The organism is Pseudomonas sp. RIT-PI-a (genome assembly GCF_001187875.1).
Taxonomy (GTDB): domain Bacteria; phylum Pseudomonadota; class Gammaproteobacteria; order Pseudomonadales; family Pseudomonadaceae; genus Aquipseudomonas; species Aquipseudomonas coleopterorum.
In genome coordinates this window covers 1-115343 of sequence record NZ_LGIR01000032.1, presented here as the reverse complement: position 1 = coordinate 115343, position 115343 = coordinate 1, and the positions used below count along the sequence as shown (strand labels likewise).

100 protein-coding genes (1 of these 100 running past the window's edge) are annotated in these 115343 nt (G+C 63.5%); 35 read left to right on the top strand and 65 right to left on the bottom strand.

The window, feature by feature from the left end; translation table 11 throughout:
- Positions 1-2137, top strand: the 3' portion of a protein-coding gene (locus AC788_RS18505; protein ID WP_049862024.1) for a YgiQ family radical SAM protein. 167 nt of this gene lie to the left of the window's left edge; only the last 2137 of its 2304 coding nucleotides appear in the window; its start codon lies off the left edge, out of view; it ends in the stop codon at positions 2135-2137.
- 47 nt (positions 2138-2184) lie between these two features.
- On the opposite strand, the gene AC788_RS18500 is transcribed toward AC788_RS18505, so the two are convergent.
- A complete protein-coding gene (locus AC788_RS18500; protein ID WP_049862023.1) occupies positions 2185-3219 on the bottom strand; it encodes a hypothetical protein in 1035 nt (344 codons plus the stop codon).
- A 228-nt stretch (positions 3220-3447) separates the two neighbouring features.
- On the opposite strand from AC788_RS18500, the gene AC788_RS18495 reads away from it, so the two are divergent.
- The 4 genes from AC788_RS18495 (at position 3448) to azu (ending at position 9815) form a co-directional block, all read left to right on the top strand.
- Complete coding sequence (locus tag AC788_RS18495) at positions 3448-5799, top strand: transglutaminase family protein (RefSeq protein WP_049862022.1); 2352 nt, start codon at positions 3448-3450, stop codon at positions 5797-5799.
- An 84-nt stretch (positions 5800-5883) separates the two neighbouring features.
- Positions 5884-8370: a circularly permuted type 2 ATP-grasp protein gene (locus AC788_RS18490; RefSeq protein ID WP_049862021.1), complete on the top strand. Its 2487-nt coding sequence runs from the start codon at positions 5884-5886 to the stop codon at positions 8368-8370.
- Complete coding sequence (locus AC788_RS18485; protein ID WP_049862020.1) at positions 8370-9260, top strand: transglutaminase family protein; 891 nt, start codon at positions 8370-8372, stop codon at positions 9258-9260. Before AC788_RS18490 ends, AC788_RS18485 begins: the two co-directional genes overlap by 1 nt.
- Before the next feature lie 105 nt (positions 9261-9365).
- A complete protein-coding gene (gene azu, locus AC788_RS18480; protein WP_049862019.1) occupies positions 9366-9815 on the top strand; it encodes an azurin in 450 nt (149 codons plus the stop codon).
- Positions 9816-9939: 124 nt separating this feature from the next.
- Here azu and pncB read toward each other — a convergent pair whose 3' ends face one another.
- Positions 9940-11145, bottom strand: coding sequence for a nicotinate phosphoribosyltransferase (pncB, locus tag AC788_RS18475; RefSeq protein ID WP_049862018.1), 1206 nt, complete (start codon positions 11143-11145; stop codon positions 9940-9942).
- A gap of 498 nt (positions 11146-11643) precedes the next feature.
- Here pncB and AC788_RS18470 point away from each other — a divergent pair, with 498 nt between their 5' ends.
- From AC788_RS18470 to AC788_RS18445, 6 genes are all read left to right on the top strand, one after another.
- Positions 11644-12777, top strand: a complete 1134-nt coding sequence (locus tag AC788_RS18470) for a branched-chain amino acid ABC transporter substrate-binding protein (protein WP_049862017.1) — start codon at positions 11644-11646, stop codon at positions 12775-12777.
- Positions 12778-12921: 144 nt separating this feature from the next.
- Positions 12922-13836, top strand: a complete 915-nt coding sequence (locus AC788_RS18465; protein ID WP_049862098.1) for an ABC transporter permease subunit — start codon at positions 12922-12924, stop codon at positions 13834-13836.
- Positions 13837-13838: 2 nt separating this feature from the next.
- Positions 13839-15143 (top strand): high-affinity branched-chain amino acid ABC transporter permease LivM, encoded by a 1305-nt coding sequence (gene livM, locus AC788_RS18460; RefSeq protein WP_049862016.1) that lies wholly within the window; start codon positions 13839-13841, stop codon positions 15141-15143.
- Positions 15140-16015: an ABC transporter ATP-binding protein gene (locus tag AC788_RS18455; RefSeq protein WP_049862015.1), complete on the top strand. Its 876-nt coding sequence runs from the start codon at positions 15140-15142 to the stop codon at positions 16013-16015. Before livM ends, AC788_RS18455 begins: the two co-directional genes overlap by 4 nt.
- On the top strand, positions 16012-16728 hold the full coding sequence (locus AC788_RS18450; protein ID WP_049862014.1) for an ABC transporter ATP-binding protein: 717 nt from the start codon (positions 16012-16014) through the stop codon (positions 16726-16728). Before AC788_RS18455 ends, AC788_RS18450 begins: the two co-directional genes overlap by 4 nt.
- Positions 16729-17448: 720 nt before the next feature.
- Positions 17449-18216 (top strand): SDR family oxidoreductase, encoded by a 768-nt coding sequence (locus AC788_RS18445; RefSeq protein WP_049862013.1) that lies wholly within the window; start codon positions 17449-17451, stop codon positions 18214-18216.
- Between the two features lie 12 nt (positions 18217-18228).
- On the opposite strand, the gene AC788_RS18440 is transcribed toward AC788_RS18445, so the two are convergent.
- From AC788_RS18440 to AC788_RS18410, 7 genes are all read right to left on the bottom strand, one after another.
- Positions 18229-19317: an AGE family epimerase/isomerase gene (locus AC788_RS18440; protein ID WP_049862012.1), complete on the bottom strand. Its 1089-nt coding sequence runs from the start codon at positions 19315-19317 to the stop codon at positions 18229-18231.
- A 95-nt stretch (positions 19318-19412) separates the two neighbouring features.
- Positions 19413-19985: a HupE/UreJ family protein gene (locus AC788_RS18435; protein ID WP_049862011.1), complete on the bottom strand. Its 573-nt coding sequence runs from the start codon at positions 19983-19985 to the stop codon at positions 19413-19415.
- Between the two features lie 56 nt (positions 19986-20041).
- The gene (ureG, locus tag AC788_RS18430) at positions 20042-20656 is read right to left on the bottom strand and encodes an urease accessory protein UreG (protein ID WP_049862010.1); all 615 of its coding nucleotides are present in this window, start codon (positions 20654-20656) and stop codon (positions 20042-20044) included.
- 10 nt (positions 20657-20666) lie between these two features.
- The gene (locus AC788_RS18425) at positions 20667-21341 is read right to left on the bottom strand and encodes an urease accessory protein UreF (protein WP_049862009.1); all 675 of its coding nucleotides are present in this window, start codon (positions 21339-21341) and stop codon (positions 20667-20669) included.
- On the bottom strand, positions 21338-21838 hold the full coding sequence (ureE, locus tag AC788_RS18420; protein ID WP_049862008.1) for an urease accessory protein UreE: 501 nt from the start codon (positions 21836-21838) through the stop codon (positions 21338-21340). Before ureE ends, AC788_RS18425 begins: the two co-directional genes overlap by 4 nt.
- A 157-nt stretch (positions 21839-21995) precedes the next feature.
- A complete protein-coding gene (locus AC788_RS18415) occupies positions 21996-22622 on the bottom strand; it encodes a TetR family transcriptional regulator (RefSeq protein WP_049862007.1) in 627 nt (208 codons plus the stop codon).
- Positions 22623-22786: 164 nt separating this feature from the next.
- A complete protein-coding gene (locus AC788_RS18410; RefSeq protein ID WP_049862006.1) occupies positions 22787-23323 on the bottom strand; it encodes a hypothetical protein in 537 nt (178 codons plus the stop codon).
- Positions 23324-23770: 447 nt separating this feature from the next.
- Between AC788_RS18410 and AC788_RS18405 the strand changes: the two genes are divergently transcribed.
- Positions 23771-25843 (top strand): AsmA family protein, encoded by a 2073-nt coding sequence (locus AC788_RS18405; RefSeq protein WP_049862005.1) that lies wholly within the window; start codon positions 23771-23773, stop codon positions 25841-25843.
- A gap of 169 nt (positions 25844-26012) precedes the next feature.
- Here AC788_RS18405 and AC788_RS18400 read toward each other — a convergent pair whose 3' ends face one another.
- Together AC788_RS18400 and osmE are read right to left on the bottom strand one after the other, a co-directional pair.
- Positions 26013-26552: a ferritin-like domain-containing protein gene (locus AC788_RS18400; RefSeq protein WP_043191077.1), complete on the bottom strand. Its 540-nt coding sequence runs from the start codon at positions 26550-26552 to the stop codon at positions 26013-26015.
- A 183-nt stretch (positions 26553-26735) separates the two neighbouring features.
- The gene (gene osmE / locus AC788_RS18395; protein ID WP_049862004.1) at positions 26736-27083 is read right to left on the bottom strand and encodes an osmotically-inducible lipoprotein OsmE; all 348 of its coding nucleotides are present in this window, start codon (positions 27081-27083) and stop codon (positions 26736-26738) included.
- A gap of 240 nt (positions 27084-27323) precedes the next feature.
- Here osmE and AC788_RS18390 point away from each other — a divergent pair, with 240 nt between their 5' ends.
- Complete coding sequence (locus AC788_RS18390; protein WP_049862003.1) at positions 27324-28334, top strand: AI-2E family transporter; 1011 nt, start codon at positions 27324-27326, stop codon at positions 28332-28334.
- A 109-nt stretch (positions 28335-28443) separates the two neighbouring features.
- Here AC788_RS18390 and AC788_RS18385 read toward each other — a convergent pair whose 3' ends face one another.
- Entirely contained in the window at positions 28444-29715 is a 1272-nt protein-coding gene (locus AC788_RS18385) for an Hsp70 family protein (protein ID WP_049862002.1), read from the bottom strand.
- A 235-nt stretch (positions 29716-29950) separates the two neighbouring features.
- Between AC788_RS18385 and AC788_RS18380 the strand changes: the two genes are divergently transcribed.
- Positions 29951-30925, top strand: a complete 975-nt coding sequence (locus AC788_RS18380; protein WP_049862001.1) for a DnaJ C-terminal domain-containing protein — start codon at positions 29951-29953, stop codon at positions 30923-30925.
- A gap of 37 nt (positions 30926-30962) precedes the next feature.
- Here AC788_RS18380 and AC788_RS18375 read toward each other — a convergent pair whose 3' ends face one another.
- From AC788_RS18375 to AC788_RS18295, 17 genes are all read right to left on the bottom strand, one after another.
- Positions 30963-33566: a membrane-targeted effector domain-containing toxin gene (locus AC788_RS18375; protein ID WP_152965768.1), complete on the bottom strand. Its 2604-nt coding sequence runs from the start codon at positions 33564-33566 to the stop codon at positions 30963-30965.
- Between the two features lie 84 nt (positions 33567-33650).
- Positions 33651-35351: an urease subunit alpha gene (gene ureC, locus AC788_RS18370; RefSeq protein ID WP_049861999.1), complete on the bottom strand. Its 1701-nt coding sequence runs from the start codon at positions 35349-35351 to the stop codon at positions 33651-33653.
- 136 nt (positions 35352-35487) lie between these two features.
- The gene (locus AC788_RS18365; protein ID WP_049861998.1) at positions 35488-35793 is read right to left on the bottom strand and encodes an urease subunit beta; all 306 of its coding nucleotides are present in this window, start codon (positions 35791-35793) and stop codon (positions 35488-35490) included.
- 34 nt (positions 35794-35827) lie between these two features.
- On the bottom strand, positions 35828-36346 hold the full coding sequence (locus AC788_RS18360) for a GNAT family N-acetyltransferase (protein ID WP_049861997.1): 519 nt from the start codon (positions 36344-36346) through the stop codon (positions 35828-35830).
- A 9-nt stretch (positions 36347-36355) separates the two neighbouring features.
- Positions 36356-36658 (bottom strand): urease subunit gamma, encoded by a 303-nt coding sequence (locus AC788_RS18355; RefSeq protein WP_049861996.1) that lies wholly within the window; start codon positions 36656-36658, stop codon positions 36356-36358.
- Positions 36659-36706: 48 nt separating this feature from the next.
- Positions 36707-37546 carry an urease accessory protein UreD gene (locus AC788_RS18350; RefSeq protein ID WP_049861995.1) on the bottom strand — a complete coding sequence of 280 codons (840 nt, stop codon included), beginning with the start codon at positions 37544-37546 and terminating at the stop codon, positions 36707-36709.
- 32 nt (positions 37547-37578) lie between these two features.
- Positions 37579-38277 carry an urea ABC transporter ATP-binding subunit UrtE gene (gene urtE / locus AC788_RS18345; protein WP_049861994.1) on the bottom strand — a complete coding sequence of 233 codons (699 nt, stop codon included), beginning with the start codon at positions 38275-38277 and terminating at the stop codon, positions 37579-37581.
- Positions 38278-38405: 128 nt separating this feature from the next.
- On the bottom strand, positions 38406-39266 hold the full coding sequence (urtD, locus tag AC788_RS18340; protein ID WP_049861993.1) for an urea ABC transporter ATP-binding protein UrtD: 861 nt from the start codon (positions 39264-39266) through the stop codon (positions 38406-38408).
- The gene (urtC, locus tag AC788_RS18335; RefSeq protein ID WP_043191047.1) at positions 39263-40342 is read right to left on the bottom strand and encodes an urea ABC transporter permease subunit UrtC; all 1080 of its coding nucleotides are present in this window, start codon (positions 40340-40342) and stop codon (positions 39263-39265) included. The genes urtD and urtC overlap by 4 nt, the downstream gene beginning before the upstream one ends.
- Positions 40342-41907, bottom strand: a complete 1566-nt coding sequence (gene urtB, locus AC788_RS18330) for an urea ABC transporter permease subunit UrtB (RefSeq protein ID WP_049861992.1) — start codon at positions 41905-41907, stop codon at positions 40342-40344. Before urtB ends, urtC begins: the two co-directional genes overlap by 1 nt.
- A 190-nt stretch (positions 41908-42097) precedes the next feature.
- A complete protein-coding gene (gene urtA, locus AC788_RS18325) occupies positions 42098-43363 on the bottom strand; it encodes an urea ABC transporter substrate-binding protein (RefSeq protein WP_049861991.1) in 1266 nt (421 codons plus the stop codon).
- A 371-nt stretch (positions 43364-43734) separates the two neighbouring features.
- Entirely contained in the window at positions 43735-45096 is a 1362-nt protein-coding gene (locus AC788_RS18320; RefSeq protein ID WP_049861990.1) for a PepSY-associated TM helix domain-containing protein, read from the bottom strand.
- A gap of 153 nt (positions 45097-45249) precedes the next feature.
- Complete coding sequence (locus tag AC788_RS18315; protein ID WP_049861989.1) at positions 45250-45669, bottom strand: DUF2946 domain-containing protein; 420 nt, start codon at positions 45667-45669, stop codon at positions 45250-45252.
- A gap of 17 nt (positions 45670-45686) precedes the next feature.
- Positions 45687-46169 carry a copper chaperone PCu(A)C gene (locus AC788_RS18310; RefSeq protein WP_152965767.1) on the bottom strand — a complete coding sequence of 161 codons (483 nt, stop codon included), beginning with the start codon at positions 46167-46169 and terminating at the stop codon, positions 45687-45689.
- An 80-nt stretch (positions 46170-46249) separates the two neighbouring features.
- Positions 46250-46975 (bottom strand): cobalt-precorrin-6A reductase, encoded by a 726-nt coding sequence (locus AC788_RS18305; protein ID WP_049861987.1) that lies wholly within the window; start codon positions 46973-46975, stop codon positions 46250-46252.
- Positions 46972-48069: a cobalt-precorrin-5B (C(1))-methyltransferase gene (locus tag AC788_RS18300; protein WP_049861986.1), complete on the bottom strand. Its 1098-nt coding sequence runs from the start codon at positions 48067-48069 to the stop codon at positions 46972-46974. Before AC788_RS18300 ends, AC788_RS18305 begins: the two co-directional genes overlap by 4 nt.
- Entirely contained in the window at positions 48062-49270 is a 1209-nt protein-coding gene (locus AC788_RS18295; protein WP_049861985.1) for a bifunctional cobalt-precorrin-7 (C(5))-methyltransferase/cobalt-precorrin-6B (C(15))-methyltransferase, read from the bottom strand. The genes AC788_RS18300 and AC788_RS18295 overlap by 8 nt, the downstream gene beginning before the upstream one ends.
- A 42-nt stretch (positions 49271-49312) precedes the next feature.
- Between AC788_RS18295 and cobG the strand changes: the two genes are divergently transcribed.
- The 4 genes from cobG to cobJ are packed head-to-tail and all read left to right on the top strand — an operon-like array spanning position 49313 to position 53844.
- Positions 49313-50803, top strand: a complete 1491-nt coding sequence (gene cobG, locus AC788_RS18290; RefSeq protein WP_082223706.1) for a precorrin-3B synthase — start codon at positions 49313-49315, stop codon at positions 50801-50803.
- Positions 50796-51422: a precorrin-8X methylmutase gene (locus AC788_RS18285; RefSeq protein WP_049861983.1), complete on the top strand. Its 627-nt coding sequence runs from the start codon at positions 50796-50798 to the stop codon at positions 51420-51422. Before cobG ends, AC788_RS18285 begins: the two co-directional genes overlap by 8 nt.
- Positions 51422-52153: a precorrin-2 C(20)-methyltransferase gene (locus AC788_RS18280; RefSeq protein ID WP_049861982.1), complete on the top strand. Its 732-nt coding sequence runs from the start codon at positions 51422-51424 to the stop codon at positions 52151-52153. Before AC788_RS18285 ends, AC788_RS18280 begins: the two co-directional genes overlap by 1 nt.
- Positions 52153-53844: a precorrin-3B C(17)-methyltransferase gene (gene cobJ / locus AC788_RS18275; protein ID WP_049861981.1), complete on the top strand. Its 1692-nt coding sequence runs from the start codon at positions 52153-52155 to the stop codon at positions 53842-53844. Before AC788_RS18280 ends, cobJ begins: the two co-directional genes overlap by 1 nt.
- 185 nt (positions 53845-54029) lie before the next feature.
- Here cobJ and AC788_RS18270 read toward each other — a convergent pair whose 3' ends face one another.
- The 11 genes from AC788_RS18270 to AC788_RS22290 form a co-directional block, all read right to left on the bottom strand.
- A complete protein-coding gene (locus AC788_RS18270; protein ID WP_049861980.1) occupies positions 54030-56795 on the bottom strand; it encodes a hybrid sensor histidine kinase/response regulator in 2766 nt (921 codons plus the stop codon).
- Between the two features lie 90 nt (positions 56796-56885).
- Positions 56886-58172 (bottom strand): phosphoribosylamine--glycine ligase, encoded by a 1287-nt coding sequence (purD, locus tag AC788_RS18265; protein ID WP_049861979.1) that lies wholly within the window; start codon positions 58170-58172, stop codon positions 56886-56888.
- A gap of 246 nt (positions 58173-58418) precedes the next feature.
- Positions 58419-60026, bottom strand: coding sequence for a bifunctional phosphoribosylaminoimidazolecarboxamide formyltransferase/IMP cyclohydrolase (purH, locus tag AC788_RS18260; RefSeq protein ID WP_049861978.1), 1608 nt, complete (start codon positions 60024-60026; stop codon positions 58419-58421).
- A gap of 80 nt (positions 60027-60106) precedes the next feature.
- Positions 60107-60427 (bottom strand): DNA-binding transcriptional regulator Fis, encoded by a 321-nt coding sequence (gene fis / locus AC788_RS18255; RefSeq protein ID WP_049861977.1) that lies wholly within the window; start codon positions 60425-60427, stop codon positions 60107-60109.
- On the bottom strand, positions 60424-61437 hold the full coding sequence (dusB, locus tag AC788_RS18250; protein WP_049861976.1) for a tRNA dihydrouridine synthase DusB: 1014 nt from the start codon (positions 61435-61437) through the stop codon (positions 60424-60426). Before dusB ends, fis begins: the two co-directional genes overlap by 4 nt.
- A gap of 167 nt (positions 61438-61604) precedes the next feature.
- Positions 61605-62705, bottom strand: a complete 1101-nt coding sequence (locus AC788_RS18245; protein ID WP_049861975.1) for a DUF3426 domain-containing protein — start codon at positions 62703-62705, stop codon at positions 61605-61607.
- A 41-nt stretch (positions 62706-62746) separates the two neighbouring features.
- A complete protein-coding gene (prmA, locus tag AC788_RS18240) occupies positions 62747-63625 on the bottom strand; it encodes a 50S ribosomal protein L11 methyltransferase (RefSeq protein ID WP_049861974.1) in 879 nt (292 codons plus the stop codon).
- Between the two features lie 148 nt (positions 63626-63773).
- Positions 63774-65120: an acetyl-CoA carboxylase biotin carboxylase subunit gene (gene accC, locus AC788_RS18235; RefSeq protein ID WP_049861973.1), complete on the bottom strand. Its 1347-nt coding sequence runs from the start codon at positions 65118-65120 to the stop codon at positions 63774-63776.
- Between the two features lie 17 nt (positions 65121-65137).
- The gene (gene accB, locus AC788_RS18230) at positions 65138-65593 is read right to left on the bottom strand and encodes an acetyl-CoA carboxylase biotin carboxyl carrier protein (protein WP_049861972.1); all 456 of its coding nucleotides are present in this window, start codon (positions 65591-65593) and stop codon (positions 65138-65140) included.
- 387 nt (positions 65594-65980) lie between these two features.
- Complete coding sequence (locus tag AC788_RS18225) at positions 65981-67762, bottom strand: protein-disulfide reductase DsbD (protein WP_049861971.1); 1782 nt, start codon at positions 67760-67762, stop codon at positions 65981-65983.
- Between the two features lie 129 nt (positions 67763-67891).
- Positions 67892-68935 carry a methyl-accepting chemotaxis protein gene (locus AC788_RS22290; RefSeq protein ID WP_442965554.1) on the bottom strand — a complete coding sequence of 348 codons (1044 nt, stop codon included), beginning with the start codon at positions 68933-68935 and terminating at the stop codon, positions 67892-67894.
- A gap of 1185 nt (positions 68936-70120) precedes the next feature.
- Between AC788_RS22290 and AC788_RS18215 the strand changes: the two genes are divergently transcribed.
- The 5 genes from AC788_RS18215 (at position 70121) to AC788_RS18195 (ending at position 75251) form a co-directional block, all read left to right on the top strand.
- Entirely contained in the window at positions 70121-71191 is a 1071-nt protein-coding gene (locus AC788_RS18215; protein ID WP_049861969.1) for a DUF2333 family protein, read from the top strand.
- 4 nt (positions 71192-71195) lie between these two features.
- Positions 71196-71738 carry an NUDIX hydrolase gene (locus tag AC788_RS18210; RefSeq protein ID WP_049861968.1) on the top strand — a complete coding sequence of 181 codons (543 nt, stop codon included), beginning with the start codon at positions 71196-71198 and terminating at the stop codon, positions 71736-71738.
- A 207-nt stretch (positions 71739-71945) separates the two neighbouring features.
- Entirely contained in the window at positions 71946-72317 is a 372-nt protein-coding gene (locus tag AC788_RS18205) for a translation initiation factor Sui1 (protein ID WP_049862097.1), read from the top strand.
- Between the two features lie 132 nt (positions 72318-72449).
- Positions 72450-74363 (top strand): arginine decarboxylase, encoded by a 1914-nt coding sequence (gene speA, locus AC788_RS18200; RefSeq protein WP_049861967.1) that lies wholly within the window; start codon positions 72450-72452, stop codon positions 74361-74363.
- Between the two features lie 3 nt (positions 74364-74366).
- Positions 74367-75251, top strand: a complete 885-nt coding sequence (locus AC788_RS18195) for an alpha/beta hydrolase (protein ID WP_049861966.1) — start codon at positions 74367-74369, stop codon at positions 75249-75251.
- 226 nt (positions 75252-75477) lie between these two features.
- On the opposite strand, the gene AC788_RS18190 is transcribed toward AC788_RS18195, so the two are convergent.
- On the bottom strand, positions 75478-75900 hold the full coding sequence (locus AC788_RS18190; RefSeq protein ID WP_049861965.1) for a hypothetical protein: 423 nt from the start codon (positions 75898-75900) through the stop codon (positions 75478-75480).
- Between the two features lie 370 nt (positions 75901-76270).
- Positions 76271-77608: an MATE family efflux transporter gene (locus AC788_RS18185; RefSeq protein ID WP_049861964.1), complete on the bottom strand. Its 1338-nt coding sequence runs from the start codon at positions 77606-77608 to the stop codon at positions 76271-76273.
- A 144-nt stretch (positions 77609-77752) separates the two neighbouring features.
- On the opposite strand from AC788_RS18185, the gene AC788_RS18180 reads away from it, so the two are divergent.
- Positions 77753-82654, top strand: coding sequence for an alpha-2-macroglobulin family protein (locus tag AC788_RS18180; RefSeq protein WP_049861963.1), 4902 nt, complete (start codon positions 77753-77755; stop codon positions 82652-82654).
- 48 nt (positions 82655-82702) lie between these two features.
- Here the strand turns inward: AC788_RS18180 and AC788_RS18175 are convergent, their stop codons facing one another.
- On the bottom strand, positions 82703-82996 hold the full coding sequence (locus tag AC788_RS18175) for a hypothetical protein (protein WP_043190966.1): 294 nt from the start codon (positions 82994-82996) through the stop codon (positions 82703-82705).
- Positions 82997-83049: 53 nt separating this feature from the next.
- On the opposite strand from AC788_RS18175, the gene pbpC reads away from it, so the two are divergent.
- Positions 83050-85458, top strand: coding sequence for a peptidoglycan glycosyltransferase PbpC (pbpC, locus tag AC788_RS18170; protein WP_082223711.1), 2409 nt, complete (start codon positions 83050-83052; stop codon positions 85456-85458).
- Between the two features lie 31 nt (positions 85459-85489).
- Here pbpC and AC788_RS18165 read toward each other — a convergent pair whose 3' ends face one another.
- From AC788_RS18165 to AC788_RS18135, 7 genes are all read right to left on the bottom strand, one after another.
- Positions 85490-85960, bottom strand: coding sequence for a prepilin peptidase (locus AC788_RS18165; RefSeq protein ID WP_049861961.1), 471 nt, complete (start codon positions 85958-85960; stop codon positions 85490-85492).
- A 125-nt stretch (positions 85961-86085) separates the two neighbouring features.
- Positions 86086-86649 (bottom strand): DUF4136 domain-containing protein, encoded by a 564-nt coding sequence (locus AC788_RS18160; RefSeq protein ID WP_049861960.1) that lies wholly within the window; start codon positions 86647-86649, stop codon positions 86086-86088.
- A gap of 18 nt (positions 86650-86667) precedes the next feature.
- Positions 86668-87285: a DUF4136 domain-containing protein gene (locus AC788_RS18155; protein ID WP_049861959.1), complete on the bottom strand. Its 618-nt coding sequence runs from the start codon at positions 87283-87285 to the stop codon at positions 86668-86670.
- Positions 87286-87305: 20 nt separating this feature from the next.
- Complete coding sequence (locus AC788_RS18150) at positions 87306-88055, bottom strand: methyltransferase domain-containing protein (protein ID WP_049861958.1); 750 nt, start codon at positions 88053-88055, stop codon at positions 87306-87308.
- On the bottom strand, positions 88052-88357 hold the full coding sequence (locus AC788_RS18145; RefSeq protein ID WP_049861957.1) for a MazG-like family protein: 306 nt from the start codon (positions 88355-88357) through the stop codon (positions 88052-88054). Before AC788_RS18145 ends, AC788_RS18150 begins: the two co-directional genes overlap by 4 nt.
- 54 nt (positions 88358-88411) lie before the next feature.
- The gene (locus tag AC788_RS18140) at positions 88412-89278 is read right to left on the bottom strand and encodes a MaoC family dehydratase (RefSeq protein ID WP_049861956.1); all 867 of its coding nucleotides are present in this window, start codon (positions 89276-89278) and stop codon (positions 88412-88414) included.
- Position 89279: 1 nt separating this feature from the next.
- On the bottom strand, positions 89280-90620 hold the full coding sequence (locus AC788_RS18135) for a 3-oxoacyl-ACP reductase (RefSeq protein ID WP_049861955.1): 1341 nt from the start codon (positions 90618-90620) through the stop codon (positions 89280-89282).
- Between the two features lie 105 nt (positions 90621-90725).
- Here AC788_RS18135 and AC788_RS18130 point away from each other — a divergent pair, with 105 nt between their 5' ends.
- On the top strand, positions 90726-92015 hold the full coding sequence (locus AC788_RS18130) for an acetyl-CoA C-acetyltransferase (RefSeq protein WP_049861954.1): 1290 nt from the start codon (positions 90726-90728) through the stop codon (positions 92013-92015).
- Here AC788_RS18130 and AC788_RS18125 read toward each other — a convergent pair.
- The gene (locus AC788_RS18125; protein WP_049861953.1) at positions 92002-93033 is read right to left on the bottom strand and encodes a bile acid:sodium symporter family protein; all 1032 of its coding nucleotides are present in this window, start codon (positions 93031-93033) and stop codon (positions 92002-92004) included. The two genes, AC788_RS18130 and AC788_RS18125, sit on opposite strands and share 14 nt — an antisense overlap.
- An 87-nt stretch (positions 93034-93120) precedes the next feature.
- Here AC788_RS18125 and AC788_RS18120 point away from each other — a divergent pair, with 87 nt between their 5' ends.
- Both AC788_RS18120 and AC788_RS18115 read left to right on the top strand, forming a co-directional pair.
- On the top strand, positions 93121-93903 hold the full coding sequence (locus AC788_RS18120; protein WP_049861952.1) for an AraC family transcriptional regulator: 783 nt from the start codon (positions 93121-93123) through the stop codon (positions 93901-93903).
- Positions 93904-94068: 165 nt separating this feature from the next.
- A complete protein-coding gene (locus AC788_RS18115; RefSeq protein ID WP_049861951.1) occupies positions 94069-94962 on the top strand; it encodes a PA4780 family RIO1-like protein kinase in 894 nt (297 codons plus the stop codon).
- A gap of 36 nt (positions 94963-94998) precedes the next feature.
- Here AC788_RS18115 and cueR read toward each other — a convergent pair whose 3' ends face one another.
- Both cueR and AC788_RS18105 read right to left on the bottom strand, forming a co-directional pair.
- A complete protein-coding gene (gene cueR, locus AC788_RS18110; RefSeq protein WP_049861950.1) occupies positions 94999-95400 on the bottom strand; it encodes a Cu(I)-responsive transcriptional regulator in 402 nt (133 codons plus the stop codon).
- Positions 95401-95457: 57 nt separating this feature from the next.
- Positions 95458-95844: a hypothetical protein gene (locus AC788_RS18105; RefSeq protein ID WP_049861949.1), complete on the bottom strand. Its 387-nt coding sequence runs from the start codon at positions 95842-95844 to the stop codon at positions 95458-95460.
- A gap of 144 nt (positions 95845-95988) precedes the next feature.
- On the opposite strand from AC788_RS18105, the gene AC788_RS18100 reads away from it, so the two are divergent.
- Positions 95989-96186, top strand: coding sequence for a heavy-metal-associated domain-containing protein (locus tag AC788_RS18100; protein ID WP_049862096.1), 198 nt, complete (start codon positions 95989-95991; stop codon positions 96184-96186).
- A 201-nt stretch (positions 96187-96387) separates the two neighbouring features.
- Positions 96388-97581, top strand: coding sequence for a multidrug effflux MFS transporter (locus tag AC788_RS18095; RefSeq protein WP_049861948.1), 1194 nt, complete (start codon positions 96388-96390; stop codon positions 97579-97581).
- Here the strand turns inward: AC788_RS18095 and AC788_RS18090 are convergent.
- The gene (locus AC788_RS18090) at positions 97578-97757 is read right to left on the bottom strand and encodes a hypothetical protein (protein ID WP_049861947.1); all 180 of its coding nucleotides are present in this window, start codon (positions 97755-97757) and stop codon (positions 97578-97580) included. The genes AC788_RS18095 and AC788_RS18090 overlap by 4 nt on opposite strands.
- 415 nt (positions 97758-98172) lie before the next feature.
- Here AC788_RS18090 and AC788_RS18085 point away from each other — a divergent pair, with 415 nt between their 5' ends.
- Complete coding sequence (locus tag AC788_RS18085; protein WP_049861946.1) at positions 98173-98868, top strand: ArsR/SmtB family transcription factor; 696 nt, start codon at positions 98173-98175, stop codon at positions 98866-98868.
- 48 nt (positions 98869-98916) lie between these two features.
- Here the strand turns inward: AC788_RS18085 and AC788_RS18080 are convergent, their stop codons facing one another.
- The 6 genes from AC788_RS18080 to AC788_RS18055 all read right to left on the bottom strand — a co-directional run bounded on the left by AC788_RS18080 (position 98917) and on the right by AC788_RS18055 (position 105152).
- Complete coding sequence (locus AC788_RS18080; protein WP_049861945.1) at positions 98917-99870, bottom strand: adenosine deaminase; 954 nt, start codon at positions 99868-99870, stop codon at positions 98917-98919.
- A 120-nt stretch (positions 99871-99990) separates the two neighbouring features.
- Positions 99991-100782, bottom strand: coding sequence for a Fe(3+) dicitrate ABC transporter ATP-binding protein FecE (fecE, locus tag AC788_RS18075; protein ID WP_049861944.1), 792 nt, complete (start codon positions 100780-100782; stop codon positions 99991-99993).
- Positions 100783-100786: 4 nt separating this feature from the next.
- Positions 100787-101755, bottom strand: a complete 969-nt coding sequence (locus tag AC788_RS18070) for an iron chelate uptake ABC transporter family permease subunit (RefSeq protein ID WP_049861943.1) — start codon at positions 101753-101755, stop codon at positions 100787-100789.
- Complete coding sequence (gene fecC, locus AC788_RS18065) at positions 101752-102741, bottom strand: iron-dicitrate ABC transporter permease FecC (RefSeq protein WP_049861942.1); 990 nt, start codon at positions 102739-102741, stop codon at positions 101752-101754. The genes AC788_RS18070 and fecC overlap by 4 nt, the downstream gene beginning before the upstream one ends.
- Complete coding sequence (locus tag AC788_RS18060) at positions 102742-103662, bottom strand: Fe(3+) dicitrate ABC transporter substrate-binding protein (protein WP_049861941.1); 921 nt, start codon at positions 103660-103662, stop codon at positions 102742-102744. It lies immediately after the preceding gene.
- Positions 103663-103778: 116 nt separating this feature from the next.
- Complete coding sequence (locus AC788_RS18055) at positions 103779-105152, bottom strand: L-serine ammonia-lyase (protein WP_049861940.1); 1374 nt, start codon at positions 105150-105152, stop codon at positions 103779-103781.
- Between the two features lie 102 nt (positions 105153-105254).
- Between AC788_RS18055 and AC788_RS18050 the strand changes: the two genes are divergently transcribed.
- Together AC788_RS18050 and AC788_RS18045 are read left to right on the top strand one after the other, a co-directional pair.
- Positions 105255-106172: a LysR substrate-binding domain-containing protein gene (locus tag AC788_RS18050; protein ID WP_043190912.1), complete on the top strand. Its 918-nt coding sequence runs from the start codon at positions 105255-105257 to the stop codon at positions 106170-106172.
- A 94-nt stretch (positions 106173-106266) separates the two neighbouring features.
- The gene (locus AC788_RS18045) at positions 106267-107358 is read left to right on the top strand and encodes a calcium:proton antiporter (RefSeq protein ID WP_049861939.1); all 1092 of its coding nucleotides are present in this window, start codon (positions 106267-106269) and stop codon (positions 107356-107358) included.
- A 93-nt stretch (positions 107359-107451) separates the two neighbouring features.
- On the opposite strand, the gene AC788_RS18040 is transcribed toward AC788_RS18045, so the two are convergent.
- The 5 genes from AC788_RS18040 to AC788_RS18020 form a co-directional block, all read right to left on the bottom strand.
- Positions 107452-108135, bottom strand: coding sequence for an SDR family oxidoreductase (locus AC788_RS18040; protein ID WP_049861938.1), 684 nt, complete (start codon positions 108133-108135; stop codon positions 107452-107454).
- A gap of 56 nt (positions 108136-108191) precedes the next feature.
- Positions 108192-108782, bottom strand: a complete 591-nt coding sequence (locus AC788_RS18035) for an IMPACT family protein (RefSeq protein ID WP_049861937.1) — start codon at positions 108780-108782, stop codon at positions 108192-108194.
- Between the two features lie 25 nt (positions 108783-108807).
- Positions 108808-109470: a TetR/AcrR family transcriptional regulator gene (locus AC788_RS18030; RefSeq protein WP_049861936.1), complete on the bottom strand. Its 663-nt coding sequence runs from the start codon at positions 109468-109470 to the stop codon at positions 108808-108810.
- A gap of 91 nt (positions 109471-109561) precedes the next feature.
- Positions 109562-110947, bottom strand: a complete 1386-nt coding sequence (locus AC788_RS18025; protein WP_049861935.1) for a uracil-xanthine permease family protein — start codon at positions 110945-110947, stop codon at positions 109562-109564.
- A gap of 137 nt (positions 110948-111084) precedes the next feature.
- On the bottom strand, positions 111085-112002 hold the full coding sequence (locus AC788_RS18020; RefSeq protein WP_049861934.1) for a LysR family transcriptional regulator: 918 nt from the start codon (positions 112000-112002) through the stop codon (positions 111085-111087).
- Between the two features lie 121 nt (positions 112003-112123).
- Here AC788_RS18020 and AC788_RS18015 point away from each other — a divergent pair, with 121 nt between their 5' ends.
- Both AC788_RS18015 and AC788_RS18010 read left to right on the top strand, forming a co-directional pair.
- Positions 112124-113470 (top strand): aspartate aminotransferase family protein, encoded by a 1347-nt coding sequence (locus AC788_RS18015; RefSeq protein ID WP_049861933.1) that lies wholly within the window; start codon positions 112124-112126, stop codon positions 113468-113470.
- Positions 113471-113494: 24 nt separating this feature from the next.
- Positions 113495-114988: a CoA-acylating methylmalonate-semialdehyde dehydrogenase gene (locus tag AC788_RS18010; RefSeq protein WP_049861932.1), complete on the top strand. Its 1494-nt coding sequence runs from the start codon at positions 113495-113497 to the stop codon at positions 114986-114988.
- Positions 114989-115343: the final 355 nt, after the last annotated feature.

Genomic DNA, 115343 nt, shown 5'->3' with positions numbered 1-115343 from the left:
CATGGCCATTATCGGCCGGCTGCTGGAAGCCCAGGGGTTTCGCGTGGGCATCATTGCCCAGCCGAACTGGCAGTCCAAGGATGACTTCATGAAGCTGGGCGAGCCGAACCTGTTCTTCGGTGTCGCGGCCGGCAACATGGACTCGATGATCAACCGCTACACCGCCGACAAGAAGGTGCGCTCCGACGACGCCTACACGCCCGGCGGCCTGGCCGGCTCGCGCCCTGATCGCGCCAGCCTGGTGTACAGCCAGCGATGCAAGGAAGCCTACAAGCACGTGCCGATCGTGCTGGGTGGGATCGAGGCGTCGCTGCGCCGGATTGCGCACTACGACTACTGGCAGGACAAGGTCCGTCATTCGATCCTGATCGACGCCTGCGCCGACATTCTGCTGTACGGCAACGCCGAACGCGCCATCGTCGAAGTGGCCCAGCGGCTGTCCTATGGCCAGAAGATCGAAGAGATCACCGATATCCGCGGCACCGCGTTCATTCGCCGCGATACGCCCAAGGATTGGTACGAAGTCGACTCGACCCGTATCGACCGGCCGGGCAAGGTCGACAAGATCATCAACCCGTACGTGAACACCCAGGACACCCAGGCCTGCGCCATCGAGCAGGAAAAGGGCAATGTCGAGGACCCCAACGAAGCCAAGGTGGTGCAGATCCTCGCCAGCCCGCGGATGACGCGGGACAAGACGGTCATCCGTCTGCCGTCCTTCGAGAAAGTGCGTGGCGATGCCGTGCTGTATGCCCACGCCAACCGCGTGCTGCATTTGGAAACCAACCCCGGCAATGCCCGCGCACTGGTGCAGCGTCATGGCGAAGTGGACGTGTGGTTCAATCCGCCGCCCATTCCCATGACCACCGAGGAAATGGACTACGTGTTCGGCATGCCCTATGCCCGGGTCCCGCACCCGGCGTACGGCAATCAGAAGATCCCGGCCTACGACATGATTCGCTTCTCGGTGAACATCATGCGTGGCTGCTTCGGTGGCTGTACCTTCTGCTCGATCACCGAGCACGAAGGGCGGATCATCCAGAACCGTTCCGAAGAATCGATCATTCGCGAGATCGAAGAGATCCGCGACAAGGTGCCGGGCTTCACCGGGGTGATCTCCGACCTGGGCGGGCCGACCGCGAACATGTACCGCATCGCCTGCAAGAGCCCGGAGATCGAATCCGCGTGCCGCAAGCCGTCGTGTGTGTTCCCGGGTATCTGCCCGAACCTCAATACCGATCACTCATCCTTGATCCAGCTGTACCGCAGCGCGCGGGCACTGCCGGGCGTGAAGAAGATCCTCATCGCCTCGGGCCTGCGCTATGACCTGGCTGTCGAGTCGCCGGAGTACGTGAAGGAGCTGGTGACGCACCATGTCGGCGGCTACCTGAAGATCGCCCCGGAGCATACCGAGGAAGGTCCGCTGAACCAGATGATGAAGCCGGGCATCGGCTCTTATGATCGGTTCAAGCGCATGTTCGAGAAGTTCTCGAAAGAGGCGGGCAAGGAGCAGTACCTGATCCCGTACTTCATCGCTGCCCACCCGGGCACCACTGATGAAGACATGATGAACCTGGCGCTGTGGCTCAAGGGCAACGGTTTCCGCGCCGACCAGGTGCAGGCGTTCTACCCCTCGCCAATGGCGTCGGCGACTGCCATGTACCACTCGGGCAAGAACCCGCTGCGCAAGGTCACCTACAAGAGCGACAACCTGACCATCGTCAAGAGCGAGGAGCAGCGCCGTCTGCACAAGGCGTTCCTGCGCTATCACGATCCCAAGGGCTGGCCGATGCTGCGCGAGGCGCTGGAGCGCATGGGCCGTGCCGACCTGATTGGGCCGGGGAAAAACCAGCTGATTCCGTTGCACCAGCCGGCTACCGACACCTACCAGAGCGCACGGCGCAAGAACTCCACGCCTGCGGGCAGCCACAAGGTGGCCAAGGAAACGCGCATCCTGACCCAGCACACCGGTTTGCCGCCGCGCGCCAGCGATGGCTCCAAGCCGTGGGACAAGCGCGAGCAGGCCAAGGCCGCCGCCGAAGCCCGCAGCAAGCAGGCCGCCAAGGACCGTCAGCAGGCAGCCAAGCCGGGCAAGGGCAAGAAGAAGCCTACGCGCCAGCCGGTGCTACCACGCTGAGATAGCAGATGGCTCTGGATGCCGGGTGAGATCGCCGAAAGGCGTTCTCACGGCACCAGGAAGCCGGCTGGAATGTCCCCGTGTACGTAGAAAACCTCGAACTCGCGGTGCACGGCTATGTTGTCGATGGCCTTGAGCACCGTGGCGCGTGTCACCTTTCTGGCTTCTATCAGCCGCTGCGAGTCGGCCAGCAGAATATCGTTGATGGTGCGAAAGGCTGTCGGGTCCTGGGTGGTGTCTATTTCGAACACAGGAGCACCACGGCCCTTGGCGAATTTACTGGCGATGGCCCGCTGCGCGCTCAGCGACAGCACCTCTCCATTGCTCCCACCCTGGCGAGCGGTGTGCATGATGATCGCCGCAAGATAGTCATCGCCCTGCAGGTTGCCGCCGGGCGCGCGCTCCAGCCCGTTGACTGCGGCGCTTTCAATGGTGTTGCCGATGTGACCACGGTAGACCCGCTCCGGCACTTCGAAGTCCAGGGCCTGGATTTCAGCCACTGAGTGCAGTTGCCCGGGACCTCTGGCGTTGCTGTTGGCGCGCTGCTGCAACAGGCCTTCGAGAAACGACAGCTCGGTTGCTCCAGCATGAGGCTCGCGAGGTGCACGGTTGGCGATGGCCTGATTGGCAAGGTCGCCATTGGCCCGAAGGCGCGCGCCGTTGCGCAGGCGGGCAATTGCACTCGCCAGTTTTTGGCTGGTCTTGAATCCGCTGCTCGTCGCTGACGGTTTGATCGCCGTGGCCGGTGGTTTGGGTGTGAGGGTCGGTCGCAGGGAGGTGGGCCGCAATGGCGGGCGAGATGCCGCGGGCCGTGTCGTTACTCGCCCCACTTGACCGCCAGGCCCCGAGCCGAGGATGCCGAGCGCCACTTCCAGAACGATATCGGCAAAGCCTGGCGCGGGCGGTTCGCCCTCATCGGCGGGGATATCGGCGTCGTTGACGGTGCTCAGCCCGGTTCGCCATTTGTAATGTTCTCGTTGGTAGGCCTGCCAGGTGTCGCGGGTATCGAACTGCGGTTCTTGCCGAGCGGCTTCAGGGGTCGGCAGTGGTTCGTGTTCGGTGGTGCGTTCGTCGATTGTCATACGGGTGTCTCTGAAGAGGTGAGCCCGCAAAGTAATGGCGCTGGAGCGCAGCGCCGCGATACATGTTTATCGCAAGACGGCACGCTCAATGTATGCGACGCTGATACAGCGCCCAGGCCCCGGCACTCTTTTGCAGCCAGCCTTCATCGCAGACTCGCTCCAAGGCCGCTGTGGCCGTATGGCATGAGTCTTGCGCTGCTCACGTTCCAGGCTCGCAGGAGGCACGCCGTGTCGATTCATGTCGCACTGAACCACGTCACCCATTACCGCTATGACCGTGAAATCGAGATCGGCCCTCAAGTGGTGCGTCTGCGCCCGGCGCCGCACAGCCGTACGCGCGTGCTTTCCTATGCACTTAAGGTCTTGCCAGCGCAGCATTTCATCAATTGGCAACAGGACCCGCAGGGCAACTACCTGGCCCGTCTGGTGTTTCCGGAAAAGGCTACGCAGTTGCGCATCGAGGTGGATCTGGTTGCCGAGATCGCGGTGTTCAATCCCTTCGATTTCTTTCTCGAACCGCACGCGCAGCGCATCCCCTTTGCCTACACCCATGAAGAGCAGCACGAGCTGGCCCCCTACCTGGAAACCCTGGCCCTGGCGCCCCGGTTCGAAGCGTACCTGAACGGCATCGACCGCACGCCAATCCCCAGTATCGACTTCCTGGTCAGGCTCAATCAGCAGCTCAGCCAGGACATTCGCTACCTGCTGCGCATGGAGCCAGGCGTGCAGACGCCCGAGCACACCCTGATGACCGGCGCGGGGTCGTGCCGTGACTCTGCCTGGCTGCTGGTGCAGCTGATGCGCCGGTTGGGGATTGCGGCGCGCTTCGTGTCCGGCTACCTGATCCAACTGGTGGCCGACGAGCAGGCGCTGGACGGCCCGTCCGGGACCGAGGTCGACTTCACCGACCTGCATGCCTGGTGCGAGGTGTACCTGCCTGGTGCTGGCTGGATTGGTCTGGACGCCACCTCCGGCTTGTTCGCAGGCGAGGGCCATATCCCTTTGGCGTGCAGCCCCGAGCCCTCGTCGGCAGCGCCCATCAGCGGGCGAGTGGAGCCGTGCGAGGTGACGTTTTCGCACCGGATGTCGGTGCAGCGCATCTGGCAGACGCCGCGTGTCACCTGGCCAGTCAGCGAGCTGCAATGGGCGGACATGCAGGCGTTGGGGCAGCGGCTCGATGCCGATCTGCAAGCGTTGGATGTGCGCCTGAACATCGGTAGCGAGCCGACCTTCGTGGCCATCCAAGGCGCGGGTGACGGGCAGTTGGACGCGAAAAACGATCCGCCTCCAAGCCGGTTCGAAAGCGCTTCGACGCCAGGCGTGTTCAAGGTCGACCTGCCGTCGTCGACGAGTTGGGCGCAGTCGGTCGAGCAGATCGATCACTTGTATGAGCAGGCCCGGCAGAGCGGCCTGGAGACCCAGCGGTTCAGGGTCGACGGCCGGCAAGTGGGGACCGGTGCGGACAATGCGCTGCTGCTCGGTGGCGAGACTGCAGAGGATTCACCGTTCCTGCGTCGGCCCGACCTGCTGCGCAGCCTGATCGGCTACTGGCATGACCACCCGGCGCTGACCTATCTGTTCAGCGGCTCGGATTGGCCAATCCCGCGAGTGGACGAGACCCGTGGCGATGCACTGTACGAGCTGGAAATCGCCCTGGCGCAGTTGCCCGAACCCGGTACGCCATGCCCGCCAGGGTTGATCGACCGCCTTTTGCGCCCTCTGCTGGTGGATGTCGCCGGCGACCCCCGCCGTGCACAGTTCTGCATCGTCAGATTGGAGGGTGAGGGCCCCAGCGAATGCCAGGGACTGCTGCGGCTGCAGGGGCTTGAAATGCCGCCCCATGCGCGCATGAACCTGGCTTTGCAATTGCTGCTGCGCTGCCTGGTGGCACGTTTCTGGCGCACGCCCTACGCACCGGTCCGGTTGACCCGCTGGGGTACGCAACTGCACGACCGCTTCATGCTGCCGTATTTCATCGAGCGCGATTTCGCCGAGGTGATCGACGATCTCAACGCGGCGGGCTACGGGATAGACAGCGGGTGGTTCGCTGCGCAACAGGCATTTCGCTTTCCCACGATCGGTGACTACGCGGTGGCCGGCATCGAACTGGAATTGCGCCACGCGCTGGAGCCCGGCCCTGCGCGCGGCAGTGCCAGTGGCGCGCTGGAACGTCTGCAGGTGCGGGTCAATGGCTGGCTGTCGGATCGTTACCGACTGGCCGTCAATGGTCGTCCCTTGCCGCTGACCGCGACCGGGCGTGCAGGCGAGTTCGTTGCCGGAGTGCGCTACCGCGCCTGGCAGCCCGTTCATGACGAGCATGCCACTGGCCAGCCCGATGTGCCCCTGACCTTCGACATCGTCGATACCTGGACGCAGCGCTCGCTGGGCGGGTGCCAATACCACGCGGCTCATCCTGGTGGCCGCAATTACCAAAGCCTTCCGGTGAATGCCAACGAAGCGCAGAGCAGGCGCCTGGCGCGTTTCTTCCGCATTGGCCATAGCCCTGGCCCACTGGTGCTGCCACCGCTCAAGGTCGACGATGACTGGCCGATGACCCTGGACATGCGCCGCCGTCCATAAGGTGAAGTGCGACCCCTGGGCGGTATCCGTGCACCGTTCAGGCTGCGATAATCGTTCCTTTAAACGCTGCTTCCGAGCTTCGCCATGTCTGACCTGCTTGACCGATACTCGCTGTCCGGCGGGTCCTATCATGAAATGCTCGAAGCCGATGGCGGCGTGCGGCCGCACTGGCGGCGCATGTTCGAGCAGCTGCAACGCAGCGCCCCGGGCCAGTTGTCGCAGCGCCAGGCCTCGTTGACGCGGCAGATTCAGGAAAACGGCGTCACTTACAACGTCTATGCCGACCCCAAGGGTGCCGATCGGCCGTGGGAGCTGGACCTGCTGCCGCACATCATTCCTGCCCACGAGTGGCGTCAGGTGGCCGCCGGCATCGCCCAGCGGGCACGCCTGCTCAATGCCGTGCTGGCCGACGTCTACGGTCCGCAGACGCTCATTGCCGAGGGCCTGTTGCCCGCCGAGCTGATCTTCGGGCACAACAACTACCTGTGGCCGTGCCAAGGCGTGCAGCCTCCGCTGGGTACGTTCCTGCACCTGTATGCCGCGGACCTGGCTCGCACGCCCGATGGACGCTGGTGGGTCACCGCCGACCGCACCCAGGCGCCTTCCGGCGCCGGCTATGCGTTGGAAAACCGCATGAGCCTGTCGCGGACCTTCCCCGAGCTGTATCGCGACCTCAAGGTCGAGCACATGGCCGGTTTCTTCCGGACCGTGCAGGACACCATGAGCCGCCTGGCACCCAGCGGCCACGAAGCACCCCTGGTAGTGCTGCTGACACCGGGACGTTTCAACGAGAGCTACTTCGAGCATCTGTACCTGGCGCGGCAGCTGGGCTATCCGCTGGTCGAGGGCAGTGACCTGACCGTGCGCGAAGCCACGGTGTACCTGAAGACCTTGAGCGGCCTGCGCCGGGTGCACGCGATCATGCGGCGGCTGGACGACGATTTCTGCGATCCACTGGAATTGCGCACCGACTCGGCCCTGGGCGTGCCCGGTCTGCTGGACGCGGTACGCCAGGGCAATGTGATGGTGGCCAATGCCTTGGGCAGCGGTGTGCTCGAATCGCCCGGATTACTGGGCTTTCTGCCCAGGATCTGCGAGCGCCTGTTCGGTGAACGCTTGATCCTGCCTTCGATCGCCACCTGGTGGTGCGGCGAGCCGCCAGTGCTGGCACAGGCCCTCGAGCGACTCGACGAGTTGGTGATCAAGCCAGCGTTTCCCTCGCAGAATTTTGGCCCGGTGTTCGGCCGGGATCTGAACGAGGCCCAGCGCCAGGCGTTGACCGAGCGCATTCAGGCACGGCCCTATGCCTACGTGGCTCAGGAAATGGCGCAGCTGTCCCAGGCGCCGGTCTGGCATTGCCAGGGTAACGATCTGCAACCGCGGGCGATTGGCATGCGCGTGTTCGCCGTCGCCGCCGACGACGGCTACCGGGTGTTGCCGGGTGGCCTGACCCGCGTGGCGACGGACGCCGACGCCGACGTGGTGTCGATGCAGCATGGCGGTGCCAGCAAGGACACCTGGGTGCTGGGCGAGCACGCCCCGGTCGGCGAGCAGTGGCGCGCGCAGCGGACCATTGGTGCTCACGACCTGGTACGCATGGATCCCTACCTGCCGTCGCGGGTGGTGGAAAACCTGTTCTGGTTCGGTCGTTACTGTGAGCGTTGCGACGGTAACGCGCGACTGCTGCGGATCATTCTTGGCCGCTACCTGGATGGCGACGATCCCCAGGCGTTGCAGGCTGCGGTCGACCTGGCCGAGAAGCTCAACCTGCTGCCCGAAGAGGGCGAGCTGCGCGAGCGCCTGTTGATGGCGCTGCGCGGTGAAGACTGGGCGTTCAGCCTGCGCGCCAACCTGCAGCGTCTGCAGTGGGCAGCGTTTCAGGTGCGCGGCAAGCTGTCGCGAGAAAACTGGCAGGCGCTGGGCGAGTTGCAGCGCGAGTCTCTGGCCCTGGACGCCGAAGTGCCGGACCTGGGTGAGCTGTTCGATTTTCTCAACCGGCTGGTGATGAACCTGGCCGCGTTGTCCGGCTTCGCCCTGGATGACATGACCCGTGACGAAGGCTGGCGTTTCCTGATGATCGGACGGCGCATCGAACGCCTGCAGTTCCTCAGCAACGGCCTGTCGGCGTTCATCGCCGGCGATGCGGTGGACGATCAGGCGGGCCTGGACTGGCTGCTCGAACTGGGCAACAGCAGCATTACCTATCGCTCGCGCTACCTGGCCGTGCCGCAGTTGATCCCGGTGCTCGATCTGCTCCTGCTCGACGCACAGAACCCTCATGCCGTGCTGTTCCAGCTCAAGTTGGTGGCGCGCGCCGTGCGCCGTCTGAGCGATGAATTCGACATGCCGGTGGATCGCGCCCTGGAGCCGCTCATCGAGCGCGTGACCCGCTTCGATCTGGGCACTCTGGAAAACGCACTCTTCGGTGAGGCCAGCGTGCGCGACGTGCTCGATGGCCTGCGCGGTTTGCTGGAGGACATCGCCAGCGTCAGCGTGCAGGTCTCGGACCGTCTGGCGTTGCGCCATTTCGTCCATGTCGATGATGTCAGCCAGCAAACGGTGTCGGTGTGATGAGCGCGCATTACCAGATCGTCCACGACACCCGTTACTGCTACGACAGTCCGGTTTCGCTGGCCAAGCAGCTGGCGCACCTGTGGCCCAGGCCCTGTGCCTGGCAGCGCTGTCACCAGCAGACGCTGGCGATCAGTCCCGAGCCGACCCGGCGCACCGACGAACTCGACGTGTTCGGCAACCCGCTGACGCGGTTGGCCTTCGAACGTCCCCATGACGAGCTCAAGGTTGGGGCCCGGCTGCATGTCGAGGTGCTGCCGCGCACGCCGCTGGAGTTTGCCCTCTCGCCGAGCTGGGAGCTCACCCGTGATGCCCTGTGCTACAGCGGCCGGGCCGTGGGGGCGGATGTGCTGCAAGCCTGTCGCTACCGCTTCGAATCCCCTTACGTGCGCCTGAAGAAGAGCTTCGTGGCCTTCTCCGCGAGCTGCTTTCCGCCTGGCCGGCCGATGCTGGAGGGCGCGCAGGCGTTGATGCAGAAGATCTTCGGCGAGTTCACCTTCGATGCCACGGCCACCCAGGTGGCAACCCCGCTGGTCGAGGTCCTGGAAAACCGCCGTGGCGTGTGTCAGGACTTCGCGCACCTGATGCTGGCCTGCCTGCGCTCGCGGGGCCTGGCGGCGCGCTACGTCAGCGGTTACCTGCTGACCCAGCCGCCGCCAGGGCAACCGCGGATGATCGGTGCAGATGCCTCGCACGCCTGGGTGTCGGTGTTCTGTCCGATGCAGGGTTGGGTCGACTTCGACCCGACCAACAATGTCCAGCCGGGCCTGGAACACATCACCCTGGCCTGGGGCCGTGATTTCAGCGATGTGTCGCCGCTGCGCGGGGTGATTCTAGGCGGAGGCGGGCACGATCCCGAGGTCCGTGTGACCGTCCTGCCGATGGCGTGAGCCGAATCTTTACAGCGAATGTCTGAGTGCTGGCAGATAGCTGCAGTGTACGGTCAATCATGAAATGATGGCCGCCGTAGCCTTTCCCCCTGCCTGGAGACTCACATGTTCGCAAAAGCTGTAGCGGTATCGGTGCTCGCGTTGGCCAGTGGTCAGTTGCTGGCGGCCGAGTGTTCGACCACCGTCGATTCGACCGACCAGATGACCTTCGGCACCAAGGCCATCGAGATCAGCAAGAGCTGCAAGACCTTCACGGTCAACCTGACCCACTCCGGCAGCCTGCCCAAGGAAGTCATGGGGCATAACTGGGTGTTGAGCAAGGAAGAGGATGCACGTGGCATCGCCATGGACGGCATGAGTGCCGGTATCGACAACAGCTACCTGAAGAAAGGCGACGAGCGCGTGATCGCGTACACCAAGGTCATCGGTGCCGGGGAGAAGGACTCGGTGTCGTTCGATGTATCGAAGCTGTCGGCCGAACAGAAGTACCTGTTCTTCTGCTCGTTCCCTGGCCATCTTGCCATGATGAAGGGGGCGGTGACGTTGGTTGATTGAGTCTCGACCGCTCCCTGGTAGGAGCGGTCATTGGCCGCGAAGAAAGCGCCGCGGTATGCCTGTTTGAATGCGTCGGCTCGTTCGCGGCCATGGACCGCTCCTACAGGCACTGCGCGGGTGTGTCTTACACCTGCTCCGGCACCTTGAACACGTGGCGCAGGTAGGCGACGAAATTGGGGTCGCGGCATTGGGTCTTGGCGGCTTCGTCGGAAATCTTCGCCACTGGCTGGCCGTTGCAGTCGGTCATCTTCAGCACGATGTTCATCGGCTCCACGCCCGGGATGTCGCAGGTCAGATTGGTGCCAATGCCGAAGCTCACATTGATGCGCCCGCGCAGGGCGCGAAATATCTCCAGCGACTTGGGCAGGTTCAGCCCATCGGAAAACACCAGGGTCTTGGTCATCGGGTCGATGCCCAGCTTGCGGTAGTGGGCAATGGCTTTTTCCGCCCACACCACCGGGTCGCCCGAATCATGGCGCAGGCCATCGAAGAGCTTGGCGAAGTACAGGTCGAAATCCCCGAGAAACGCGTCCATGGTGATGCAGTCGGTGAGGGCGATGCCCAACAGACCGCGGTATTCACGGACCCAGCAATCGAGTGCGGCGATCTGACTGTCGATCAGCCGCGGCCCCAGCTGCTGATGGGCCATGATCCACTCATGGGCCATGGTCCCCAGCGGCTTGAGGTCTAGCTGGCGGGCCAGGTGCATGTTGCTGGTGCCGACGAAACGCCCCGGAAACTCGTGCTTGAGCACCGTGACCACTTCCTCCTGCACCTTGTAGGAGAAACGCCGACGGGTGCCGAAGTCGGCCACCTGCAACTCCGCCAATTCTTCGCTGCTGGCATTGGCCTGCAGCCATTCGAACTTGCGGTAGAGCTTTTCCCGCGGCTGGCTGAGCAGCACATCGGGATAGCGAATGCGGTTGCGCACCTCGCTCACCGTTGCCAGCAACGGTACTTCGAACAGGATCACATGCAGCCACGGCCCGCGCAGGCGGATGAACAGCTGATCGTTCTCGATGCCGATGCTCAGGTAGCGCAGATTGAAGCGGAACAGGCCCAGGAAGCGCAGAAAGTCCGGCTTCATGAAATTGATGCCTTCCAGAAAGCTCAACTGATCCGGGCCCAGGCTCAATTCGGACAGCTGTTCGAGCTGTTCGCGAATGTCATTCAGGTAGGGCCGCAGGTCTTCCCCGTTGCGACAACGAAACTCCCACTCGACATCGACGTTGGGATAGTTGTGGAGCACAGCCTGCATCATGCTCAACTTGTACAGATCGGTGTCGAGCAGGTTTTGCACGATGCGATCGGCGAATACGCTCTCGCTCATCAGGGTCTCCAGAACCGCGTGCCTCATTTGGAACAGCGGTGGCGCACAGTAAGAGCACATTCTGCCAGCTTTTTGGGACAGGGGTGGATGCGACCGTGCGATGTCCGGCGCGGCCTGCTGCCAGTGCCTGTCGAATGGCTCCTGGGGCAGGTACAACGTCGCCTGGTCCGGAGATGGCAGGAGCACCCTGTGGTGCGCGGTGTAGCAGTAATGCACCGACAGTGTGCACTTCGGTTACGTCGGCTGTTACAGCATGGTTGCCCACGCGCACAACGGCTGGTTGCAATGATGGCACGCTCGGGTTGTACCGCTGCTGTTTATGGGTGTCACCGAGCCCGTGCCAGAGGGTTGCACGACCTGTAGAAAATGGTCCCGGCGCTGCGCGATCCCTGGGAAAGCAAAAACTGTTCAGTGCGGGTAAATGCGCTGGCACGGCGCTTGCTCGGAGGTTGGCGCTGAAGTTGTAGTGCCAACCAAAAAAATTCAGGAGCACCACTCATGTCGCAGACGTTCTACAGGAAAGGTTTTCTGGCTCTCGCAGTGGCAACTGCGCTGGGCGCTTCGTCGATTGTTCAAGCCGACGTCAAGATCGGTGTAGCAGGGCCAATGACCGGTGCCAACGCATCGTTCGGCGAGCAGTACATGAAGGGTGCACAAGCGGCAGCGGACGCCATCAACAAGGCCGGTGGCGTGAACGGGGAGAAGATCGTGCTGGTGGCCGGCGATGATGCCTGCGAGCCCAAGCAGGCGGTGGCTGTGGCCAACAAGCTGGAGCAGGATGGTGTGATCGGCGTTGTCGGTCACTTCTGTTCGTCTTCCACCATTCCGGCGTCGGAAATCTACGCCGATGGCGGTATCGTCATGATCACGCCTGGTTCGACCAACCCGCAGGTGACCGAGCGCGGCCTGGACACCATCCTGCGCATGTGCGGTCGTGACGACCAGCAGGGCGTCGTCGCCGGAAACTACATCGTCGACGTGCTCAAGGGCAAGAAAGTCGCGGTCATCAACGACAAGGACACCTACGGTAAAGGCCTGGCCGATGCGACTGCCAAGCAGTTGACCGCACGGGGTGTCAAACCCGTGCTGGAAGAGGGCCTGACCCGCGGCGAGAAGGATTTCAGCGCCCTGGTCACCAAGATCCGCTCCACCGGCGCCGACGTGGTGTATTTCGGCGGCCTGCATCCCGAAGCCGGTCCTCTGGTTCGGCAGATGCGCGAGCAAGGCCTCAAGGACGTCAGGTTCATGTCCGATGACGGCATCGTCACCGACGAACTGGTCACCACCGCCGGCGGCGCGCAATACGTCGACGGTGTGTACATGACCTTCGGCGCCGATCCGCGCGCGCTGCCCGACAGCAAGGCCGTAGTCGACGAGTTCCGCAAGTCCGGCTACGAGCCTGAAGGCTACACCCTGTACGCCTACGCCTCGCTGCAGACGCTGGCCGCAGGCTTCAACGGCGCCAAGTCGAACAAGGGCGAGGACGCTGCCAAGTGGCTCAAGGCCAACCCGGTCAAGACCGTCATGGGCGAGAAGGCCTGGGACACCAAGGGCGACCTGAAAGTGTCCGACTACGTGGTCTACCAGTGGAACGCCGAAGGCAAGTACAAGCAGCTGGAGCAGCAGAAGTAGGACGTTTGCGCTGGCGCACGCCAGCCGGGGCCGCCCCTGCGGTGGCCCCTGTTTCCCTCCATACCGCCTGACGGGTGGCGGGCGCCTTCAGGGCTGCCCGCACCCTGCGCGGTGCGCGGTTCCAGACGTTCGTGAGAGTGCATGATGGACGGTATCTTCCTGCAACAAATGATCAACGGACTGACCCTCGGGTCGGTGTACGGCTTGATCGCCATTGGCTACACCATGGTCTACGGCATCATCGGCATGATCAACTTCGCCCACGGCGACGTGTACATGATCAGCGCCTACCTGGCGGCCATCGGCCTGGCCGTGCTGTCGTTCTTCGGCCTCGAATCCTTTCCGTTCCTGATTCTCGGTACGCTGGTGTTCACCATCGTGGTGACCGGTGTGTACGGTTTCGTGATCGAGCGCGTGGCCTACAAGCCGCTGCGCAACTCGACCCGCCTGGCGCCGCTGATCAGCGCCATCGGTATATCGCTGATCCTGCAGAACTACGCGCAGATCAGCCAGGGGGCTCGTCAACAAGGCGTACCGACGCTGCTCGAAGGCGCCTGGCGCTTCGAAGTGGGTACTGGTTTCGTACAGATCACCTACACCAAGATCTTCATCCTCATCGCTGCCTTCGTGGGCATGGGCGTGCTGACCTACATCATCAAGTTCACCAAGCTGGGACGCATGTGCCGCGCGACCCAGCAGGACCGCAAGATGGCCTCCATCCTGGGCATCAACACCGACCGGGTGATCTCCTACGTGTTCATCATTGGCGCTGCCATGGCGGCCCTGGCCGGTGTGTTGATCACCATGAACTACGGCACGTTCGACTTCTATGCCGGTTTCATCATCGGCATCAAAGCGTTCACCGCAGCGGTACTGGGCGGTATCGGTTCGTTGCCCGGTGCAATGCTCGGTGGCCTGATCCTGGGGGTTGCCGAATCGCAGTTCTCCGGTTTGATCAACTCCGACTACAAGGATGTGTTCAGTTTCGGCCTGCTGGTGCTGATCCTGATCTTCCGTCCCCAAGGCCTGCTGGGTCGCCCACTCGTGGCGAAGGTATAAGTATGTCCGCACCTACTGCCAAACCTGTCGATATCAAGAAAAGCCTGGTCGACATGGTCATTGCCGGCTTGCTGGCGCTGATCGTGTTCGGCCCCATCGTCGGCATCGTGCTCGACGGCTACAGCTTCAACCTGCAACCGGCACGCGTGGCGTGGCTGGTGGCGGCGGTGATGGCCGGGCGCTTCCTGCTCAGTCTGTTCCTGCAGACGCCTCGCGGGCTGGCCATCTCCCAGAGCTTCGAGAGCTCGGGCTCCGGTGTGCACGTGCTGCCGCCGGACTACAAGTCGCGGCTGCGCTTCATCATTCCGGCGCTGATCGTGATTGCCATCGTGTTCCCGATCTTCGCCAACAAGTACATCCTCACCGTGGTCATTCTCGGGCTGATCTATGTACTGCTCGGCCTGGGCCTGAACATCGTGGTCGGCCTGGCCGGTCTGCTCGACCTGGGCTACGTGGCGTTCTACGCCATTGGCGCCTACGGCCTGGCGCTGGGCTACCAGTACCTGGGGCTGGGCTTCTGGTCGGCGCTGCCGCTGGCCGCGATCGCCGCGGCGCTGGCGGGGTGCATTCTGGGGTTCCCGGTGTTGCGCATGCACGGCGATTACCTGGCCATCGTGACCCTGGGCTTCGGCGAGATCATTCGCCTGGTGCTCAACAACTGGTTGTCGTTCACCGGCGGGCCGAACGGCGTTCCGGTGCCGTCGCCCACCTTCTTCGGTCTGGAGTTCGGCCGTCGCGCCCGTGACGGCGGGGTGCCGATCCATGAGTACTTCGGTTTCGAATACAACCCCGACCTGAAATTCGTGTTCATCTACGCCGTGCTGTTCCTGGTTGTGCTGGCCGTTCTGTACATCAAGCATCGGCTCACGCGCATGCCGGTAGGGCGTGCCTGGGAAGCGCTGCGCGAAGACGAGATCGCCTGCCGCTCGATGGGCCTGAACCACGTGCTGGTCAAGCTTTCGGCGTTCACCATCGGGGCATCCACCGCAGGTCTGGCCGGGGTGTTCTTCGCCAGTTATCAGGGCTTCGTCAACCCCACCTCGTTCACCTTCTTCGAGTCGGCGCTGATCCTGGCCATCGTGGTGCTCGGCGGCATGGGCTCGACCGTTGGCGTGGTGATTGCCGCGTTCGTGCTGACCGTGGCGCCGGAGTTGCTGCGCAGTTTCTCCGAGTACCGGGTATTGCTGTTTGGCGTATTGATGGTGCTGATGATGATCTGGCGGCCACGGGGTTTGATCCGTATCAGCCGTACCGGCATCAAGCCGGTGAAAGGTGCATTGATCGATGCCAAGGGGACTACGCCATGAGTAACGAAGTCATTCTGTCGGTCGAGAAGCTGATGATGCATTTCGGTGGCATCAAGGCCTTGAGCGATGTCAGCCTGCAGGTCAGGCGCAATTCGATCTTTGCCCTGATCGGCCCCAACGGTGCCGGCAAGACCACAGTGTTCAACTGCCTGACCGGGTTCTACAAAGCCACTGGCGGGCGCATCGAGCTTAATGCCCGCGGCCAGAAGACCAACGTCATCAAGCTGCTGGGCGAGCCGTTCCAGGCCGCGGACTTCGTCTCACCGCGCAGCTTCGCCAGCCGTGTCTGGTACAAGATGTTCGGCGGTACCCACCTGGTGAACCGCGCAGGCCTGGCCCGTACCTTCCAGAACATTCGCCTGTTCAAGGAAATGTCGGTGCTGGAAAACCTGCTGGTGGCCCAGCACATGTGGGTCAACCGTAACATGCTGGCGGGCATCCTCAACACCCGTGGTTATCGCAAGGCCGAAGAGGACGCCATCAAGACCGCGTTCTACTGGCTGGAAGTGGTGGACCTGGTGAACTGCGCCAACCGCCTGGCCGGCGAGCTTTCCTATGGCCAGCAACGACGCCTGGAGATTGCCCGGGCGATGTGCACCCGGCCCCAGGTGATCTGCCTGGACGAACCGGCGGCGGGCCTCAACCCCCAGGAAACCGAAGCACTGAGCGGCATGATCCGCCTGCTGCGTGACGAACACGATATGACGGTGGTGCTGATCGAGCACGACATGGGCATGGTAATGAGCATTTCCGACGACATCGTGGTGCTGGACCACGGCAACGTGATCGCCAAGGGCAAACCGGAAGAGATCCGCAGCGACCCCAAGGTCATCGCGGCCTATCTGGGCGCCGAAGAGGAGGAGCTGGTATGAGTACGCCCATCCTCGAATTGAAGGAGATCGACGTTCACTACGGTCCGATCCAGGCGCTGAAGAAGGTCTCGCTGCACATCGACGAGGGCGAGACGGTGAGCCTGATCGGTTCCAATGGTGCGGGCAAGTCGACGCTGTTGATGTCGATTTTCGGTCAGCCGCGCGCCAGTGCGGGGCAGATCATCTACCGTGGCACCGACATCACCCAGAAGTCGTCCCACTACATTGCCTCCAACGGCATCGCCCAGTCGCCGGAAGGCCGCCGGGTCTTTCCCGACATGTCGGTGGAAGAGAACCTGATGATGGGTACCATCCCCATCGGCGACAAGCACTCGAGCGAAGACATGCAGCGCATGTTCGAGCTGTTTCCCAGGCTCAAGGAGCGGCGCAACCAGCGCGCCATGACCATGTCCGGTGGTGAGCAGCAGATGCTTGCCATCGCCCGGGCATTGATGAGTCGGCCCAAGCTGTTGTTGCTCGACGAGCCGTCGTTGGGTTTGGCCCCGATCGTGGTCAAGCAGATCTTCTCGACCCTGCGCGAACTGGCGCAGAGCGGGATGACCATCTTCCTGGTCGAGCAGAATGCCAACCACGCGCTCAGGCTTTCGGACCGTGCCTATGTAATGGTCAATGGCGAGATCCGTCTGACCGGAACGGGCCGTGAGCTGCTCAGCAACGACGAGGTGCGCAACGCCTACCTGGGCGGCCACTGATACCGAGCTCCAGCGCCGCAGAACGCCCCGTCCGGGGCGTTTTTCGTGGGTTCGCGCAATTGTGGAAAACAAATCCGGCGCAGCGCGCGCATGCGACATAAAACCACTGTCAGTCATCGGAATGCCACAATCCACGCTTGTCCCCAATTGCTGTGGAACCGGTTGTGGACAACTTGGTGGTATCACGCTGCAGCCCACGAGAATCGGAGCCTGCAGGCTTCTGATCAAAAAACGTACAGGGGTTTGATAGGGATCGACAGGTAGCTTTGTCAACTGTTTTATCCACCGTGCCAACCAGAGTGACAGCAGTACAACATCCTGTGGATAACTCTGTGAACAAGCCTTGGAAATACCTCGAAAAGGGGCGTATTCATTGGCGTTGCGCCTTTGGTCGTATTTCCCCTGCCAACCACGGGCGAAGCAGGCATGCGCAATAGCCCTTGCCGGTCAAGCCAAAAAGTTCTAACGGCGTCTGTTCGGCCTTCGGAATGCGACAGTCCCGGCAACGACAATTGCCCCCAGTCTCTGTGGAACCGCTTGTGGATAACATGCTGGTAACCGTCCGCGAGCCTTTAACCCTGCGGGTTTGGCGTGGGTGGTCGATTATTGATCAGTTGCATACGGCCCATTGGCCGGGCATTCTGCAAAGCCCCATTCTCGGTGGCCACGGCTTGAGCCTGACGCGCCCATGCGCCGCAGCCACACCCTCAGGAGAACCGCATGACTTCCACGGTATTCATCACTGGCGCCACGTCCGGATTCGGCGAAGCCTGCGCGCGGCGTTTCGCCGAGGCCGGCTGGTCGTTGATTCTGACCGGCCGCCGCGAAGAGCGTCTGACCGCGTTGAGCGAAGAGCTGTCGGCGAAGACGCGCGTACTCCCGCTGGTGCTCGACGTCCGTGACCGCAAGGCCATGGAGGCGGCGATTGCCGGGTTGCCCGAGGAGTTCGCCAGCATCAGTGGACTGGTCAACAACGCAGGTCTGGCATTGGGCGCAGACCCTGCGCCCAAGTGCGACCTGGACGATTGGGACACCATGGTCGATACCAACATCAAAGGGCTGATCTACGCCACGCGGCTGCTGCTGCCGCGCCTGATTGCCCACGGCAAGGGTGCCACGATCGTCAACCTGGGCTCTGTGGCCGGCAATTACCCCTATCCCGGCAGCCACGTGTACGGCGGCACCAAAGCCTTTGTCGGGCAGTTCTCGTTGAACCTGCGCTGTGACCTGCAAGGTACCGGCGTGCGTGTTACCAACCTTGAGCCGGGCATGTGCGAAAGCGAATTCTCGCTGGTGCGCTTCGGCGGTGACCAGGCGCGCTACGATGCCACCTATGCAGGCGCCAACCCGATCCAGCCGCAGGACATCGCCGAAACCATCTACTGGATTCTGACCCAGCCGCCCCACATCAACATCAACAGCCTGGAAGTCATGCCGGTCACGCAATCGTGGGCCGGCTTTGCGGTCGAGCGTCCCGGCAAGGCCTGATCGGGCCGGGGATCAGACGAACGCCTGCAGCCCCTGGTAGCAGGTCAGCAGGTGGTAGGGGGTGGTCGATGGCATGTCGGTACGGCTGACCATCCCCTCGCCATCGCGGCACTCGTGCCAGCCGGCGCCGTGCAGGAAGCGCTCGCGCAATACCTGCAACTGCGCGCCGACATCGGCATCAGGCTGCAGCGTCAGGGCCCGCAGGTACTCCGCCTGCGCCCAGATGCGTTGAGTGGCGTCGAGGACCTCGCCGTCGAGCTTGAGCATCGCCATCACCACCCCATCCTGCACGCCGGTGCCTTGTGCATAAGCGAAGGCGCGCTGCAGGGAGCGGTGCAGGGCGCTGCCCTGCAGCAGCGGTGAGGTCTGCACGAGAAACAGCCACTCGAACTGATGGCCCGGTTCGAACCAGTTATCCACAGCACCGCGCGGCTTCTCCAGCATGATGCCGTGCTCGGGTTCCACGAAACGCGCCTGCATGGCCTCGCACAGGGCCAGCAGCGCCGCCTGGGTGGGCTTATCGTCACGCACGGCCAGGGTTGCCAGGAAGGCTTCTGCCAGGTGCATCAAGGGGTTCTGCAGAGGGCCTGCGCCCTGATCGCGCCAGTCTTCGCCGAGCAGGGCTTCGTAGAGGCCGTCGCCTGTGGAAAACCGGGTGGCGATCACTTCCAGGGCGGCGTTGAGCACCGACTCCACCAGCGGCTCGCGCACCTTTTCCCAGTAGTGGGCACAGGCGAAGACGATGAAGGCGTGGGTGTACAGGTCCTTGCGCCGATCCAGCGGTGCACCTTGCGCGTCGATGCTGTAGAACCAACCGCCGTGCTCGGCATCGTGGAAATGCCGTTGCAGGGAGCGGAACAGGGTGGCGGCGTGTTCGCGGGCACCGGGCTGGTCGATCAGACTGGAAAACACGTACAGCTGACGAGCGCACGCCATGGCGCGATAGCGCTGCGCCGGCAACGGCTGGCCAGTGGCGTTCACCGCTTCGAACGGCAGGCCCAGTTCGGTGTTGAAGCCGGCGCCTTGCCACAATGGCAGGACGATGTCGCGAAAGTGCGCTTGAGTGGCCGCCAGGGCGGCGTGCAGCGATGGGTCAGGCATTGGCGGGATCATCGGAGGCGTTTTGCGTGACATGGTAGCAGGTGTCGGTCACGGCTCCTAAAGCAAGGCCCCCCAGGCAGGGGGGCGTGCCGCAATCAGCCGGCCAGCAACCAGGCGCCGGTCAATGCCGACAGCGCACCGGCCACGCGCACCAGCGGCGCCGCGGCCTTGGGCAGGAACCGCACGACGGCATAGCCGGCCGCATGCAGTGCAGCGGTGGCGGCGACGAAGCCGGCCGCATAGGCGACGGGGCTGGACATGTCCGGCAGCTCCAGGCCATGGGCCACGCCGTGAAACAGGGCGAACAGCGCCGTGGCGACCACGGCCAGGACCAGCGGTGGCCGCACCGCCAGCGCCACGGCCAGACCCAGCGCCAGCACCGAAGCGGCAATGCCGCTTTCCAGCGCGGGCAGTTGCAGGCCCCCAAAGCCCAGCAGACCACCGATGAGCATGGTGCCGACGAAGGTGCACGGCAACGCCCAGCGCGCTGCACCTTGTTGCTGCGCCGCCCAAAGGCCTACGGCGAGCATGGCCAGCAAATGATCGAGGCCGCCCAGGGGGTGGCCGATACCGGCCAGCAGGCCGTTGTCGCCATGGCCCGGATGGGCGAAGGCCACAGCTGGAGTCAGCAGCAGGGCTGCACAGGTGAAGAGCGTCTTGAAGGTCATGTGGATGTTTTCCTTATCGTCGTGTTCACTGCAATGAAAGCAAGGATGGCAACGGCTCAGGCGGCGTCGAGCAAGCCCTGGCGCTCAATGAAGGCAATGATCTGCTCCAGGCCCTGGCCGGTCTTCTGATTGCTGAAGACGAACGGCTTTTCGCCGCGCATGCGCCGGGTGTCGCCGTCCATCATCTCCAGTGATGCGCCCACCAGCGGTGCCAGGTCGATCTTGTTGATCACCAGCAGGTCGGACTTGCAGATACCGGGGCCGCCCTTGCGCGGCAGCTTGTCGCCAGCGGACACATCGATCACGTAGATGGTCAGGTCCGAAAGCTCTGGGCTGAAGGTGGCGGACAGGTTGTCGCCACCCGATTCCACGAGGATCAGGTCCAGGCCCGGAAAACGCCGATTGAGCTGGTCCACCGCTTCCAGGTTGATGGAAGCGTCCTCGCGAATGGCGGTGTGCGGGCAGCCGCCGGTTTCCACGCCGATGATGCGTTCGGGGGCGAGCGCCTGATTGCGTACCAGAAAATCGGCATCTTCACGGGTATAGATGTCGTTGGTGACCACCGCCAGGTTGTAGCGCTCGCGCAGGGCCAGGCACAGGGCCAGGGTCAGCGCGGTCTTGCCGGAGCCTACCGGGCCTCCGATACCGACACGCAGGGGTTGGGTATTCATGGTGATTCTCCTAGGAACGGAACAGGCGGCTGTACTGGCGTTCGTGGGCCATGCTCGCCAGGGACAGGCCGAAGGCGGCACTGCCGTAGTGTTGAGGATCCAGTTCGGTGGCATTGCGCTGGGCCAGCTGCAGGGTCGGTAGCAGTTGAGTGGTGAGCCGCTGGGCGGCCTGCTGGCCCAAGGGCAAGGTCTTCATGAGCACCGCCAGCTGGTTCTCCAGCCAGCTCCACAGCCAGGCGGCCAGCGCGTCCTGCGCGGGGATGTTCCAGGCCCGTGCAGCCAGCGCCCAGCCCAGGGCCAAGTGAGGTTCTTCGATCTGAGCCAGGTAGCGACGGGCTGGGATATCCAGTTCGGCAAGTCCGAGCAGGAGTTGCTTGAGCGAGTAGCCCATCTGCCGACTCTCCAGTTGCAGCTCGCGGGTCTCCCGGCTCGCGCGGTGTTCGGCGCTCAGTTCCAGCAGCTGCCCCCAGTCGTCTTGGGCTGCGGCCATGCAATGAGCGAGCAGCAGGGGCGCTTCGAAACGCGCCAGGTTGAGCAGCAGTTGGTCGGCGATCCAGTGCTGGGCGCTCTGTGCATCGTTGACCGTGCCGTTTTCCACGGCCATTTCCAGGCCCTGCGAATAGCTGTAGCCACCGATCGGCAACTGTGGGCTAGCCAGGCGCAGCAGGGCCCAGGCGTTGTTCACGTGCGTACGCCGAACTGATGCAGTTTGGGCGCGTAGTTGAAGCCTTCTTCGCCGTGGCGCGAATGGTGGTGACCACCGCCGTAGGCGCCGTGCTCGGGTTGAAAAGGAGCGAGCAGGGTCTGGGTCTGTGCGCCGAGCTGTTCGAGCATGGCCTTGAGCACGTAGTCGTCAAGCAGACGCAGCCAGCCGTCACCGACTTGCAGGGCGACGTGGCGATTGCCCAGGTGGTAGGCGGCGCGGGTCAGTTCGAAGGCGCTTGCGCAGGTGACGTGCAGCAGTTCCTCGGGACGGGCGCACACCCGTACCACTCGACCGTCTTCGGCCTGCAGGCATTCGCCGTCGTGCAAGGGAGGCTGGCCGCGTTCGAGAAACAGCCCGACATCTTCACCCTCGGCACTGAAACAGCGCAGGCGACTTTTGCTGCGGGCCTCGAAGTTCAGGTGCAGCTCGGCAGCCCATTGGTCCGCAGGCGCGATTCGGCGGTGAATAACCAGCATTGGTGGCGTCCTTTTGAAGGCAGTGGCCAATGCAGAGCAAGTGTCTTGCCAACCCGTGGATCAACGCCAGCGCTTGGCTGTTGCCAGAAAAAGGGGCGGTGTCGCGCACCACTTCAGTGCCTTGAAAATATGCCGGCACCAGTATGGGGCGCGAAGGTTACTGGGTGAGCCCTTTCCAGTACTTGGCGCCGATGAAGATGAAGCGCAGTTGCTGGCTGATCTTCGCTTCGGGCGTCAGGTGAGCCGGCAGGTCGGGTGCCGGAGGGTCGATGAGTTCCGGCAACGTGGCGAACACGGCCTTGACCACCAGGTCGGCCATGACCTGCAGCGAGGCACTGTCCAGGTGCTGCCATTTGGGCATGGAGCCCAGGTCTGTCGCCAGGTCCGCGCTGATGCCTGCGCGCAGGGTGGCGATGGCCTGGCGCACGGGCAGGGAACCGCCGTATTGCTCGCGGGCGAGGAACAGGAACTGCGGGCGGTTGGCGGCTACGCCATCGAGAAAGATGCGCACCGAGGCTGCGGTGAGCCCGCCGACCACGATTTCATGGTGACGAACCAGGCGCAGGGTGGCGCGGAACGTGGCGTCGACTTCGTTGACCAGGGCCAGACCGAGCTGGTCCATGTCGTCGAAATGGCGGTAGAAGCCGGTCGGTACGATACCGGCAGCCTTGGCGACTTCGCGCAGGCTGATACTGCCGAAGCCTCGGCCGGCCGCCATCAATTGGCGTGTGGCTTCGAGGAGGGCAAGGCGGGTCTGCTGTTTCTGTTCGGCGCGCGGCAACATCGACGGTGCTTCTATGCAAGGGCAGCGAAGGACTCGAGCAAATTGACAGGCTGGGCGTCGAACCAGGAAGGCGGGGCGAGGGGTTGCATCAACGACAGGTCAGGCTGGATCGGAAAGCCCGGTCTGGAGAAACCGGGCTTTGTCGGAGACCTCGAACACCAGGCTCATGCGTTGGCTTGGTCTTGACGATCGAGCAGGCGCTGCGAGCCATTCTCGGCGAAGGTGCCTTGTGGAGTGCGATCCGAACCGTCTTCAGCGAAGGTGGCCTGAGGGGTGCGATCGGAACCGTTCTCGGCGAAGGTGCCTTGTGGGGTGCGATCCGAACCGTCTTCAGCGAAGGTGGCCTGAGGGGTGCGATCGGAACCGTTCTCGGCGAAGGTGCCTTGTGGCGTGCGGTCCGAACCGTCCTCAGCGAAGGTGGCCTGAGGGGTGCGATCGGAACCGTTCTCGGCGAAGGTGCCTTGTGGGGTGCGATCCGAACCATCTTCAGCGAAGGTGGCCTGAGGGGTGCGGTCCGAACCGTTCTCAGCAACAGTGCCTTGTGGGGTACGGTCCGAGCCATCCTCGGCCAGGTAGGGCTGGCTGTAGCTGGCAGCACTGGAGCGAAGCTCGGCGGAAACACTTTGATCCGCCGCTGGCATGGCGAAAGCGTTGGCAGCGAGGACGGACAGGGTCAGGGAAAGCAGCAATTGGCGTTTCATGATGTAGGCGCTCCTTGGGAGGGCAGAAATTGGGTACAGAGCCAATGCTACTCTTTGAAATTCGATAGAAAAGTTCATAAAGGCAATGGTAACAATCAACGAAAATGATGTTTTGCCGCGAGGGCTCTAGATCGAAGGTTTCAGTGCACCAGTGCGGGGATTTTCGCGGGCTTGGGCACCGTTGTCGGGCGTCACCATCGGTAACGTTGATAGTGAATGACGCATGCATATTTCGGATTGGACGCGTTTTATCGGGCGGATCCCATGCACCGCCGACGCGGCTTGCGCCGCTGCTACAGGGGCATACCACGATCCGTGTAGCAGCGGCGCAAGCCGCGTCCGGGCTCGAAAAACCCAAAAACTAAACCCTCAAGGCGTTTATCAGTCCTACCCTTGTTGGTAGTACCCCCTGTGCTCGCGGGAGCACGCAGTCTCAAGGAGCCCGCAATGACGCGCCCACGTAAAATCGTCGCCTGGACCCTGGGCAGCCTGTTGGTCCTGCTGCTGATAGTGGTAGTGGTGATCGCCACCTTCGATTGGAATCGAATCAAACCCACGCTTAACGAAAAGGTTTCCGAAGCCTTGCATCGTCCCTTTGCCATCAATGGTGACCTCGCCGTGCATTGGCAGCGTGAAGAGGATGAAGGTGGCTGGCGTGCCTGGGTACCGTGGCCGCGTTTCGTCGCCCAGGACATCACCCTGGGCAACCCCGATTGGTCGTCGAAACCTCAGATGGCCAGCCTGCAGAAGGTCGAATTTCGTCTTTCCCCACTGCCGCTGCTGGCCCAGCGCGTGGTCATACCGCGTATCGACCTGACCGGTCCCGATGTCTCTCTGCAACGTCTGGCCGATGGTCGCGCCAACTGGACCTTCCAGTTCGACGAAAAGGACCCCGACGCCGAACCGTCCAAGTGGGTCATGGACATTGGCTCCATCGGCTTCGACAAAGGCGTGGTGGCGTTCGACGACCAGACGCTCAAGACTTCGGTCAAGGTGTTGATCGACCCATTGGGTAAACCCATTCCGTTCAGCGACATCGTCGGCAGCGGTGCGGCCAAGAAAGTCGCCGACCAAGGTGCCAGTGCGCAGGACTACGCGTTCGGCTTCAAGGTCGATGGTCGCTACAAGGACCTGCCGCTCTCGGGCTCGGGCAAGATTGGAGGGCTGTTGGCGCTGCAGGACGCTACTCGGCCGTTTCCCGTGCAGGTCGATGTGCGTATCGCCGACACCCGCGCTGCGGTTGCCGGCACTCTGACCGATCCGCGCAACCTGGGCGCGCTCGATTTGCGCCTGCGCCTGAGTGGCAGCAGCCTGGGCAATCTCTACCCACTGACCGGCGTGACCCTGCCGGATTCTCCCGCGTACGAAACCGATGGGCACTTGTTGGTCAAGCTGCACGAGCCTGGCGGCGCGTCGTTTCGCTATGAGGATTTCAACGGCAAGATCGGCAACAGCGACATCCATGGCAACCTGGGCTTCGTCGCCAGCCAGCCTCGGCCAAAGCTGAGCGGCGCGCTGGTGTCCAACCAATTGCTGTTCGCCGACCTCAAGCCGTTGATCGGTGCCGACTCCAATGCAGAACAGAAGGCCCGCGGCGGAGCGAGCAAGCAACCGGCCGGCAAGGTCCTGCCGGTGGAAGAGTTCAAGACCGACCGCTGGCGCGCCATGGACGCCGACGTCGAGTTCACCGGGCGCAAGATCGTCCACAGCGAAGACCTGCCGTTCACTGACCTGTACACCCATGTCGTGCTGGACGACGGCAACCTGCGCCTGGAACCGCTGCGCTTCGGCGTGGCCGGCGGCAAGCTCGATGCACAGATCTCGCTGAACGGCCGCACCACGCCGTTGCAGGGTCGGGCCAAACTGACCGCGCGCGGCTTTCAGCTCAAGCAACTGTTCCCCTCGTTCGAACCCATGCGCACCAGCTTCGGTCAGCTCAACGGCGACGCCGACATTGCCGGCACCGGCAATTCGGTGGCGGCGCTGCTGGGGACGGCCAATGGCAATCTGAAAATGCTCGTCAATGATGGCGCGGTGAGCCGCGACCTGATGGAGATTGCCGGGTTGAACGTCGGCAACTACCTGGTCGGCAAGATCTTCGGTGACAAGGAGGTGGACATCAACTGTGCCGCTGCATCGCTGGGCATCAAGAACGGGCTGGCCAGCACCGATCTGTTCGTCTTCGATACCGAGAACGCGATCATCTACATCGATGGCACGGTGAATTTCAAGCAGGAACAGCTGGACCTGAAGATCTCGCCGGAGTCCAAGGGTTTCCGCCTGCTGTCGCTGCGCTCGCCGCTGTACGTGCGCGGCCCGTTCGCCAAGCCCAATGCCGGCGTGCAGGCGGTACCGTTGTTGTTGCGCGGGGCTGGCATGGTCGCCCTTGGCGCGACCATCGGGCCTGCGGCAGGCCTGTTGGCGCTGGTGGCACCCAGCGGTGGTGAGCCGAACCAGTGCACGCCGCTGCTGCAGCAGATGAAGGCGGGCAAGGCACCGAAGACGGTACCTGGATCCTGAGCCGGTTTCTGTAGGAGCGTTCCGTGGCCGCGAACCAGGCGCTGCGGTGTGTCAATTGCATCGGGTCGCCTGTTTCGCGGCCACGGACCGCTCCTACGGGGTGCAGGCAAAATGACCGGGCACAAAAAAGCCAGAACCTGAGTTCTGGCTTGGGGCCTGCGACTGACGATTACAGCGCGTTGTAAATGTCGGCCATGTCGTCGGCGTGTTCTTCTTCCTGGGCCAGGATGTCTTCGAAGATGCGGCGAGTGGTAGGGTCCTTGTCACCGATGTACTGGATGATTTCGCGGTAGCTGTCGATAGCGATCCGCTCGGCCACCAGGTCTTCGTAGACCATTTCCTTGAGGGTGTTGCCTGCCACGTATTGTGCGTGGGAGTTCTTGCTCAGCAGGTCCGGGTTGAATTCCGGTTCGCCGCCCAGTTGCACGATGCGCTCGGCCAACTTGTCGGCGTGTTCGGCTTCCTGCTCGGCGTGCTCGAGGAATTCATCGGCCGCAATGCTGGCCTTCAGGCCACTGGCCATGAAGTAGTGGCGCTTGTAGCGCAGCACGCACACCAGTTCGGTGGCCAGCGAGCCGTTGAGCAGTTTGATGATCTCTTCGCGGTCGGCGTTGTAGCCTTCGGTGACGGCGCCTTGATCGACGTTCTGACGTGCGCGGGCACGCAGGTCTTGTACGGATGTCAGTTGGGAAGTTTCGAGGTTCAGCATGTCTATCTCCAGCTATACGGTTTGAGCCGTCGCGCTCTGTTGTTCCGAATTCGGAACCCGGCGGGATCGGTGCAGATGCGTCATTGCATGAATGTCGCTACAGGAATGTGAGTGGCGGCGGCGACGAAAAGTTTTATTACAAATGGCCTGGGGAGGGCCTTTCGTCAGCCGCCTGAAGCAGGATTACGGCGCGGTTTCGTTCAGCTTGCGCTGCTCGCAGGTCATGAAGCCCTTGGTCGCGACACGGCCCGAGCTGTCGAAGCTGACGTAGTAAGGCTGTTGATGGCCTTCACGGTTGAGGATGTAGTTGTTGCAAGTGCCGTAGGCGGAGTTGGCGGTGCCTGCAACGACGGTCGACGGTGTGCCGCCGATGGCCAGGACCTGCTGCATGGTCATGCCTTTCTCGACCTGCTTGACCAGCGGTGCGTCGCGATAGGTCACGAAGTCCACCGGGTTCTGCACGGTGGTGTTCGAGGAACAGCCAGCCAGCGAGGCGATGACACACAGTGCAGCCAAGGATTGCTTGTACATGGGGAGTCGCTCCTTCGATGGGCCGAGAGTGGCCCCGTGCTGGTTTGGAGCGTGGTGAGGAGACGATAGTTCTGAAATTTTTCGCCCGTCGACTGGCTGGCCAGGCCGTCCACGGGCAGCCCACGCTGGAAAACAAATGACGCAATTTAGCCGGGGCCGCGCATGCGTTCGTCTACTGGCCCTTCGCTCGCAACGCTGGCAGACTGCCTGTCCTTTCGAATCGCTCGCTTCTGAGGCTTTATGCCCATGTTCTCTTCGCGTCAAGTGCTGATCGCCAGCTGGATTCTGGTGTTTGGCGGCCTTTTGCTGGTCTTGCCGATGCGCCTGCTGCCCAGCCTGTTGGCGGGCTTGCTGGTGTTCGAACTGGTCAACATGCTGACTCCGCAGCTGGAGCGATTGATCGCCGGGCGTCGTGCGCGGTGGGTGGCGGTGGCGCTGCTGGGCACTCTGGTGGTCAGCAGCCTGGCGCTGCTGTTCGCTGGCGTCATCAGCTTCGTTTTGCACGAAGCGGAAAACCCGGGTGCTTCGCTGAACAAGTTCATGGGCGTGGTCGATCGTGCGCGCGGCCAGTTGCCGCCCTTCATCGACGCCTACCTGCCGGCCAGCGCCGCCGAATTTCGCGTGGCCATCAGCGGCTGGCTAAGCAAGCACCTGAGCGATCTGCAACTGGTCGGCAAGGATGCCGCGCACATGTTCGTGACCTTGCTGATCGGCATGGTGCTGGGCGCCATCATCGCGCTGCAGGCGATTCCCGATCCCGACCAGCGCAAGCCCCTGGCGGCGGCGCTGTTCGACCGTCTGGCGTTGCTGGTGCGGGCCTTTCGCAACATCGTCTTCGCGCAGATCAAGATTTCCCTGCTGAACACCTTCTTCACGGCCATTTTCCTGGCCGTGGTACTGCCGCTATGCGGGATCAAGCTGCCGCTGACCAAGACCCTCATCGTGCTGACCTTCCTGCTCGGGCTGTTGCCGGTGATCGGCAACCTGATCTCGAACACCTTGATCACCATCGTCGGGCTGTCACTGTCGATCTGGGTGGCCATGGCGGCGCTGGGTTATCTGATACTCATCCACAAGGTCGAGTACTTCCTCAACGCGCGGATCGTCGGTGGGCAGATCAGTGCCAAGTCGTGGGAGCTGCTGCTGGCGATGCTGATCTTCGAGGCAGCCTTCGGGCTGCCCGGGGTGGTGGCGGGGCCGATCTACTATGCCTATCTGAAGAGTGAGTTGAAGCAGGCTCAGTTGGTGTAAAGCTTACTGGCCTCTTCGCGGGCAGATGGCTCGCCGCCCGCCCCGCTCCCACAGGTATTGTGGGAACTCTGTGGGAGCGGGCTCTGCCCGCGAAGAGGCCGAACCTGCCTTACTCCGTGCCGTAGCGCTTGCGCGCCTCGATGGCCAGGCCGCTGCCGATGCTGCCGAAAATGTTGCCTTCCACATGCCGCGCATTGGGCAGCATTGCCGCAACGCTGTTGCGCAGCGCCGGGATGCCGCTCGAACCGCCGGTGAAGAACACCGTGTCGACCTGCTCCACGCCTACGCCCGCCTTGATCAGCAATTCGCCGACACTGCCGCGCACGCGCTCGAGCAGGTTGTCGATGGCGGCCTCGAACAACGCCCGGGTCAGCTCCACGCTCAAGCCCGACTCGATCCGGTCCAGCGGCACGTGGCGACTGGCCGCCTCGGTCAGCTGGATCTTGGTCTCTTCCACTTCCATGGCCAGCCAGTGTCCGGCTTTCTGCTCGATCAGCTTGAACAGGCGGTCGATACCGTCGGTGTCCTGGATGTCATAGCGCATGCTGCCAAGGGCCAGCTGCGACTTCTGCAGGTACACCGAGTTGATGGTGTGCCAGGTGGCCAGGTTCATGTGGTGGCTGGTCGGCATGAAGGCGCCGCTCTTCATCCGGCTGCCATAGCCGAACAACGGCATGACGCCTTGCAGGCTGAGCTGCTTGTCGAAGTCAGTCCCGCCGATGTGCACGCCACCAGTGGCCAGGATGTCCTCGGCACGGTCGTCCAGCCCACGGCGCTCGGGCGCCAGGCGCACCAGGGAAAAGTCGGACGTACCACCGCCAATGTCGACGATCAGCACCAGTTCTTCACGTTCGATGGTGGACTCGTAATCGAAGGCGGCTGCAATGGGCTCGAACTGGAACGACACGTCCTTGAAGCCGACCTTTTTCGCCACCTCGGCCAGGGTGTCTTCGGCTTCCTGGTCGGCGGCCGCGTCGTCGTCGACGAAATGCACCGGACGGCCCAGCACGACCTGGTCGAATGCACGACCAGCGTTGGCCTCGGCACGCTGCTTGAGTTCGCCGATGAACAGCCCGAGCAAGTCCTTGAACGGCATCGCCGTGCCCAGCACGCTGGTGTCGTGCTTGATCAGCTTGGAGCCCAGCAGGCTCTTGAGCGAACGCATCAGACGGCCTTCATAGCCCTCCAGGTATTCATGCAGGGCCAGGCGACCGTAAACCGGACGTCGCTCTTCGAAGTTGAAGAAGATCACCGAAGGCAGGGTGATCTTGCCCTCTTCCAGCGCGATCAGCGTCTCGCTGCCCGGGCGATGCCAGCCGACAGTGGAGTTGGAGGTGCCGAAGTCGATGCCGCAGGCGCGGGCCGGGGATGCGTTTTTCATGGCAAGGCGGGTCTGTTCAAAAAACGGCCGCGCAGTGTATGCCAGTTGCGTACAGAATCAAGAGCCGCGGCTGTCTTGAAAGTGCGCCGGCGGCCCCAACCTTCTAGCCATCGACCGGGCTGTACAACTCACTGTTCACATCCAGTGGCCTGCAGCCGATAAACTTCCCATGCGTTGCCGAGTCCGACCAATAGGCGCGGGCGGCGCGCATTCGCTCATTGATGGTGATGCTTAGATGGATTTCAAAGACTACTACAAGATTCTGGGCGTAGAGCCGACGGCGGACGAGAAGGCGATCAAGACCGCCTACCGCAAGCTTGCGCGTAAATATCACCCCGACGTCAGCAAGGAAAAGGACGCCGAGGACAAGTTCAAGGAAGCAAGCGAGGCCTACGAAGCGCTGAGCAATGCCGACAAGCGCGCCGAATACGACGAGCTGCGCAAATACGGCCAGCACGGTCGCCCGTTCCAGGGGCCGCCGGGCTGGCAGGGGCGTGGCGGCGGTGGTTTCCATGAGGAAAGCGCCGGCGATTTTTCGGATTTCTTCAGCACCATCTTCGGCAACAGCGGCGGTGGTCGCGGTGCGGCCGGTGGCAATCCGTTCGGGCGGGGTGGGCAGCAGCGCAGCCCGGCGCGCAACGGGCAGGACGTGGAGATGGAGCTGTCGATTTCGCTTGAAGAAACCCTGGCCGACGAGTCGAAGAAGATCAGCTTCAAGGTGCCGCAATACAACGCCGGCGGTCAGCGCCTGACCGATGTGGTCAAGAACCTCAATGTGAAGATTCCCGCAGGCGTTGCCGACGGCGAACGCATTCGCCTCAAGGGCCAGGGCGCGCCGGGCGTCGCCGGCGGTGCCAGCGGCGATCTGTTCCTGACCTTGCGTCTGGCAGCCCATCCATTGTTCGAGGTGGATGCCGGCGACCTGGTGATTCAGGTACCGTTGGCGCCGTGGGAAGTAGCGTTGGGCACCAAGGTCGCCGTGCCCACTTTGACCGGCCGGATCAACCTGACGATCCGCCCGGACAGCCAGAACGGTCAGCGCCTGCGGGTCAAGGGCATGGGCCTGAAGAACAAGCAGGGCGGGCGCGGTGACCTGTTCGCGCAGATCAAGGTGGTCATGCCCCCAGCAGCCGACGAGAGCACCAAGGCCGCGTGGCAGGCCTTGGCACAGCATGCCGACTTCGACCCGCGGCAGGACTGGGGGCGCTGATCGAGCATCCGTTCAGGCCTGGCACGAGTCGGGGTGGTCAGCGAATCCGGGTCTCGCTGTCGGTGGGTTTGCCAGGCAATGGCAGCTTGAGGCTGATATCGCCACGGATGGGGATCAAGCCCGGCGACAGCACCTCGCCCGTATCTGCTGCGAAACGCAGGGGCTGATCGAAGTCCACCCACGTGACCCGCAGGCTCGGCGTACCCATGATGTTGGCCAGCCCTGGGGTGCGATTGTGGTGGTTGGCCAGCAATTGATCGGTCAAGGCCAGCCACTTTTCATCTGGCTTGCCGCTCTGGAGCGCTTCGATGCGCTTGTACGCGTAGTAAACGCGCATGCGTTGGCCCAGATGCGCCGAGGGGGTTTGCAGCCCGTCGGTGGACAAGCTCGCCGCGCAGTCCAGCGCTTTCACACTGATGCCCTGGCGACGGGCCTCCACCAGCACCTGACGAAGGGTGTAGCGCCCCGTGTCCAGCGTGGTACCGCGGGTGTGCAGGGTACGCAGTTGCTTTTCCAGCTCGCGGGAGAACGTGCCGGTTTTCTCGAACTCGTCCAGCGCCGTTTGGTGCAGATCCTTGAGCAATCCCTGGACATACAGCGTCTTGACCTGCTGCGCCTTGAGCGTTGACATGTACTTGATCAACAGCTGGCAGCTGCCCACGGCGTTGGTCCCCTCATTGATCACCAGACCGTTGTTGATGGCGAACACCTGCGTCAGGAACTCTTTTGGCGTCATGGCAACGGTGATCGCTGGCAATCTAGGGCTGATCTGAGGCAGTGAACCCTGGAAAAACGCCTCGGCCTGGCTGCCCAGGGTCTGTCGAAGCTCGATCAGCTGTGAGCGCGCGGTGCGCAGAACGCTGTCGATGGGTCCGGTCATTAACTGATGCGCGTTGGGACTGATGAGCATGGTGGTGATGTCGCGAAAACCGGGGTCGGTATCGAACGCCGCCAGTGCATCCGCTGCGGCCGTCTGATCTTGGGGGGCGGTCAGGGTGAACAGCTCCCAGCGGCCCATCCAGTCCTTCTGCACAGGCCAGCTTCCGATGATCTGCTGTGGCGCAATGGGGTCGACGATCACCCATCGGTCCAGGGCTTCGATGTGCAGGGCCTGAAACACCTTGCCGTCCATGCGCAGGTAGTGGTTGCCTTCAACGGTGGTGTAGATGCCTTGGTAGATGCCTGTGCCCTCGGTCAGACCGGTCAGGTCTTCCTGGGTAGCCACCGCATCCAACTGCGAGTTGCCGGTAACGATGCGGTCGATCTGGGCCAGATCTGTTTCATCCAGTTCAAGTGCAGCACCCAGTTCCTCGAAGCCTCCCAATTCGGCTATGGCATCGTCGCCTACCCCGCGCAACATGGGCATATCCAGGAGAATGTTCAACGCATCCAGTATCGCCGCTGTGAACGCGGCCTGACGGGCCGCTCGGGTCTCACCGTGTACGGCCTTGGCCAGGTGCGTGCCGAAGGCAATCGAACCGGCTGCCACCGCTACCAGCGCGACGCCCGTATCCGCCGGAGCCAGCGGGGTGACGATGCGCATGAAGGCTTCCAGGTCGATCAGGAACAGTTCCTTGCGCAGTTCGTGGTTGGAGGCCAGAAGCTCTTTGGCATCGAGCTTGAGACGTTCGCGCACCGTGTCGAAGAGGAACGTGAACACGTCCTTGTCGATCACTTTGCTGACGCCGTTGAGCAACCGCTGACCTGATTGCCAAGGCGTCGTGCGAATGCGCTCGAGGGTGGCGAGCAGCAGTTTGCGGGGAGGTACCGTGGACTCTCCGGCGGTATTGAAATGGCCGATCAGACGCTCGCGGCCAGGTTCTTCGGCGGCAGTTTCGGCGATCCACTCGTACAGCTGCTGCTCGTTGTGAAAGGTTCTGAACCAGCCCGCCGGCATGTACAGAATTTCCGGCCCTTCGGCGGTGGTGATGCGCAGGATGTCGAACGAGGTCAGATCGCCCAGGGTGAAACTTTTGACCGACGCCAGGGTGCGCTGAGTATGCAGGCGTTGCAGGTCATCCAGCGTAGGTGGTATGGCGATCGGCCCGGCGAACGCATCGAACACCAGTTTGAGCTGTTTGTTGCTCAATGCGCCTGTGTTGTAGGCGTTCCAGGTGAAGCTGAAGAACAGGATCTTGATCAGCACCCGGCCGTCGTCGGCGTAGTCGCGCAGGAAGGCGTTCAGGCGCCGCTGATAGTGACTGGAAAAATCGGTCGCCCAGAACTCCTTCATGATCTGCGAAGGCGCCAGCGGTACCTCGTTGGTCTCGTTGTAGATTCCCGCATCCTTGACGGTGTAGAAGCCCGACATCTGGTCGAGCAGGTCGAAGTTGATCTGGTAGAAGGTTCTGAAGCGCCGCAGCACCAGCTCGGTGACCGTGAGCGTTTCCTTCGGCTTGCCGATGTGCTGTTGGCCGGTATAGGCCAGGCTACTGGTCTGGGCGTTGTCGAAGTCGTGCCAATAGACTTGGTCCGGATCCAGGTCAAGATGAGTATGGAACTTCAGCAGCTTGATGCCCCAATCGCGTGCCGACTCGCGTACGTCCGGAAAGTGTTGGTAATAGCGCTCGGCAACGGCCGTCACGATCGCCGCCGTAAGGGGGGTTGGGACAGGGGTCGCAATAGGGGGTGTGGTGGTCATGTGTCGCTCCTCGTTGAGTGGAGCGACACCTTAGGAAAACCGGGGCGTGGTGAAGACCTACATAGTTAGACCGCTCAAGCTGCCTCAGAACAGGAAATAGCGCTGGGCCATGGGCAACACGTCGGCCGGCTCGCACCAGAGCAACACCCCATCGGCCTTGACCTGATACGTCTGGGGGTCGACATCGATGTCGGGCAGGTAAGCGTTATGGATCAGGTCGGTCTTCTGTACCGAGCGGCAGCCCTTGACCACGGCGATCTGCTTCTTCAGGCCTAGGCGTTCAGGCACTCCGGCGTCCAGCGCCGCTTGGCTGATGAAAGTCAGGCTGGTGGCGTGGCGCGAGCCGTCGAAGCTGGCGAACATGGGGCGGTAGTGCACCGGCTGCGGCGTGGGAATCGAGGCGTTGGCGTCGCCCATGAGGCTGGCGGCGATGGCACCTCCCTTGAGGATCAAGGTTGGTTTGACGCCGAAGAAGGCCGGACGCCAGAGCACCAGGTCAGCCCATTTGCCGATTTCGACCGAGCCCACTTCGTGGCTGATGCCATGGGTAATGGCCGGGTTGATGGTGTACTTGGCGATGTAGCGTTTGGCGCGGAAGTTGTCGTTGCCCTCGGCGTCTTCGGGCAGCGGGCCGCGTTGTTTCTTCATCTTGTCGGCGGTCTGCCAGGTGCGCGTGATCACCTCGCCGACCCGACCCATGGCCTGGCTGTCGGAGCTGATCATGGAGAACGCACCGAGGTCGTGCAGGATGTCTTCGGCGGCAATGGTCTCGCGTCGAATGCGGCTTTCGGCGAAGGCCACGTCCTCGGCGATGCTGGGGTCCAGGTGATGGCAGACCATGAGCATGTCCAGGTGCTCGTCGATGGTGTTGCGGGTGAACGGGCGAGTCGGATTGGTCGAGCTGGGCAACACGTTGGCGAAGCCGCAGGCCTTGATGATGTCCGGGGCGTGGCCGCCGCCGGCGCCTTCGGTGTGGTAGGTATGGATGGTGCGGCCCTTGAAGGCGGCGAGGGTGGTCTCGACGAAGCCCGACTCGTTGAGGGTGTCGGTATGGATGGCGACCTGCACGTCGTACTGGTCGGCCACGCTCAGGCAATTGTCGATGGCTGCAGGCGTGGTGCCCCAGTCTTCGTGCAGTTTGAGGCCGATGGCGCCGGCCTTGACCTGTTCGATCAGCGGCTCGGGCAGGCTCGCATTACCCTTGCCGGTGAAGCCGATGTTCATGGCGAAGGCATCGGCGGCCTGGAGCATGCGCGCCATGTGCCAGGGGCCAGAGGTGCAAGTGGTCGCGTTGGTGCCGGTGGCCGGTCCGGTGCCGCCGCCGATCATGGTGGTGACGCCGCTCATCAGCGCCTCTTCGATCTGCTGCGGGCAGATGAAGTGAATGTGGGTGTCGATGCCGCCGGCGGTCAGGATCATGCCTTCACCGGCGATCACTTCGGTGCTGGCGCCGATGGCGATGGTCACATCGGGCTGGATGTCGGGGTTGCCGGCCTTGCCGATCGCCGCGATGCGCCCGTCCTTGAGGCCGACGTCGGCCTTGACGATGCCCCAGTGATCGATGATCAGGGCATTGGTGATCAGCGTGTCGACCACTTCGGCGGCCAGCAACTGGCCTTGGCCCATGCCATCGCGGATGACCTTGCCGCCACCGAATTTGACTTCTTCGCCGTAGGTGGTGAAGTCCTTTTCCACTTCGATCCACAGGTCGGTGTCGGCCAAGCGGACTTTGTCACCGACGGTGGGGCCGAACATGTCGGCGTAGGCTTCTCTGGAAATCTTCATCGCTATGCCCTGCAATTCAATTGTGTGTGGCCCCTGTAGGAGCGGTCATCGGCCGCGAATGGCCCGCTGCGGTGTATCGGGTAGAGCGCGTTGCCTCCTTCGCGGCCACGGACCGCTCCTACAGAGGAGGGCGTGTTCAGAGCTCACCCATGATACGACCGGCGAAGCCGTACACGCGGCGCAACCCAGCCAGGTCCACCAGTTCCACTTCGCGGCTCTGGCCCGGTTCGAAGCGCACTGCGGTTCCCGCAGGAATGTTCAGGCGCATGCCCCGGCTGGCGGCACGGTCGAAGTGCAGCGCATCGTTGGTCTCGAAAAAGTGATAGTGCGACCCCACCTGAATCGGTCGATCGCCACTGTTGGCCACGGTCAGGCTCAGCGTGCGCCGGCCGGCATTGAGTTCGATGTCGCCAGGCTGGATCTGGTATTGGCCGGGAATCATGGGAGAGCTCCTCGAAGTGATGAAGGACGGCGGTTCAAGCCGACTCCTGTGGCGGCTCGGCGCCGGGGTTGAGGGCCAGTTGCATGAAGGTCAGGTCCAGCCAGCGGCCGAACTTGATGCCCACCTGCGGCATTTGCCCGGTGGTGACGAAGCCCAGGCGTTCGTGCAAGTGAATCGATGCCTGGTTGCCGCTTTCGATGGCGGCCACCATGACGTATTTGCCACGCTCGCGGGCACGCTCGATCAGCACCTGCATCAGGCGCGCGCCCAGGCCTTTGCCGCGCTGGTCGTTGCGCACATAGACCGAGTGCTCGACGCTGTAGCGAAAGCCTTCGAACGGGCGCCAATCGCCGAACGACGCATAGCCGCTGACCTCGCCGTGTTCCTCGGCGACCAGGATTGGGTAGTTTTGCGCCTTGCGCGCTTCGAACCAGGCCTGGCGGTTGGCCAGGTCGACCGGCTGCTCGTTCCAGATCGCGGTGGTGTTGAGCACCGCATCGTTGTAGATCGCGCAGATCCCTGGCAGGTCGCGCTCGGTGGCGTCACGAATCATGCGCGTGCCTCAGGCGATGGGTTGATGAACGGTGACCAGCTTGGTGCCGTCGGGAAACGTGGCTTCCACCTGGATCTCCGGGATCATTTCGGGGATGCCCTCCATGACCTGTTCGCGACTGAGCAGGGTGGTGCCGTAATGCATCAGTTGGGCGACCGTCTGGCCGTCGCGGGCGCCTTCGAGCAGGGCGGCGGAGATCAGCGCCATGGCCTCCGGGTAATTCAGCTTGAGGCCACGGGCCAGACGGCGCTCGGCGACCAGGCCGGCAGTGAAGATGAGCATTTTGTCTTTTTCGCGAGGTGTCAGGTCCATGGGGGTTCCTTGAGAATTTTGGTAGGTAGCCAGGCAGGCAGGATTCAGTCAGGTGCTCCAGATCCGTGGCGCCAGCGCTTCGCGGCCCAGCAGGGCCGGGCGCAGCAGCGTCCACAGCTGGATCAGCCAGTCACGCGCATGCAGCGCCTCGTCGGCCAGGCAGCGCGCAACCAGCAGCCCCGGCAACTGGCTCAGGTCGCCGCGCACGCGGGTCGCCAGCGCACGGCAGCGTTCGAGCAGGGCCGGGTCGATCTCGCCGGTCACCAGCAAGGTGGCGAACACCGGTTTGCCGCCCAGGCCCACGGCCGATTCGAGCAGGCCGTCGTCGCCGACGATGCGCTGGCGCTCGTGCCAGATCAGCTCGCCGTCGCGGCGGATCTCCAGGCGTGACTGGAAATGCCCCTGGTCGAAGCGCTCGGCGGCCGCCGGACGACCCACGGCCACGATATCCCAATAGAACAGCCGGGCATCGCCCTGCAGATGGATACGGGTATCCAGTTCGGCCTGGGCGGCACTGTAGACGATGGTTTCCTGAGGCAGCCATTCAAGGGTAGCGCCAGCGGCCACCTGCAGCTCGGTGCTTTGATAGGCCGGACTGAGCGCTCGGTACCACTTTGCCGCGCCCGGTGTGGTCAACTGCGCCCAGGCGTTGGCGTGAACCTGTGCGCTGATGTCCAGCCGATCGCCGCCAGCGATACCCCCCGGCGGATGCACGATGATGTGCTGGCACACCTCGGGCCCTTCGGCGTACAGATGCTTCTGCACCCGCAACGGACCCAGGTGGCGGCGCAGGGTCGGTCGCGTGCTGTCGCCGAACCGTGCGTAGCCCAACTCCAGCCGGGCGTGCCAGCTGGGCGTGTAGGGCAGGGAAGTGACAGGTAGATTCATGGCCTTCATTCTTTTTCGGGTCGCGGCAAAGATTAAATGGTTACCAGGCCACGCACACCCTCGGTTTCCATGTTTTCACCACGACCCTGCTGGACGATCTCACCGCGCGACATGACCAGGTACTGATCGGCCAGCTCGGCGGCGAAGTCATAGAACTGTTCGACCAGCAATATGGCCATGTCCCCACGCGCAGCGAGCTGCTTGATCACGGCGCCGATCTCCTTGATCACCGAAGGCTGGATGCCTTCGGTGGGCTCGTCGAGAATCAGCAGGCGCGGTCGGCTCGCCAAGGCGCGGCCGATTGCCAGTTGTTGCTGTTGACCACCGGACAGGTCGCCACCACGGCGATGCTTCATCTGCAGCAGCACTGGAAACAGTTCGTAGATGAACGCCGGCACCTCGCGCGCTTCGCTGCCGGGAAAGCGCGAAAGCCCCATCAGCAGGTTTTCCTCGACCGTCAGGCGGCCGAAGATCTCGCGGCCCTGGGGCACGTAGGCGATGCCTGCGTGCACCCGTTGATGTGGCTTGAACGCGGTGATCGGCTTGCCTTCCCAGGCCACGCTGCCTTGCTTGGCCGGGATCAGGCCCATCAGGCACTTGAGCAAGGTGGTCTTGCCCACGCCGTTGCGCCCGAGCAGACAGGTCACTTCGCCTATGTTCACATCGAACGACAGGCCGCGCAGGATATGGCTGCCGCCGTAGTATTGGTGAAGCTGGTCGACTTGGAGCATGGGTTTGTCCTTGTTGTTGCAGTGTCTGGGTGGGCCTCTTCGCGGGCAGAGCCCGCTCCCACAAGGATCTTCAGCGCGGCGCAGGTCCTGTGTGGGAGCGGGCTCTGCCCGCGAAGAGGCCTGTGGCATCAACGCCCCAGATAAACCTCGATCACCCGCTCATCGGCCTGCACCGTCTCGAGCGAACCTTCAGCCAACACGCTGCCCTGATGCAGCACGGTGACATGGTCGGCAATCGAGCCGACGAAGCCCATGTCATGCTCCACCACCATCAATGAATGCTTGCCGGCCAGGGTCTTGAACAGCTCGGCGGTGAACTCGGTTTCGGCGTCGGTCATCCCTGCCACCGGTTCGTCGAGCAGCAGTAATTGCGGGTCTTGCACCAGCAGCATGCCGATCTCCAGAAACTGCTTCTGGCCGTGGGACAACAGACCGGCCGGGCGATCAACCGACGCGCTCAGGCGAATGGTTTCCAGCACTTCGGCGATGCGGTCGCGCTGCTCGCCGGTCAGCCGCGCGCGCAGGCTGGCCCAGACCGACTTGTCGGTCTTCTGCGCCAGCTCCAGGTTTTCGAACACGCTCAAGGCTTCGAACACCGTCGGCTTCTGGAACTTGCGACCGATGCCGGCCTGGGCGATCTGCACCTCGCTCATGTGGGTCAGGTCCAGGGTTTCGCCGAACCAGGCCTTGCCCGTGGTGGGTCGGGTCTTGCCGGTGATCACGTCCATCAGGGTGGTCTTGCCGGCACCGTTGGGGCCGATGATGCAGCGCAGCTCGCCGACGCCGATGTACAGGTTGAGATCGTTGAGCGCCTTGAACCCGTCGAAGCTGACGCTGATGTCTTCCAGGGTCAGAATCGTCCCGTGTCGGGTGTTCAGCCCCGGACCGCTGGCCTGGCCCAGGCCGATCGCATCGCGGCTGGTGCCGGCGTCGCTGTTGGGGTCGAGGATCGGTTCGAGCATGAACTCGCCGGTAGCGGTGATTCTCATTGTTCACCTCTCTTCTTCAACAGGCCGATCACACCCTTGGGCAGGTACAAGGTGACGATGATGAACAGTGCGCCGAGGAAGAACAGCCAGTATTCGGGAAACGCCACGGTGAACCAGCTCTTCATGCCATTGACGATGCCGGCGCCCAGCAGTGGCCCGATCAGCGTGCCGCGTCCGCCCAGGGCCACCCACACGGCGGCTTCGATGGAGTTGGTCGGCGACATCTCGCTGGGGTTGATGATCCCCACTTGTGGCACGTACAGCGCCCCGGCTAGACCGCAGAGCACGGCGCTGAGCACCCAGACGAACAGCTTGAATCCGCGTGGATCGTAACCGCAGAACATCAGCCGATTCTCGGCGTCGCGCAGCGCGGTCAGCACCCGGCCGAACTTGCTGCGGGCCAGGCGCCAGCCCAAGTACAGGCTCAGCACCAGCAACGCCACGGTGAGCAGGAACAGCACGGCGCGAGTGCCTTGCGAGGTGATGCTGAAGCCCAGGATGCTGCGGAAGTTGGTGAAGCCGTTGTTGCCGCCGAAGCCGGTTTCGTTGCGAAAGAACAGCAGCATGCCAGCGAAGGTCAGGGCCTGGGTCATGATCGAAAAATAGACGCCCTTGATCCGCGAGCGGAAGGCGAAGAAACCGAACACCAGGGCCAGCACGCCCGGCGCCAGCACCGCCAGGCACAGGGCCCAGAGGAAATGTTCGGTACCGACCCAGAACCAGGGCAGCTCGGTCCACGACAGAAACGTCATGAAGGCCGGCAGGCCATCCCCGGCCGCCTCGCGCATCAGGTACATGCCCATGGCGTAGCCGCCTAGGGCGAAGAACAGGCCGTGGCCCAGGGACAATAGACCGGCGTAGCCCCAGACCAGGTCCAGGGCCAGTGCGACGATGGCGTAGCAGAGAATCTTGCCGACCAGGGTCAGGGTGTAGGCCGAGACCTGCAAGCCGTTGCTGGCCGGCAGCAGCGACAGCAGCGGCAGGGCGATGAGGATCGCCAGGACCACGACGCCGATGGCAAGGGTCACTTTCGGGCCGGCTTTCTGCGCGGCAGTGAGCATCAATGGCTGATTCATCAGTCGATCACCCGTCCTTTCAGTGCGAAGAGGCCTTGCGGACGTTTCTGGATGAACAGAATGATCAGCGCGAGGATGAGGATCTTGCCCAGCACCGCACCGATCTGCGGTTCCAGGATCTTGTTGGCGATGCCCAGGCCGAACGCGGCGGACACGCTACCGGCCAGTTGGCCGACGCCGCCCAGTACCACCACCAGAAACGAGTCGATGATGTAGCTCTGGCCCAGGTCCGGGCCGACGTTGCCGATCTGGCTCAGGGCTACGCCACCCAGGCCGGCGATGCCCGAGCCCAGACCGAAGGCGAGCATGTCGACACGACCGGTGGGCACCCCACAGCAGGCGGCCATGTTGCGGTTCTGAGTGACGGCGCGCACGTTCAGGCCCAGGCGGGTCTTGTTCAGCAGCAGCCAGGTCAGGACCACCACGAACAGCGCGAAGGCGATGATGACGATGCGGTTGTACGGCAGCACCAGGTTGGGCAGCACCTGCCAGCCGCCCGAGAGCCAGGCGGGGTTGGCCACTTCCACGTTCTGCGCGCCGAAGATCAGGCGAATCGCCTGGATCAGCATCAGGCTGATGCCCCAGGTCGCCAGCAGGGTTTCCAGCGGGCGACCGTACAGATGGCGAATCACCGTGCGTTCCAGAAGCATGCCGACGCCTGCGGTGACGAAGAACGCCACGGGCAGGGCGATCAACGGGTAGTACTCGATGGCGCCGGGGACGATGCGCTGGATCAGCATCTGCACGACGTAGGTCGAGTAGGCGCCGAGCATGAGCATTTCGCCGTGGGCCATGTTGATCACGCCCAGCAGCCCGAAGGTGATCGCCAGGCCCAGGGCGGCCAGCAGCAGGATCGAGCCTAGGGACATGCCGCTGAAGGCCTGGCCCAGAATGTCGCCGATCATCAGCTTGCGCTTCACCTGAGCCAGGCTGGTCTCGGCGGCGGTGCGCACGCCCGGGTCGGTTTCCACGCCCGGCGCCAGCAGGTTTTCCAGACGGGTGCGGGCCAGGGGCTCACCGGTTTCGCCCAGCAGGCGCACTGCAGCCAGGCGTACGGTGGGCTCGGGAGCGACCAGTTGCAGGTTGGCCAGGGCCAGGGTCAGGGCGGTCTTTACCGTTTCGTCCTGTTCCCCGGCGCTCTGGCGGTCGAGCAAGGCCAGTTGGTTGGGCTGTGCCGAGCGTTGCAGTTGCTGCGCAGCGGCGAGGCGAACCTGCGCGTTTTCGCTCAGCAGTTGGTGGCTGGCGAGGGCGGTTTCCACCAGGCCGCGCAGGCGGTTGTTCAGGCGCAGCTTGCGCACCGGTTCCACGGCCGCGGCGGTGCCGTCGGCGGGAGTCATCTGGCCATTGGTTTCGATGAACGGTTTTTTCTCGGCGTCGGCGGCAACCCGGCCTTCCTGCAAGGCGTCGAGCAGTTCGAGCCGTGCCGGGTCCGGCTGTGCGGCCCAGGCTTCCAGCAGGCGGACCTGCTCGGCAGACGAGGCGCCGGTGAAATCACTGGCGTCGTTGGCGCTGGCCATCAGTGGCAGCAGCAGGACGACAGTGACGAGGAATTTGATGAGGGACATGGCAAGTCCTTTGAATTGACGGCAATGGCGGCCGCAGACCGCCCCACAGAAACCTTGCGGCCCTTTGTAGGAGCGGTCATCGGCCGCGAAGGGCCACAAGGTCTGTCATGCACACCACGGTGCCCCTTCGCGGCCGATGACCGCTCCTACAGCAGTCCGCTTACACGACGGCTGTGGGAGGCTGGTTGGATCAGTTGCTCTTCACGGCGTGATCCGGCTTCTTGTCGTTACCCGGAATGTAAGGGCTCCATGGCTGGGCACGGATCGGCTCCTTGGTCTGCCACACCACGTTGAACTGACCGTTGTCCTCGATCTCGCCGATCATCACCGGCTTGTGCAGGTGGTGGTTGGTCTTGTCCATGGTCAGGGTGTAGCCCGACGGCGCGGCGAAGGTCTGCCCGGCCATAGCTTCACGTACCTTGTCCACGTCGGTGGACTTGGCCTGGTTGGCGGCCTGGGCCCACATGTTGATGCCCACGTAGGTCGCTTCCATCGGATCGTTGGTGACCACGGTGGCGGCATTCGGCAGGTTCTTGGCCTTGGCGTAGGCTTTCCAGTCGGCGACGAACTGGGTGTTTTCCTTGTTCTCTACCGACTGGAAGTAGTTCCACGCTGCCAGGTTGCCCACCAGCGGCTTGGTATCGATGCCGCGCAGTTCTTCTTCGCCGACCGAGAACGCCACGACCGGGACATCGGTAGCCTTCAGGCCTTGGTTGGCCAGTTCCTTGTAGAACGGCACGTTGGAGTCGCCGTTGACGGTGGAGATGACGGCAGTCTTGCCACCGGCCGAGAATTTCTTGATGTTGGCAACGATGGTCTGGTAGTCCGAGTGACCGAACGGGGTGTAGACCTCTTCGATGTCCTTGTCGGCCACGCCCTTGGAGTGCAGGAAGGCGCGCAGAATCTTGTTGGTGGTGCGTGGGTAGACGTAGTCGGTGCCCAGCAGGAAGTAGCGCTTGGCCGCGCCGCCGTCTTCGCTCATCAGGTACTCGACCGCCGGGATCGCCTGCTGATTGGGCGCCGCGCCAGTGTAGAAGACGTTCGGCGACATCTCTTCACCTTCGTACTGCACGGGGTAGAACAGCAGGCCGTTGAGCTCTTCGAAGACCGGCAGCACCGACTTGCGCGACACCGACGTCCAGCAGCCGAACACCACCGCCACCTTGTCCTGGGTGATCAACTGCCGTGCCTTCTCGGCGAACAACGGCCAGTTGGATGCCGGGTCCACCACCACGGCCTCGAGCATCTTGCCATTCACGCCGCCCTTGGCGTTGATCTGGTCGATGGTCATCAGGGCCATATCTTTCAAAGAAGTCTCCGAGATCGCCATGGTGCCAGACAGCGAATGCAGGATGCCGACCTTGATGGTCTCGGCGGCCTGAATCGTCCAGGACAAGCCCATGGCAGCGATCGATGCGGAAAGGGTGAACGCCTTGATCAAGCTGCGACGCTTCATTGTGCAATCTCCATGTACGAATGTTTTTTTAGTGAGGCAGATGGGGACTTCTCAGCGGAGCTTTGCAAGGGGTGTGCCGAAGCGCGCGCCGGTGCGGGATAGGGGGCGAGGGAGGGCTGGGACGAATATCGGCCGCACCGCATTGGTGCTCGATCCGAACGGTGGTGCGTTTCAGTGGATGGTATTGGTGCGCCGAATTTCATCCCCAGCCGAACGACGAACCGCGCCGCCCGCCGACGCGGCTCGCGCCGCTGCTACAGAAACCGTGCGCACCGCCGACGCGGCTTGCGCTGCCGTTGCGGGTGCACTTCGATTCCCTGTAGCAGCGGTGCAAGCCGCGTCCGGGCGCACCGCAGATACAGCTGGATGACTCAGATCGCTTCGATCGACGGCCGCAGGCGCACCACCATCTGGTCCACCGCCCAGATCAGCAACAGCGACACACCCACCAACGGAAACGCCACGCCAATCGCAACCATCACCCCGACCGCCACCTTCCATCGCGGCAGATCATGGCGCAGCGGCGGTACACCGAGCTTGCCCTGGGGCCGGCGCTTCCACCAGATCACCAAGCCACTGACCGAACTGAGCAGGATCATCAGGCAAATCAGCAGCACGATGATCTGATTGATCGGTCCGAACATCTTGCCCTCATGCAGCATCACCCCGGTTTCAGTGGCGCGGGCGATCAAACCGTAGTGCTCCCAGCGCACGTCGGCCAGCACCTCACCGCTGTACTGGTCAATGTGCACGGTCGCGTCATTGCGTGGATCGTCGGCAAAAACCGCCACAGTGAACACGCCGCTCGCGGTGCTCGGCAGGGTGATGCTGTAGCCGGGCTCCACCTGCAACCGCGTGGCCGTGTCGACCACGCTCTGCAGGCTGACCAACGGCGCTGCCGGGGCGTGCATGTGCCCGCCATGGCCCATGTGCTCGGCATGTGCCCCGGTGGACTCGGGCATGGGCGTGTTTTCCATGGCCCAGGGCACGGTCTGGCGATGGGCCTGGTTGAGCTGGCCGGCCTGCTCGTCGGACTTGGGCATCGCGTTCCACATGGCGTCAGGGAAGCGGTTCCACACGTGGGCATACTGCTTGCCCCAGAACCCGGTCCAGGTCATGCCGCTGAGCAGCATGATCAGCAGCAACGCTGCGCCCCAGAAACCGACCGTCGCGTGGAGGTCGCGCCACAGCGCCCGGCCTCGACTGCGCCAGCGCGGCCAGAGCACACCGCTGGCGGCATTGCCGCGTGGCCACCACAGGTACAGGCCGGAGATCACCAGCACGATGCCCCAGCCGGCAGCCAGCTCGATCAGCCGATCACCCACGGTGCCGATCATCAACTCGCCATGCAGGGCCCTCGCCACGGCCTGCAGGTTCCATCTGGCGTCCTGCTCGCCCAGCAGCTCGCCGGTGTAAGGATTGAGGAATACGTTCAGCTCACGGCCATCGGTATGCACCACGAACTGGGCGCTGCGTTCGGCGGCGTTGGGCGGCAGGTACTGACCGATGGTGCCACGCGGGTAAGCATTGTGCGTGCGCAACAGCAGTTCGTCGGCACTCAGGCGCTGTTCGGCCACCGGCACCACCAGCAGATCGCGGTACATCCACGGGTCCAGTTGCGGCTTGAATAGGTAGATGATCCCGGTCAGCGCCAGCAGGATCATGAACGGCGCGACGAACAGCCCGGCGTAGAAATGCCAGCGCCAGGCAAGGTTGTAGAAGGAGGTTTTCATAGGTGAAAGGTGTTCCAACGGTATCGTTGTGCTCAACGTTGACCAATGCACTGCCAATGCCGACCTGTGGGAGCGGGGCGGACGGCAAGTCCTCTACCCGCGAATAGGCCTGCGCAGACACCGCATCAGTTCACAGTCATTGGGATTCGACGATCACACCATTGAGGGCGGCGCACGCGTACGTGCGCCGGGGAACACCGCATGGGTCGCGTGTCCCTGGCGAGGCCGGGCAACGAAGACACTCTGCGGGCGCTGCGAAGTTGCACCCGCGATACCCAGCGTCTGTGGCAGCGCCGGGCAATGGAAGAACAGGCTGCAATAACCGCATTTCTCCATTAGAGCATGCAGTTCACCCCCAGCCGTGGCGCTACCGTGGTGCTCGCCATGGGCCTCGTGCTGCATGGCAGACATGGCGCCGTCCATGGCCATGGCGGACCGCTGGTGGTCCATCGGCATCGACTGGGAAATCAACGGCCCGATGAACATCATCAGCACTGCGAAGAGGCTGATCCAGCTGGCGCGGGCCTGGGCAGAAGGCCGAGAAGAAGGGCGCCTGGCGCTCGGGTGGCTCATCGGGTCAATTCATCGGCTCAATGCGCATGCTCGTCGGCATCGTCCTGCACCGGCGCCTGGGTGAGCACCTGCACCTCGACCACGAAATCACCCGCCTTGGCGAAATGCAGCGTCAGTGGGAAATGCTGGCCCGCCTGCAAGGGGCTGCTCAGCTTGAGGTCCAGCAGCATTACGTGAAATGCCATGGGCGCGAACACCGCGTGGCCGCTGGCCGGAATGGTCACGCCCTGAACCTGCTGCATCTTCATCATGCCGTCCTGGTTGATGTGCTGGTGCAGTTGCGCGTCACCGGCGATCGGCGTGTCGACGCTGGTCAGGGTGTCGTCGTCCAGCCCGCGGTTGCGCAATTCGAAATACACCGCGACGGTCGGCGCGTTGGGCGGCAGTTCCTGTGCCCAGGGTTCGACGATCAGCAGGTCACCGGCCTTGTATTGGCGGGCGTCGCCCTGCGCGGCGGCAGCGAGCAGCATGAGCACACAGGCAGACCAGAACCTTTTCATCGCAGACACCCCGGTACGAAAGCCGCCATTGTAGCAGCGGTACAAGCCGCGTCGGCGGCCAACGCAGTAAATCTGGTGGGTTACTGGGCGTATTGATTCATGTGTGCCAACAGCGTTGCTGCATCCATGAAGGTACGATCCACCTGCGGCAGGGGCGGGCGCTTGAGCACCAGCACCGGAAGCCCCAACTCCCGTGCCACCTGCAGCTTGGGCTCGGTCGCACCGCTGCCGCTGTTCTTGCTGATCAGCACATCGATGCTGCGCTGGGCGAACAAGGCGCGTTCGTCTTCCAGGCGGAAGGGGCCGCGGGCGCCGATCACCTCGCAACGTGCCGTGCCGGGATAGGGGTCCAGCGCTCGCAAGGTCCAATGCTGATGGGGTGGAATCTCCTGCAGGTGTTCCAGCGGCTCGCGACCCAGGGTGAACAGCGGTCGCTGGAACGGCGCCAGCGCTTGCACCAGTTCAGCCCAGTCGGTCACTTCTCTCCAGTCGTCACCCGTCTGAGGCTGCCAGGCCGGACGTCGCAACGCCCAGCACTCGATGTCCGCCAGGCCGGCCGCCTTGGCCGCATTGGCGCTGATCTGGGCAGCATAGGGGTGAGTCGCGTCAACCAGCAGCGTAATACCTTCGCTGCGGATATACGTCGTCAGCCCTTCGGCCCCGCCATCCCCGCCGACGCGCACCTGACAGCGCAGGTCGGTGGGCACGCGACCCACACCGGCCAGGCTGTAGACGTGCTCCGGGCTCAAGGTTCGAGCGATCGCCAAGGCTTCGGTCACGCCACCCAGCAGCAGGATGCGCTTCATGGAGCGACCCCCGCCTGCCCCACGATCCCGCCCTGGCGGTCGATGGCGAACACCTCTACCTGAACACGATCCTGCACCACGCTGCGGGCGAACCGCCAGGCATGACGACAGACTTCATCGCCCAGCTTCACACCTTCGGCATGGGCCAGGGCCAAGGCTTGCTGGCTGGTATTGGCCGCGCGGATACGCGCCTGCAGATCCGCATGGGCGCCTATGTCGCTGGCCCAGCCCGCCAGTTGCGGCAGGTCGATGCTCGAATGGCGACTGTGCAGGTCCATGTGTCCGGCCGCCAGCTTACTGATCTTGCCGAAGCCGCCGCACAGGCTGAGTTTGTCCAAGGGTACCTTGCGTACGTGTTTGAGCACTGCGCCGACGAAGTCGCCCATCTCGATCAAGGCAATCTCGGGCAGCGCGTAGACCTCGCGCATGGTGTCCTCGCTGGCATTGCCGGTGCATGCGGCGATGTGCCGGTAGCCGTTGGTGGTCGCTACATCGATGCCCTGATGGATGGAGGCGATATAGGCCGCGCACGAAAAAGGCCGCACGATACCGCTGGTGCCCAGGATCGACAGCCCGCCGAGGATGCCCAGGCGTGGGTTCATGGTCTTAAGGGCTAGGCTGGCGCCGTTCTCGACGTTGACGGTGACCTCGAAGCCACCGCCGTAGCCATGCTCTTCGGCCAGGCGCGTCAGGTGTTCGTCGATCATTCGCCGTGGAACCGGATTGATCGCCGGTTCACCTACGGCCAGCACCAGTCCTGGTCGGGTGACGGTCCCCACGCCCTCGCCCGCCACGAAGTGGATGCCGGGCGCATCAAGCAAACGCACCTGGGTGTACAGCAGCGCGCCGTGGGTGACATCCGGATCGTCGCCGCCGTCCTTGAGGGTACCGGCTTCGGCACCGTCGGCATTCAGCCGACAGAACTCCAGGCGCATCGACACCTGCTTGCCCTTGGGCAGCACGATATGCACCGCATCGCTGGCGCCACCGCCCAGCAACAGCCGCGCAGCCGCCAGACTGGTCGCCGTGGCGCAGCTGCCGGTGGTCAGGCCGCTGCGCAACGGGGCCGGTTGCTCCGCCGTTTCTTCACGCATCGAGGGGCTTGACCGTGTCGAGCAGGGTGATCGGCAATGCCTGGCGCCAGGTGTCGAACTCGCCCAGCGGGGCCGCCTGGGCAATGTGCAGCCGGGTCAGGTCGCCACCGTAGCGCTCGCGCCATTGCACCAGGGCCAGTTCACTCTGCAGGGTGACCGCGTTGGCCACCAGACGACCGCCGGGTTTGAGCGCTGCCCAGCAATCGGCCAGCACGTTCTCGCGGGTCACGCCGCCGCCGACGAAGATCGCGTCGGGTGCGGGCAAACCGGCCAGCGCGCCCGGCGCCCGCCCGCGCACCAGTTGCAGGCCGGGCACACCCAAGGCATCGCGGTTGTGTTCGATAAAGGCCTGTCGACCTTCGTCGGACTCGACCGCGATGGCGCGGCAGCTGGGATGCGCGCGCATCCATTCGATCCCGATCGAGCCACAGCCGGCGCCCACGTCCCACAGCAGCTCTCCCGGTCGGGGCGCCAGGCGCGCCAGGGTCACCGCGCGAACGTCGCGCTTGGTCAGTTGGCCGTCGTGGCGAAAGGCAGTGTCGGGCAGGCCGGCCAGCGGGGACAGACGCGGGGCGTCCGGGCTGGCCTGGCAGTCGATGGCGATGAGGTTCAGCGCGGCGATGTCGGGAAAATCATCGGTGGCGCTACCGTCGATGCGCCGTTCTTTCGCTCCTCCGAGGTGTTCCAGCACGGTCACGCGGCTGAGGCCGAAGCCGCGTTCGCGCAGCAGCTCAGCAACGGCCCGCGGGCTCGTACCATCGTTGCTCAAGACCAGCAGGCGCTGGCCGCTGTACAGGTGCGCAGCCACCGCCGCTACCGGGCGCGCCACCACCGAGAGGGTCACCACGCCCTGCAGCGCCCAGCCCAGGCGCGCGGCGGCCAGTGAATAGGAAGACGGCGAGGGCAGCACGTGCATCTGCGCGGCTGGAATCTGTCGCGCCAGACTGGCGCCCACGCCGTAGAGCATCGGGTCACCACTGGCCAGTACGCAGACCGCCTCGCCGGGTTCGGCCAGCACAGCGTCGAGGCTGAACGGGCTGGGCCAGACGACCTGGGTACCGACGATGCAGCGCGGCAGCAATTCGAGCTGGCGCGGGCTGCCGACGATGCGCCGGGCGCTCAACAGCGCTCGGCGTGCCTGTTTACCCAGCCCCGCAAAACCGTCTTCACCGATACCTACCAGGGTCAGCCAGGCCGACATGAATATCCCTCATACAAAACTATTCCGACGGGCAGACTTTTCATGCCTTCGGCCAAAGCAGGCATAATACCGCGCCTTACCCTTTCCAGTGGTTTTTCGCGCGTGCCCGGTGCCCCTTTGAACAAGACCTCGAACGTTGTCCGCCCCTCGGCGTGTCCGGGGTTGCTGCGTATCGTTCAGGCGTTGGACGGGGGCATCTGCCGCATCAAGCTGGCCGGTGGCGAGTTGCGCGCCGACCAGGCCGATGCCGTAGCCGAAGCGGCCGAGCGCCATGCTCATGGCACGATCGAGGCGACCAACCGCGCCAACCTGCAGATCCGTGGCATCGGTGAGCAGCGGCAGGCCCTGATCGAGCATCTGCTGCAGGCCGGTCTGGGCCCGCGAGAGGCGGCCGGTGACGATGTGCGCAACGTCATGCTCAGCCCCACGGCAGGCATCGACCCTCAACAGGTGGCGGATACACGCCCGTTGGCCGCGAAGATCATCCACAGCTTGGAAACCGAGCCGCGCTTTCATGCGTTGTCGGCCAAGTTCGCCGTGCAACTGCAGGGCGGCGAGCGCCTGGCGATGCTCGATCACCACCATGACCTTTGGCTGTCGGCCTTCGAGCGAGACGGGCAGTGCCTGTGGGCGTTCGGCCTGGCCGGCTGCCCCGGGAGCGACGCTGCCGTGGGCGCGGTGCCCTTCGACCAGGGCCATACCCTGGTGGTGGCAGTACTGGAGCAGTTCCTCGAACGGGCGCGACCGGAGCACACGCGCATGCGTGATCTGCTCGCCGATGAGGATGCCTTTTTCGCAGGCAAAGGGCTCAGCCACCCGCCCCGTCATCAACACAGCGGCATCAGCAGCAGCGCCGCGGATCTTGTGGGAGCGGGCTCTGCCCGCGAAGAGGCCACTACTGACACCACTCAAGCATTCCTCAGCACCCTGGGTCTGCCTGTTTGCCCTGCATCACTGGACAAGCCCATAGCCACCTTCAAACTGGGCATCCAGCCACAGCGCCAACCAGGCCTGAGCTTCATCAGCGCCCTGGCTCCCCTGGGACGGTTGACCCCAGCCATGCTGCGCGGCGCCGCCCAGCTCGCTCGCGACCACGGCAGCGGCACCCTGCGCATGACCCCCTGGCAAGGCCTGCTGCTGCCTGATCTACACGATCCCGAGCCGGTGCTGCGAGCCTTGACCGAGTTGGGTTTCATCACCGGTCCGCAGCAGCCCCTCGCCGCCATGATCGCCTGCACGGGCGCCAGCGGCTGTGCCAAGGGCCTGGCCGATACCAAGGCTGACGCCGTTCGCCTGGCCGCCCTATTGCCCGGTCAAGCGCCGCTGAGCGTCCATCTGAGTGGCTGTTCTCGCTCATGCGCCGCCGCCCATGTCGCTCCGGCGACCCTGCTGGCCAGCACCGCCGGCCACTACGACCTGTATCTACGCGCAGCCGGGGTACCCGGATTCGGAACCCTGCTCGCGCGCCATCTTTCACTGGATGCGGCCGCTGCCCTGCTGCGCGACCGCTCACGGAGCGACACCCATGATTGACTACATCCGCGATGGTCAGGAGATCTATCGCAACTCCTTCGCCATCATTCGTGCCGAAGCGAAGCTGGACCAGATCCCCGCCGACCTGGAAAAACTCGCCGTACGGGTCATTCACGCCTGCGGCATGGTCGATGTCGTCCAGGACCTGCGTTTCTCCCCCGGTGCCGGCAAGGCCGGGCGCGATGCTCTGGCCGCCGGTGCACCCATCCTGTGCGACGCGCGCATGGTCGCCGAAGGCATCACCCGCGCCCGCCTGCCCGCCAACAACCCAGTGATCTGCACCCTCAAGGACGACAGCGTGCCCGCCCTGGCCCAGGCCTTGGGCAATACCCGTTCGGCGGCAGCGCTGGAGCTGTGGCGGCCCCATCTGGCCGGCTCGGTGGTGGTCATCGGCAACGCGCCGACCGCGCTGTTCCACCTGCTTGACATGATCGATGCCGGCGCGCCCAAGCCCGCTCTGATCCTGGGCTTTCCGGTCGGCTTCGTCGGCGCTGCCGAGTCCAAGGCCATGCTCGCGGCCGACAGCCGTGGCGTGCCGTTCGTCATCGTCGAAGGTCGCAAGGGCGGCAGCGCCATGGCGGCCGCAGCGGTCAATGCATTGGCCACGGAGGTCGAGTGATGCATCCGCGTGGCCGTCTGCTGGGACTGGGCGTAGGCCCGGGCGATCCCGAACTGATCACCGTGAAAGCGCTGCGCCTGTTGCGCGAGGCGCCCGTGGTGGCCTATTTCGTCGCCAAGGGCAAGAAGGGCAACGCCTTCGGCATCATCGAGGGCCATCTGCAGGCGCAGCAGACCTTGCTGCCGCTGGTCTACCCGGTGACCACCGAGGCATTGCCCGCGCCCCTGTCCTATGAACAGGTGATCAGCGATTTCTACGACGCCGCCAGCCTGGACGTCGCCGCGCACCTGGATGCCGGCCGCGACGTGGCAGTGATCTGCGAAGGCGATCCGTTCTTCTACGGCTCCTACATGTACCTGCACGATCGGCTCGCCGAGCGCTATGAAGCCCAAGTGATTCCCGGCGTCTGCTCGATGCTCGGTGGCGCCTCGGTGCTGGGTGCGCCGCTGGTGTACCGCAATCAGAGCCTTTCGGTGCTGTCGGGCGTGCTCCCGGCGGATGACCTCAAGCGTCGTCTGGCCGACGCCGACGCCGCAGTCATCATGAAGCTGGGTCGCAACTTTCCCAAGGTTCGCCAGGTGCTGGCCGAACTCGGCTTGGCCGAGCGCGCGCTATACGTCGAGCGCGCGACCATGGCCAATCAGAAGGTCGTCCCCCTGGCCGAAGTCGATCCGACCTCGTCGCCGTATTTTTCCTTGATCATCGTTCCGGGTGAGAGGTGGCAAGGCTGATGAACGCTCCAGCAATCGTGATTCTCGGCAGTGGCGCACTGGCCACCGCGCGGCGCCTGCAGCAATGCTATCCACAGGCGCTGATCCACGGCCTGGCCGAGCGCGTGACCGATGTCGACCGCAGCTACCAGGACTTCGGTGCCACCTTGCGTCAGCTGTATCAGCAAGACACGCCGATCATCGCCCTGTGCGCGGCAGGTATCGTCATCCGCAGCCTGGCGCCGGTCCTGCTGGAGAAGGGCGCCGAGCCTCCGGTGCTGGCCGTGGCCGAGGACGGCAGCGCCGTCGTGCCGCTGTTGGGAGGCCTGGCCGGGGTCAATGTGTTGGCCCGTGAAATCGCTGCAGGGCTGGGCATCGCCGCCGCGATCACCACCAGCGGCGAATTGCGCTTCGGCACCTGCCTGCTCAATCCGCCCAGTGGCTACGCCCTGGCCGATCTGGAGCTGGGCAAGCGCTTCGTTTCCGACCTGCTGGCCGGTGAAGCCGTGCGTGTCGAAGGCGCAGCGCCGTGGCTGGCCGATGCGCGCCTGCCCAAGGATGCCCAGGCGCGGCTGACCATCCATGTCGGCAGCGAGGCGCGGCAGCCCTCGGCCACCGAGCTGCTCATCCATCCACGCAACGTGCTGGTCGCGGTGAGTGCGGCGCAGCCCGAACTGGCCGAGTCCGTGCGTGACGCGCTGCAGCGCAGCGGCATTGCCCTGCCATCGCTGGCGTGCCTGTTGGCGAACGAGCGCGACATGGCTGATCCGGTACTGCATGAAGCCGCGGCAGCGTTGGCCGTGCCGCTGCGCTTTGCCGCGGCGCAAGGCTCGCTGGCACAATTGGCCCTCCAAACAGTGCCGCAGTCGTCCCCCATCGCGATCGGCAAGCACATGGCGATCGCCGTGGCCGATCAGCCGTTGGACATTGCCAGCATCGGCCTGCCGCGCGGACGTCTGGCGGTGATCGGCCTGGGCCCCGGCGCTGCCGATCTCATGGTCCCGGCGGTCAAAGCGGAACTGGCGCGTGCCAACGATGTGCTGGGGTACGAGACCTACGTGCGCATGGCCGGTCCGTTCCGCGCCGATCAGGTGTTGCACTGCACCGACAACCGCGAAGAAATGCAACGTGCCCGCCATGCGTTCGAGTTGGCGGCTCAGGGCCGCTCGGTGGTGGTAGTCTCGTCCGGTGATCCTGGCGTGTTCGCCATGGCGGCCGCCGTGCTGGAGGCGCTGCACGAATCCACCGATCCGCGCTGGCATGCAGTGGAACTGGAGATGCTGCCGGGCGTTTCGGCCTCCCTGGCCACCGCAGCACAGGCCGGCGCGCCGCTGGGCCACGATTTCTGCGTGCTGTCGCTGTCCGACAACCTCAAGCCGTGGGCCATCATCGAGAAGCGTCTGGACCTGGCCTGCGAGGCCGACCTGGCCCTGGCGTTCTACAACCCGATTTCCCGCTCGCGCCCATGGCAATTGGGCAAGGCCCTGGACATCGTTCGCCAGCATCGCGCCCCTACTACCCCCATCGTTCTGGGGCGAGACATCGGCCGGCCCGGCCAGACCCTGCGCGTCATCACCTTGGGCGAGTTGACTCCCGAGCAGGTGGACATGCGCACCATGGTCCTGGTGGGTTCCTCCACCACCTGCACCTTCGCCAAGGCCGCAGGCGGCACCTGGGTCTACACCCCACGCTGGTACGGCAGCAAACCCTGATCTGCAAACGAACATCAACCGCTGCCCCCCTGCGCATTCCCTGACACACCGCGCCCACCGCCGCCGACCCCCCCCCCCCCCTGTAGCCGCGGCGCAAGCCCCGTCCGGCCACCCCGCGCCCTGCCTGACACACCGCGTATACAGCTGACGCGGCTCGCGCCGCTGCTACAGGGGCAGGTGCAGGATCAGAGGGTTTTCAAAGGCGGCACGATGGCCTCGCGCTGGGCCGCCCAATGCTCGACCAATTCGCGCAGCTGCGACATTTCGATCGGCTTGGCCATATGCCCGTCCATGCCGGCCTGGCGCGCCTGATCCTTGTGCTCGCTGAGGATGTGTGCGGTCAGCGCCACCACCGGCGTACGCACGCGCTGGTTGCCCATCTCCCACGCACGCAGCTGCCGAGTCGCGGAAAAACCATCGAGGATCGGCATCTCGCAGTCCATCAGCACTAGGTCGTAGCGCTGAGCCTTCATCGCCCGCAAGGCTTCCTCACCATTGCTGGCGGTGTCCGGATGCAGGTTGAGCTTGCCGAGCATGCCGCGGATCACCTTGGTGGAAATGTTGTTGTCCTCGGCCACCAGGATGCGAAAGTCGCTGGGCAGGTCGATCGGCGGCAGGTTGGCAGCGGCAGGTGGCGGTGCCTCGATGTCGCCGCGATGGCTGAGCTCGTCGGCCAGGGTGGTCTTGAGCGTATAGCCGGCCACGGGCTTGGCCAGGATCCGTTTGATCCCGGCATTGCGCGCGACGATCTTGCTCGGCGCGTTGCTGATGCCAGTGAGCATGATCAGCAGAATATCGTGGTTCAGGCTTGGATCTTCCTTGATCTTCGCTGCCAGCTGCATGCCGGTCATGCCGGGCATATTCTGGTCCAGCAGGACCACATCGAAATAGTCACGCAAATGCGCCTTGGTGCGCAGCAGGGCCAAGGCTTCCTTGCCTGACGGCACCGAGCTGACGTTCAGGCCCCAGGCACTGCACTGCTGCACGAGCACCTTGCGGCAGGTTTCGTTGTCGTCGACCACCAGCACCCGTGCGTTCTTGAGCGGCAGATCGAGGTCCGAGCAGGGCTGTTCGAGTCGCTGCGGATCCAGCGGCAGGGTCAGCCACAGGGTACTGCCATGCTCGCTGCCGCTCTTGATGCCGAAATCCCCCTTCATCAACAGCACCAGTTGACGGGCGATCACCAGCCCCAGATGCCCGCTCAGGCGGTTGCCGTCGAGCAGGTTGGTGCTGCGCAGCTCGGTGTGCAGCAGCGCTTCGCGTTCGGCGCTTGGCATCGGTTCGCCGCTGTCCTGCACGGCGATGCGCAGGCGCGGTGTGGCACTGCGCTGGTCGAGCGCCACTACCAGCAGGATCTCACCCTGGTCGGTCTTCTTCAGGGCGTTGTCCAACAGGCTCAGCAGCGCTTGGCGCAGGCGTGTAGGGTCACCGCTGATGACCCGCGGCACCTGCGGCTGGGTGAAGCTGATCAGTTCGATGTTCTGCTGCTCAGCCTTGGCGCGGAAGATGTTCAGGCAGTCTTCGATCAACGCGTGCAGGTCGAACTGCACATCGTCGAGCTCGATCTGTCCGGATTCGATCTTGGAAATATCCAGGATCTCGTTGATCAGACCGAGCAGCTCGTTGCCGGCACTGTGGATAGTCTGTACATAGTCGCGTTGCTTGACCGACAGCGGCGTGCCCAGCAACAGCTCGGTCATGCCCAGTACGCCGTTCATGGGTGTACGAATCTCGTGGCTGAGCTTGGCCAGAAATTCTGCCTTGGCGTTGATCTCGGCTGTGCTGGCCGCCAGTTGCCGGCTGGCGCTGTAGCGATCCTCACTGATGCTGCGCAGACGCTGGGTCAAGGCGGCATTGAGGATCACTCCGCCGACCATGGCGAATCCGAGCAAGGTAAAGATCAGCCATTGCGAAGGTGTACGGGTCAGGCCGAGAAGCGCTGGCAGGACCACCAGGCAGCCCAGGTTGCACACCAGCAGACCCAGGCAGAACGTGCGTGCCGGGCGGTAGCCTTGCAGCCAGTGCCAGGCGCCGATCATCAGCATGGTCAGGCTGGTCAGAGCCAGCAGGCCGTAGGCGAAGAAGTTGAATGGCAGGCCGTCGACGAACAGCAGCAGCAACCCGCACAGGGCAATCAGCGCCACTTCGGCCTTGATGATGGTGTTGGAGCGCTGGTGTTGGCGCACGGCAAAGAAACGCAGGCAGAACAGCAGCCCGGTCACCGATGCCAGCAGCAGCGCACTGTAGGCAGCCGGCGTGCGCGCCCCCGGCCAGAGCGAAACCCAGGGTCCGGTGAAGTTGAACAGGATCAGCGCCGATGCCAGCAGGCATGCCTGGGAGCAGGCCAGCCACAGGCTGCTGCTGGAGCGCCGATGGGCGAAGCACATCAGGTTGTGCAGGATGAGCATGGCGACACAGCCCAACAGCAGACCGAACAGCAATGGCTCACGTTGGTCGGCGGCAGCCGCGGAAGACGATTGCAGCACGATGCTGGGACGAATCTGGTGTTCCGAAGCGATGCGCAGATAGACGTCCAGAGGCTTCTGGCTCACCGGCAGGGTCAGCAGATGATCACTGCTGGCCAGCGGGGCTTCAGTATTGACATCGGTGTCCGAGGAGGCGCGTCTGATGAGCGCGTCGGCATCGAGCACGTAGAAATCCAGCGCCTTGAGATCGGGGCAGAAAATCCGTAGCAACAATTCCTGGTCGCTCGGCGGCAGGCGGTAGTGCAGCCACAGCGCGCCGTTAGGTCCGGCGGCGTTGACCTGGCGCAGTTGCACGGGGGAGAACTGGTTCTGGAAGCGTTCGGAGCGCACGTCGCCCAACTGCAGCCGGCCATCCTCGTCCATCAGCATCGACCAGCCGCCCGCCGACTCTGCGTGAGCACCGAGCATACAGAGCAGGGCCAGCAGGCCCGCGGTGAATCCTATGGCAGTCCTGAGCCAGCGCAAGGCGAAATCCCTTCGTAGATGAATGCCTGATTATAGCCGTGTGCGCTGTGAAACGTGTGTCGAGGGCGTCACGCCCTCGACGTTCACCGTTTACTCGCCGTTTTCGCGAGCAATGGCCCGGTAACCGATGTCACGACGATAGAAGCAGCCAGACCAATCGATCTTGGCTGCCAGCGCATAGGCCTGCCGTTGGGCGGCGCCGACGCTGTCACCCAGTGCCGTGGCGCACAACACGCGGCCACCTGCCGTGACGACTTGGCCATCCTTGAGCGCGGTGCCCGCATGGAACACCTTGCCCGGCTCGTTCGCCGCTGCATCCAGGCCACCGATCACATCGCCTTTGCCGTAGTCGCCTGGGTAGCCACCGGCTGCCAGCACGATGCCGACGCTCGGCCGCGGGTCCCATTGCGCTTCGATCTTGTCCAGCGCCTGAGCGAAGGCCGCTTCGATCAGCAGAATAAGGCTCGACTGCAGGCGCAGCATGACCGGCTGGGTTTCCGGATCACCGAAGCGGCAGTTGAACTCGATGACCTTGGGGTTGCCGGCCTTGTCGATCATCAGACCGGCATACAGGAAGCCGGTGTAGACGTTGCCTTCTTCGGCCATGCCACGCACGGTGGGCCAGATGACTTGATCCATGACCCGCTGGTGAACCTCGGCAGTCACCACCGGGGCAGGGGAGTAGGCACCCATGCCACCGGTGTTCGGGCCGCTGTCGCCGTCGCCGACCCGCTTGTGGTCCTGGCTGGTGGCCATGGGCAGCACGTTCTTGCCGTCGACCATGACGATGAAACTGGCTTCCTCGCCATCGAGAAACTCTTCGATGACCACGCGCGAGCCGGCATCACCGAAGGCATTGCCGGCGAGCATGTCGCGCACGGCGTCTTCGGCTTCTTGCAGGGTCATGGCGACGATCACACCCTTGCCAGCGGCCAGGCCATCGGCCTTGATCACGATCGGCGCGCCTTTTTCACGCAGATAGGCCAGGGCCGGCTCGATCTCGGTGAAGTTCTGGTAGTCGGCGGTGGGAATCTTGTGCCGCGCCAGGAAATCCTTGGTGAACGCCTTCGAGCCTTCGAGCTGGGCTGCGCCTGCGGTCGGACCGAAACAATCCAGGTTGCGCGAGCGGAACAGATCGACGACGCCGGCCACCAGCGGCACTTCCGGTCCGACGATGGTCAGGGACACGTTCTGTTCGGCGAAGTCGGCCAGTTGCTCCAGTGCCAGCACATCGATAGCGACGTTCTCGCACTTGGCTTCGATAGCGGTACCGGCGTTGCCCGGCGCTACGAAGACTTTCTCGACCCGTGGGTCCTGGGCGGCTTTCCAGGCCAGCGCATGTTCGCGCCCGCCGCTGCCAATGATCAATACGTTCATGGTTCAAAACCTCGGTAAAGCGGAATTCTAGGGGTGTTCACGGTATGTCGCGTAACGGCCTGACGCGGCTCGCGCCGCTGCTACAGGGGTGGCGTACCCGTGGAACATCACTGCAGGGGGTCGCAGTGGAGTGGGTAGATGCAAGGCGGAACCGGTGGCGCTGAGCGCAGTTGCCTATTGGCAATGAGCATCAGCGACACCGGTTCCAACGCGGCAGATCCCCGCTTCAATGCGGCCGTCGCCAAGTTAGTGGCGGAAGTGGCGCATGCCGGTGAACACCATCGCGATCCCGGCTTCATCGGCCGCCGCAATCACCTCGGCATCACGCATCGAACCACCCGGCTGGATCACCGCGGTGATCCCCACCTTGGCCGCGTTGTCCAGGCCATCGCGGAACGGGAAGAACGCGTCCGAGGCCATCACAGAGCCCTGTACCTGCAACCCGGCGTGTTCAGCCTTGATTGCCGCGATGCGCGCCGAGTTCACCCGGCTCATCTGGCCGGCACCGACACCGATGGTCTGGCGATTCTTGGCGTACACGATCGCGTTGGACTTGACGTACTTGGCCACTTTCCAGGCAAAGATCAGGTCATGGATTTCCTGCTCGCTCGGCGCTCGGCGGGTCACCACCTTCAGATCATCGGCGCCGATCATGCCAATGTCGCGGCTTTGCACCAGCAGGCCGCCGTTCACTCGCTTGTAGTCCCAGGCGTCGGCCCGCTCGGCCGACCACTGTCCACAGGCCAGCAGGCGCACGTTGGCCTTGGCCGCGACGATGGCGCGGGCTTCTTCACTGACGCTCGGGGCAATGATCACTTCGACGAACTGACGCTCGACGATGGCCTTGGCCGTGGCTGCATCCAGTTCACGGTTGAAGGCGATGATGCCGCCGAAGGCCGATTCGGTGTCGGTGGCGTAGGCTAGCTCATAGGCCTGGCGGATACCGCCTTCGGCCTCCGGGCACACGGCCACGCCGCACGGGTTGGCATGCTTGACGATGACGCAGGCCGGCTTGACGAAGCTCTTCACGCATTCCAGCGCGGCGTCGGTATCGGCCACGTTGTTGTAGGACAGTTCCTTGCCTTGCAGCTGGGTCGCGGTGGCGATGCCCACTTCGGCCGGCTGGGCCTCGACGTAGAACGCCGCTTTCTGGTGCGGGTTCTCGCCGTAGCGCATTTCCTGGGCCTTGACGAACTGGCTGTTGAAAGTGCGCGGGAATTCGCCGCGGCCTTCGGTGCTCAGGGTCTCGCCAGCCTGATCGATGGTGCCCATGTAGTTGGCGATCATGCCATCGTACGCGGCGGTATGCTCGAAAGCCTTGAGCATCAGGTCGAAGCGCTGCGCGTAGGTCAGGCCACCGGCTTTCAGGCTTTCCAGCACCTGTGCGTAGTCACTGGCGTTGACCACGATGGCCACGTCCTTGTGGTTCTTCGCGGCCGAACGGACCATGGTCGGTCCGCCGATGTCGATGTTCTCGATGGCGGTGGGCAGGTCGCAGCCGGGCTTGGAAATCGTGGCCTGGAACGGATAGAGGTTGACCGCGACCAGATCGATCGGCTTGATGCCATGTTCGGCCATGATGGCGTCGTCGGTACCGCGGCGGCCGAGAATGCCGCCATGGATCTTCGGATGCAGGGTTTTCACGCGGCCGTCCATCATCTCGGCGAAGCCGGTGTAGTCGGCCACTTCCACAGCGGCCACGGCGTTGTCGCGCAGCAGCTTGAAGGTACCGCCGGTGGACAGGATCTCGACGCCAAGGGCTTCCAGTTCGCGGGCGAATTCAACGATCCCGGTCTTGTCGGAAACGCTGATCAAGGCGCGGCGGATCGGCAGGCGGGTGGTCTGGTCGGTCATCACGATTTCCATCTTCAAAGCGTAGAAGTCAACAAAAAAGGCGAACCGCTGGGTCGCCTTTTCTGGTTTGAATACTTCGGTTACAGCAGATCGTATTGCTTGAGTTTCTTGCGCAGGGTGCCGCGATTCAGGCCCAGCATCTCACTGGCCTTGGTCTGGTTGCCCTTGACGTGGTTCATGACGCTTTCGAGCAAGGGAGCTTCGACTTCGGACAGCACCAGGTTGTACACGTCCGTGACGGAGGCGCCTTCGAGGTGCGCAAAGTAGTTGTGCAACGCCTTCTCGACACTGCCGCGCAGGGTCTGGCCCTCTTCGCTCGGCGTGTTCAGATGCTGCTTCAGGTTTACGTTGTCGCTCACAGGCGTTGTTCCACTCACTAAAGTCTCGCTCATCATCGTCATGCGGCCACCTCTTTCGCGTCCCTTTCACCAAGGCTTCTATGGCGTTCGCCGAAGAACTCGCGAACGTTGGCGCATTGCTCTTGCGTCTCTTGCAGCCCATTGAAATGGCTGCGAAATTCCCGCCCGCCCGGCTGTGTACTCAGGTACCAGCCAACATGCTTGCGGGCGATGCGCACGCCCATGACCTCGCCATAGAAGGCGTGCAGGGCCTGCAAATGTTCCAGCAGAATGCTTTCCACTTCACTCAACTGCGGTGCCGGCAGCAGTTCACCGGTGCGCAGGTAATGCTCGATTTCCCGGAAGATCCACGGCCGACCCTGCGCCGCGCGCCCTATCAGCAGGCCGTCGGCACCGGTCGCCTGCAATACCTGCCGGGCTTTGTGCGGTGAATCGATGTCGCCATTGGCAAAAACCGGGATCGACACCGCCTGCTTGATCGCGGCGATGGTGTCGTATTCGGCTTCGCCGGTGTACAGGTCGGCGCGTGTGCGACCGTGCACCGCCAACGCGGCGATGCCCGATTGCTCGGCAATCTTTGCAACGCTGATGCCATTACGGTTGGAACGGTCCCAACCCGTACGAATCTTCAGGGTGACCGGCACATCCACGGCCCCCACCACCGCCTCCAGAATCTGCGCCACCAGCGCTTCATCCTTGAGCAAGGCAGACCCCGCTGCCTTGTTGCACACCTTTTTCGCCGGACAGCCCATGTTGATGTCGATGATCTGCGCCCCGGCCTCGACGTTGGCCCGTGCCGCCTCGGCCAGCATCTGCGCGTCCCCGCCGGCGATCTGCACCGAGCGCGGCTCGGGATCACCTTCGTGGATCATGCGCAGCCGCGACTTGCGGCTGTTCCACAGGCTCATGTCGCTGGTGACCATCTCCGACACCACCAGGCCTGCGCCCAGGCGCTTGCACAACTGACGAAAGGGCTGATCGGTAACCCCGGCCATGGGGGCCAGGACCAGCGAATTGTTCAAGGTATATGGGCCGATGCGTACCGCCGACATAGGACTTCCCTGTTGTGGGGCCGGATCATGAGAGTTCGAAAAAGGGTTGGCATAATACCCGCTCTCGATGACGGGTTAAAGATCGATTTGGATAAAATCTGAACAGTTATCTGCCCCCGCGGACAGGTTTGGACGGGCGGAGTGCGCCCCTCCACCGAAGCATCCGGCTATTCGGGCGAGCGGAAACTCAGGCTGTAATTGACCGCTGCAGGGCCTGGGTCGAGGATGTCCAGGGCAATGTGGATAGGCGTCTGCGGGGGCATCTCGGCCTTGCCGGCCAACTCGCCGTTGAGGTATTCGCTGGGCTTGAAGCGACGGCTGGCGATCAGTTGGCCGTTGAGGTCGGCGAAGCGCAGTTCAAGCAGGGGAAAGGGCTGCGCAAACGCGGCGCGATTGTAGATGATCGCATCCACCACCAGCGCTCCGGCAAAGTCAGGGTGGCTGCGCACCACCAGGTTGCTGCTTTTTATCAGGGCAATATCGACCTTGGCCGGTACGCTGCAGCCTATTACGGGGCACAGTTCCTGAAACAGGGGGCGATACTGATCCTGTCGAGCCAGCTCGCCGAAGTGGTAGACCACGTATTGCACGCCCAGGCCCAAGGCGGCCACGATCGCCAGGCCCAACCACATCAAGCGTTTGCCCCAGTGCGGGCGAGGCTTCTCCCAGGCCAGTTGCATCGGTTCGTCGAGCAGATCGGCCAGGTCGTCGTCATCACGCACGGCCGGTTCGCTGCGGTCGGCTTGCGCCTTGCGCGGCGAGTTGAAGGCGCTCGCGGGTGGCTCGTCCCGGTCGTGTTCGTCCAGCGCCGACAGCCGGCCGTGGCCGTTCAGGGACGGTTCATCGTCGATGTGCGTGTCGTCGAGGTCTGCGCGGCGTGAAAGCGACGGTTCGGTCCGGCTCGCAGGCGCTACTGCTTCGTCGTCATCCAGTGCAGGTTGCCGCTCGATGATCGGCGGCAAGGCTGGCGAATCCACCTCGGCATCGTCCCGGCGCGCGCTCAGGCTGTCCACTCGGGGGGCGTCACCCAGTTCGAGCTGGTCCAGGTCGATGTCACCGTTGCTCCACGGCCGCGGCGCCAGCTCAGGCGGCCTGGGCAGGTTGGCCGGGGTCAGGGTTGCGCTCTGTTCGAGCAACTGCCGGGCGGCGTTGAAGACCTGCAGGCAGGAGCCACAACGAACCACGCCACGTGCCACACTCAGCTGGCTGTGGTTGACGCGGAAGCTGCTCTGGCAATGCGGGCACTGGGTGACGAAACTTTCGCTCATGCGCAGGTCCTGGGAGGGCAGGGGAACATGCTGGTCGGGGCTCAGCGGCGACGGCCGCTGATGCGTACCCAGCCATCACGGTTGGCGATCGGGTCCAGCTCGAAGTCCTGGGCGTAGGCGGCGGCGACTTCCTCACCCTGCTCGGCGAGGATGCCGGACAACGCCAGCAGGCCGCCAGGCCGGACCAGCCCGCTGAGCTGGGGTGCGAGGCTGACCAGCGGCCCGGCAAGGATGTTGGCCACCAGCACGTCCGCCTGCTGCGCAGGCAAGTCGGCAGGCAGATACACCGGGAAGCGGTCGTCGGCAATGCCGTTGCGCTGGGCGTTGTCGCGCGAAGCCTCCAGGGCCTGCACGTCGATGTCGGTGCCGACCGCCTGCTGCGCACCCAACAGCAGTGCAGCGATCGCCAGGATGCCCGAGCCGCAGCCGAAGTCCAGCACCTGAGTGTCCTGCAATTGCTGACCGTCCAGCCACTCCAGGCACAGGGCCGTGGTGGGGTGGGTGCCGGTGCCGAACGCCAGGCCCGGGTCCAGCAGCAAGTTGACGGCGCCAGGCTCCGGGGCTTCGTGCCAGCTGGGTACGATCCACAAGCGGCGGCCGAAGCGCATGGGCTGGAAATTGTCCATCCAGCTGCGTTCCCAGTCCTGGTCCTCGATCACCTCGGCGTGATGCTCGGGCAGCGTCGTGCCGGTCAGCAATTGCAAGTGGGCAAATACTGCGTCGGCGTCGGTGTCGGCTTCGAACAGCGCCAGCAAGTGGGTGTGCGACCACAGCGGTGTGGTGTTGAGTTCAGGTTCGAAGATCGGCTGGTCTTCGGCGTCCATGAACGTGACGGACACGGCACCGACTTCCAGCAGCGCATCTTCATAGGTTTCGGCTTGTTCTGGGCTGATGGCCAGACGGACTTGCAGCCAAGGCATGGCAGGCACCTTCGATCTAAACGGGGGGGCGCAGCAGGGTCGCTGCGACAAGCGCGCCAGTTTACGCGAGGAGGCGCGTCAGGACCAAAAAAAACCCGGCTCGAAAGCCGGGTCCTTTTCACATGACAACGTCACATAGACTACCGAATCACTTCTGGCTGGCCAGTTTGTGTTCCAGGTAGTGAATGTTGATGCCGCCTTTGCAGAAACCTTCATCGCGCACCAGGTCACGGTGCAGTGGGATGTTGGTCTTGATGCCGTCCACGATGATCTCGTCCAGCGCATTGCGCATACGGGCCAGGGCCTCGTCGCGATCCTTGCCCCAGGTGATCAGCTTGCCGATCAGCGAGTCGTAGTTCGGCGGTACCGCATAGCCACTGTACAGGTGCGAGTCGACGCGAACGCCGTTGCCACCCGGCGCGTGGAAATGCTTGACGGTGCCGGGGCTGGGGATGAAGTTCTTCGGGTCTTCGGCGTTGATCCGACACTCCAGGGAGTGACCGCGAATGACCACGTCATCCTGGGTGAACGACAACTTGTTGCCTGCGGCGATGCTGAGCATCTCCTTGACGATGTCGATACCCGTGACCATCTCCGATACCGGGTGCTCCACCTGAACGCGCGTGTTCATCTCGATGAAGTAGAAACGACCGTTCTCGTACAGGAACTCGAAAGTGCCAGCACCGCGGTAGCCGATCTCGATGCACGCCTTGACGCAGCGAGCCAGAACTTCCTCGCGAGCGGCCTCGTCGATGCCCGGTGCCGGTGCTTCTTCCAGTACCTTCTGATGACGGCGCTGCAGCGAGCAGTCGCGGTCGCCCAGGTGAATTGCCTGGCCCTGACCGTCGGACAGCACCTGAACTTCCACATGACGTGGATTGGTCAGGAATTTTTCCAGGTACACCATCGGGTTGCCGAACGCGGCACCGGCTTCGGTGCGGGTCAACTTGGCCGAGGCGATCAGGTCTTCTTCCTTGTGCACCACACGCATGCCACGACCACCGCCGCCGCCAGCGGCCTTGATGATCACCGGGTAGCCGACTTCACGGCCAATGCGCAGGGCTTCTTCCTCGTCTTCCGGCAGCGGGCCATCGGAGCCGGGTACCGTCGGTACGCCAGCGGCGATCATCGCGTGCTTGGCCGAAACCTTGTCGCCCATCAGGCGGATGGTGTCGGCAGTCGGGCCGATGAAGGCAAAACCGGATTTCTCGACCTGCTCGGCAAAGTCCGCGTTCTCGGCGAGAAAGCCATAGCCTGGGTGAATGGCGGTGGCGCCAGTCACTTCGGCAGCGGCGATGATTGCCGGGATGTGCAGATAGGACAGGTTGGCAGGCGCCGGACCGATGCAGACCGACTCGTCAGCCAGGCCGAGGTGCATCAGCTCCTTGTCGGCCTTGGAGTAGACGGCAACGGTCTTGATGCCCAGCTCTTTGCAGGCACGCAGGATCCGCAAGGCGATTTCGCCGCGGTTGGCGATCAGAACTTTTTCCAACATCGCAGGCTCTCCGCTGGTCAAACGATGGTGAACAGCGGCTGGTCGTACTCAACCGGCTGACCGTCTTCTACCAGGATCGATTCGATCACACCGCTGGTTTCAGCTTCGATGTGGTTCATCATTTTCATTGCTTCGACGATGCACAGGGTATCGCCCTTCTTCACGGTCTGGCCCACTTCGACGAATGCTGGCGACGCTGGCGACGCCTTGCGGTAGAAGGTGCCGACCATTGGCGAGCGAGCCACAGTGCCGTTCAACTTGGCAGCAGCGGGTTCGGCGGCTGCGGCAGCAGGTGCGGCGGCCACGGGCGCGGCGGCAGGGGCTGCCATCGGCGCGGGCGCATAGTACTGCTGGGCCGGGGTCTTGCTGTGACGGCTGATCCGTACGGATTCTTCGCCTTCCTTGATTTCCAGCTCGTCGATGCCGGACTCTTCCAGCAGCTCGATCAGTTTCTTGACTTTACGAATATCCATTAATCATCAACTCCCAAGGGTCGGTCAGGGGCGTTCAGTAGGTGTTCTATGCCAAGCGCCTTTCAAAGAAGGCTGCGAACACTCATGTGCCGTTGAAAAGGGCCGAGTGACGGCGAAAATTCTTGAACGTGCCGGTGAAAAATACGCACGTCGAACAGTGGGATGCTCATCGACAGCGGCGCGTCACGTCGGTGGTGACATCCGCCGGCAAAAGCTGTCGGATCATGTCCATTCTCAGTGACCTCTCACCGTCGGGTTCACATGCGGAGCGGGCGAACTATGCCGGAAAGCCCAGGCGTCTGTCCAGTTAAGCGCAATAGCCCGCACGTTGTCCGATGTTTGCGCAAAATTTGTGACTCGCTTGTCGATTTCGGTCACTGCCGACGATCATTCATCGCCTGATGACGGTATTTTCCCGACGAACCCTGCCGCATCGATTTCGCCAACGACCCGCGAGGCGACCTGTTCAATGCCGTTGGCGTCGAAGAACAGCAAGGCCGGTGGCCCGAACAGCTTGAAGCGATCGAGCAGGGCGCGCTGTTCGGCATTGCTCTGGGTGATGTCCAGGCGCACCTTGCGATACCCGGCCAGCCGCGCGATGACCTGCGGATCGGTCAGTACTTCATGCTCGATGACCTTGCAGCTGATGCACCAGTCGGCGTACCAGTCCAGTACCAGAGGCTGGCCACTGGCCTTGGCCTGTTGCAGGGCCAGTTCGAAACCTTCACGGGTAGTCACCGTCTGCCACGCATCGGCTGCGGCACTCGGCGGGGCAGCACTCGAAGCGCTGACGGTGGGACGTGCCAGCGGCTGGAAAGGATCGGATTGGCCGCTCAGGGCTCCGTGCCAGCAAGCCAGGGCGTAGAACACGAAGCCCAGCCCCAGCACCTGTTGCAAGCGTTGCCGTGCCGGTTTCACCACCCACTCCAGAGCACCCATGAACACACCGACGCCGGCGGCCAGCAGACCGATCAACAGCAGGGTCACACTGCCCGGCAATACCCGGGCGAGCAGGGCGATCGCCAGGCCCAGCAGCAGCACGCCGATGGCATTCTTGACGGTCACCAGCCACGGGCCGCTCTTGGGCAGCCAGGCCGCGCCGCCGGTGGCGACCAACAGCAGCGGCGCGCCCATGCCCAGGCCCAGGGCGAAGAGTTTCAAACCGCCTCCCAAGGCATCGCCGCTGGCGCTGATATAGAGCAGTGCCCCGGCCAGCGGCGCCGATACGCACGGTGACACCAACAGGCTCGACACCACGCCCAGCACCGCGGCGCCCCACAGCGAGCCGCCCTTGGCATTGCCGGCCACGCGATCGAGGCGCTGGCTCACGGCCGCTGGCAGCTTGAGCTCGAACAAACCGAACATGGCCAGGGCGAAAATCACGAAGAACAGGGCGAACGGCACCAGCACCCAGACCGACTGCAAGCGTGCCTGCAGATTGAGTTCGGCGCCGAACTTGCCCATCAGCGCACCGAGCAAGGCGAAACAGACTGCCATGGGCAGCACATAGGCGAGCGACAGACTGAAGCCGCGCCACCCGCCGACCTGCCCGCGCAGGACCACGCCGGACAGGATCGGCAGCATCGGCAACACGCAGGGTGTGAAGGTCAGGCCGATGCCGGCGAGAAAGAACAACGCCAGTTCATGCCATTGCCAGCCATCCGTGACCGGCGTCTGGCTGACCACCGGCGCAGCCTGACCGATACCCGCCACGGACAGGCGCTGGGTTTCCGGCGGATAGCACAAGCCCTTGTCCGCACAACCCTGGAAGGTCACCGCTAGAGTGAAGGCCCGCTGATCACCGCTGGGGCGAGGAATGTGCACATCGAGAATGCCGTGGTACACCTCGACATCGCCGAAGTACTCGTCATGTTTCGCCTCGCCAGGCGGCAGTTGTACCGTTCCCAACGCGATGTCGGCGGGTTCGGCCTTGAATTCGAAGCGATGGCGATAGAGGTAGTAGCCTTCGGCGATGACGAAGCGCAGGGTGATGTCTTGCGCCGACGACTGCACTTGTTCGAGCTGGAACGCCTGGCCGACCGGAAGGAAGTCGGCGCTGTTGTTCAGCGATGCGCCTCCCAGGGTGGCGCTGGGCCGTGTGTCGAGCAGGCCGGAAGCCGCGACGGGCAGTGCGAAAACCAACAACAGGAGGCAGAGCAGGCGGCGCATGACGTTTCTCGAACAGCAACTGAGCGCGCATCATACTGGAGCCGTGCGGTACTGCCGAATCGGCAGGGGGCAATTTCATGTAACAGGATGGGTCGCCCGGATAGGGTCGCCTGGACAGGGTCGCCCGCGCTAGACCCTGAACGCCTGCACCGCCGTGCGCAGCTCGCCCCCCAGTTGCAACAGGTGCTCGCCTTGAGCCCGTCCCTGGTCAATGAGTTGCAGGTTGTCTTCACCCAGGCCATGAATGCGCTCGCCGTGCTCGCGAATCTCGCCTACCGCGCCACTTTGCTGTGCAGTCGAGTCGGCGATGCGCACGGCGGTGTCGGAGATGGTCTGGATCGCCGTGACGATCTGCGCCAGCGCGCCGTCCGCCGCCTCGGCCTGACTCGCTGTGGCCTGGGCATGAACCACCTGCGCGCGGATACCCTGCACGGAATCGCGCGCAACCGTCTGCAGGCCGGCAATCAAGGTCTGAATCTGATGGGTCGCCCCGGTGGTGCGCGACGCCAGCGAACGCACCTCTTCGGCCACCACCGCGAAACCGCGACCCATTTCGCCGGCGCGGGCCGCTTCGATCGCGGCATTGAGGGCGAGCAGGTTGGTCTGGTCGGCGATCGAGCGAATCACGGTCAGCACTTCGCCGATGGTGGCCGATTCCTCGGCGAGCTGTTCGATCATCTGCGCGTTGCCCTGCACCTCACCCACCAGCGCATGCAGTCCTCTCAGGCTCTGCCCGATGACCTGCTGACCATGCTCCACCGCATCACCCGCCAGGCGGCTGGCCGCCGCAGCCTGACTGGCGTCACCGGCCACTTGGCCGATGGTCGCTTCCAGCTCGCCCAGTGCATCGCGAATCTGCGCAGTATCGCCAGCCTGGCGCAGCGCCCCTTGATGCAGGCCACCACTGAGCTCGGCCAGTTGATGGCTGCTCCCGGCCACCTGCTCGGCGTTCTGGCGAATGGTGCCGACCAACTCGACCAGATACAGGCGCAGGCGATTGAGGGACGCTTCAATGGCCTGCAATTCATGATTGGTCCGGCCCAAGGCAATGGGCCGGGCAAAGTCACCCTCGGCCCAGGTCGAGAGGGCCGGATCCAGCCGCGTCAGCACGCCGGCGAGGCGCCGCTGCAAGACGTCGATCAGCAGTGCGATCAACAGAATCAGGCCGATCATGGCACCTTGCAGAAGCCGTACTTCGCTCTGGATTCGAGCGTGCTGGCTGCGTACGCCGGGTTCCAGCGCTCCCAGGCCCTGCTGGACCGCGCCGATGCGTTGCTGCGCGGCCTCGGCCAGCTCGGTCCTACGCTGGATCAGTTCACGGGTGCGGCTCAATTCGGCCGGGTACCGCGTCAACAGGCTGGCCAACTCGCGTTTGAGGTCCACGCCGTCGTCCTGAGTGGCCGTGGTGTTCTCATTCTGCAAACCCATCAAAGAAGCGAAATCATCGGCACTCGATGCGCTGGTGCTGGAAACCCCCAGCAGCGGCAAGCCTTGCAAGGTGGTGGCTTGGGTCCTGATGCCGGCCAGTTCGCGCTCCACGTCGGCGGCCAGCTCACTGCGTCCGCTGCTGACCATCTTCTCCCGCGCCAGGGTCAGCTTGGGCAATTGCTGGCTGGCGCTCAGCAGCGCTGCCTGATAAGCGCTGTCACCCTGTGCATACCGGGCCAGCTGTTCCAGCGTGCCGCCCAGTTCGCGTTCGGCCTGCACCAGCAGGGCCTGAGGGTCGCCCGCCAGCTTGCCGGCCGCCAGCAGTTGCTCGGCAGTGAACGTCATCAGCGCATCCACTTCCTGCAGCAGGGGGCCGGTGAGCTCTGCCGGCAGCCCGGTGATGCCCTCGCGCAGCCGGGTCAAGGCTTGGGTGGCTTCGGCATGGCGCAACGCATCGCCGCTGTTCAGGTAATCCTGGACATTGCGCACGACCTCATCCTGAAACTGCCGTGACAGTTGCAGGTAGCGCTCCATCAGTCGATAAGGCTGTTCCAGCGCCTTTTGCGACCACCACAGGGTCGCCGCCAGTGCAGTGCACACGGCGACCAGCAACAATGTGTTCAGATTGGTGAGCAGTTTCAGGCGCATAGGGCACTACCAACAGCGAAATGGTCAGTGCGTGAAGGTATGGCCGATCTGTTACAGGCTCGTGACGTGGGCGTTAAAAAGATGGCACATGGCTTTCATTGTCGATCGGCACTTGGACCTGGCCTGACACATCCGGATGCCTTTGCCGCGGCTGCAGCCGGGTTGCGCATCCTTTATAGTGCCGTTGCGCTATCTCACCCGGAAAACTTTCCCCGAGCGAGGCACGTTAGGCGGGTGACGAGGTCAGAACCCATGAATTCCGCGATAGAAAGGACATAAGCCATGCTGGACTGGAAGAATCGTGCGGGCACAGGCGATGCGCGCGAGCGTGCCGACACCAGTGGCAGAACACGCAGCGCTGTGAAAAGCCTGTTGCTGAGCAAAGCGCTACTGGGCGCATTGGCTGTCTATCTGGTCGGGACCCTGTTGCTGGGTTGGTACTGGAGTGAAGAGCCCGAACTGTTCCCGGTGCAGCAGAACGCACAGGCCGCAGCGCAGCGTGACGGACGTCAGATGGTAGTGGGCTATACCACGGTGGAAACCCTCAAGACTGTGGCATCGACGTTGCTGAACAAGCCAGGTGGCTACATTTCCAACGACCGTTTTCCACCCGGCCTGTGGATGGACAACATGCCCAGCTGGGAATACGGCGTGCTGGTACAGGTGCGTGACCTGAGCCGCGCCCTGCGCAAGGACTTCGCCCGTTCGCAGTCGCAGTCGGCCGAAGACGGCGATCTGGCGCGTGCCGAGCCGCGTTTCAACTTCGACAACAAGAGCTGGGTGCTGCCCTCCAGCGAATCGGAATTTCAGGAAGGCATCAACCTGCTGACGCGCTACCAGAATCGTCTGTCTGATCCAAGCCAGACCAACGCGCTGTTCTACACCCGCGCCGACAACCTGAACAACTGGCTGGGCGATGTCGGTACCCGTCTGGGTTCGCTGTCGCAACGACTGTCTGCCAGCGTTGGTCGCGTCAAACTGAACACGACCCTCAAGACCGAAAGCGTGATCGCTGGTCAGGCACCGCAGGTGGACGAGGAAATCGTCGAAACCCCGTGGATGCAGATCGATAACGTCTTCTACGAAGCCCGCGGTCAGGCCTGGGCGCTGTCGCACCTGCTGCGCGCCATCGAAGTCGATTTCGCCGACGTGCTGGCCAAGAAGAACGCAACCGTGAGCGTGCGCCAGATCATCCGCGAGCTGGAAGCTTCCCAGGCACCGGTCTGGAGCCCGATGATTCTCAACGGCAGCGGTTTCGGCATGTGGGCCAACCACTCGCTGGTCATGGCCAACTACATCTCGCGGGCCAACGCTGCAGTGATCGACCTGCGCCAGCTGCTGTCGCAGGGCTGAGAACATGCCGATCTCGACCCAGGAGGTCGAACATCGCGCAGCGTCCGATGCCGAGTCGATTGCCTGGGTCGATGAGTCCGACCGCTTGTTGGGAACCCTGCCCAGAGCGGAGTTGCGTGACCGTGGGCTGATCGGGCGCGGGACCTATATCCTCTTGTTCAACAGCGAAGGCGAACTCTGTGTTCACCGGCGTACGTTGAGCAAGGCGATCTATCCAGGCTACTGGGACGTGGCTGCCGGTGGCATGGTGCAGGGCGATGAAACCTATGCTGAATCGGCTGCACGCGAGCTCGAAGAGGAACTGGGCGTGAGCGGTGTCGAGTTGACCGCTCACGAGCAGTTTTTCTTCGACCAGCCGGGCAACCGCGTGTGGTGTGCGGTGTTCTCGGCCGTCTGGGATGGACCGCTGGAGCTGCAACCCGAAGAGGTCCTCGAGGCGCGCTTCATGCCTGTACAGCAGGCCCTCGACGAGAGCGCCACGGAACCGTATTGCCCCGACTCGGTGGCGGCGTTGCTGCGTTACCTGGCTTGCCGCGACAACGCCTGATAGCAGCCGTACCGCACCGAGCCCCGAGCGCGCCTATTCCACGTAGGAGCGGTCACCGGCCGCGAAAAAACACCGCGCACTCCCTGACACCCCGCACTCTTCCATGAAATCCGCACAACCTCGGCAATTGCTTCCTTCAGGCCCTTAGCACACACCCCGTTTCCCGCTAAACTGCGCGGCCTGATCCACTTCACATGAGGCATGCCGGTGGCCAAGAAAGCCGCATCCTTCGCCGCCCTGGGCGGCCTGGTGTTCTCTACCGACAGCGGTCGGCATTGTCCCGACTGCCGTCAGCCCATCGACGCCTGTACCTGCAAGCAAGCGGCCGTGCCCGAAGGCGACGGCATCGCTCGCGTGCGGCGGGAAAGCAAAGGGCGTGGCGGCAAGACCGTGACCACCATCACCGGCGTGCCGCTGCCAGCCGATGCCCTCAAGGAATTGGCGACCACCCTCAAGCGCCGCTGCGGCACGGGTGGCGCGCTCAAAGAGGGTGTCATCGAGATCCAGGGCGATCACGTCGAGCTGCTGCTTGCCGAACTGGTCAAGCAGGGCTTCAAGGCCCGCAAATCCGGTGGCTGAGCCACACGCCTTGTAAACTTGAGGTACTCGCCGGGGTCTACCCCTGCAGGCGCAGCAACCGTCATCTTTACCCTCTACACTGCGCAGGGCCTGACGGCCCGTGACAACCGACTTTTTTCATAGGGGACCTCGATGTCCGTACGACGCACACGCAAAGACGATGGCAGCCAATGGACCGTGGCCGACAGCCGCAGCGTTTATGGCATCCGCCACTGGGGCGCGGGCTATTTCGCCATCAACGAGGCCGGCCGTGTCGAGGTTCGTCCCAACGGCCCGGACAGCTCGCCGATCGATCTTTACGAACAGGTCGACCACCTGCGCAAGAGCGGCCTGTCGCTGCCGCTGCTGGTGCGCTTCCCCGACATCCTGCAAGACCGCGTGCGCCAGCTGACCGGGGCCTTCGATGCCAACATCGCCCGCCTGGAATACCAGAATCGCTACACCGCGCTGTATCCGATCAAGGTCAACCAGCAGGAAGCGGTTGTGGAAAACATCATCGCCACCCAGGACGTCTCGATCGGCCTGGAAGCCGGTTCCAAGCCCGAGCTGCTGGCCGTGCTGGCTCTGGCGCCGAAAGGCGGAACCATCGTCTGCAACGGCTATAAGGACCGCGAGTTCATTCGTCTGGCCCTGATCGGCCAGAAGCTGGGCCACAACGTCTTCATCGTCATCGAAAAAGAGTCCGAAGTGGCGCTGGTCATCGAGGAAGCGGCCGACCTCAAGGTCAAGCCGCAGATCGGCCTGCGCGTGCGTCTCTCGTCCCTGGCTTCGAGCAAGTGGGCCGACACCGGCGGAGAAAAATCCAAGTTCGGCCTGTCCGCTGCGCAACTGCTGTCGGTGGTCGAGCGCTTCCGCGAAGCCGGGGTCGATCAAGGCATTCGCCTGCTGCATTTCCACATGGGTTCGCAGATCGCCAACCTGGCGGACTACCAGCATGGCTTCAAGGAAGCGATCCGCTACTACGGCGAGCTGCGCGCGCTCGGCCTGCCGGTCGATCACATCGACGTGGGCGGCGGTCTGGGAGTCGACTACGACGGTACCCATTCGCGCAACGCCAGCTCGATCAACTACGACATGGACGACTACGCCGGTGTCGTGGTGGGCATGCTCAAGGAGTTCTGCGATGCCCAAGGCATGCCGCATCCGCACATCTTCTCGGAAAGCGGCCGCTCACTGACCGCGCACCATGCCATGCTGGTGGTGCAGGTCACCGACGTCGAACGTCACAACGACGAAGTCCCCGAGATCGTCGACAAGCAGAGCCTACCCGAAACCCTGCAGTGGCTGGTCGACCTGCTCGGCCCGACCGATATCGAGATGGTCACCGAGAACTACTGGCGCGCCACGCACTACATCAGCGACATCGCTGCGCAGTACGCCGACGGCAAGGTGACCCTGGCGCAGAAGGCGCTGGCCGAACAGTGCTACTTCGCCGTGTGCCGTCGCCTCCACAACTCGCTCAAGGCCCGCCAGCGTTCCCATCGCCAGGTACTGGACGAGCTCAACGACAAGCTCGCCGACAAGTACATCTGCAACTTCTCGGTGTTCCAGAGCCTGCCCGATACCTGGGCCATCGGCCAGGTGCTGCCGATCCTGCCGCTGCATCGTCTCGACGAAGAACCGCTGCGTCGCGCCGTGCTGCAGGACCTGACCTGCGACTCCGACGGCAAGATCAAGCAGTACGTGGATGAGCAAAGCATCGAGACCAGCCTGCCGGTACACGCCGTCAACCAGGGTGAGGATTACCTGCTGGGCATCTTCCTGGTCGGCGCATATCAGGAAATCCTTGGCGACATGCACAACCTGTTCGGTGACACCGATTCGGTGAACATCTATCAGCGTCAGGATGGCAGCGTGTACAGCGCCGGTATCGAAACCCATGACACCATCGAAGACATGCTGCGCTATGTGCACCTGTCCCCCGAAGAGCTGATGACCCATTACCGCGACAAGGTCGCCAGTGCCAAGATCACTGCGCGCGAACGCACTCAGTACCTGGACGCCCTGCGCCTGGGCCTGACCCGCTCTTCGTACCTGTCCTCGTAACGCATGGGCCTGGCTGCCCGGTTGCTCGCCTTCGCAGTCCTGCTGGGGCTGCTGGGCGGTTGCTCCGGGTTGCGCACCCTGGATGTCGTGACGCCGTCCAGTGGCTACCAGCTGACCCAAGGGGTAGCCTACGGCCTCGATCCGCGTCAGAAGCTGGACGTCTATCGTCCCACCCGACCACTGCCGGCCACGCCGGTGGTGGTTTTTTTCTATGGGGGCACCTGGAGCAGCGGCGAGCGAGGCGACTATCGTTTCGTCGCCCAGGCGCTGGCTGCTCGCGGCATTCTGGTGGTGGTCGCCGACTACCGTCTCTACCCGCAGGTGCGCTATCCCAGCTTTATCGAGGACGGCGCCGATGCCGTTGCCTGGACCTATCGAAACATCGATCGGTACGGTGGCGACGTTCGCCGTTTGTTCGTGATGGGCCACAGCTCCGGCGGCTATAACGCGGCCATGCTTGCCCTCGATCCGCAGTGGCTGCGTAAAGCCGGGGTCCCCGCCAATGCACTGCGCGGCTGGATCGGCCTGGCCGGCCCCTATGATTTCCTGCCGATCGAGAATCCCGAAGCCAGACCGGTATTCTTCTTCCCCGATTCACCGCCCCAATCGCAACCCATCAACCAGCGTCTGGCGGGCTCGCCTCCGGCATTGCTCATCGCCGCGACCCATGACTCGACCGTGGACCCGGTACGCAACAGCGAAGGCTTGGCGCACCGACTGCGCGCCGCTGGCGTCCTGGTGCAGGAACGCTATTACCGCCGACTGGACCACCGCACCTTGGTTGCCTCATTCGCCTGGCCCCTGCGCTGGTTGGCACCCGTGCTGGATGACGTTGTGCGGTTCGTCGAGGCCAAGCCTGAAACAGCGGGAGTCCGTTTGCGCGAATAGATCAATCTTGCCCGTCACCGCAGACACTATTCTTGGATTTTATTTGAGTAGGTGCTGAACGCACTGCGTGCAGAGGTCATCGAAGCAGGTGTTCGACGCGTTTCGGGGTGGGGGGAATGTACAGTTGCAATAGCTTTGGGAGCGGTATCCAGGCACTCTGCTAGTATCAAGATCCTTGTAGGAAAAAGCCCGCTTAATTGCAGGCCTTTTCTATGAGATCAAAGGCTCACTGGTATTTATCTTCGATCTTGCGCTTTTCCAGTGTGTAGGTTTTCAGATCGATTTCATTGATGGTGAGTTTGGAATCAAGCTCGTTCATGTCACGTTTTCTCAAGCTGGCAACATGCTCCTTGCTGGCGTGATAGTTCAAAGTTTCGGCAGCGTCGTAGCCGCTGACCGGGTCCCATAGAATGGACGCTGGCCACAGAAGCAGGTTGACGACGCCCCAACCATAGGCGCGGCCATAAAACGACCCGCCGCCAGGCAATATGCCAAGGCCGGCACCGAGGACGGGTTGTTTGACTTCCACGGCGAGGTTTTTGGCGCGGAGCATGGCAAGTTCGGATTGCTGGGCGGAGTTGAGTCCGCTCGCGCAGCCAGTGGTCAATACGATGAGCGTGACGGCAAACAAACTGCGAAGTGTAGACATCCCTATTCCTTATTTACGGATTTCCAATCGATAGTGAAGTGGAAGGCGGCGTAGTCTATAGACGGAGTATGGATATGTATCGCTTGTTAACGTGATTTTAACTAATGGTTACATTTGGCTGGAGGCGGAGTCGTGATAGTGCAAAGAAGATTTTGTTACTTCTAGTAATGATCTCGCGAAGTTTTGCTGTGTTCTATACAGGTTGGATGTTGACTCTTCCTGTCACACGAAAGTGTCCGCGTTAGCTAATAAGGTTTAGCTGATTGATTGTCAGTTTATCGTATTGAAATTCTTGCCGTAGGGATGTATGGGTGCTGTTCGAGGTATAGACGCTGTGAACGAAGTGTGAAACCTCGTTCACACCCATCCGTTACGATACCCACTCATCCCTGCGCTGCAACCGCCACGCAATCCACCCCAGCGTTGCCGCCCGCAGCAGCATGAACAGAAGGAAACTGATCCACAGACCATGATTCCCGAACCCGGTGCTCCACCAGCCGATCGGCAACATTACCGCCACACTGACCAGCATCGCATTGCGCATCTCCCGCGCCCGCGTTGCACCAATGAACAGGCCGTCCAACAGATAGCTTCCCACCGCAATCAGCGGCAGCACGGCCAAGTATGGCAGGAACGGATAGGCTGCCTCACGGACAGTGGGAATATCGGTCTGCAAATTGACGAACACATGGCCACCGAGCAGAAACAGCACGGCAAACCCGCTGCTGGCGATCAGCGACCAGCCAAGGGACACCACCAGCGAACGGCGCAGCGTTTGCCGATCACGCGCACCGATGGCGTGCCCGCACAACGCTTCGACCGCATGGGCCAGGCCGTCCAGCGCATAGGCAGTGATGAGCAGGCCGTTGAGCAGCAGCGCATTGGCGGCCACGGTGGCGTCGCCCAAGCGTGCGCCCTGAATGGTGATCAGCAGAAAGACCCCGGACAGCGCCAGGCTGCGCAGAAAGATATCGCGGTTGACGCCCAACAGCGGCTGCCAGTTGCGCCACGACTGCAGTGCTGTCCACACCATATGCCCCGGATAGGCGCGCAGGGAGGGACGGGTGAGGGCCAGACCGAGCAGGGCGCCAACCCATTCGGCAATCACTGACGCGCGCGCCGAGCCCAGGACGCCCCAGTCCAGGCCGAGCACGAACCACAGGTTCAGGGCGATGTTGACCACGTTGGTGGTCAACAGCAGTTGCAACGGCGCGCGGGCGTTCTGGGTACCAAGGAACCAGCCGATCAGGGCGTAGCTGGCCAGGGCCGCGGGCAGCCCCAACAGGCGCGTCTGGAAAAAGTCATGGGTGGCTTGCTCCAGTGCCGCGGACGGCGACATGAAGCTCAGGGCGAGGTGGCTGAAGGGCAGGGCCAGCATCGACAGCAGCAGGGAAAACAGCAGCCCCAGGCTCAGGCCCTGCACGAGGATCTGGCGCAGCGCGTCACCGTCGCGGCGCCCGGCCGCCTGCGCGGCGAAACCGGTGGTGCCCATGCGCAGGAAGCTCATCAGCGACACCATGAACGTGAATAGGCTGCCGCCCACGGCCACTGCGCCCAACTGGTGAGCGTGTGGCAGATGGCCGATCACGGCGCTGTCCACCAGCGTCACCAGCGGGACCGACAGGTTGGACAGAATCATCGGTGCAGCCAGGGCCCAGACGTTCTTGTGGGTGAGGCGATGGCGCCAGTCGGTCAGTAGGGTAGACATGCAAGCTCCGCATTCGGGGCGGGGGTTGTAGCCCACACTCGCAACACCACGGCACAGTTGTCTCAACCGGTAACCCTGCCTACGAAAACGTCAATATTGATATATATTCTCAGCCTTGCTTTTCACTGCCCCAGGTACCTCGCATTGAACAAAGGACTGTTTCTGGCCTGCGCACTGGCCCTGCTCGGCGGGTGCGATTCATCGACCTCGGAAAAACCCGTCGAACCCGCGCCACCTGTCGCAGCAACGGCTGCGCCCAAACCTGCGGCCAGCGTCGATCTGCCTGCCCTGGCGAAGCGCTACGAAGGCCGTGAGCTGACCGTCGCCGATGCCTCGGAAATTCAGCTTGATGGCGCCAGCACCCTCTCGGTGACCTTCACCGCACCGCTGGATCCCAAGCAGAACTTCGCCGACAAGGTTCACCTGGTCGACAGCACCCGAGGCACACTGGACGGCGCCTGGGAACTGTCCGACAACCTGATGGAGCTGCGCTTCCGCCATCTGGAGCCCAAGCGCAAACTGGCGCTGACGGTCGATGCCGGCCTGCTCTCGGTGAACCAGGGCACCTTGGCCAGTGCGTACAGTAGTCGCCTGGAAACCCGGGACTTGCAGCCCACCGTGGGCTTCGCCAGCCGCGGCTCGCTGTTGCCTACCCGACTGGCCGAAGGCTTGCCGGTGATTGCGCTGAACGTCGACAAGGTCGATGTCGAATTCTTCCGCATACGGCCCGAGCAACTGCCGGCCTTTCTCAGTCGCTGGGGCCGCAACAGCAGCCTGCAAAGCTATGAATCCCGCGAGCTGTTGCCCATGGCCGAGCTGGTCTACGGCGGTCGCTTCAATCTCGATCCGGCGGCCAATACCCGCGAGACCCTGCTGCTGCCCATCGGCGGTATCAAGCCGTTGCAGCAGCCGGGCGTCTATCTGGCGGTGATGCGTGCCTCGGGCACCTACGATTATGCCCAACCGGCGACGCTGTTCACGCTGAGTGACATCGGTCTCTCCGTGCATCGCTACGCCGACCGCCTGGACGTCTTCACCCAAGCCCTGGAAGGCGGTCAGGCGCTGGCCGACGTCAGCCTGCAGTTGCTGGACGCTCAGGGCCGTGTCATCGGTGAGAGCAAGACCGACGCTGCAGGCCATACCGAAATGGCTTCTCCGGTCAAAGCCGAGGTGCTGCTGGCCCATCGCGGCGAGCAGACCAGCCTGCTGCGGCTGAATACTGCTGCCCTGGATCTGGCCGAGTTCGACATCGCCGGGCCCAAGGCACATCCGTTGCAGTTTTTCGTTTTCGGTCCGCGCGACCTGTACCGCCCTGGCGAAACCGTATTGCTCAACGCCTTGCTGCGCGACAACGACGGCCACCTGGTCAAGCCGCAGCCGGTGAGCGTCGAGGTCCGCCGCCCGGACGACCAGCTCAGCCGCAAATTCGTCTGGCAACCGGACGATGCGGGCTTCTATCGCTATCAGCTGCCACTGGCGGGCGAAGCCCCAACCGGGCGCTGGCAACTGCTGTTCGACCTGGGGGACGGCAAGCCTCAGGCCTATGAATTCCAGGTGGAAGACTTCCTCCCCGAGCGCCTGGCCCTGGACCTCAAGGGCCAGGACACGCCTATCGCACCTGCCGATACGCTGGATGTCGACGTAACCGGCCGCTATCTGTACGGCGCTCCGGCCTCGGGCAATCGGCTGAGCGGCCAGTTGTACGTGCGTCCGCTGCGCGAGGCGGTGCCTGTGCTGCCGGGTTTCCAGTTCGGCTCTTTGACCGAAGGCGAACTCAGTCAGGATCTGGAGCTTGATGAATCCCCCCTCGATGCGCAGGGCAAGGCCAACCTCGCCATCGACAGCCGCTGGAGTGACGCCAAGTCGCCCCTGCAACTGGTGCTGCAAGCCAGCCTGCAGGAGTCCGGTGGTCGTCCCATCACGCGCAGACTGGTGCAGCCGGTCTGGCCCGCTGAACGGCTGCCCGGCGTGCGCGGCATGTTCGACGGCGAGAACGTCGACGGTGACGGGCCGGCCGAGTTCGAGTTGCTGGTCGCCGACGCCCAAGGCCACAAGCTCGCGGCCGATGGGCTCAAGGTACGGCTGGTGCGCGAGCGCCGCGACTATTACTGGAATTACTCCGAGAGCGACGGCTGGAGCTACAACTACAACGAGAAATACCTGAACCTCAGCGAGGAAACAGTCTCGGTCGCCGAAGGCGGTACGACCAAGGTCAGTTTCCCCGTGGAGTGGGGGCCCTATCGCGTCGAGGTCGAAGACCCACAAACCGGCCTGGTCAGCAGCCTGCGTTTCTGGGCCGGCTACAGCTGGCAGGACAATACCGAGGGCGGCGCGGTACGCCCGGATCAGGTCAAGCTGGCGCTGGACAAGCCTCACTACGGCGATGGCGACACCGCCAGGGTGACGGTGACACCACCGGCCGCCGGCAACGGGTATCTGTTGGTGGAATCTGCAGAGGGCCCCTTGTTCTGGCAGGAAATCGACGTTCCCGCCGAGGGCAAGACCTTCGACATCAAGGTCGATCCGAAATGGGCCCGGCATGATCTCTACATCAGCGCGCTGGTGATTCGCCCCGGCGAACGCAAGGCCAACGTCACCCCCAAGCGTGCGGTCGGCCTGCTGCACCTGCCGCTCGATCGCGCTGCGCGCAAGTTGGTGCTGAGCCTCGACGCGCCCTCGACCATGCGTCCCCAGCAGCCGCTCACGGTCAAGGTGCAGGCGCGCAACAGCGACGGCAGTATCCCGCGTCAGGCTCACGTGCTGCTGGCCGCGGTGGACGTGGGTATCCTCAATATCACCCAGTACGCCACGCCGGATCCTTTCACCGCCTTGTTCGGTCGCAAGGGCTACGGTGCCGACCAGTTGGACGTTTACGGCCAACTGATCGAGGCGGGGCAGGGGCGGCTCGCCAGTCTGGCTTTCGGTGGCGATGCCGCCAACCTGGCCAAGGGCGGCAAGCGTCCACAGACCAGCGTCAACATCGTGGCCCTGCAAAGTGCCCCCTTGACGCTGAACGAGCAAGGCGAAGGGCAACTGACCCTCGATATCCCCGACTTCAACGGCGAGCTGCGGGTGATGGCGCAAGCCTGGACCGAAGATCGCTTCGGCATGGCCGAGGCCAAGACCGTTGTCGCCGCGCCCCTGGTCGCAGAGCTGTCCGCGCCGCGCTTCCTTGCTGGCGGCGACCAGGCGCGCGTTGCACTCGACATCACCAACCTGACCGAACGATCACAGACCCTAACCGTGCAGTTGAACACCGAAGGCCCTTTGACCCTGCGGGACGCCCCCCGCAAGCAGCTGCAGTTGGCCAAGGGCGAGCGGCAGACGCTGTACGTGCCGGTGCAAGCCTCGGGCGGGTTGGGCCAGGGGCACATCAAAGTGCTGATCGAAGGCCTCGACCTGCCCGGTGAAAGCTTGCCACCCATCACTCGGGACTGGACCCTGGGCGTGCGTCCTGCCTATCCCGCCCTGGTCAGGCATCTGCGCAGCGTGCTCAAGGATCAACCCTGGACGCTGTCGACCGGTGCCCTGTCACCCTTCGAACCCGCAGGACGAGAGGCGCTTCTGACTCTGTCGAGTCGGCCGCCGCTGAACATCGGCGAGCAGATCAAGGCGCTCAGGACATATCCCTACGGCTGCCTGGAGCAGACCGTCAGTGGCCTGTACCCGTCGCTGTATTCCGATGCCGCCAGCCTGAAGAAGCTGGGTGTGGAGAGCGATACGGATGCCGAGCGCAAACGCAAGATGGACATCGGCATCGAACGGCTGCTGGGCATGCAGCGCTACAACGGCAGCTTCGGGCTGTGGGGCGCGGATGGCGAGGAGGAGTACTGGCTAACGGCCTATGTGACCGACTTCCTGCTGCGCGCCCGCGATCAAGGCTATGCTGTACCCCCGGAGCCGTTGAAGAAGGCCAATGAGCGGCTGCTGCGCTACCTGCAGGAGCGCGACCTGATCGAGGCCGACTACAGCGACAACCTGGAATACACCCGCTTCGCGGTTCAGGCGTATGCCGGTCTGGTGCTCGCGCGCAGCCAACAGGCGCCGTTGGGCGCGCTGCGCAGCCTGTTCGACCGGCGCAGCGATGCACGGTCGGGTTTGCCCCTGGTGCAGTTGGCGATCGCCCTGCAGAAGATGGGCGACCAGCCTCGTGCCGACCAGGCGTTGCAAGCCGGTCTGGCGGCCAGTCGCAGCGATGCTGACTGGCTCGGCGACTACGGTAGCCCGCTGCGCGACCAGGCCCTGGTACTCGCCTTGCTGCAGGAGAATGACCTGAGCAAAGCGACGCTCGAAGAGCGTCTGTTCACTCTTTCTGATCTGCTCGCCAGCAGCAGCTGGCTCTCCACCCAAGAGCGCAACGCCCTGTATCTGGCCGGTCGCACGGCACTGGCTTCGCCTCAGCAACCCTGGGCCGCCCAGCTGCAAAGTGCCGGCACCAGCCACGCGCTGACTGACGCCCAGCCGGCGCTGAAGCTGGCCGACGGCGCGCTGTCCGAGGCGCTCACCGTCACCAGCCAGACGCAACAGCCGCTGTACCAGCAGTTGACCTTGTCGGGCTATCCGGCACAGCCACCGGCGCCCTCTGCAGACAATCTGTCGATCCGTCGCCAATACCTGAGCCTGGACGGCGAGCCGCTCAAGCTCGACGCCCTCAAGAGCGGCGATCTGGTGCTGGTGCATCTGGTCGTGGGCGCCAAGCAGCGTGTAGCGGATGCATTGGTGGTGGATCTGCTGCCTGCCGGCCTGGAAATCGAGAATCAGAATCTGGCGCAAAGTGCCGCCAGCCTGGACGACGCCAGCAGCAACGTCAGGCAGTGGCGCGAATCGATGCAGAACGCCAGCCTGCAGCATCAGGAGTTTCGCGATGACCGCTACGTGGCGGCGCTCAAACTCGATGGTTATGGCAGCACGCACCTGCTGTACCTGGCTCGTGCAGTGACCCCCGGTACCTACAAGGTCCCGCCGCCGCAGGTGGAATCGATGTACCGGCCAGGCTGGCATGCGGTCGGTGCTACGCCAGCGGATCTTACGGTTCGGCCCAGGTAACCATGTGCAAGGGCAGCCACTGGCTGCCTTTGCCATTCGCCAGAGGGTTTACTGAATGATCCAGCTCAGCAACCAAAGGCCCAGCACGGCCCAGATGACACCCATGATGATCGACGCACGCATGAACGCTCGGACAGCGGAATACAGAAACAGCAGGCCCACGATCAGGGCCGCGATGGTGACGATGTTGGTGTCCATGCCCAAGGTCCGCGACAGGCCGTCGACGAAGTTGCCTCCTGCGTTGCCGAGCAGGCTGAACAGCCAGCTCAGGCTGTCGACCACCCAGCGGATGATGGCGCCCAGGGCCTGTCCCAACCACTCGAAAAAGCCTTCTACATGCATAGCTGCGTCCTGATTCGGTTAGTGGCATTCACGCCATTGTGCCCCCTTTGGCCATGCGCCAGCGAACCAAGTTCCCGACAGCGCCAGCAAGGTTGGCGCACTTGATCCGCAGCATTCTCGTTTTTCCGAAGTCGCCTCGACGTAGATTCATTCGCCACGCGCTGTTGGCGCTTGGTGTACCGATGGTGCTCCTATGGCTGGCCGATCGGCTCTGGCCGCTGCCGTTGCCACAGGATGACCTGGCGCGCGTGGTGCTGGCCGAGGACGGTACACCGCTGTGGCGCTTCGCCGATGCCGAGGGCGTGTGGCGCTATCCGACCAGCGTGGAGCAGGTGTCCCCCTATTATCTGGAAGCCTTGCTGACCTACGAAGACCGCTGGTTCTACGAACATCCAGGTATCAATCCGCTGGGGCTGGTCCGCGCGGCCTGGCTCAACCTCAGCGGTGGGCGAGTGCTTTCGGGCGGCAGTACGTTATCGATGCAGGTGGCGCGGCTGCTCGATCCGCATTCGCGGACCTTCTCCGGCAAGCTGCACCAATTATGGCGAACCGCACAATTGGAGTGGCACCTGAGCAAGAGGCAGATCCTGACGCTGTACCTGGATCGCGCACCGTTCGGTGGCACCCTGCAAGGCGTGGCGGCAGCCAGTTGGGCGTATCTGGGCAAGCCGCCCGCGCAGCTCACCCGCAGCGAAGCCGCCTTGCTGGCGGTGCTGCCCCAGGCGCCGAGCCGCCTGCGTCCTGACCGGCATCCGCAGCTGGCGCAGGCCGCTCGCGATAAAGTGCTGCAACGCATGGCCGACCAAGGCGTGTGGCCCGCCGCTCAAGTGCGCGAAGCGCAACAGGAGCCCTTGTTGCTGGCCCCGCGGCAGGAACCGGCATTGGCCCCGTTGTTGGCTCGGCGCCTGAACCGCAGCGACAGCCCGCCGCTCATTCACACCCTGATCGACGCCAGCCTGCAGCGGCGTCTCGAAGACCTGCTGCTGGGCTGGCGTGCACGTCTGCCGGAGCGTACGTCGGCGGCGATTCTGGTAGTGGATGCCCAGACCATGGCCGTGCGTGCCTACCTGGGCTCGGTGGACCTCGCCGATGCCCGGCGCTTTGGCCATGTCGACATGGTCAGCGCCATCCGCTCGCCGGGTTCCACGCTCAAGCCGTTTCTCTATGGCATGGCCCTGGACGCCGGACTGATTCACTCCGAATCGCTGTTGCAGGATGTCCCGCGAAGGTACGGGGACTACCGCCCCGGCAACTTCTCTGCGGGGTTCAGCGGTCCGGTCGCGGCCAGCTCGGCGTTATCCCTCTCGCTCAACCTGCCCGCCGTGCAATTGCTCGAAGCGTTGGGTCCCAAACGCTTTGCCGCGCAGTTGCGCAACGGTGGCCTGAACCTGAGCTGGCCGCTGGCCGCCGAGCCCAATCTGGCCATGGTCCTGGGCGGCGTGGGCAGTCGACTCGACGATCTGGTCGCCGCCTACAGCGCCTTCGCGCGTAGCGGCAACAGCGCCGTCCTGCGCTGGCAGCCACAGGATGCATTGCGCGAGCGGCCCATGATGTCGGCAGGTGCCGCCTGGATCGTGCGGCGTATCCTCAGCGGTCAGGCCCGACCGGATCAGGACCGGCACGCCGATCTGGTCCAGCGTCCCGCGCTGGCCTGGAAGACCGGCACCAGCTACGGCTTTCGCGATGCCTGGTCGATCGGCGTCGGGCCGCGCTATCTGATCGGCGTGTGGATCGGTCGGCCCGATGGCACCCCGGTACCCGGTCAGTTCGGTCTGGCCTCGGCCGCGCCATTGATGCTGCAGGTCCACGATGTGCTGAGCAATCGCGATGCACAGCGGGCCATTGCCGTGCCGGTCCAGCCCATGCCCGCCAGCGTCGGCGTCGCCGCGATCTGCTGGCCTCAGGGGCAACCCCTGGATCGAGGCGACCCCAACTGCCGCCGCCAACGCTTTGCCTGGACCCTGGACAACACCGTCCCGCCTACCCTCCAGGCATTGGATCAGCCCCTTGGCACTGGTTTGCTGCAACAGGTCTGGCTCTCGCCGCAGGGGCTGCGAACCAGCGCTTCTTGCCCGGATGCCCAGGCGCGATCCATCGCATTGTGGCCTGCAGCTCTCGAACCCTGGTTGCCCAAAGCCGAGCGCCGGGAAATGCGTTTGCCCCAGGAAGACCCGCAATGCCCGGCACCTCCTTTGCCGTCCATGGCATCGCTGTCCATCGTCGGTGCCCGCAACAGCGACCGCCTGCGCCAGCCAACGCCCAGCAGCGGTCCCTTGCGGCTGCAGCTCTCCACGCTCGGCGGGCAGGGGCCGTATTGGTGGTTCATCAATGGCAAGCCCCAAGGGAATGTCGCCGAAGACGGCAGCCTGAACGCCGTGTTCGAGCGGCCGGGTCGGTATCAGGTCAGTGTGCTGGATGAAGCAGGGCAAACGGCCAAGGTCGAACTGACCGTGTCGAACTAACCATATCGGATCAGGGCCTTTGAAAAAGCAATCAGCTCAGCCAGAACAGCGTCATCACGAAACCGGCGAGCAAGAAGGGGGTAAGGGGCAGCACGGTCGCTGCATTGGGGTCCAGATAGACCGCCTTGCGCCGGTAGCGAATGCTCATGCGCTGCCAGATCAGCGGCGTGACGAACACCCACAGCACCAGGGCCACGATGCCGCCGATGAGGGTTCCGACCAGATGGCTGCTGTCCGAAGCCAGGGCCAGGGCCCAGAGCAGCTTGACCTCACCACAGCTCAGCCGACCGTTGAGGTAGCCGGGCAACGTCAATGCCATGCTCAACACCAGCGCCGCTGCCGCTTCCACCATGCTCGATCCGATCCAGGTGTGCCCGGTGGAAAACAGGCACGCCAGCGCCAGCACCCCCGCACCGACGGTCAACGTATCGGCGATGCGCCTGTGCCGAATATCCTGCTCGGCGCACAGGGTAAACCAGAGGAGAAGAACGAGACTTGGCATGGCAGCACCCGCTTGAGTACGACAGTGGATCACTTCTGAAACAGGCCTTCTGCTTTCAGATTAGACGCCTCGCGCACGACGAAGGGGTGACTGCAGGACTTTTTTTCTCTGGCAGGCTGAGCCGCTCAGCGGGGTGGGTAGGTGGAGAGGATGTCGCTCACCGCTTTCTGAATGACACTGTTGCGTTCACTCGGCGACACCGCACTGTCGTTGACCAGTTGCTCGGTGCTGCCGCGCCAGACCAGCTTGCCGTCGCGTCCATCGAGCATATCCAACTGCAAGGTCGCGACCTTGTAATCGATGCTACGGGTTTCATTCATCGCTGGCGTGGCCCAGTACGGCCCCCAGTAGCCACCGCCCCAGCCACCCCCGTAGTTGGTGGTGACCTGCTGCTGACGGTTATCGACGATCAGGTACGCCTGCACGGTCACGTCGGCACGGCCACCGGCGGCGGCCGGCCGCAGACCTCGCTGGTCGAGCTGACTGCTGACGGCTTGGCGAATGCGCTGCTCGGTCAGGTCGCTGCGCACCCGCGGATCGTCCGGCCGGTATTGCACGGCCGGTTCTTTCCAGGCCCAGCTGCGGTAGGCCGCAAAGTCGCGGCTGGCATCGAAATCGTGATTGACCTGAGGGGTTTGGCATGCGGCCAGCAACAAGGCCAGGGGTAGAACGGCAAGACGACGCAACATGATGAAATCTCCTGTGGATCAGGAAGGAGGATAAGCCGTGAGCGCCTTTTCTACCGCGTTGCGTAACGCCTCGTTACGATCGCTCAGGCTACCCTGGCTGCTGGTTTCAGCACTCGCGCTCCAGACAGGCTGGCCGCTCTTGCCGTCGAACAGGTCGATGCGCACCACCATGACCTGGATCTGGTAGGTGCGCACCACCGGATAACTGCCGTAACCGCCGAAGCGATCATAGCGATCGTACGGCCCGTAACCACGCCCATACCCGGCGCCGTAGCCAACGTCGTCACGGGTCTGTTGCAGGCGCGTCTCCATGCGCAGGCTGGTGCCGACCCGCAGATCGGCAGTGCCGCCACTGCGTTGCGGGCGCAGGCCGCGCTGGTCGAGCGCATTGCTCACAGCCTCGGCGATCTGCGCCGAATCTGCCCAACTGGTCCCGGCCGGCAACTGTCCGTTGACCCAAGCCCAATTGCGGTACTGGGCATAGTCACGCGCAGGCGCGGGGTAGGCGCTGGCGTCGAAGGTCTGCGCGGCCTGCGCCGGTGCCGGCGGCAACGGTCTGGAACTGGCCACATAGGGATTGGGGCTCTGGCAGGCCGCCAGGGCCAGACAAATAGCGCAAAGTGACAGGCGACGCATGGCAGTCTCCGAAATACCGATCAGGCGGGGCGGCAGATCCAGTGCAGGTAACGGCCCAGGCCGGCAAACGCCGGATGCCGCCGATGGGCAAGCTCCATTTCCACCAGTTGTTCCAGGTCGGCGCGCTTCTGGAAGTCGATGGGCATGTAGTCGTGAAACACCCGCACACCGCTCATGGATTCGACACGCCACGTGCCCTCAAGTTGCGCGGCCAGCTCGCGCGGGTCCAGCGGCTGCTGGGGCGTCAGGCTCTGCTTCTCGCCCGCCAGCTCATTGCTGTGCAGCTTGCGGAAATGGCCTTTGAGCAGGTTGCGGTAGACCAGCGCATCGCGGTTGTAGAACGCCAGCGACAGCCAGCCATGGGCGGCGGTCAGCGAATGCAGCACCGGCAAAATGGCGTGCGGTTCGGCCAGCCACTCCAGCACCGCATGACAGATCACCAGGTCGAAGGCAGGCAGCCCCAGTTCGGGCAACTGCTGCCAGGACGCCTGGATGAAGGTGGCGTCCTGGCCTGCGGCGGCGAAACGCTCGCGGGCGCCATCGAGCATCGGTTCGGCCGGTTCGCTCAGGGTGACCTGGTGACCTTGCTCGGCCAGCCACAACGCCATGTGTCCCAGGCCACCGCCGACATCCAGCACCCGCAGAGGACGCTGCGGCAAGGCCTCGCGCAGGTCGGCCTGAAGTACGGCGAGTCGGATCGCACCCTTGGCACCGCCATAGATCTTTTCGGCGAAACGGGTCGCCAGTTGATCGAAATGGCGATCGTTCATCGCGCGAACCGCCGCTCGCTGTCGGCCAGCTTGGCGCGCACCACCTGATCCATGTCCAGACCCAGTTCGCTGCACAACAGCAACAGGTACAGCACCACATCGCCGACTTCCTGGCCTGCGTGTTCAAGTTGCTCGGCCGACAGGTGTCGCGACTGGTCTTCGGTCAGCCACTGGAAGATCTCCAGCAGTTCGGACATCTCGACGCTGGCCGCCATGGCCAGGTTTTTCGGGCTGTGAAAACGCCGCCAATCGTTGTTTTCGCGAATCTGGTGCAGGCGTTGGGTAAGTGCGTCTAGGTTCATTGCAAAGCTCCTGAAGGCGCATAGCTTCAAGCCGAACTTTGCCGAACGCAATAGCTACAGGGTCGCCGGGCCCCAGGTTCCGCTCATGTGCAACAGATCGTCGCGACCGTGCAACGCCAGCTCTCCACTCGGGCCCGCCGCGCTGGCACTGAGAATAAGCTCGCTGGGCAGGCGTACCGGCTTGTGAAACGCCACCTCCAGTTGGTAGTTGCTCTGCGGCAAGCGCTCACGCAGCGCGGCCACGCTCTGCGCCAGGCTCCACATGCCATGGGCGATGGCGGTGGGAAAGCCGAACAGGCGTGCGCTCAGCGCACTGAGGTGAATCGGGTTGTAATCCCCCGAGACCCGCGCATAGCGCCGCCCGGTGTCGGCGGCGGCGTACCAGCGATGCACCGCGACCAATGCGGATTGGGGCTCCTGGGCATCCGTCTGCACAGGGTTTGGCAAACCGTCGATCTTTGCCTGGCGACACAGCATCGTGCTGTGTTCCTGCCAGAGCGGGCCCAGGGGGTCATCGACCTGGGTCACCAGATCGAATGTCACGCCTTTCTCGTGGGCCTGCAGATTCTGCGCGTGTACGCTGACCCGCACGCCGGCGACGCCGCCCAGTGGGCGCAACACCTGGATGCGATTGCGCAGATGCACCAGACCCAGCACTGGAAACGGAAAACGCTTGTCGGTCAGCAGGCGCATCTGCAGGGCGAACGCCAGGACATGCGGGTATGTGGCGGGGAGCATGCCGCCTTCGCCGAACCCGCACAGCTCGCGATAGGCCGCCAGATGCCTTGGGTCGGCCGATAGATTGCAGCGCAGGCCCAGATCGGGCAGGCGCTCGCCGGTGATCTTGCGATTGAGCGCAGCTTTCAGATAGGCGCGGGGCAGGTCAGCGTTGCGTGGCAAGGTCTGCCAATGGATCGCCATGTCAGGCCCCCAGGATGCTTTGGCCGCATACGCGCAGCACTTGCCCATTCACGGCACCACTGCCTGGCTGCGCCAGCCAGGCGACGGCTTCGGCGACGTCCTGCGGCTGTCCGCCCTGGCCCAGCGAGCTCATGCGTCGACCCGCCTCGCGCAGGGCGAAGGGCATCTGTGCGGTCATGCCGGTTTCGATGAAGCCGGGCGCCACGGCATTGATGGCCGCACCTCGGGTGGCCAGCTTGGGCGCGAATGCCTCGGCCAGGCCGATCAGCCCGGCCTTGCTTGCCGCGTAGTTGCTTTGCCCGCGGTTGCCGGCAATGCCCGAAGTCGAAGAGAGCAGTATCACTCGACCGTCGTCACGCAACGTGCCGCGATCGAACAACGCCTGGGTCAGGCGTTGCGGCGCAAGCAGATTGACGGCGAGCACCGAGTCCCAGTACTCGGGCGTCATGTTGACCAAGGTCTTGTCGCGCGTGATGCCCGCGTTATGCACGACGATATCGATCCCTTCCGGCAGCGCCTCGATCAGCCGCTCGGCCGCGTCACTGGCGCAGATGTCCAGATCGATCGTACGGCCTCCCAGTCGCGCCGCCAGCGCTTCCAGATCGGCACGCGCCTGGGGCACGTCGAGCAGGACCACGTCGGCGCCGTCGCGGGCCAGGGTTTCGGCGATCGAAGCACCGATGCCGCGCGCAGCGCCTGTGACCAAGGCCTTGCGGCCTGCCAACGGTCGGGTCCAGTCGCTGACCTGACGCGTGCTGGCCCGCAACGACAGCACCTGGCCCGACACGAACGCACTTTTTGGCGAGAGAAAGAAGCGCAGGGCGCCTTCCAGTTGTTCGTCCGCTTCGGGAGCCACGTGGAGCAACTGCAAGGTGCCGCCGTTGCGCAGTTCCTTGGCCAACGATCGGCTGAAACCTTCCACGGCGCGCTGGGCGATGTGGGCTTCGGGGTCATCCAGATCGCGAGGCTCGCGCCCCAGGATGACGATATGCGCATTATGGTCCAGGCTCTTGATCAGCGGCTGGAAGAACTCGCGCAAGCGCGCCAGCTGAGTGCTGTCGACGATTCCACTGGCATCGAACACCACCGCTTTGATGCGAGGACCCAACCCTGCAGTCCAGTCCGGCAGGCCGGCGGCACCGAAGGCCGTATCGGTGAGGCGCCGGGCGAAGTCGGCAACCTTGTCGGCCAGCGCCCCGCCGCCCAGCAGCAGGGCGCCTTCCACCGGTCGCAGCCGTCCGCCTTGCCAGCGCTCCAGGCGTGCCGGGGCCGGCAGGCCGACGGCACTCACCAGGCGGCGGCCCAGGTCAGAGTTGACGAAGTCGATATATCGATCGGACATGGAACAGGCTCCGGGTCAAAGAGTTCAAAGTGTGGACCACGGCAAGGCCCGCGTCGTTCGCCTGGGCCCTTTGCAGCACGTTTCTTCCAACCCAGGATGTCCGCCATGAACCTTGACACGAATCCGGTGCGCCGGGTTGCCATCATCGGCAGCAACCGCATTCCTTTCGCGCGAGCCAACGGGCCCTACGCGCGGATCGGCAATCAGGCAATGCTCACGGCTGCGCTCGAAGGCCTGATCGAGCGCTATGCACTGCATGGCCTGCGGCTGGGCGAAGTCGCGGCAGGCGCCGTGCTCAAGCACTCCCGGGATTTCAATCTGACCCGTGAATGCGTGCTGGGCTCGCGGCTGTCTGCGCAGACTCCGGCCTACGATGTGCAGCAGGCCTGTGGCACAGGCCTTGAGGCTGCGCTGCTGGTGGCCAACAAGATCGCCCTGGGCCAGATCGAATGCGGCATCGCCGGTGGCGTCGACAGTGCTTCCGACGCCCCGATCGCTGTCGATGAAGGGCTGCGTCAGATTCTGTTGCAGACCCACCGCGCCAAATTCCTCGGCGAGCGCGCCAAGGCGTTGCTGCAACTGCGACCTCGGCATTTGAAACCCGAACTGCCGCGCAACGGCGAGCCGAGAACCGGGCTGTCGATGGGGCAGCACTGCGAGCTAATGGCGCAACACTGGAACATTCCCCGCCAGGCGCAGGATGAACTGGCCCTGCGTAGCCATCACAACCTCGCGGCGGCCTATGCCGAGGGATGGCAGGACGATCTCAGCACGCCATTCGGTGGCCTGGTTCTCGACCATAATCTGCGTCCCGAGTTGACCCTGGAAAAACTGGCAGCGCTCAAGCCGGTGTTCGAGAAGAGCCCTCAGGGCACGCTGACGGCAGGCAACTCCACGCCGTTGACGGACGGCGCGTCGGTGGTGCTGCTGGCCAGTGAAGCCTGGGCACGGGAGCGCGGACTACCGGTGCTGGCGTATTGGCGCGACGGCGAGGCGGCAGCGGTCGACTTCGTCGGCGGCCAGGAAGGTCTGTTGATGGCGCCGGTCTACGCCGTGCCGCGCTTGCTCGCCCGCAACGGCCTGAGCCTGCAGGATTTCGACTACTACGAAATCCATGAAGCCTTTGCCGCGCAGGTGCTCTGCACGCTCAAGGCCTGGGAGGACGCGGACTACTGCCGCACACGCCTGGGTCTGGAGGCGCCGTTGGGAGCGATCGATCGTACTCGCCTCAACGTCAAGGGCAGCTCCCTGGCGGCAGGGCATCCGTTCGCCGCCACCGGTGGCCGCATCCTCGGCAACCTGAGCAAGCTGCTGGACAAGGCCGGCGGCGGCCGCGGCCTGATTTCCATCTGCGCCGCCGGCGGGCAGGGCGTCACCGCAATCATCGAGCGATGACAGGGTCTCCCACGGGTGCGACGGCCGCTTCCAGACGCAGCTGATTGGCATAGTTTTCCGCCATGATCGAACACACGATCAACTGCAGCGGGTGGTAGATCATGATCGGCAGCAGGATCAGGCCCAGGCCCGGGTTGCTGCCGAAGATCAATGCGGCCATCGGCGCACCGGCCGCCAGCGATTTCTTGCTGGCGCAAAACACTGCAGCGACCTTGTCGGCGTGGCTGAAGCCCAGCCACTTGGCCGTGCGCGTGGTCAGCAGCAGGATCAGCGCCAGCAACAGCGCGCTGCCGCCCACCGCGATGGCCAGGACCGAGGCGCCTTGCTGCTCCCACAGCCCCGACATCATCGAGTTGCAGAAGGCGGCATACACCAGCAGCAGGATCACTGCCTTGTCGATCAGGTTGGTGTAGCGCTTGTGCTTCCCGAAAAACTTGCCGAACAGGGGGCGCAACAATTGGCCCAGCACCAGCGGCAACAGCAGCATGGCGCACAGGTCCAGCAGGGTTTCCCCCAGGTCGATGCCGCCCGAACCACCGCCGACCACCAGCGCGCAGAGGAAAGGCGTGATGAAAATACCCAGCACACTCGACAGGCTGGCGTTGAGAATTGCCGCCGGCACGTTGCCGCCCGCACTGCCGGTCAAGGCCACCGACGAAGAAATGGTCGACGGCAAAGCGGCCAGGTACAGGAAACCCACCATCAAAGTGCCGGGAATGAACGCACCCAGGGTCTTGTCGCAGGCCAGCCACAGCAGCGGGAACACCACGAAGGTGAAGGCCTGCACCATCACGTGCAGCCGCCAGTTCTTCAAACCGTGGCGGATCTGCTCGCTGGACAGGTTCATGCCATGCAGGAAGAAGACCACAAACACGCCGATATTGGTCACCAGGCCGGCATGCATCGCGCCGCCGGTGGCGCCGAAGCGGGGAAACAGCCAAGCCAGCAGAACGGCCAGCACCATGCCGCAGAGGAACCAGTCGGTTACCACGCGCTTGAGGTGTTTGAAAATGTGCATGAAAGAATCGCCTGTGCGTCGATGGACATTGAGATGAACAGGCTAACTCAGGCACTCTGTTGCCGTCTCGCGATAGAGAGCCAACCAATGCCGATAAACGGACACGCTCCGCCGCCACGCTCCATTCCCGCCCTGGCCCGCCTGCCACGACCCTTGTACGCCCGTGCCGAAAGTCTGGGCGCAGGTTCGTGGACTCCAGCCCATCGGCACGACTGGGCGCAGTTTTCCTACGCCATCAGCGGCGTGCTCGGGGTTCATACCGACGAAGGCAATTTCTTCGCGCCGCCGCAGTGGGGCATCTGGATTCCCGCCGGTGTCGAGCATAAGGTCGTCACCTCGATGCGCGCCGAGATGCGCAGTCTGTATGTGCGCCGCGACGAGTCGCCCTGGCTCACCGAGCACTGCAAGGTGCTCGAAGTCACGCCGCTGGCACGTGAGCTGATCAAGGGCTTCTGCGAGTTGCCCCATGAGTACCCGGCAGGGGACACCGCGCAGGCGCGTCTGGTGCAGGTGTTGCTGGACCAGCTTGCAGTGCTGCCTGAAGTGGCGTTCTCCTTGCCCCTGCCCAGGGAGCATCGGTTGTTGGCTTTGTGCAATCAGCTGATCGCGGCGCCCGATCAGGCCACCACGCTGAGCCAGTGGGCAAGCCGCCTGGGCACTTCGGAAAAAACCCTGATGCGCCTGTTCCAGCGCGAAACCGGCCTGAGCTTTCGCGCCTGGCGCCAGCGCATGCGGCTGCTGTCGTCGCTGCAGGCCCTGGAGCAGGGTGACAGCGTCACAACGGCGGCGTTGAACCACGGCTATGAATCCACGTCGGCCTTCATCGCCGCTTTCAAGGGGTTGTTCGGTTTCACCCCGGGCGAGCTTTGATGCCCAGGCGCCGCTGTCGCTGCGCCGGGAAAGCGCTATGATCGGCCATCGCTTGGCGAGTAGTTTGCATCCTTTTACAGGCTCGGGTCGGCAAGCCGCGCTCGCTGTGAGAGGATGCCGTCAGAATTCGCGTGTTTGGCTACGAAGGACCCAGAATAAAAGCTGATGAAGACTCCAAAACGCATTGAACCGCTGATCGAGGACGGTCTGGTGGACGAGGTGCTGCGACCGCTCATGAGCGGTAAAGAAGCAGCTGTCTATGTGGTGCGCTGCGGCAAGGAATTGCGCTGCGCCAAGGTCTACAAGGAGGCGAACAAACGAAGCTTCCGCCAGGCGGCCGAATACCAGGAAGGCCGCAAGGTGCGCAACAGCCGACAGGCTCGGGCAATGGCCAAGGGCTCCAAGTTCGGCCGCAAGGAAACCGAAGACGCCTGGCAGAACGCCGAGGTCGCGGCGCTGTTCAAGTTGGCCAGCGCCGGTGTACGTGTGCCCAAGCCGTACGATTTTCTCGAGGGCGTGCTGCTCATGGAGATGATCTGCGACGAGTACGGCGATGCGGCGCCGCGTCTCAATGACGTCGAGCTGGAACCCGATCAGGCGCGCGAATACCACGCGTTCCTCATCCACCAGATCGTGCTGATGCTCTGCACGGGTCTGGTGCACGGTGACCTTTCCGAGTTCAACGTGCTGCTCACGCCCGACGGCCCGGTGATCATCGATCTGCCTCAGGCCGTGGACGCCGCCGGCAACAACCACGCCTTCAGCATGTTGGAACGTGATGTCGGGAACATGGCCAGCTACTTCGGCCGGTTCGCTCCCGAGCTTCGCCAGACCCGCTACGCCAAGGAAATGTGGGCGTTGTACGAGGAAGGCAAACTGCACCCGGCCAGCGTGCTGACGGGCGAGTTCGTCGAAGAGGAAGTGGAGGCCGATGTCGGCGGCGTCATGCGGGAAATCGAGGCCGCGCGCCTGGACGACATTCGTCGACGTGCCGCGCGCGAAGCCGACGAGCAGCCGACCAAGACTACGGAAGAGCCGCCACCGCCCTGGTTGCAGTAGGCACACGGCCATAGGCTACGGGCGCCTTCTCCCGTGTCAGTTGCAACAGCCCCCGGATGCCAGCTCCTGAAGGATCGGGCACTCTGTGCGGTCGTCGCCGTGGCAATGGTCTACCAGATGGACAAGCGTATCGCGCAGCTGGCTCAGCTCACTGATGCGACGGTCCAGCTCGTCGATGTGCTTGCGTGCCAATTGCTTCACATCGGCGCTGGCGCGCTCCCGGTCCTGCCACAGCGTCAGCAGCCGGGCCACTTCTTCCAGTGAAAATCCAAGGTCGCGCGAGCGCTTGATGAAGCCGAGCGTGTGCAGGTCTGCGGCCTGATACAGGCGGTATCCGCTGTCGCTGCGCAGTGCTGGCGCAAGCAGCCCGATAGACTCGTAATAGCGGATCATTTTTGCGCTGAGGCCGCTTTCACGGGCGGCCTGGCCAATGTTCATGGTTGGAATGTCCTCGGTAGCATTTGCGCCAGTATCAACCCTACCCCTTGGACAAGGTCAATACTCCAGCGGCTCGGGCTTGAGGTACAGGCCGGCACTTCCTGCTGCAATGCGGAATTTCTGGATCTGTCCAGCCTGCAGGGTCACGATTACCGGTTTGTATTCGGTCATGCCCGGCGCGCACCCGGGCGTCTGTCCAGGCAACTGACGCAGACCCACCGACACGGGGCCGGGCGGCAGGTTGAAGGAGGTGGCCTGTTCTTGAAACAGCCGGCCGACCAGTTGATCCTGCAGGTAGACCCCGATCTCGCAGGACGTGGCGACTTCCAGTCGCTCCCGGGAAACGATCAGAATGCCGTACGGCTGCCCGGTACCCGCACCGGCCCAACAGCTTTGTGCCGCCAGGGCACACATCCCGAACAGCCATGGAATCATCGGGCGCATCGAATCTCTCCTGCCAGTAGGGTCAGCGTCCAGCTTGGACGAGTGATCTGAGGAATTCCAGCCCGGCCGCATCGGCCGAAACTTGACCTTGCCCCGATGGCAAGGTTGAGAATGGCTGCAATCCCGTTCAGCGAGGTATTACCCATGCAACAGTTCAACGTGCAAGGCATGACCTGCGGCCATTGCGTACGCGCCGTGACCCAGGCGATCACCGCTCAAGACCCGGCTGCCGAGGTTCAGATAGACCTGGCGGCGGGCAAGGTCGAAACCAACGCCCAGCTGCCGCCCGAGCGAATCATCCAGCTGATCGCCGAAGAAGGCTACAGCGCAACCCCCGCATAACCCACCGCACGCACCGCTACTACGGGCGAAACCGTCCCCTGTAGCAGCGGTGCAAGCCGCGTCCGCCCGCACCGCGGTCCCCCTGACCCACCCCAACCGCTGTCACCCATGGGCGATCTCCCAGACGGAACCTTCACCCCGATCCCCGCGCAACCCGGTTAGACTAGGTCGCCTGTATTGCCTGGACATAAAGAATACCCGATGAACTTCAAAACCATCCTGATCCTGGGGGCGCTCAGCGCGTTCGGGCCCCTGGCGATCGACTTCTACCTGCCTGGCTTCCCTGCCATGGCGCTGGCCTTCGCCACCGACGAAAAACACATCCAGACGACCCTGGCGGCCTACTTCCTGGGCCTTTCGATCGGCCAATTGATCTACGGCCCCGTAGCCGACCGCTTCGGTCGCCGGGTCCCATTGCTCGTGGGTGTTTCGCTGTTCACCCTGGCCTCGTTGGCGTGCGCTTTTGCACCCACTCTGGAGTGGCTGATCGCCGCCCGATTCGTCCAGGCTCTGGGTGGTTGCGCAGGCATGGTGCTGGCCCGTGCCATCGTCAGCGACAAATGCGATGCGGTCGGATCGGCCAAGGTCTTCTCGCAACTGATGCTGGTCATGGGTCTGGCGCCCATCCTGGCACCTCTGCTCGGGGGTGTTCTGGTGAACGGTTGGGGCTGGCAGTGGATCTTCATCGTGCTCACCCTGTTCAGCGCCGCCTGCACCCTGGCCGTCGCCCTCGGCCTGCCCGAAAGCATGCCGGCGGACAGGCCGAGACGCCCGCTCAGCGGCGCGCCGAAGCTGTACGGTGGATTGCTGCTGGACCCGGTGTTCATGGGCCATGCGCTGACCGGCGGGATCGCCATGGCCGGCATGTTCGCCTACATTGCCGGGTCACCCTTCGTGTTCATCAAGCTCTACGGCGTACCGGCCGAACACTACGGCTGGCTGTTTGGCAGCAACGCAGCCGGCTTCATCCTGATGGCGCAGGTCAACGCCCGTCTGCTCTCTCGTCGCGGCCCGGCGTGGCTGCTGTCACGCACCGTGTGGATCTACATGGCGGCAGGCGCCGTGCTCCTCGCCCTCAGCGCGCTGAAGCCAGCGGCACTATGGCCGCTGTTGATTCCGCTGTTCGTCTGTCTGGCGAGCCTGGGCGGGATCATCCCCAATGCCTCCGCCTGCGCCATGAGCGGCCAGGGTTCACGCGCCGGCAGCGCATCGGCCCTGTTGGGCTGCCTGCAGTTCAGCCTTGCTGCCGCCACTGCTTCTTTGGTGGGCGTACTGCACGACGGCACCGCCATGCCAATGGCCTGGGTGATCGCCGGCTGCGGCCTGCTTGCCGTTTGCGCGGCGCTACTGACTCGCCGCTGCCAGCAGCGCCGCGACCAGCAGACAGCCGCCTAGCCGGTACTGGCCTGCCGCACCTGCGGCAGGCCGTGGGGCGCCTGCAGGCGAGCTTCGAGCGTGGCGATGAACGCTCGTGCCTCGGCTTCGCTGCGAAAAGACACCACGTGCTGGTCCATGCTCACTTGCCAGCGGGTGCCACGTGGCTGCTTCAACTCAGAAAGAAGAACGTTCATTGTGATGTCCTCGGGTTCGAGATGAGGGCCCAGTGTAATCCTCATTCGGAGCATGCGAGCATGGCCCGGCTGCCCGTCGGACTGACGGTGGGGCACTCCACTCAAGACAATCATGTAGGTCTGCAAGGACGGACATTGCGGGAAAAGTCCGTGTGGGGTGTGGGGTCTTGCCTGCCCTAAGCCCTGTCTTCGATCGCCGTTTCGGCAAACGAGCGATACGTTGCGGGCACTTGAGCAAATGTCTTGGAAATTGCCGCCGGTAACCACGGTAAATACAAGTACGGGGTATTGCATATCCCTCGCATTCAAGGGTCAGCCTCGACGATTTCACCCAATTCCGTACAACGGAAGGGTGCATATAATCACCCCGGCAACCATTGCCAGATTGACGAACGTTTCCACAGGGAGTGAATACATGCCACCAACACCTTGCATCAGCAGGATCGCCACATTGCTGGCCGACCCCAAACGTAGCGCGATGCTCTGGGCCCTCATCGACGGTACCACGCGGGGCGCCGATGAGCTGGCATCGCTGGCAGGTGTGTCGGCCTCTTCGGCCGGCGCGCATCTGGCGCGGCTGTCGGCCGGCGGTCTGCTGACGTTCGAAGCCCGCGGGCGCAAGCGCTTCTTCCGCCTGGCCAAGCCAGAAGTGGGGGCCGCCGTGGAAGCGCTGGCCAGCGTATCGCTGGTGCAGGCCAAGACAGGAACGGCGGCGCCGATCAGCGTACCCAAGCCATGCTCGCCCAGGGCGCTGCATCAAGTACGTCTGTGTGGCGATCATCTGGGGGGCGTGCTGGCGGCCGACCTGTTCCAGCGCATGGTCGAAAACGGCTGGCTCGAGCACTATGAGCAACGCCTGGAAGTCACCGCGCTCGGCAGCAGCCGTTTGGCCAGCCGAGGCATCTACACCCAGGCGCTGGTCAATCGCGAGCGCCAACCACTGAACAGCTGCTGCGACTGGAGCACCCAGCGCCCGCACCTGGGTGGCGCACTGGGTGCAGGACTGCTGACCCTGTTTCTGCAGTCGGGCTGGCTCAAGCTCAATGAAGACAGCCGTTCGTTGCAGGTGACCCGGCTGGGCATGATCGAGATCGGCCGCCTGGGCACCTGACAGGGCAGTTGACCGATGACAACGGGCGGCGTTTCGACGCCGCCAGCCTCATTGCTTGATCAGGCGTGCATCCAGGCTGTTCTGCGCCAGGCGCCGGGCCTGGTCCTCGGTCATGCCCAGATGGGTGTGCAGCGCGTGATAGTTCTCGGTGACGTAGCCACCGAAATAGGCCGGATCATCGGAATTGACCGTGACCTTCACGCCACGCTCGAGCATGTCGAGAATGTTGTGCTGGCCCATGTGATCGAACACGCACAGTTTGGTGTTGGAAAGCGGGCACACGGTCAGCGGGATCTGCTCGTCGATGATGCGCTGCATCAGCCGCTCATCCTCGATGGCCCGCACGCCGTGGTCGATGCGCTGGATCTTGAGCAGGTCCAGGGCTTCCCAGATGTACTCCGGTGGACCTTCCTCGCCCGCATGGGCCACGGTCAGGAAGCCCTCGTCGCGGGCACGGTCGAACACACGCTGGAACTTGCTCGGCGGATGGCCCATCTCGGAGCTGTCCAGACCCACGGCCACGAAGGCATCGCGGAAGGGCAGTGCCTGGTCCAGAGTCTTCTGTGCTTCGTCTTCGCTCAGGTGGCGCAGGAAGCTCAGGATCAGACCGCTGTCGACACCCAGCCGGGTGCGGCCATCATTGAGTGCAGCGGTGATGCCGCCCAGCACGGTCTCGAAGGCAATGCCACGGTCGGTATGGGTCTGCGGGTCGAAGAACGGTTCGGTGTGCACGACGTTCTGGGCCTGGCAACGCAGCAGGTAGGCCCAGGTCAGGTCGTAAAAATCCTGCTCGGTGCGCAGCACATCGGCACCGCGGTAATACAGGTCGAGAAACTCCTGCAGGTTGTTGAACGCATAGGCTCCGCGCAGCGCCTCTACATCATTCCAGGGCAATGCGATCTTGTTGCGCTCGGCCAGGGCGAACAGCAGCTCGGGTTCCAGCGAGCCTTCCAGGTGCATGTGCAGTTCGGCCTTGGGCAAGGCATTGAGCCAGTCGTACATGGTGTCTTCATTCTCTCATCAGGTGCAATCCTGGCCGATTCTACAGATATTGCCCCTCACCCGCAGCCGCGCAGGGCCGGACGACACCTTCGCGCCGACGCTCGGCCAGGCAGGGTCGGTTCAGGTTGTCGCGCGGGTGCTCTTTTCCACCACACACATCGGCGTGCCCGCCACCGGTTCGCGGATGACCTGCACCTGCACCTCGAACACCCGCTGCATCAACTCGGCATCGACGACCTGCGCAGGCGTGCCATCAGCCACCAGGCGACCTTGATGCATCACCGCCAGATGATCGGCGTAGCGGCACGCCTGGTTGATGTCGTGCAGCACGGTGACCACGGTCTTGCCTTCGGCCGCCAGCTCGCGCATCAGATCGAGCAGCTCGACCTGATGGCTGATGTCCAGATAGGTCGTGGGCTCGTCGAGCAGCACCACCGGGGTATTCTGCGCCAGCACCATGGCCAGCCAGGCCCGTTGCCGCTGGCCACCGGAGAGGTCCGCCAGGGCAGTATCGGCAAGCGCTTCCAGGCCCATGCGCTGCAGGGCCTGATCCACGGCGCCACGGTCCGCGCCGCTCAGGCGTCCCCAGAAGCTGTTGTGCGGGCTGCGTCCATAAGCCACCAATTGAGCCACACTGACCCCTTCGGGGATGGGCAGCACCTGCGGCAGAAACGCGACCTGTCGCGCCAGCGTCCGCGACGACAGTTGCGCGTACGCCTGGCCGTCCAGGCTCACGGTGCCCGACTGCGGCGTGATGATGCGTGCCAGCGCCTTGAGCAAGGTCGATTTGCCGCAGCCGTTGGGGCCGATCAGCGCAGTGACCTGCCCGGCGGGCGGGGTGAACGAGAGGTTGCGAACGATAGGCTTGGCGCCGTAGCCGATGTCGACGCCGTCGGCCTTGATGATGCTCATGATGTCAGCCCTTGAAGCGTGCCAGCAGCCAGAGAAAGTAGGGAGCGCCGATCACCGCGGTCAAGATGCCCGCCGGGATCTCGCTGGGCGCGATCAGCGTGCGTCCCAAAGTGTCGGCCAGCACCAGCAGCAGTGCGCCGACCAGCATCGCGGCCGGCAGAAGGTGCTGATGATGCCCACCCACCAGTCGCCGTGCCATGTGCGGAGCCACCAGCCCCAGAAAGCCCACCGGTCCGATGATTCCCACGCCCAGGCTGCTCAACAGCACCGCCATGCCCATCGCCAGCCAGCGCGTGCGTGCAAGCGCCGTGCCCAGGCTGTGCGCCGCCTCGTCGCCCAGGCCGATCAGGTTCAGCGGTTTTGCCAGGCCCAGTGCCAACGGCATCAGCAGCAGAAACGGCAGCGCCAGCTCGACGTGATGCCAATTGCGACTCCACAGGCTGCCGGTCAGGGCGAGCAAGGCGGTGTTGATGTCCAGCGGATGGGACAGGATCAGAAACTCGGTGACGCTGGACAAAGTAACGGCGATCGCTACCCCGGACAACGCAAAGCGCACGCCGGAAAAGCTCACGCCGCTGTTGTACAGCGCCAGCAGCAGCGCGCCGCCAGCGCCGCCCACCCCTGCAACCAGAGGCAGCCAGGTGAAGGGCAACTGCGGAAAAGCGATGATGGCGATGGTCAGGGCCAGCCCGGCGCCCTGGGTCACCCCCAGAATCTCCGGCGAGGCCAGCGGGTTGCGGATCACCCCCTGCACCAGGGCACCGGCCAGGCCCAGGGCGCTGCCGGTGAGGATGGCGATCAGTGCGCGTGGAAGGCGGTGGTTCCATACCTCGAAATCCAGCGCATCGTGGGCCATCAGTCGATCGAATACCGTGCCCGGCGCCAGCCAGGACGTGCCGGCGCTAAGGCTCAGCCACAGGGCCGCCAGCACCAGCGCAAGCAGGATCAGCAGACGAGGATAGGGCCGAGTCATTGCGTGCGCCTGGCAAGGTACAAGAAGAACGGTGCGCCGATCAGGGCGGTCACCACCCCGGCGGGCGTTTCCGCCGGAAAGGCCACGGCGCGGCTGACAAGGTCGGCCGCCAGCACGATCGCCGCACCCAGCAGCGCGCTGGCCGGCATCAGCCAGCGGTAGTCGTTGCCCAGGTATTGTCGAGCGATGTTCGGCGCGATCAGCCCCACGAAACCGATCGGGCCAACCGCACAGACGCTTGCACCCACCAGCAGCAGGCTGACGAAGAACACCTGCAGGCGCAGGCTGGCGATGCCGACCCCCAGCGAGCGCGCCGCATCCTCGCCCAGGTTCACCAGGTTCAGACGCGGCGCACAGAACATGGCCCACACGGCGCCCACCAAGGTGCACGGCCATAGCAACTGCAGTTGCGCGGCACCCACGTTGGCCAGTGATCCGGCCAGCCAGTTGAGCACGCTCTGTGCCTGCGTCTCGACCAGTATCACGGTCAACCGCGTCAGCGCCGCGCACAGTGCCGCCACCGTGACGCCGGCGAGCACCAGTCGGCCTTGCGCGGCCGTCGGCGACCAGGCGCCGCCCAGGCTGAAGACGATCACCCAGGCCAAGGCACCACCCAGGCACGTCATCAGCAGCGCACCACCGGCAAACGGCAGGGCCACCAGCCCCGTGGAGAACAACGCCAGCCCAAGCGCAGCACCGGCCGTGACGCCGAACAGTGACGGCGACGCCAGGCGATTGCGGGTAATGCCCTGCATCAATGCGCCCGCCAGCCCCAGGCAGGCACCGACCAAGGCCGCACACAGTGCTCGCGGCACCCGCAGTTGGGCAACGATATAGGCCATGTTGCCGCCCTCGCGGCCTTGACTGAACAAACCGTTGAACGCATCAGCCTGACTGATCGTGAACGGCGACCAGGCATAAAGAGAGATCCAGAACAGCCCGGCGACGGTCACCACGCCCAGCGCCATCGCCCATCCACGCCTCATTCAGGGCGTCATGGCGGCTTTGCCGCCCTTGAGAATGGCCAATGCATCCTCGGCAATCTGCTCGGACGCCATCACCCCACGGTTGCGTGCCCAGGTGTCACCGTCGACTTCCGCGACCTGGTGATTGCGCACCGCGCCCAGCACTTGCCACAGAGGCTGCTGGCTCCAGGTGTCGACCAGGCTCGGATGCCGGTAGTGGCCGACCAATAGCCAGGCAGGGTCCAGCGCCAGCAATTGCTCCAGGCTGACGAACTCGGTCGGTGCTGCATTGCTGCGCACCGGCGGAACCTGCAAGCCGATGGCCGCCAGCACGCTGCCCGCATAGGAATGGGGTCCGTGTACGGAAAAGCTGTCTTCCCGAGCCACACCGAACAGCACCTTGGTGCCGGCCGGCACCTGCCCGGCGATGTCGGCGAGGCTGCGACGGTTCTGCGCGATCCGCGCCTGCATCGCCTCGCTCTTGCCCAGCGCCTGGCCGATCAGTTCGGCAGACTTCAGGCTGCCTTCGTAGTCTTCCCCACGCGATGGCAGCAGCAGGGTCGGTGCCAGGCTCGCCAGGTCGTTGTACAGCGCCTGGTGACGGTTGAGGTCGGCGATGATCAGGTCGGGCTTGAGCCGTGCGATCTGCTCGATGCTGGGCTGCGCGCGCAAGCCCACCGACGTCCATTGGCCGATGGCCTTGCGTACTCGTGGCAACACGCGGTTGGCATCGCCATCATCAGCGGCCCCCACTGGCGTGACGCCCACGGCCGCAAGGCTGTCGAGAAAGGAAAACTCCAGCACCACCACACGTTGTGGCGCCTGGGGCAGATGGACGGTGTGCTGACCGTCATCGATATCGATGGGCGCGGCGACGGCCAGCCTGGCGCACAGGGCCAGGGCACCGACGGCGATCATGGAGATGAGGCGGGAACTGCGCATGGACAAATACCTTCGCTGTGAAAGCTGCGCGCTGGGCAGGCGCGCAAAAACGGCGGGTACTATTCCATATCAAGCTGTTGCGATCAAAAAACATTCTCTTTTACGAAACAGGCAGCTCAACATTCCACCAGATTGACCGCCAAACCCCCGCGCGAGGTTTCCTTGTACTTGTCGTGCATGTCGGCGCCGGTGTCACGCATGGTGCGGATGGCGTGATCCAAGGAAATGAAGTGCTCGCCATCACCGCGCAGCGCCATCTGCGCCGCGTTGATCGCCTTGACTGCGGCAATCGCATTGCGCTCGATGCACGGCACCTGAACCAGGCCGCCGACCGGATCGCAAGTCAGTCCGAGGTTGTGCTCCAGACCGATTTCCGCCGCGTTCTCGACCTGCTCGGGCGTGGCTCCCAGCACTTCGGCCAGGCCTGCGGCGGCCATGGCACAGGCCGAACCAACCTCGCCCTGGCAGCCGACCTCGGCACCGGAAATCGAAGCGTTCTTCTTGCACAGAATGCCCACCGCAGCGGCGGCCAGGAAGAAACGCACCACGTCGTCGGCCGACGCTTCAGGGCAGAACTTCATGTAGTAGTGCAGCACCGCCGGAATGATACCGGCCGCGCCATTGGTAGGAGCAGTCACCATGCGCCCGCCGGCGGCATTCTCCTCGTTCACCGCCAGGGCGAAGACGTTCACCCACTCCATGGCACTCAAGGTCGAACCGATGACGTTGGGCTTGCCGATCTCCTGCAGGTTCTGGTGCAACCGATAGGCGCGGCGCCGTACGTTCAGCCCACCGGGCAGAATGCCTTGCCCGGTCAGCCCCTTGTCCACGCAGGCCTGCATCGCCTGCCAGATCACCGCCAACTGCTCACGGATCTGATCTTCGGAGCGCCAGGCCTTTTCGTTCTCCATCATCAGCGCCGAGATGCTCAGTCCAGTGCGTTTGCACAAACTCAACAACTGCGCCGCCGACGAGAAATCGTAGGGCAGGGCCGTGGTGTCATTGTCCAGCACACCGCTGGCAGCCTGCTCGGCATCGATCACGAAACCGCCGCCGACCGAGTAGTACGTCTGCTCGTGCACCTCGCCGTTCTGCAGATGCGCCAGCAAGGTCATGCCATTGGGGTGGTAGGGCAGGCTCTCATCGAGCAGCAGCATGTCGCGTTGCCAGTCGAAATGGATCGCGTGCTCGCCCAGCTGCAGGCATTGCCGCTGGATCACCTCGTCCACCCGTGGCCCTACGGTTTGCGGGTCCACGCGGTCCGGCCATTCGCCCATCAAACCCATCAGGGTGGCGCGGTCGCTGCCATGGCCCACGCCGGTCGCCGACAGCGAACCATACAGGCGGACTTCGATACGCTCCACCAGCGGCGCCATGCCGTGTTCGTTCAGGTGTTTGGCAAACAGGGCAGCGGCGCGCATCGGACCCACCGTATGGGAACTGGAGGGTCCGATGCCGATCTTGAACATGTCGAATACGCTGATAGCCATGTCTGCCCCATTCTCTCTCTATACACTCGTGCCTTATCTTTGGGCTGACAGACATTTCAGACAAACGATACTTACTAAGTCATTGTTTAGCGGGGCTCACCGATGAGCAAAATCCTCAATGCCCAAATGCACGCCTGGCTGCAGGTGTTCGCCTGCGCCGCGCGGCATTTGTCCTTCACCCGCTGCGCCGATGAACTGCATGTCACCCCCGGTGCCATCAGCCAGCAGATGAAGCAATTGGAAGATCGGCTCGGCTTTCCGCTGTTTCACCGCGTGGGGCGCGGTCTGCAACTGACTGCACAGGGCCAGCGGCTTGCCGTGGTTGCCAACGAAGTGCACAGCCGCATCGACGAAGAATTGCGGCTGTTGCATTCCGGAGCGATCGGCGGGGTGTTCAAGCTGCGCAGCATTCCTTCCTTTCTGAGCAAGTGGCTGATGCCACGGCTGCCCAGCCTGGAGCGGGCGTTTCCGGAGCTGCAATTGCGCGTGATCGCCGAAGACAGCAGCGGCTCCCTGCGCGACGATGACTTCGATCTGGCCATCGACCTCAACGATGGCAGCTACCCCGGCCTGGTCACCACGCCTTTGCTGGAGGAAGAGCTGTTTCCGGTCTGCTCGCCACTGCTGCTCGAAGGTCGGCCGCCTTTGGACAGCCCAGGCCAACTTGTTCACTTCCCGTTGCTCCACGACATCACCGCCTGGCGTGGCAGCTATGAATACGCGGAGTGGGAGTTCTACCTCTCGGCCATCGGCGCCGAAGGCATCGACGTGCGCCGTGGGCACACCTTCAATCGCAACCACCTGACCATCGACGCCGCGCGCATGGGCATGGGCGTGGCCATCGCGCGTCGGGCACTGATCACCGACGAACTGGAACAAGGCTCGCTGATCGTGCCGTTCGGGTGGCCCATCCAGGCTCGCAAAAAATACGTGCTGGCGTACCGCGAAGGCGCCCTCAATACCCCCACCCGACGCGCCATCCATGACTGGCTGGTGGCCCAGGCACAGGTCCGGCCCTGAACCTTTGCCGTTGTTGCATACTCTCATCCGCTGATTCTTGTTACATCCAGTTACTTACCGCGGCACAGGTCGCAGCAATCAGCGAAGGCAGGCCATGATCGCGTTACTCAAGCAGGAAAAATTTCTACTTCTGGCGGTGATCGCCGCATGCGTCGCCTTTCCGGCCGAGCACTACCTGCTCAGCCACGGCCAAGGCGTGGCATTGGGCGCAGGCATCGCCCTGGTCGTGGCGATCATCTTCGCCTCGGTCCGCGTGGCGGGACATGCCGAATTGCTTGCCGAAAAATTCGGCGACCCCTACGGCACCATGATCCTCACCCTCTCGGCGGTACTGGTCGAAGTGGTGGTACTGGGCATCATGATGAGCAACGAGCCGTCACCGACTTTGGTGCGCGACACCATCTATTCGGCGGTGATGCTCGACATCAACGGCATCCTCGGCCTCGCCGCACTGATGGGTGGCCTCAAGCACGGCGAGCAGTCCTACAACGACGATTCCGCGCGCAGCTACAGCGTCATGATCCTCACCGCCATGGGCGTGTCCATGGTGGTCCCCGAGTTCATCCCCGAGGGCAACTGGAAGGTCTATTCGGGCTTCACCATCGGTGCCATGCTGGTGCTCTACGCGCTGTTCCTGCGCATGCAGGTCGGCCCGCACAGCTACTTCTTCAGCTACAACTACCCGGAAAAGAAGAAGCGCAAAGGCGTGACCACTGAACCGGAAAAGCCGGTTCACCTGGGCTGGTCGGTGGGGACGCTGGTGTTCGGTATCGTCATCATCGGTGCGCTGGCCGAAGTCATGTCCAAGACCATCGACCTGGGTCTGGAAGGCACCGGCGCGCCACCCGTGGTAACGGCCATTCTGGTGGCCGCCATTTCCGCCGCACCGGAAATTCTCACCGCCTTGCGCGCAGCATTGGCCAACCGCATGCAATCTGTGGTCAACATCGCACTGGGCGCCTCGCTGTCGACGGTGATTCTCACCGTACCGGTCATGGAAGGCCTGGCCCTGTACAGCGGCCAGCCCTTCCAGATGGCCATGACCCCGGTCCAGACCGTGATGATCTTCATCACCCTGCTGATCTGCGCCATCAACCTCAACGATGGCGAAACCAACGCCATTGAAGGCATGACTCACTTCGTACTGTTCGCCACCTTCATCATGCTATCGATCCTGGGCCTCTAACCAACATCCTGCACCTTGCGGCAGCAAACTTGTGGGAGCGGGCTCTGCCCGCGAAGAGGCCTCCTCTGATACCCCTGTACCCCTGCAAGCCCCTCACCACTCAATCCTCTCCCCCCGATAATCCAGAAACTGCAACCCACCCTTGCCCAGCTGCCCGGTGATCACATCCACCAATCCCCGGGTACTGGTGGCAACGTCCAGACTGGCCCCTTCACCGCCCATGTCGGTCTTCACCCACCCCGGGTGCATCGCCAGCACCGTCAGCGCAGGCCGCGCCAGCTCGGTCACGAACGTGTTGGTCATCGAATTCAAGGCCGCCTTGCTCGCCTTGTACAACGCCATGGGCGACCCTTCGGGCATCGCCACGCTACCGAGCACCGAACTCATGAACGCAATCGCGCCGCCGTCGGTGACATTGCCCGCCAGTCGCTGGGCCAAGCGGATCGGCGCCACGGCATTGATGACGAACAGCTCGCCGATTTCCGCATCGCTGGCCTGATCGGTGTTGTAGCCCGCCGGCCCGGACACCCCGGCGTTGATGAACAGCAGATCGAAACGCTGCTGCTGCAGACGCTGGGCCAATGCATCCATAGATTCCAGCCGAGTCATCTCCAGCGCTTCCACCTTGGCCCCGGTGGCCGTCAGCCCTGCCGGGACCTTGCCCAGATCACGAACCGTGGCCGTCACTTCCCAGCCATCCTCGCTCAATCTCTCCACCAGCCCCAGGCCCAGGCCACGGGAGGCACCGATCACCAGCGCTTTCTTTGCAGTTGTCATCGCGACGCTCCTGGAAAAGGAAACAGACTAGCACTCACCGTGAACAAGCCGCAGGTTCATGAAGCAGCGTCTTGCAGCACGATTTGCCCCCGCGAAAGGTCGGCCAACTGCTGCGCAAGGGTCGGGATGACTTCGCTGGCCACTGCCAGCTGCAGATCGACGCCATTGCTGGTGAAATCTTCCGCAGTCACCAGCCCTTCAGCCTCGGCCACGCGAAGCTTGACCAGGGCCAGCTCGCTGAACGTGCAGGAACACGACACCGCCACCCGCGCGATCAGCAGGCGCTTGGGGGCCTGTTGCAGACATTTGTTCGCCCCCCCGCCATAGGCGCGGGCCAATCCTCCGGTGCCCAGCTGAATACCGCCGTACCAGCGAATCACCAGCACCACCACCTGGTCGCAATCCTGCGCCTCGATGGCCGCCAGAATGGGTCGGCCCGCCGTACCGCCCGGCTCGCCGTCGTCGTTGCTGCGGTACTGGTCGCCCAGTTTCCACGCCCAGCAGTTGTGGGTCGCCGCCAGATCGCTGTTCTGTTCGATGAACGCCTGGGCGTCCTGCACGCTGGCAATGGGCGCGGCGAGGGTGATGAATCGACTCTTGCGAATCTCCTCGCGGAACTCGCAAGGGCCCAGCAGGGTGGAAGGCATCGCTATCTCTTGGCTGTTGCAGTGATCACACTACAGGGGTCAGTCCGCATCCCTTGAGGATGATGCGGATCAGGTTGTCACCGGCTTGCTCGAAATCCTCTCGCGTCAGCCGCGCCTGTCCGGTCACCCGGCAGATCTGCGTGGCAAAGTCGGCGTAATGCTGAGTACTGCCCCACAGCAGGAAGATCAGGTGCACAGGGTCGACTGGGTCCATTTTACCGGCATCGATCCATGCCTGGAACACGGCGGCGCGCCCCGTGAACCAGCTGCGATAGTCCTGGTTGAAGTATTCGGTCAAGCACTCGCCACCGCTGATGATCTCCATGGCGAAGATCCGCGACGCCAGTGGCTGACGCCGGGAAAACTCCATCTTGGCGCGAATGTAACGGGTCAAGGCCTGCGCTGGATCGTCCTCGGCACTCAAGGTGTTGAAGGTGCTGTCCCACAGCTCGATGATGTTGCTAAGCACCGCGATGTACAGCCCCAGTTTGTTGGTGAAGTAATAATGCAAATTGGCCTTGGGCAGCCCGACATTCAGCGCGATGGTGTTCATGCTCGTGCCCTTGAAACCGTGCCGGGCGAATTCGTCTTCGGCCGCCTTGAGAATCGCTTCCTCATTTTTCTGGCGGATGCGGCTGGCAGGCTTGCCACTGGCCGAGGCGCTGTGCGCGGGGACTTCAAGCATCATGGGGCGGTTCCGAGCAAATCGTATGGGTAAGGCAGATGCGTTGATAACGCACCTGCCCGGATCCGACAAGCGTCGTTGCAAAAATGTCGCCTCAAACCGGCTCGTTTTCCAGTCGCTGCGTCGACACTTCACCGCTGTGCTTGGGTTCCGGCAACAACAGGCACATGACCAGCGCAGTGACACCGCCACTGGTGATCGCCGAGTCGAACAGGTTCTGCACCAGTTGCGGCATGCGGTGCAGCAGCTGGGGCTGCGCGGCCACACCCAGGCCCACGCCGAACGAGGTGGCGATGATCAGCATGTTGCGCCGATCCAGCGGCGACTGCGCCAGAATCCTTACCCCGGCGGCCGCCACGCTGCCGAACATCACCAGGGTGGCACCCCCCAGCACCGGCTTGGGAATCTGCTGCAGCACGGCACCGATCATCGGCAACAACCCGAGCAGCATCAGCACGACGCCGATATACAGCCCCACATAGCGGCTGGCCACGCCCGTCAGCTGGATCACCCCATTGTTCTGCGCGAACGTGGTGTTGGGAAAGGCGCTGAAGGTGGCGGCCACCATGCCACTCACGCCGTCGCCCAGCACACCACCCTTGAGCCGGTCGATGTAGCTCGGTCCGCTGATGGGCTGTCGCGACAGCATGCAGTTCGCCGTCAGGTCGCCCACCGTCTCCAAGGTACTGATCAGATAGATCAGCGCCACCGGCAGAAACGCCGTCCAATCGAAAGCGAAACCGAACTTGAAAGGCACCGGCACACTGATCAGCGGCAGGTCCGGCAGTGGCTGGATCACCAGCTTGCCACTGAACCAGGCGGCCAGGCTGCCCACCGCCAGCCCGATGATGATCGCCGACAGCCGCAACCAGGTTGCGGCGCTGCGATTGAGCAGAATGATCACCACCAGCACGAACGCGCCCAGGGCAAGGTTGCCTGGCGCACCGAAGTCTGGCGCGTTGAAGCCTCCGCCCAGGTCAGTGATACCCACCTTGATCAGGCTCACGCCAATCAGCGTGATCACGATGCCGGTCACCAGCGGGGTAATGACACGCCGTAGCTGACCGATGAAGCGACTCAGCAGGATCTGCACCAACGCGCCGAAAAAGCACACCCCGAATATCATCGCCAGAATGTCTTCCGGGCTGCCCCCGCGTTGCTTGACGATGAAGCCGGCCGACAGCACCGCTCCCAGAAAGGCGAAACTGGTGCCTTGCAGACAGATCATGCCTGCGCCGATGCCGAACGGACGGCGTGCCTGGATGAACGTGCCGATGCCGGACACCAACAGCGCCATGCTGATCAGGTACGGCAAATGAGTGCCCAGGCCCAGCGCCGAGCCAATGATCAGTGGCGGCGTGATGATCCCGACGAACGCGGCGAGCACGTGCTGAAGCGCCGCCAGCATCGAGGTCATGGGTGGCGGACGGTCATGCAGACCATAGATCAGTTCGCTGGGCGTGGACGTATCGGTAGGCATGGCGTCGGACTCTCGGCACGGTCGATGGACTGGAGTCAGTCCTCGCTTTGCGAAGCAGTCGTGCAAAAAGCTGTCCAATCGCTCAGGTTTTTACTTGCCATGTTCACAACCCCAACCAGATCAAGGAGATAAGAACGTCATCGGGTCTCGTACAAGCTTTCCAGAAAGCTTTCGAGCACCAAATGCGGGCGTCGCCCCTTGCGAGTGACCCAGGATAGGCTCAAGTCATAGAACCGCTCGGCCGCCTTGAGTGCGCGCAGTCGTCCCTGCTGCACCCAGAACGTCGCGTAGTGGTCGGGTAGATAGCCGATGTAGCGCCCGGTCAGAATCAGGAACGCGATGCCCTCGCGATCCGACGCGCTGGCCGTGCAGTTCAGTGCCTGGTAACGCGCCTGAATCTCGGCCGGCAAGCGGAAGGTCGGCGCGATCGCCTCCTGGGCATCGAGCCGTGCATCGTCCAGTTGCGCATCGTCGGCGTAGAACAACGGATGGCCCACCGCGCAATAAAGCAGCGAGCGCTCGCTATACAGCGGCTGGTATTCAAGCCCGGACAGCGGACTGGCCTGCGGCACCACGCCCACGTGCAGGCTGCCGTCGAGCACCCCTTGCTCGACCTGGCTCGGGGCGATCATGCGGATCTGAATGCGCACGTCCGGCCCTCGATCCTTCAACTGCGCCAACGCATGGGTAATGCGCATGTGCGGCAGCGTCACCAGGTTGTCGGTCAGGCCAATGTTGAGTTCACCACGCAAATGACGATGCAGGCCATTGACCTCGGTGCGAAAACTCTCCACCGCACCCAGCATCTGCAAGGCCGATTGATAGACTTCACGGCCTTCCTCGGTCAGCGAAAAACCGGCCCGCCCCCGCTGACACAGGCGCAGACCCAGGCGCTGCTCCAGATCGCTCATCTGCTGACTGATCGCTGAGCGACCGATGCCGAGCACGTTCTCCGCCGCAGAGAAACCGCCGCACTCCACTACGCTACGGAAGATGCGCAGCAGGCGAATATCGAAATCACTGACCTGTGCGAGGGGATCGGGACGGCGGCTCATAGTTTAGTGATTGCCTGACTGAAGATCGCAAAAGTTGAATTTTCCAGACTTTATCGCCGTGACACCTTAGGGGCAACACGCTTGTCATCGCGTCTTCAATCGCTCAAAGAGGTTTGTGCCCATGAACATGCCCGAGAACGCCCCCGTCGGCGTGACCAGCCAGCTCAAGCTGGACGCTCACTGGATGCCGTACACCGCCAACCGCAGCTTCCAACGTGATCCACGCATCATCGTCGCGGCCCAGGGCAGTTGGTTGACCGATGACAAGGGCCGCCAGATCTACGACAGCCTTTCCGGTCTGTGGACCTGCGGTGCAGGCCATACGCGCAAGGAAATTCAGGAAGCGGTGTCGCGCCAACTCGGCGTGCTCGACTACTCGCCCGCGTTTCAGTACGGCCATCCGTTGTCGTTCCAGCTGGCGGAAAAGATCACCGACCTGACCCCCGGCACCCTCAACCACGTCTTCTATACCAACTCCGGCTCCGAGTGCTGCGACACGGCCGTGAAAATGGTTCGCGCCTACTGGCGCCTGAAAGGCCAGGCCACCAAGACCAAGATGATCGGCCGCGCCCGCGGCTACCACGGCGTCAACGTGGCCGGCACCAGCCTGGGCGGAGTCAACGGCAACCGCAAGATGTTCGGTCAATTGATGGATGTGGACCACATCCCCCATACCCTGCTGCCGGGCAATACCTTCTCCAAGGGGTCGCCGGAGGAGGGCGGCATCGCCCTGGCCGACGAAATGCTCAAGGTCATCGAGCTGCACGACGCCTCTAACATCGCCGCCCTGATCGTCGAGCCCATGGCCGGTTCGGCAGGCGTACTGCCGCCGCCCAAGGGCTACCTCAAGCGCCTGCGTGAGATCTGCGACCAGCACAACATTCTGCTAATCTTCGACGAAGTCATCACCGGTTTCGGTCGCACCGGCGCCATGTTCGGCGCCGACACCTTCGGCGTAACGCCGGATCTGATGTGCATCGCCAAGCAGATCACCAACGGCGCCATCCCGATGGGCGCCGTCATCGCCAGCACCGAGATCTACCAGACCTTCATGAACCAGGCGACGCCCGAGTATGCCGTGGAATTCCCCCACGGTTATACCTACTCGGCCCACCCTGTAGCCTGCGCCGCCGGCCTTGCCGCACTGGACGTGCTGCAGCGCGAAAACCTGGTGCAGAGCGCCGCTGAACTGGCACCGCATTTCGAAAGCGCGCTGCACGGCGTCAAGGGGGCGAAGAACATCGTCGACATCCGCAACTATGGCCTCGCCGGTGCGATCCAGCTGGCGCCCCGGGATGGCGACGCCATCGTGCGCCCCTACGAAGCGTCCATGAAACTGTGGAAAGCCGGCTTCTATGTCCGCTTCGGCGGCGACACCCTGCAGTTCGGCCCTACCTTCAACGCCCAGCCACAAGACCTCGATCGCCTGTTCGACGCCGTGGGCGAAGCCCTCAACCAGATCGACTGACCCCTTTTATCAGGAGCCCTTTGCATGAGCACTATCCAACACTTGATCAATGGCGATCTGGTTTCCAGTGGCGACCGCACGGCCGACGTCTTCAACCCATCGACCGGCCAACCTATCCGCACTCTCCAACTGGCCAGCCGCGAAACCGTGCAGCAGGCTATCGACTCCGCCAAGGCCGCCTTCCCGGCCTGGCGCAAGACCCCGGCGGCCAAGCGCGCCCAGGTGATGTTCCGCTTCAAGCAACTGCTCGAGCAGAACGAAGCCAAGATTGCCCAGATGATCAGTGAAGAGCATGGCAAGACCCTGGAGGACGCCGCAGGCGAACTCAAACGCGGCATCGAAAACGTCGAATTCGCCTGCGCAGCCCCCGAAGTGCTCAAGGGCGAGTACAGCCGCAACGTCGGTCCAAACATCGATGCCTGGTCCGACTTTCAGCCCTTGGGTATCGTCGCCGGTATCACGCCGTTCAACTTCCCGGCCATGGTCCCCTTATGGATGTACCCGCTGGCCATCGTCTGCGGCAACTGCTTCATTCTCAAGCCGTCCGAGCGCGACCCCAGCTCCACACTCTATATAGCCCAACTGTTGCTGGAAGCAGGCCTGCCAGCCGGCGTGCTCAACGTCGTCCACGGCGACAAGGTCGCGGTGGATGCCCTGATCGAAGCACCCGAGGTCAAGGCGTTGAGCTTCGTCGGCTCCACACCCATCGCCGAGTACATCTATAGCGAGGGCACTCGCCGGGGCAAGCGCGTCCAGGCCCTGGGTGGCGCGAAGAACCATGCGGTACTGATGCCCGACGCCGATCTGGACAACGCGGTCAGCGCCCTGATGGGTGCGGCTTACGGTTCCTGCGGTGAGCGCTGCATGGCCATCTCGGTCGCCGTCTGTGTCGGTGACCAGGTCGCCGACGCGCTCGTGGCCAAGCTGACCCCGCAGATCAAAGCTTTGAAAATCGGCGCCGGTACCTCCTGCGGCTTGGACATGGGCCCCCTCGTGACTGCCCAGGCACGTGACAAGGTGTCGGGCTACGTCGACGACGGCGAGCAGGCCGGTGCCAAACTCGTCGTGGATGGCCGCGGTCTGAGTGTGGCAGGCAACGAAGAAGGCTTCTTCCTTGGCGGCTGCCTGTTCGACCACGTCACCCCGCAGATGCGTATCTATAAAGAGGAAATCTTCGGGCCGGTACTGTGCATCGTCCGTGTCGACAGCCTCGAACAGGCCATGCAACTGATCAACGACCACGAATACGGCAACGGCACCTGCATCTTCACCCGCGACGGTGAAGCGGCGCGCCTGTTCTGTGACGAGATCGAAGTCGGCATGGTCGGCGTCAACGTACCCTTGCCCGTACCGGTTGCCTACCACAGCTTCGGCGGCTGGAAGCGTTCACTCTTCGGTGACCTGCACGCCTATGGGCCAGACGGCGTGCGTTTCTACACACGCCGCAAAGCCATCACACAACGCTGGCCGCAACGCGCCAGCCACGAAGCCTCGCAGTTTGCTTTCCCGAGTCTCTGAGTTGCGATTCTTGCAGTAACAAAGGGCGGGCCGACAGGCCCGCCCTTTGCTTTTGACCTTATATGACAGATTTTTGAAATTACCTGTTGACGCCCCTCCAGATCTGTCTATAATTCGCCCCACTTCCGGCGCAGCCGAAACGATAAACGCCTTGTTAATCAATGAGTTAGTCGTTCAGATAGTGAGGAAGTGCTTCGATCTTCAAGGTCGGAAGCGGTGAAAAAGGCAGTTGACAGCGGTTTGAAACGCTGTAGAATTCGCCTCCCGCTGACGAGTGATCGTAGCGAGTCAAGTGTTTGAAGTTGTTCAGGTTTCTGGAAAAATACTTCGAAATAAACGCTTGACAGAATGTGAG

Coding starts and splice junctions, on each gene's coding strand:
- fis (WP_049861977.1), bottom strand. CDS start 60,427: ATGACGATGATGAGCGAGACTTTAGTGAGTGGAACAACGCCTGTGAGC.
- AC788_RS18440 (WP_049862012.1), bottom strand. CDS start 19,317: ATGCCTGACCCATCGCTGCACGCCGCCCTGGCGGCCACTCAAGCGCAC.
- AC788_RS18385 (WP_049862002.1), bottom strand. CDS start 29,715: ATGAAAAACGCATCCCCGGCCCGCGCCTGCGGCATCGACTTCGGCACC.
- cobG (WP_082223706.1), top strand. CDS start 49,313: ATGCCTTCGGCCAAAGCAGGCATAATACCGCGCCTTACCCTTTCCAGT.
- AC788_RS18055 (WP_049861940.1), bottom strand. CDS start 105,152: ATGGCTATCAGCGTATTCGACATGTTCAAGATCGGCATCGGACCCTCC.
- urtE (WP_049861994.1), bottom strand. CDS start 38,277: ATGCTCCAAGTCGACCAGCTTCACCAATACTACGGCGGCAGCCATATC.
- AC788_RS18045 (WP_049861939.1), top strand. CDS start 106,267: ATGATCGCGTTACTCAAGCAGGAAAAATTTCTACTTCTGGCGGTGATC.
- AC788_RS18150 (WP_049861958.1), bottom strand. CDS start 88,055: ATGAACGATCGCCATTTCGATCAACTGGCGACCCGTTTCGCCGAAAAG.
- AC788_RS18400 (WP_043191077.1), bottom strand. CDS start 26,552: ATGCTGAACCTCGAAACTTCCCAACTGACATCCGTACAAGACCTGCGT.
- accC (WP_049861973.1), bottom strand. CDS start 65,120: ATGTTGGAAAAAGTTCTGATCGCCAACCGCGGCGAAATCGCCTTGCGG.
- pncB (WP_049862018.1), bottom strand. CDS start 11,145: ATGAGCGAGAGCGTATTCGCCGATCGCATCGTGCAAAACCTGCTCGAC.
- urtB (WP_049861992.1), bottom strand. CDS start 41,907: ATGTCCCTCATCAAATTCCTCGTCACTGTCGTCCTGCTGCTGCCACTG.
- AC788_RS18375 (WP_152965768.1), bottom strand. CDS start 33,566: ATGACCACCACACCCCCTATTGCGACCCCTGTCCCAACCCCCCTTACG.
- AC788_RS18455 (WP_049862015.1), top strand. CDS start 15,140: ATGAGTAACGAAGTCATTCTGTCGGTCGAGAAGCTGATGATGCATTTC.
- fecE (WP_049861944.1), bottom strand. CDS start 100,782: ATGAGCATCATCAAGGCCGACGGCGTCGACATCGGCTACGGCGCCAAG.
- AC788_RS18435 (WP_049862011.1), bottom strand. CDS start 19,985: ATGACCTTCAAGACGCTCTTCACCTGTGCAGCCCTGCTGCTGACTCCA.
- AC788_RS18035 (WP_049861937.1), bottom strand. CDS start 108,782: ATGCCTTCCACCCTGCTGGGCCCTTGCGAGTTCCGCGAGGAGATTCGC.
- AC788_RS18160 (WP_049861960.1), bottom strand. CDS start 86,649: ATGTTGCGTCGTCTTGCCGTTCTACCCCTGGCCTTGTTGCTGGCCGCA.
- AC788_RS18175 (WP_043190966.1), bottom strand. CDS start 82,996: ATGCATGTAGAAGGCTTTTTCGAGTGGTTGGGACAGGCCCTGGGCGCC.
- urtD (WP_049861993.1), bottom strand. CDS start 39,266: ATGAGAATCACCGCTACCGGCGAGTTCATGCTCGAACCGATCCTCGAC.
- AC788_RS18070 (WP_049861943.1), bottom strand. CDS start 101,755: ATGACTCGGCCCTATCCTCGTCTGCTGATCCTGCTTGCGCTGGTGCTG.
- AC788_RS18225 (WP_049861971.1), bottom strand. CDS start 67,762: ATGCGCCGCCTGCTCTGCCTCCTGTTGTTGGTTTTCGCACTGCCCGTC.
- AC788_RS18125 (WP_049861953.1), bottom strand. CDS start 93,033: ATGCACATTTTCAAACACCTCAAGCGCGTGGTAACCGACTGGTTCCTC.
- AC788_RS18490 (WP_049862021.1), top strand. CDS start 5,884: ATGTCTGACCTGCTTGACCGATACTCGCTGTCCGGCGGGTCCTATCAT.
- fecC (WP_049861942.1), bottom strand. CDS start 102,741: ATGAGGCGTGGATGGGCGATGGCGCTGGGCGTGGTGACCGTCGCCGGG.
- AC788_RS18500 (WP_049862023.1), bottom strand. CDS start 3,219: ATGACAATCGACGAACGCACCACCGAACACGAACCACTGCCGACCCCT.
- livM (WP_049862016.1), top strand. CDS start 13,839: ATGTCCGCACCTACTGCCAAACCTGTCGATATCAAGAAAAGCCTGGTC.
- AC788_RS18195 (WP_049861966.1), top strand. CDS start 74,367: ATGGGCCTGGCTGCCCGGTTGCTCGCCTTCGCAGTCCTGCTGGGGCTG.
- AC788_RS18165 (WP_049861961.1), bottom strand. CDS start 85,960: ATGCCAAGTCTCGTTCTTCTCCTCTGGTTTACCCTGTGCGCCGAGCAG.
- AC788_RS18305 (WP_049861987.1), bottom strand. CDS start 46,975: ATGAAGCGCATCCTGCTGCTGGGTGGCGTGACCGAAGCCTTGGCGATC.
- AC788_RS18100 (WP_049862096.1), top strand. CDS start 95,989: ATGCAACAGTTCAACGTGCAAGGCATGACCTGCGGCCATTGCGTACGC.
- urtC (WP_043191047.1), bottom strand. CDS start 40,342: ATGAATCAGCCATTGATGCTCACTGCCGCGCAGAAAGCCGGCCCGAAA.
- AC788_RS18450 (WP_049862014.1), top strand. CDS start 16,012: ATGAGTACGCCCATCCTCGAATTGAAGGAGATCGACGTTCACTACGGT.
- AC788_RS18080 (WP_049861945.1), bottom strand. CDS start 99,870: ATGTACGACTGGCTCAATGCCTTGCCCAAGGCCGAACTGCACATGCAC.
- AC788_RS18040 (WP_049861938.1), bottom strand. CDS start 108,135: ATGACAACTGCAAAGAAAGCGCTGGTGATCGGTGCCTCCCGTGGCCTG.
- AC788_RS18390 (WP_049862003.1), top strand. CDS start 27,324: ATGCCCATGTTCTCTTCGCGTCAAGTGCTGATCGCCAGCTGGATTCTG.
- AC788_RS18410 (WP_049862006.1), bottom strand. CDS start 23,323: ATGAAACGCCAATTGCTGCTTTCCCTGACCCTGTCCGTCCTCGCTGCC.
- prmA (WP_049861974.1), bottom strand. CDS start 63,625: ATGCCTTGGCTGCAAGTCCGTCTGGCCATCAGCCCAGAACAAGCCGAA.
- ureE (WP_049862008.1), bottom strand. CDS start 21,838: ATGCTGGTTATTCACCGCCGAATCGCGCCTGCGGACCAATGGGCTGCC.
- AC788_RS18185 (WP_049861964.1), bottom strand. CDS start 77,608: ATGTCTACCCTACTGACCGACTGGCGCCATCGCCTCACCCACAAGAAC.
- AC788_RS18115 (WP_049861951.1), top strand. CDS start 94,069: ATGAAGACTCCAAAACGCATTGAACCGCTGATCGAGGACGGTCTGGTG.
- AC788_RS18085 (WP_049861946.1), top strand. CDS start 98,173: ATGCCACCAACACCTTGCATCAGCAGGATCGCCACATTGCTGGCCGAC.
- ureC (WP_049861999.1), bottom strand. CDS start 35,351: ATGAAGATTTCCAGAGAAGCCTACGCCGACATGTTCGGCCCCACCGTC.
- AC788_RS18315 (WP_049861989.1), bottom strand. CDS start 45,669: ATGAGCCACCCGAGCGCCAGGCGCCCTTCTTCTCGGCCTTCTGCCCAG.
- accB (WP_049861972.1), bottom strand. CDS start 65,593: ATGGATATTCGTAAAGTCAAGAAACTGATCGAGCTGCTGGAAGAGTCC.
- purD (WP_049861979.1), bottom strand. CDS start 58,172: ATGAACGTATTGATCATTGGCAGCGGCGGGCGCGAACATGCGCTGGCC.
- AC788_RS18245 (WP_049861975.1), bottom strand. CDS start 62,705: ATGAGCGAAAGTTTCGTCACCCAGTGCCCGCATTGCCAGAGCAGCTTC.
- speA (WP_049861967.1), top strand. CDS start 72,450: ATGTCCGTACGACGCACACGCAAAGACGATGGCAGCCAATGGACCGTG.
- osmE (WP_049862004.1), bottom strand. CDS start 27,083: ATGTACAAGCAATCCTTGGCTGCACTGTGTGTCATCGCCTCGCTGGCT.
- azu (WP_049862019.1), top strand. CDS start 9,366: ATGTTCGCAAAAGCTGTAGCGGTATCGGTGCTCGCGTTGGCCAGTGGT.
- AC788_RS18130 (WP_049861954.1), top strand. CDS start 90,726: ATGAACCTTGACACGAATCCGGTGCGCCGGGTTGCCATCATCGGCAGC.
- AC788_RS18210 (WP_049861968.1), top strand. CDS start 71,196: ATGCCGATCTCGACCCAGGAGGTCGAACATCGCGCAGCGTCCGATGCC.
- AC788_RS18025 (WP_049861935.1), bottom strand. CDS start 110,947: ATGCCTACCGATACGTCCACGCCCAGCGAACTGATCTATGGTCTGCAT.
- urtA (WP_049861991.1), bottom strand. CDS start 43,363: ATGAAGCGTCGCAGCTTGATCAAGGCGTTCACCCTTTCCGCATCGATC.
- AC788_RS18105 (WP_049861949.1), bottom strand. CDS start 95,844: ATGCGCCCGATGATTCCATGGCTGTTCGGGATGTGTGCCCTGGCGGCA.
- AC788_RS18140 (WP_049861956.1), bottom strand. CDS start 89,278: ATGGCGATCCATTGGCAGACCTTGCCACGCAACGCTGACCTGCCCCGC.
- AC788_RS18155 (WP_049861959.1), bottom strand. CDS start 87,285: ATGCGTCGCCTGTCACTTTGCGCTATTTGTCTGGCCCTGGCGGCCTGC.
- AC788_RS18010 (WP_049861932.1), top strand. CDS start 113,495: ATGAGCACTATCCAACACTTGATCAATGGCGATCTGGTTTCCAGTGGC.
- cobJ (WP_049861981.1), top strand. CDS start 52,153: ATGAACGCTCCAGCAATCGTGATTCTCGGCAGTGGCGCACTGGCCACC.
- AC788_RS18415 (WP_049862007.1), bottom strand. CDS start 22,622: ATGTTGCCGCGCGCCGAACAGAAACAGCAGACCCGCCTTGCCCTCCTC.
- AC788_RS18470 (WP_049862017.1), top strand. CDS start 11,644: ATGTCGCAGACGTTCTACAGGAAAGGTTTTCTGGCTCTCGCAGTGGCA.
- AC788_RS22290 (WP_442965554.1), bottom strand. CDS start 68,935: ATGATCGGCCTGATTCTGTTGATCGCACTGCTGATCGACGTCTTGCAG.
- AC788_RS18365 (WP_049861998.1), bottom strand. CDS start 35,793: ATGATTCCCGGCCAATACCAGATCCAGCCTGGCGACATCGAACTCAAT.
- AC788_RS18030 (WP_049861936.1), bottom strand. CDS start 109,470: ATGATGCTTGAAGTCCCCGCGCACAGCGCCTCGGCCAGTGGCAAGCCT.
- AC788_RS18360 (WP_049861997.1), bottom strand. CDS start 36,346: ATGATTCGTGACGCCACCGAGCGCGACCTGCCAGGGATCTGCGCGATC.
- AC788_RS18295 (WP_049861985.1), bottom strand. CDS start 49,270: ATGTCGGCCTGGCTGACCCTGGTAGGTATCGGTGAAGACGGTTTTGCG.
- cueR (WP_049861950.1), bottom strand. CDS start 95,400: ATGAACATTGGCCAGGCCGCCCGTGAAAGCGGCCTCAGCGCAAAAATG.
- AC788_RS18020 (WP_049861934.1), bottom strand. CDS start 112,002: ATGAGCCGCCGTCCCGATCCCCTCGCACAGGTCAGTGATTTCGATATT.
- AC788_RS18485 (WP_049862020.1), top strand. CDS start 8,370: ATGAGCGCGCATTACCAGATCGTCCACGACACCCGTTACTGCTACGAC.
- AC788_RS18135 (WP_049861955.1), bottom strand. CDS start 90,620: ATGTCCGATCGATATATCGACTTCGTCAACTCTGACCTGGGCCGCCGC.
- AC788_RS18300 (WP_049861986.1), bottom strand. CDS start 48,069: ATGCGTGAAGAAACGGCGGAGCAACCGGCCCCGTTGCGCAGCGGCCTG.
- AC788_RS18090 (WP_049861947.1), bottom strand. CDS start 97,757: ATGAACGTTCTTCTTTCTGAGTTGAAGCAGCCACGTGGCACCCGCTGG.
- pbpC (WP_082223711.1), top strand. CDS start 83,050: ATGCGCCAGCGAACCAAGTTCCCGACAGCGCCAGCAAGGTTGGCGCAC.
- AC788_RS18060 (WP_049861941.1), bottom strand. CDS start 103,662: ATGCGCAGTTCCCGCCTCATCTCCATGATCGCCGTCGGTGCCCTGGCC.
- AC788_RS18015 (WP_049861933.1), top strand. CDS start 112,124: ATGAACATGCCCGAGAACGCCCCCGTCGGCGTGACCAGCCAGCTCAAG.
- AC788_RS18285 (WP_049861983.1), top strand. CDS start 50,796: ATGATTGACTACATCCGCGATGGTCAGGAGATCTATCGCAACTCCTTC.
- AC788_RS18145 (WP_049861957.1), bottom strand. CDS start 88,357: ATGAACCTAGACGCACTTACCCAACGCCTGCACCAGATTCGCGAAAAC.
- AC788_RS18050 (WP_043190912.1), top strand. CDS start 105,255: ATGAGCAAAATCCTCAATGCCCAAATGCACGCCTGGCTGCAGGTGTTC.
- AC788_RS18405 (WP_049862005.1), top strand. CDS start 23,771: ATGACGCGCCCACGTAAAATCGTCGCCTGGACCCTGGGCAGCCTGTTG.
- AC788_RS18355 (WP_049861996.1), bottom strand. CDS start 36,658: ATGGACCTGACACCTCGCGAAAAAGACAAAATGCTCATCTTCACTGCC.
- AC788_RS18120 (WP_049861952.1), top strand. CDS start 93,121: ATGCCGATAAACGGACACGCTCCGCCGCCACGCTCCATTCCCGCCCTG.
- purH (WP_049861978.1), bottom strand. CDS start 60,026: ATGACCGACCAGACCACCCGCCTGCCGATCCGCCGCGCCTTGATCAGC.
- AC788_RS18380 (WP_049862001.1), top strand. CDS start 29,951: ATGGATTTCAAAGACTACTACAAGATTCTGGGCGTAGAGCCGACGGCG.
- AC788_RS18465 (WP_049862098.1), top strand. CDS start 12,922: ATGGACGGTATCTTCCTGCAACAAATGATCAACGGACTGACCCTCGGG.
- AC788_RS18215 (WP_049861969.1), top strand. CDS start 70,121: ATGCTGGACTGGAAGAATCGTGCGGGCACAGGCGATGCGCGCGAGCGT.
- dusB (WP_049861976.1), bottom strand. CDS start 61,437: ATGTCGGCGGTACGCATCGGCCCATATACCTTGAACAATTCGCTGGTC.
- AC788_RS18350 (WP_049861995.1), bottom strand. CDS start 37,546: ATGAATCTACCTGTCACTTCCCTGCCCTACACGCCCAGCTGGCACGCC.
- AC788_RS18445 (WP_049862013.1), top strand. CDS start 17,449: ATGACTTCCACGGTATTCATCACTGGCGCCACGTCCGGATTCGGCGAA.
- AC788_RS18190 (WP_049861965.1), bottom strand. CDS start 75,900: ATGTCTACACTTCGCAGTTTGTTTGCCGTCACGCTCATCGTATTGACC.
- AC788_RS18280 (WP_049861982.1), top strand. CDS start 51,422: ATGCATCCGCGTGGCCGTCTGCTGGGACTGGGCGTAGGCCCGGGCGAT.
- AC788_RS18310 (WP_152965767.1), bottom strand. CDS start 46,169: ATGAAAAGGTTCTGGTCTGCCTGTGTGCTCATGCTGCTCGCTGCCGCC.
- AC788_RS18320 (WP_049861990.1), bottom strand. CDS start 45,096: ATGAAAACCTCCTTCTACAACCTTGCCTGGCGCTGGCATTTCTACGCC.
- ureG (WP_049862010.1), bottom strand. CDS start 20,656: ATGAATACCCAACCCCTGCGTGTCGGTATCGGAGGCCCGGTAGGCTCC.
- AC788_RS18095 (WP_049861948.1), top strand. CDS start 96,388: ATGAACTTCAAAACCATCCTGATCCTGGGGGCGCTCAGCGCGTTCGGG.